We start from the raw sequence: 115,343 nt of genomic DNA on the forward strand, positions 1-115,343 counted from the left end.
TGTTTCAAAGGTTTCTATTGGTGTCCAGTTTAGCTCTGTACTCATTTTTGACGAGTCAATAGCATAACGTCTATCGTGACCAGGGCGATCTGTCACGTACGTTATCTGCTCTGAGTACGGGGAGTCCTTAGGCACTAAAGTATCTAAAATACTGCAAATACTTTTAACAACTTCGATGTTTTGCTTTTCGTTATGACCACCAATATTATAGGTTTCACCAATTTTACCTTCAGTTACTACCTTATATAAAGCTCGAGCATGGTCCTCAACGAATAACCAATCTCTAATCTGATCACCTTTACCATAAATAGGTAAGTCTTTACCTTCTAGCGCATTAAGTATTACTAAAGGTATTAACTTTTCAGGAAAGTGGTATGGCCCATAATTGTTCGAACAATTAGTTACGATAGTAGGTAATCCATACGTGCGCAGCCATGCTCGAACTAAATGATCACTCGATGCTTTACTTGCAGAATAAGGGCTACTTGGTGAATAAGATGTTTGTTCAGTAAACAAAGGTAGCTCTTTACCCAAGGCATTACCTTCTTGCTCATCTGGGTGTGGAAGGTCGCCGTAAACTTCGTCAGTTGAAATATGATGAAACCTAAACGATTTTTTATCATCGTCATTTAATGTATTCCAGTATTCACGAGCCGCTTCTAATAGATTATAAGTGCCTACAATATTAGTTTGTATAAATTCGGCCGGTCCAGTAATTGAACGATCAACATGACTTTCAGCAGCTAAATGCATTATTGCGTTGGGTTTATGTTCTTTGAATACACGGTCTAGGGCTACACGATCACAAATATCAACTTGCTCAAATGTGTAGCGGTCATTATTAGCAACCGAATTTAATGATTCTAAATTACCAGCATAAGTTAACTTATCGAGATTAATGACTGAATCATTAGTGTTTTCTATAATATGGCGAATTACAGCAGAGCCTATAAAGCCCGCACCGCCACTTACTAGTATCTTCATTTTAATATTTTAGCAACCTTTAATTGAATATGTAAAAATAATGGCCAACTTAATCTACTCTATACAAATAAAATTTCTGAGGTAAACAAGATGCCTTTGGTGTTAATTTAAAATTTTCTGGTTTTTACCGCATGACTTATCTTTATCGAATAAATAACATAAACTACTTTCGCAGAAACATAGCCATAAACAACTAGCAATATTGGTATTTAAAACTTGTGTATGTACAACCTGAAAAGATACTTCAAACTAAGAAGTCACTCCAGCTAAAATTTTTATAATCTATTTATAATCGTATGCGAATGTAACTCAAACTATAATAAACTAGAATTTCACCGTTTATGCTAAACGGAAATCATTTGAGTCTAATAAGTAATGGAGCAAACCCTTTAGTTATTACTAAACGATTACAGACTGCCTCGTATTAACATAGTGATTTAATCGCACTAACATACTTTCTAACAATTGGCTTTAAAGATAACTGACTAACCATATCTTTTAAAATAAATGCCTCTGCCTTTAAATATTCTTCAGATTCAATAGCTTTAACTAAAGCATGACTATCGCCCACAGGGTATATGATACACTGTTGATTTGTTATTCTTAAAGTATCATCGTTATAACTTACGCCTAAAATTTCTGCTGGCCCTGTTTGACAATTAGAAGTAATAACCGGAACTCCTAGACCTAACGCTTCTATTAGGCAATTAGGATAGCCTTCAAACTCGGAGGCTAAAAGTAACGCTTTTGCATTTTTTATGTAGGGGTAAGGGTTCGATAAACGTCCTAAAAAGTAGACCCTTTCATCCACTCCCAGTTGTGAAGCTAATTTCTTTAAATTAGTTTTTTCTTCACCATCACCGAGAACTATTAATTTATGCTCCCCTTTAGCCTTTGAGATAGCCATTATTAGTTGATCAACTCTTTTTGAGGCTGTCAACCTTCCTACATATATAAAGTACTGACTAGCTGGTAACTGCACATTTTCATTTGATAAACTTAAATATGCTTCAAAGTCATGAGGATTATGAATTAAACAAACTGTAGGTTTTTGAAATAACGCCTGTGCCAAATCAAACATTTTAGATGAAATGCATACGATCATACCTGCTTTTCTGTAAATGTATTTTGCTATTTTAGAGCCAAGGTTCGTTGAGTTTATTTCTGAAATACTATGTATAACAACTTGGGTTTTAAAAGAAAAAAAAGTAGAGAAAAATATTGATAAAATACTTGGGAAAAATAAGTGAGACTGCACAACTTGAGGCTTTAACTTAAAAATTATATGTAACATTTTAAAAAATGCTGTGAATCTCCAAAATACAGATTCAGTATCCTTCAAATGAAAAATATGAATATCCAACTCTTGAAATTTAGCTAACTCCATAGAAAGCGTATTAACAACAACTTCGGCTCCCCCACCAAACTTCGAATTAGTAACAATTAATACCCTCATTTGCAATCAACTCCAGAATAAATACCTTGGTATTTTTCCATCATTATATCAAAATCAAACCTCTGATTAACTTGCTGAAACTGCTTAGTAGCAATAAAAACTCTCAACTCTTTCTTTTCAAAAATATTCTCTAATAGAGTGCACAGTTCATCTTCATCAGCGAACAAAACATCGTTTTGGATTTCCTGAGATACAATTAACCTATGTGCAGGAATATTTGAAATTAAAAATGGTAGCTGCAGTGCATTGGCTTCTAAAACCGAGATAGGCAAACCCTCCTCTCTTGATAAGGATAAAAACAAGTCTGCCTCCCTCAATACCGAGTTCACATCCTCAACCTTACCTAGAAAGTTTATTTTAAAATACATTCCAGTTAAAGATTCAACTTGTAACTTTAGCTGCTCACTTTCTATGGCACCTGCAATATTCAATTCAATCACTGCGCCTTTTAAAACTTTTGATTTATCAATTGATTCTTTCAATTTCAGAAGTTTATCATAACCTTTTCTAAACTTGACATTACCAACACAAGCTATTTTCAATTTATTTTTTTCTAAGTCAAAATGTTTTTTAGGTGCTAAATCTTTAAAACTAATACCATTTTCTATCACATGGTACTTTTTCCCAAATGCGTTCTCAAATTTATCAATATCTTGTCTTGAAACTCCAATAATTTCGTCAGCATATCTATTAATCAAAAACTGATGAACTCGACCAATCAATTTATTTTTAATACTCCCTCCATAGTAAAATGAATAGCTGTTATGTATAACAACAATATACTTCCCTTTTTTATTAACCTGCTTGAATAAAAATAACAAACCGAGAATTATATCAGCTCCTTTGAGTTGAGACTGTATACAGTCTGAGTTTGATTGTTTTATAGCTGCTGGTAGTCTGATTAACGCACAAATTAGCGCAGATAAACCAAAATATGAGGTTGTAATATATTTAAAATTGCGACTAGACCAAAAACTATCTTGACTATTATTATGTTTCCACAACAACATTACTTCGTTCTCAAATTGGCTTGAATCTATCATACGACGTAGTAATATTTCTGCACCACCAACACCGTCTGAATTTAAAATATGCAAAATTTTCAAGGTTAACCTCTAAAGTTATTTACTATCGCAGTAAAAATGTTTCTACAGGTAATAACATACTTGTAAAAACAGGAGTGCTTTAAACTCAAGTATAACCCTCGATAAAACATTGACGTACCCAATAAAGATAAAACCAACCAATAGGGAATCGGCTGTCTCCTATTAGCAAGGTCATTAAAAAGCCATATGTGAAAATTTCCATCATATAAACTTATATGCTTTTGCAAAAATTGAATCGCTCCCTTAGATGCATTTGATCGAGTAGTAATACTTTCTCGGTTTGGGTTTACATCAACAAAATAGAGCTTATTGCTTAACTTTAGTGAACTTTTCCCAGTTGTTTTTAAAATCCTTAACCAACAGTCGTAATCCTGCCATGCATTTAAAGTTTCATCGAACATTACTGCTTTGAGCGTTTCTATTCGAGTAAAAATTTGATTACCAACAGAGTTCATTTTTATAAGATCTTTCTCAGTAATTGTAAAAGACTTACCTGTCAGATTATTTTCTACCTCCCCGATAAAATCATAACTACCGCATATAAAAGAGAAATCGTCAGACCAGTTTTTCATATAGACTTCTATACAATCTGATTTCATTACATCGTCATCATCTAAACCCGTTATAAAATCTCCTTTTGCAAGATCTATTGCTCGATTTCTGGCATTGCAGGCACCTAAAGCTTTTTCATTAAAAGTGTAAATTAATCTACTATCTTCTTTTGATACAGACTCTAATAGAGAAATTGACTTTTCACATAAGCCATCAAGCACTACTATTACTTCAATATTTATATAAGTTTGATCTAAAACCGAACCAAGTGATCTACTTAGATCATTGGGTCGATAATGGGAAGGTATATACACACTTACTAAAGGCCTATTGTTAAACACGCTTATCACCGATATTAAATACAAATGGAACTACAAAAAACAAAATCCAATAAGGGTACACCCACATTTCATTGGATATTGACAGAAAACAAAAAATTATTATCAAATACCTATTAGCTCTTTCTTGAGTATTAAATAACATATATGTAAAACCAGAAACAATAAGTGTAAATAACACTATTCCGTGATCGACTAATATAGCTAGCCACCCATTATGAGGTTGAACATAACGCATACTTAACTCGAGTAGACTTCTTACTCCAGTTATTCCATATCCCAGTATCGGCCTTTCGTAGAATCCATCTAAAGCTAAACGCCACATAACTAACCGTTGAGAAAATGTTGACAAGTGCTCGAAAAGAGAGAAGGCGATAACAGCGCCGAATAATATAAAAGTAACAAAACCTATGTTGAAAATTATTTTAATTTTCAGCTTGATAAATATTAACCTTATCACTAAAAAACTACTGATTAATAAAACAGTTTTTGAACCTGAGGCAAAAAGGGTAACTAAACAGACCAATAATAGAACTCTGTTAAAAACAGTTTTTTTTATACTAACAATAATATAAATACTAAAAACCATTAGTAGAGAGGTATAGTTTGGATCGTGTGCATAACCTGATGGCCTTACACCTAGTAATGATAACTTATCTTCGAACGCTTCACCGGAAGAGCCTGTCGATACAAATGGTAAATTGCCAGTTACAGCTTGATATAAGCATGAAAGAGACAAAAACAAACTAGATAAAAGAACTGAGTTTATTAATACTTTACCATTTAAATATTTTCTATTTAGAAAAAAATAAATAGCTATTAGAAAATTATATATATACAAAATAATTACATTTTTATATACGGCAGCATTCTTATCAAGAGCGGAAAATTGCCAAGCAATTTGATCTTGAAGCATTATAAGTATAAATAATAATGTCAGTAAAATAGCGCGAGTTGGTACGACCCAATCATCAAACTTTATTTTTACCAGCAAAGCAAGAATTAAACTCGAAATAAAAAACGGAAAAACTAAAAACCGAATATCAAAACCAAGCGAAAATGTTCGGTTATAAATCGAGAAAATTAAAATGCTTATAAATATTGCGCTTAGAGATCTATTTAAGCCTAATTTATTTTTTTTAACGGCTTCATGAAGCTGCATTTATTGATCTAACCCTGCATGTTGTTAGCGGCCCATACCAAAAATTACTGTTTTAATTGTAAGCATAAGTATTTTTAAATCTAATATCGTAGAATGGTGCTTAATATAATGAATGTCGTATTTATGCTTCCAAATAGCGTCTTCCAGTGACGCGCCATATGGGTACCTAACCTGTGCCAAGCCTGTGACACCAGGCTTTACTGCATGGCGGAAACGATAATATGGAATTTCCATTTCAAGGTCTTTAATAAAGATCTCTCGCTCAGGCCTTGGGCCAACTATTGACATACTTCCCTGTAGAACATTTATTAGCTGAGGTATTTCATCAATACGTGTTTTTCGAATGAATTTTCCTACTTTTGTGATTCTTACGTCATTTTCACTAGCCCATTGAGCACCATTTTTTTCAGCATCACTACGCATAGACCTAAATTTATAAACTTTAAACTCTTCATTATATTGGCCTGTTCTTTTTTGTTTATATAAAATAGGGCCTGGGCTTTCTAATTTAATAAGTAAAGCAGCCATTAATGAAAGCGGTAACGTTATAAAGAGTAAGAATATAGAACTAACTACATCTAAAACTCTTTTGGTTATTTGAGTTCTTTTATTCGATAAAATTGAAAATGCTTTTTGATGTAAAAAGTAACTACTGTGCAACAAATGTACTTCTGTGTACTTTAACCTACCGTCTAAATAACTGACTAATGGTTCTACCCATGCACCACTCTCAGTTGCCCTTACTAGAAAGTCTCGTTGCTTATCTGTTAACTGCGCACTTCTGTAATGGCATATAACTTTTTCAGTAAAGTCGACTATTGAGAAGTCATTAATTACAAGCTCAAATGAATGTGCATTAATAATTTCTACAATATTAGAAACACACTCATCTGGGCAAAATACATATATTTTATTTTGCTTTAGTGCTTCTTTTTTTGATTTAAAACTCTTAGTAAACAATTAAAAATTCCAATTTGTCTAATGCGTCAATAAATATCTTGTTACTTATGATTCAAAGTTTAATCATCTAAAGTAATGTTTATTTAAAATTTATTTATAGTTTTAACCTAATCTGAATTATTTTATAGGTTTACTATTTCCCTGTTTAATAAAATATCTCACTAAGACAAAGACACAGCTAATAAAAAAACCTAATATAACCCCTACCAAACAAATCAAAGCTCTTTTCGGTTTAAACTTTTTCTCTGGCACTATAGCTGGATCAATTGTTTTGAAAACATATTCATCTCGTACATTAGCGAACATAATAGTTTTTGTTTGCTCTTCTACTAATTTATAAAGTACAGCACGAATATCAGCAATTTTGGTTTGTTGTATTTGTGACATTAAGAAACTAGTACTTTTATTTGCTTCGACTACATCGCGCTGTTTCATAGTTGAGTTTATTTCTTGTATTAGCCAATTTACCCATTGCTCTGCAATATATGGTGATACATGCTCTACTGAAATAGTCACCATACCATTTTCTTTATTTGCATTTGTAGAAAGTACTTTTGTAAACTCTTTGTAAGCTTCTTGCATTGAAGGTTCAGCCTTAAAAGGGGGTTCAACTTCACGAACCCATTTAGCGTCACTTTTTAAATAAAGGTCTCTGTTATAATTTATTGTGTTATTTTGACTATTCCACGATTTTGCGGCCATTAAGTCAGGCAATATATTATATTTTTTAATAAACTCGCTGGTAAATTTACGCGATTGCAACACTTCAAGTGCCATCTGAGTTTTATCTACACCACCGCTACCTAAACTAACACCTGCTAAACTAGCCAAACCGCCAAACTGACCAGCTAATGCTCCTAGTCCTCCCTGCTGCTCTTGCTCTGCAGGTGCTAATAAAGCTTCTGATTTATAAATGTTAGGCTGATTAATCGCATAAAAAACAGACGTCACTGCAAATAAAATGGTTATTACAATAATAATCCATTTCCCTTGCCAAATAGCAGTAAGCAGTTCTCTTAAGTCGATTTCGTCATCAGCAATCATAGGCTTATTTTTATCTGTATGATTATTTGAGTTATTATCCATTTACATCTCATATTTTTGCTATCAGCTATTAAAATAATTTTAATAGCGCTAATACAAACTTAAGCTAGAAATACTTTCATTCTGCTTAAGCTGTTAGGAAAAACTTGCTTTTTATTAAATACCGCTAATAGCAGCAACCGCTACACCTAGTTGGTACATAATCTGCGTTGCAGTACTCCAAAGCGTTAGCTTATCCATATGGCCAGCGTCCATTGGTATAACTATTGTGTCGCCTGGTTCTAACTGATCAGCATTATTTGCTGCGAACCAGCCACCTGTATTTGGTATTTTTACAGAGCCATTGGCTTTAATAATGTAAATTCTGTCTTCAGCTGCACGCTCTTTAAGGCCACCACTTAGCGCAATATAATCATCAACACTAACCCCTGTTTTATATAGATGTGATGTAGAGTAGTTAACTTCACCAATTATGCTAATTGAATCGCGCTTGCTTGGTACATAAAGTGTATCACCATCTTGTAATACTAAATTTTGTTGATTATTTACAATTAACGGCAAGTCAATTACTAAACGGCCTACGGCTTCAACACTCGCGAGGTCGTTTAACAGCTTGTTCATTTCTTCATACGAAAGTGTGCTACTGCTTACAGAGTTTTGGAAGCTCTTAGAAGCTATATCACGGCGAAGCTCTGTAGATAAACGTGCTAACTGCTTTTCCTCTTGCTCTTTAATCGACGTACGGGTAAATACAGCTGCTTTTTGCTCTGCAAAATTTGAAAAACCACCCGCGCGTTCAAGTAATTCAGTTAGCGTTTCACCACGGCGTATAGTGTAGGTACCAGGGAATTTAAGCTCGCCTTTTAATTCTACTTTTACGTTTTCTTGCCAATTTGGAATAGCGAATACGTTTATGCTGTCTTTACTTTGTAATGTAATATTACTTTGAAGGTCGCCTTTCAGGGCGCTTTCAAGATCAAATCGTAAGTGTTCTATTTTAGAACCATCGCTGGCTACAATACGTGTAATTTCAGCTTGTTTTACGTAGGCAGACTCCAGCAAACCACCGGCTGCTGTTATTAAATCACTTACCTCACCACCAATCATTAGTGGATAAATACCAGGATAAGTAACGTTTCCGCTAATCTCAACTAATTGCATAGCTTGCTGCACTGATGCTTGCTGCTTAAATTTAGCAATAATTGGCGCTAATAAATTATGGCGGCTAAATAACGCGTAATCTTCAGGTTTGAGTTCTTGGTCTTCTTCTTTTTTTGCTTTGCGCTTAGAAATTTCAGCAATAGTGAGTATTTTATTGTCTTCAAGAACAAGTTCTTCGTCTTCTTGATTAACGCCAATGTATTTTTCGAACTCTTTTTGTTCAAACTTATGCCATTGCTCTGCTTTTTGTTGCTGCTCTTGTTGCTCTTGACTAAGAGCCATATTTGCTAGAGTTGATTGCTCTAATTCTTTTTCTTCAAAACGACTAAATACAACTATCTTGTCATTAGCTTGAAGTTGTAAGTTATTTTCAGGATTTTTAATAATCGCTTGAGCAACGTCAAATTGGTGTGCTTCTATATCGCCGTTTATATTTATTTCGCGGATTACGAGTCCATAGCTTAAATCGGCTTGCGGTAGTAAATCACCACGTACTGATTTAAGTACATCTGAAATGCGCTTGCCTTGATGCCACTGATAATTGCCTGGGCGCGCTACAGCACCAATTAAGCTAACTGAGTTTTGATATTGCGAGCTAACTGAATTAAAGCGAATACGGTCGCCATCTTGTGGAATATAGTTAATTTGCGATTTTGAAAAATCTACCGATAGCACTTCTTTACGATCGAAGTTAAAGCGCTCTACAATTGCGCTTTTGGCGTATGCATTTGGCTTAAGGCCTCCAGCCATTGCTAATAACTGCTTAGCAGACTCACCTTTTTTTAGTTCAAATATAGCTGGGCGTTTAACCGCACCTTCAACTCTTACTTGAGCACCAACCGATGGAATAAATACAGCATCGCCCGGCTTTAGTACGATGTCGTTACTGCTATCGCCATTAATAAGTAAGTCGTAAAGGTCAAAATTTGCAACTACGTTGCCAGCTCTTTTAACTTGAATATTACGAAGAGAAGCAATATCAGACACGCCACCGCTTACAAATAATGCGTGCGAAACAGTTGTTAATGAAGAAACACTGTAGCTACCTGGCTTGTAAGCCTCACCTAGAACTAAAATACGCATGCTACGAAGTTGGCCAAGCGATATAAAGGCTTTTACACCAATAACTTCCTGCTCTACTTTTACTTTTATTAGTTCTTTAATTTCAGCAAAGGTTAAACCAGCCACTTCTACAGGGCTAAGGTCAGGAATACTAATACGTCCTTCACGGTCAACTATGACTTCAAAACTGTCACTTTCTTTACCATAAAAGTTAATTTTTAATTGATCGCCAGGGCCTACGATATAAGTATCGGGTACTGCGGCATTTTCGCTTGGCATAAATGTAGTGGGTTCACCTGCAAACAACTCATAACCATATGGTTTTAATTCGTCTGCTTTTGGTTTGAAGCGCTCTTCATCTGTTAGCTTTTCTTTTTCTGGCTCTGCGCGCTCGCCAATACTGTTTTGTTGCTCTGTATTATTTTGATTATTGGATTGGTTTGTACCGGTGATTGTTGAAACATCAACACCATACTGTTTTGCTAGGGCTTCTTGCTGAGCTTTTGGCAGCTTTTTAAATTGCTCAATTTGAGATGCTGTTGGCGTAAAAGCCAAAGTACTAAAACTACAAAGTAGAATAAAAGCACTAATAAATTGTGTAAAAACTTTCACGAGTAGGTATATCCCTAGGTCTACAACCAAAATTGGTGGCTATAATACATTAATTTTGAGCAAATAAAAAAGGGACTTTCGTCCCTTTTGTCACTTTAGTGTCATTAACTTAGTTACATTGGTTAAAAACTGTAAACCAGTGTGAATGATGTTTCTGTGTCAGTGCTTTCTTTGTCGTCAGCAACATCTGAGTTGTTAGTGACATTAAAAGCGACTTTCATTTGTAATGAGCCGTTTATTTTTGCAAGCAATGCAGTTTCTGAACGAGTTTTAGTGTTTGTATCACCATACTCTACAGCAACTAATTGAGTAAAACGTGCACTCTCAGAAATTTGCCAGTTGTAATCTAATTTACCTAAGGCAATTACTTCGCCTTCAAACTCGCCAGCAAGAGAGTTACCGTTATCATCAATTTCAGAGCTGTCATCTGGGTATTCAAAATATTTATAACCAGGACCAACTTCGGCACTTAACCACATTGTTTTTTCGTTTAATAAACGTAAACCGTAACCTGCAGAAATTACTGACTCACTTCTATATGCTCCAAAATAATCTGAAACGTGTGAACCATAAATGAATAGATGAGAATGATCTTCATTTAATTTGTAATTACCTTGCGCTGAAATCGAGTACTTTTCATTAGTGCGCTGCTTATTTTTGTCGCCATTAGCATCTTCAACTTCATCTTCTTTATAGATGCCGTCTAGTTTGTATTCGTTGTTCCAGTTTTCAAGGTTGTGCTGTACTTTAATACCACCTTTGAGTGTGGTCGTTTCTGTATTACCACTTGTGATAATAGCACCAAGTTCACTGGTAACTTCCCACGTTTTTTGATCTGCGTCTGCAGCGAATGCATTTGTTGCAGCAGATGCTGCAACTAAAACTGATAAAAGCTTTAATTTCATTAAAAAATAACCTTTGTATAAATGTATATCTATTTTATTAAAGCGTTACTTGTTAGAGCAAGCAAAACAGCTAAGTAATAATGTAAAAAATTTCATGCAGCAAATACTGCATGAAATTTTATTTCTAATAGCCGCTTTATCACTACAACAATTAAAGATAACTTTAATTAAATAACTATTTAAAATTAGTCTTGCTTGTGTAAATGAACATCCATTTGTGGAAATGGGATTGCAATATTTTCATCATCTAATGCAATTTTAATATTTTCCATTAATGACCAGTAAGTAGGCCAGTAATCAGCAGCGTTAACCCAAGGGCGAACAACAAAGTTTACGCTAGAATCACCTAGCTCAGATACAGCTACTGTATAAGCTGGGTCTTTAAGTATGCGTGTTTCTGCATCTAACACAGATTTTAATACTTCTTTTGCTTGACGTAAATCAGCATCGTAACTAACACCAATAACTAAATCGATACGGCGAGTAGACTCACGCGAGAAGTTAGTAATAGCGCCTGACATTATTTGAGAGTTTGGTACGATGATTACTTTATTATCTGGTGTACGAAGTTCAGTTGAAAATATTTCGATTTTCTTAACAGTACCCATTTTATTACCTGCTTCAACAAAGTCACCAGATTTAAACGGACGAAGTAAAATAATTAGCACGCCTGATGCAAAATTAGATAGTGAACCTTGTAATGCTAAGCCAACAGCTAAGCCTGCAGCACCTAAAATAGCAATGAACGAAGTTGTTTCAATACCAATTTGCGAAAGTGCCATTAAAATAGTAACAGCAAATACAAGTGTGTACACAATGCTTGAAACAAACGACCCGACAGCTTTATCTACTTTCTTTTTAGCAAAACCTTTTTCAGTTAAGTTAGAACAAAACTTAGCGATACGACTACCAAGTAAAAAGATAACAAGCGCAACAACAGCTTGTATACCGTAGTGTAAGATTAGGCCTGAGTTATCGTTAAGCCAATTAAGTACTGAATCCATATTTACTCCAAATGTTTTTTATTAAGCGTTTTCCGAGCATTATTATACATTAATTTACAATTTATTCTCATGAAATAATGAATTAATACTATTAAATGTAAGTACATTCGATTTTTTAGAGGCAATTATGCGATAAAATGAAGCCTACTTTGGAAAGTTATTAACGACCAAATACTAATTATATTTGCCTGAAATAAATTATTTTAATTTATTTCACTTTTAGGCTTCACAACATTTATTATTTTATGTATTATGCGCGCCACACCAAACAAGGTGTGTGTAGTGGCGGTTGTAGCTCAGTTGGTAGAGCCCCGGATTGTGATTCCGGTTGTCGCGGGTTCAAGCCCCGTCAATCGCCCCACTTTTTCTCCTAGTAATACCCTTTATTTATATTTTAATAATCTCCCTAAATTATCTTTTTATATCCTATACAGCATATTTAACCTTTGTTATCCAAATTAATTACTATTTTAAGCTAAAGCAGTTTATCAGCAACCTCTTCTGTTTTAATAAGTTTAATTTGAAGATTTATTAAACAATTGTTTAGCCTAAATTAAATAACATTTATTTAACCAATGTGATTACATTGGCTGTACTTAAGTACAAAAAGTGCTAAATTTCTAGTACATACATCTCTTTTTATACAAAACATCAAACTTCTACTGGGATATAAAATTAAGCATGATTAAACAGGTTTTAAGAAATTTACTGTGTAGTTGTTTAGCTGTAATGAGCTTTAACTCATTGGCTCAAAGCAATGATGAATATAATAAGCTACTGATTGAACTTCAAAAATTAGTTTCTGAAAAAAAATATACTCAGGCTTATCAAAAAAGTAATAGTGAATACCAGTACCTGGGTGAACCCGTATACGATTTTTTACTAGGGGTCTCTGCGCTTAAAACAGGAAATGCGGCGCCAGCTGTATTTGCCTTTGAACGCGTGGTTGAAAACAACCCTAGATGGTATGAAGCTCGCTTGTACTTAGTTCGTGCTTATTTAACCGTTAATAATTTACCTGCTGCCGATACTCAAGCTTTAATACTGATTAACTCACCTAACACACCTAATAACATAAAGTCTTCAGCACAATCGTTACTTGATACAACCACACTTAAAAAGCAAGAAGCGGGGCGTTCTTATAAGCAAAATATTGAGCTTGCCCTTGGCGTTGATGGCAACGTAAATGCGGGTACGGCAGAAAATACGATTATAATTCCTAATATTGGTGAGTTTTTGTTATCGCCAGAAAGTAAAAGTACGCAAGACAACTATGCGCGACTAAATTACAGAGGAAAGTACTCTCACCCTATAGATCAAAAAAGTTTAATTACTTTGAGTGTTAATACCGGGTGGTACAAGTTTGCAGAACTCAGCCAATACGATCGTATAAATGCGCATATTAATGCTGCCTATCAATATAAACAAAATGACATAAGTTGGTTTGCACAAGTATCGACGACTCCATTAATGCTTGATGGCGATCTTTATCGTACTGAATCAGCTTTAACGGCCGGAGCTAGTTATAAGCTGAATAAACAAGTTAATTTATTTAGCTCTGCGACTGCGGGTGTTTTAAACAATAGATTTGATGAAAAGCTCGATAACTCATTTTATGCGATAAATGCGGGTGCTAGCTACGCAACTCGAAATTGGTTTCAAAGCTTAAGCATTAACGCTAAAAATGAAGAAGCCGATATTACTGAAGGTGAATTTAATAGCCGTAATATTACGAGTTTTTACTACCAAGTGAACACTCAACTAGCTCAACATTGGCAGTTGTTATCTCTTGCTGGATACCAATGGATTAATTATAAAGATGATCACCCTTTATTTTTACAAGAACGTGCCGATAACCTCTTTATGTTCTCAACTTCTGTTCGCTACTTAGTTAATCGTGACTTAGCAATACAGTTGGCTGCCAACTATCAAGATAAATCCAGTAATATTTCTTTATTCGAATATGACCGTTTAGATATCAATTTAAGCGCTTCTTACTCATTTTAATTTAAGGTATTTATGAAACATTTACTCCCTGTAATTACCACTTTACTTTGTGTAAGTTTTTATACACAAGCAAATGATCCCGCTGGTAAAACTATTTTAGCGCGAGGCTCTGTACTAGCGGTTGATGGAAGCTCTGAACAACAACGGCAGTTGCAGCGCAGAGATACCGTTTTTGGTGTAGATCGCATTACGACTGGAGAGAAAAGCAAAGCGCAATTTTCAATGTCGGATGGTGGTTTAATCGCTTTAAAAGAAAATTCAGAACTAAATATTGCTAACTATGAATTTGATGATAATACCCAACAAGGTTCTGCTTCTATTGAGTTACTTAAAGGTGGTTTGCGCTCTATTTCGGGTGTGATTAAAAAAAATGGCGGCTCTTATAGTGTAAAAACCCCCGTTGGCTCTATTGGTATACGTGGAACACATTTTGAAGTTCAGCTCGTTGAAGGCAATGTGTTTTTAGCTGTATGGGATGGCGCAATAGATCTAACACTCGAAAATAATAGTGTGGTTTCTTTGGGTGATAACGAGGCATTTTCGTTTGCACAAATTACAGCCTCTGGTGAAGTATTAAAAACGACGCGTGCGGCACGTGTGTTTGATCAAAATATAGTAACGATCGACCCTAAAGATGACAACGAAGAAGAGACTGAACAAGCATCTGTAACTGAAGTTGAAGTAAATGCTTTTGAAGCAGATACAGATACTATGGATATATATTCTGAACAACAATTTCAAACAGTTAGCAGCGCATCTTTAGTCGATCAAATAGCTCAGCGCCAAGGTGTATTTAACTATGAAGCATCAAGCTTTAATGTAAATTCGAGTGTGGGTGCTGTTACTGACTTTGCTATGACTATGGCTGTTGATTTTGATAATGGCACAGTGCCTGATGGCGAAATTAGTTTTAATGACGCGGGCGGAAATTGGTATGCGGCTTACAGCGGTTTAATAAATTTAAGCGAACTTGACTTAGCCGTTACATTTGCATCCCATGGCAACAATAAAGCCGAGGGCGATGTTGATGCAATATTTTTGAATGACTTAGACAATATTACTGGCAACTTTAATCTTAACGAAATAAATAATCCTGATGTAAATGCTAGCGGTTCTTTTAAATTAGAACCATAAACACATTGGATACAAAGCTTTTATTATGGAGTATTTAAAATGACAGCAAAAAATATATTTTTGCTTGGTTCTATGGTGTTTTTGTTAAGTGCCTGTGGAGGCTCAGAAGAAAGCCCTGCTCAAGAGACAATACAATCACCTACGGCTGAAGTAGTACCGCCAACGGTGACTAGCTATATAAATTTGGCTGGTGTTATAGCGAGCAATCAAACCAAGAATACAAAAGTTTTAGGTGCTGTCACTTCAAGTAGAGGAGTAGTTGGATCAAGCATAGCTAATACACGCGCTAATATTGTTTTTTCACAAACAAACGAAACTGTGCAAGGCAACGTTTCTTTTTTACTTGAAGCTTCGGATACTGATGGCATTGCTGAAGTTAATTTAGTGCTCCCTAGTGTTAATAAAAGCATATCACTGTGTTCTTCTGATTGTGGTTTTGACTACGAAAAATCAATTATAGGCCTCAGCCCTGCACTTTATGGCGTAACTCCAGGAGAGATACGCCTAGAAATATGGATAACTGACACTTTAAATAATCAAGTCCTTGCTGATGCAATTACTTTTAACTGGCAACCATATCAAATTGAAGGTGTTACAGCTCAGCGAGACGAAGATAATATTAATCTTTCGTGGCAAGCTAACCCCGAACTTAATCGTTATAACGTTTATATTGCAACTCAAGCTGGAGTTTCATCTACTAATATTAATGAATTAGAAAACGGGCAACAATTTTTAAGTATTCAAGATACTGCATTAAGCATTACCGAGTCACTTACAGATAAAAGTTATCAAGTACTTATTACCGGTGTTGATGGCAGTGGTGAAAGTGGTTTTGCTAATATAATAAACATAGCACCAGTGGGTGGAGAGCTTGCATTTGCACCAGAAGCTAATGCCGATCAGTTTCAGATAAATGAAGATCAAACTCTGCAAGGCAACGTTCTAACAAATGATACGAATCAATACAGTGGCGATTTACGTGTAAATGCAGATGCATTAATTCTACCGCAGCATGGCACCATTGATATAAATGAAAATGGGGATTTTACTTATATCCCTATTGCAAACTTTAATGGTGAAGATGCCTTTAGCTATCAAGTTGCTAACGAGCTAGGTATGACAGATACCGCAGTTGTAGAGATAACCATTTTAGCTGTTAACGACGCCCCTATTGCGCTTGATAATACTTATAACATTACAAACAATGGAACCTTAGTTGTCCTATCGCCTGGCTTACTTATTAACGATAGCGATATTGATTTAGATAACTTAACTGTTGATACAACGCCTGTTAGCGAACCGACAAGAGGACAATTAACCCTTTTTGATAATGGTAGCTTTGAATACCAAGGCGAGCAGAACATGCAAGGCCAAGACAGCTTTCAGTATAGAGTTGTTGATGCACAAGGTGCTCAGGCTATTGCAAATGTAACTATTGTAAGCTCAAACACTAACGTAGCCCCTGTAACAAAAAATGATAGCTATAGTTTAAGCGAAGATGAGACACTTGTGGTTACAGCAGCCAATGGTGTGCTTAGTAACGATACTGACCCAAATAATGACAGTTTTTCAGTTGATGAAACATTTATTGTGGCACCAACACATGGCCAACTATTATTAGCAATTGATGGCAGCTTTAGTTATGTGCCGGATGCTAATTTTAATGGTGTTGATCAATTTCGATATCAAGCTATAGACTCATTAGGTGCAACCTCTACAGCAACAGTAACTTTAATAATAAACAGCGAACCCGATAGCCCTGTCGCACAAAATGATGCCTATCAATTTAGTAAAAATAAACTATTTGAAGTAACAGTACAAAATGGCTTATTAATTAACGATTTTAATATTGAGGCTGGCGATTTATCAGTTAACACCACGGCAATCAATACAACTCAAAATGGCGAGCTTACATTAAAAGTTGATGGCTCATTTACCTACCAACCAGACTTAGGTTTTATTGGTGTAGATAGCTTTACTTATTCAATTTCAAATGAGCAAGGCTTAACTGCAACAGCTCAAGTAACATTAAGTGAAAGCGGCGTTAATACTTTTCCAGAAGCCAATAACGATCAATTTACGTTAGACGAAGACAGCTCTGCATCTTTATTAGACGTGCTAGCTAACGACACTGATGCAGATGGCGATACGATTAGTATTTCGAACATAGAAAATATTGCTGGAGAAGCGACTATTGTCGCCGGAAAAATACAGTTTACTCCACCAGCAAACTTTTCAGGTGAGATAGTACTAACTTACACCATTACGGATGGCTATAGCACTGGTAATGAAGGCATAAACGACAGAACAGCAAGTGTGACTATTACCATTACATCCGTTAATGATGCCCCTACTGCAAATGCTGACTCAGCAACGATGAACGAAGATGCTCCTGCGTTATTAGTTAACGTACTAGCTAACGACTCTGACATTGATGGCGATACTCTTACAATAACAGCTGCTACTGCAGATATAGGTTCTGCATCTGTTGTTGATAATAAAATCCAATACACGCCTGCCGCTAATACAAATGGAACAGCAATTATTAGCTACACAATAAGTGATGGGAACAGCGGTACTGCAACTACTAACTTAACAATTACTATTACTCCCGTAAACGATGCCCCAATAGTAAACGCAGACTCAGCTACAATAGATGAAGATGCAGCGCCAATACTAATAAACGTATTGGCAAATGACTCCGACGTGGATGGTGATAGCCTCACTATCAGTGCTGCCTCGGCAGATACTGGTTCGGTCGCAGTGGTTGGCAATCAAATTCAATATACACCGGCACCCGACGACAACGGCGTAGCAACAGTTACTTATACTGTAAGCGATAGCAGCGGTGGTGCCAGTACAACAACGTTAACTATCACTATTACCTCCGTAAACGATGATCCAATAGCAAACGCCGATTCGGCTACCATGGCTGAAGATGCAGCGCCAATACTAATAAACGTATTAGCCAATGACTCAGATGTAGATGGCGACAGCCTCACAATCAGTGCAGCCTCGGCAGATACGGGTTCGGTCTCAGTAGTTGGCAATCAAATTCAATATACACCGGCAGCCGACAGCAATGGCTTAGCAACAGTTACTTATACCGTTAGTGATAATAATGGTGGAACAGATAATACCACGGTCACTATTACTATAACTGCAGTGAACGATACACCTGTTGCCAATAACGATACTGCTACTATGGCTGAAGATGCAGCGCCAATACTGATAAACGTATTAGCCAATGACTCAGATGAAGACGGCGACAGCCTGGTGATCAGTGCAGTCTCAGCTGATATTGGCTCAGCCTCAGTAGTTGGCAATCAAATTCAATACACACCGGCAGCTGATAGCAATGGCTTAGCAACAGTTACTTATACCGCTAGTGATAATAATGGTGGAACAAATACTGCCACGGTCGCTATTACGATAACTGCCGTGAATGATGTACCTGTTGCCAATAACGATACCGCTACTATGGCTGAAAATGCGGCGCCAATACTGATAAACGTATTAGAAAATGACTCAGATGTAGATGGCGACAGTCTGGCGATCAGTGCAGCATCAGCTGATATTGGTTCAGTCTCAGTAGTTGGCAATCAAATTCAATACACACCGGCAGCCGATAGCAACGGCTTAGCAACAGTTACTTATACTGTTAGTGATAATAATGGTGGAACGAATACTGCCACGCTCGCTATTACGATAACTGCCGTGAATGATGCGCCTGTTGCCAATAACGATACCGCGACCATGGCTGAAGATGCAGCACCAATACTGATAAACGTATTAGCAAATGATACTGACTCTGATGGAGACAGCTTGGTGATCTCTTCAGCCTCAGCTGATATTGGCTCGGTCTCAGTGGTTGGCAATCAAATTCAATATACGCCTGAAGCCAATACCAATGGACTTGCCACAATAACTTATACGATTAGTGATAATAATGGCGGAACCAATACAGCCACAGTGGCCATTACCGTAACTGGTGTTAACGATGCACCTGTAGCATCGGTTCAAAGTTTTAGTATTAATGAAAATGCTACCGATGGCGACATCATAGGGACTGTTAGCGCGTCAGATATTGAGAACCAGACTTTAACTTATAGTTTAACTGGCGGTAACACTGCTTTATTTAAAATTAATAGTAGCTCTGGTGTTTTATCAACCGCAGGTGAAAGCCCATTTGATTTTGAAACAACTAATCAATATATCTTAAATGTCACTATAACTGATGATGGCACACCTAATGAAAGTTCAAACGTTAACATAACCGTTAATATTACTGATGAAATTGAGCTTCTTATTCCAACTGAAGATGTGACATTTGGCCGCCCGATTACAGGTGAGCTTGATCTTTCAAACATTTTTTCTGGAGGTGAGTTTAAAGACAGTATTGAGCTTAATGGCAACCTTTATTTTGTTGGTTTTGTTGATGGCGACGATAAAGATATTATTGTTGTGTCTTACACCAACGCTGGCATAACAAATAATGCTTTTAATAGTAATGGAATAAAAATATTAGATTTAGATGATGATGAAGAAGCCACAGCTATTATTTCTGACGGTACAGATCTCTTTATTGCTTATTCTAGTTTTGACGGCACAAATACTGAAGCCTGCTTATTGGAAATGAATACTGCTGGCGTTGTAAGTACTGACTCTGGTGAGAATGATTCAGGAGTTCGCTGTACTTCACAAGCGAGTACTCTTGTTATTAATGACCTTGAAATTGATGACGATAAGATACTGGCTGTAGGTAAACGCTTTGATGGCACTCAAAACGATAGTTTATGGATACATTATAAAAAATCAGATCTAGATTTTGAGAACTCTACTCCAGCTATTGTCGATGTTAGCGGCGCTAATCGAGATGATGAAGGCTTTGCAATTAAGAACTTTGATGATTCCGATTACTTAGTGGTTGGGAGTGTTACCAATGCAGAGGGAACAAAAGACTCTCTACTTCGTTATTTAAAATCTGATGGCGATAATGACAATAACTTCAATGGTGGCGCAGCACTAACAATTGATATATCTGATAATGATAAAGACGACGAACTTTTTGCTGTAGGCGGAGTTGTTGATTCTGAATTTACTGCCTTTGCAGGTGGTTATGTAACAAGAAACAGCGGTGAAAAAGAAACTGTAATATTAGCTATTAATAAAAATGGGGAACTAATCACCACCTTTGGTAATGCTGGTATAGCAATTTATGATATTGATGGTAATGGTGGAAATGGTAATGGCGGCGCTAAAATTACAGGTATTAAACACGAGCCTAGTAACAATGGCATTAGTTTGTCGGGGACGACTGGCGTATCAGCCTCAGAAAAATTATTTTCAGCACGGATTAATAATCAAGGTACTTTAGATAGTGCCTATGGCACCTCCGGCATTAATATAATTGATGGTATAAGTGGTAAGCAATTTGCCAACACTTTAGCTATCGACTCTAATGACACTCTTTGGGTAGCTGGTGTTAATGATGATTCAAATACAAAACCGTTTATTGCAGCAATAGACAGTCAAGCCACATTATTTGGTAACTTTGAAACGAATGGTTACTTTACCCTTAATAATTTAGTAGATGCGACAAACGACGAATCAATGCACGTTTTACAACTTAGCAATGACCCTCATGCCGGTAAGTATATTCTTGCATCAACGGCTAAATCGGACTCAATTACTAAGTTAGTATTAACACGCTTTACGAGTGCGGGTGATATCGATACTAGCTTTAGCGAAAGTGGCCATAAAGAAATTGCCATAGATTTGAGTAAATCGCGTGTTGCTCTAACCGAGCAAAGCGACGGCAATTTAGTTATTACAGGCTCTAAAAATAGTGAAAATGGTGAAGCGGGCTTTGTAGCTAAAGTTGATCAGTCTGGTAATTTAGACACTTCATTTGCAACAGACGGTGTATACACAACCTCTGTCAGTGGCGCAGAATTGGTAAACCTGACAGGTATTGCACTTGATAATAGCGGTAACATTATTACTGTTGGGTCAATCGTAATAAGTGGCACTCCTAGCCCAATCGTTATAATGTTGACGCCAGAAGGTACCCTTGAGCCTAACTTTGGCACTGGCGGAAGTATCATAGGCTCAGCTTTTGAGTACTATAACCGTGTACATACCGACAATGCAGATATTTTCATTGGTGGTAAGGCAGTATTAAGTGGCACTTCAAAGCTAATCGCATTGAAGTTAAGCTCAAATGGTACTGAAGTCTTTAAATATGTAGGTGAAGAAACCACAGATACCAACAATAAAATAGCGCAGATTTTAACTGACACAACGGGTAAGTTATATTTAATAGCAAACCTTATTGATTCGCCAAATAAAGCCAATGTTATTAGGTTGCTCGTTACGGGTGCGCTTGATACTAGCTTTGCCGTAAATGGTGTCGGTGAATATACTTTGGCGTCAAGCGGTAACACTGAGCTAAGTGGTGCAGCGCTCGATAGTAGCAATCAACTTATTTTAGCCGGCATGGCTAACAATAAAGGAATGTTAGCGCGTATTTTAACTGACGGTACTTTAGATAATACGTTTGGAGCCAGTGGTGCCGGATTTTATGAAGCAAGCCAATGTACCAGTACACATGTATTTACTTCAATCATCTTACAAAATGACACCCAAGTTGTTGTAAGCAGCACCTGTAATGACACTAACTCTAACAATGTTAGTATTTCTAAATTCAATTTTGTAGAAGATGGAGCTTAGCCTTAAATTATGAAAGTTGAATTTTTTGGTGTTAGAGGCTCAATGGCTTCAGCAGGAAGTAATACACACATTTTTGGAGGAAATACCTCATGTGTGTACATTGAACAAAGTAACGGTAAAGATCTCATTTTAGACTCTGGTACCGGTATTGTAGAGCTCGGTACACGTTTACTAGAAACACAAAGTCCTATCAATATTTTGCTAACGCATAACCATTGGGACCATATTCAAGGGTTTCCTTTTTTTAAACCTATTTACCAACCCAACCGCGATATAACTATTACTGTGGGTAACGTTGATGATAAAAAAAGCCAAGATGCCATATTAAAGCAAATGAGTGGTTCGTACTTTCCGGTGTGTTATCAAGATTTACCTGCCAGCATTACGCTTAATACTGATTTATCGTCTCAAAAGCAATTTACACTTAATGATTTTTTGGTTTCGACTGCTCCACTAAATCACCCTGGTGGTGGTACTGCTTATTGTATTAAAGCAGATGAAAAAAAGGTGGCTTACGTTACCGACAATGAGCTAAATCCGCCAGAAAAAGCAAACACAAGTATTAGCGAATGGGTCAACTTTATTGAAGGCGCTGATTTACTAATTCATGATGCTCAATTTATAGATGCAGACTTGCCTCTTAAACATGGTTGGGGGCATAGCACCATAGATCAGGTGGCTGAGCTTGCTATAAAAGCGAGTATTAAAAATGTGGTTATTATTAGCCACGATCCATCAAGAACCGATGAACAGTTATTGGCTATAGAAAAATATTTACACACGCAGTACGCTCAACAGGTAAAAATAGAGTGCGGCCGAGAAGGACGAGTTTTTGATTTTTAGTCTATCAAGGAGCGTTACTCATTAGCTCCTTAAAACCAATTACTTCAAAGCACTTTTTCATTGGCGCTGTTATTACATTATTAATTGCATCAATAGAGCTATTTTCAACTGGGTCGCTTGCAAAGTTAGTGAACCGCGTAGAAGGTATAATATACGACTCTCGGTTGTTACTAACACTTTCAGAGACGCCTAGGCGTATTGATGAAACCGTTGTAATAATTGATATCGATGAAAAGAGCATGCAAGAACAAGGACGCTTTCCTTGGAGTCGCTCAAAAGTAGCCGACCTTGTTACAAAGCTTACTGATGCAGGTGTTATTGTTATTGCATTCGATATATTTTTTTCTGAACAGGAAGAAAACCCTGTTACAAAAATTATGTCTGAAATTCCTGATTTATCAAAAAAGTACACCATCCCCTTTGCTGAAATTACTAAACAAGTCGATGCAGACACAAAACTAGCAAGCGCATTATCTAAAAATGATACTGTTCTTGGTTTTTTATTAATTGATGAACAACTCACTAATCAAAACTTGCCAGCTAAAAGCAGTGTTATATGGGCAAATGCGGATCATACTAATTCACAAATAAACCAGTTTCCTGGTGCTATTGTAAATATTCCACAGTTACAAAATGCTACAACGGGTACCGGTTTTATCAATGCACATAGCGATGAAGATGGTTTTATACGTAAAGCAGCTCTTATAAATCGAGTTGGCAATAAGCTTTATCCTTCTTTAGCACTTGAAGTTGCTCGACTTTATACCCTTGCTGAAAACATAGAAACCCGTTCCAATAGGTTAGATGGTATAACCTTATTCGAAGGTATAAAATTTCAAGATAAGTGGATTCAAACTGATGAGTATGGGCAAATATTAATTCCTTACAAAGGGCGTGCGCATAGCTTCCCTTATTATTCGGCTACCGATATTTTGACCAAAAAAATTGGTTTAGAGGAATTAGAAGGCACAGTAGCCTTTATTGGCACATCGGCAATTGGACTCGCTGATTTAAGATCAACACCTGTTGGTTTGCAATACCCTGGTGTGGAGGTTCATGCCAATATCTTTGAAGGATTAATGCACCCAGAGCTACTGCCATCTAAACCTAATTGGTCACTGGGAGCAAGCTTACTCATCATTACATTAACGGGTAGCGTACTGTCGTTTTTTAGCCACGGTAAGAGCGCACGTTTTATTATTGTTTTGTCTCTTACAGTCACAAGTGTCGTTATATTTTTAAACGTTTATTTATGGTCAGTGCAAAAAATTAGTTTACCTTTATTAATGCCTCTTTTACTCATCATTATATTAGCGGGTTATTACATCATTGTTGGTTCTATCGCTGAAATGAAACATAGCCGAAAAATAAAATCTATGTTTGACCAATATATGCCTCCTGAGCGTATAAATCAGATGATATTACAGGGTAAAAGTTTATCTCAAAAAAGTGAGCGAAAAAATATGACGGTGTTGTTTGCCGACATTCGTAGTTTCACTTCAGTATCAGAAAGTATGTCGCCCCATCAGTTAAGTGAATACTTAAACGAATATCTTACGGCTATTACCAAAATCATATTTGATCATAACGGAACTATTGATAAGTACGTAGGCGATATGGTGATGGCATTTTGGAATGCTCCACTAATAGATGAAAACCACGCTCGCCATGGTGTTGAAGCCGCTATGGGTATGATTAACGGGTTAACGCAAGTAAATCAGTTATTTGCAGAAAACAATCAGCCTGCAATAAAAATTGGTATCGGTTTAAGTACTGGCGATATGAATGTAGGTGATATGGGTTCGGTTTACCGTAAAGCCTATACAGTTCTTGGTGATACTGTTAATTTAGGTGCTAGAGTAGAAAGCTTGACCAAATTTTATGGCGTAGCTATTCTTGTTACAGAAGAAACGATGAACGAATGCCCTCATATTTCATTTCGTTTAATAGATAAAGTACAAGTTGTCGGAAAAACAACGGCTATACAGTTGTTTGAGCCTATAAATTTTACAGATAAGCTCGATGAAGAACAGTTAAATGAAGTTAAAAAATCACAGCAGGCCATGACGCTTTTTTATAATAAAAACTGGCCACAAGCGCTTAGCTTATTTAAAGAACTACACAGCACGACCGTATTTAGCTCTGACGTTTATACCATTTTTATCGAACGTATTAAGGGCACTGATTTGCAAACACTAGCTAAGGATTGGAATGGTGCCTTCAAACATACTAAAAAGTAGTAAACATATGCGACAGCACATTAAAGACAAAACAAACCTTCAGCATTTTATCGATATTAGTATTAGGCTAACAACAGAAAAAAACTCGTCTAAGTTACTTGATGAAATACTGCAAGTTGTGATGTCGATAGCAAATTCTGATGCTGGCAGCATTTACTCTATTACCCCAAACAAACAACTCAAGTTTGAAACGGTAATAAATAAGTCATTAAATCTTTATTTAGGTGGCACTTTAGGGAGCCCTGTAGATTTTCCTAATATAGATCTTTTTATAGATGGCAAACCAAACGAAACCGCTATTGTTGCCCACTCTGCAAATTCTGGCGAAGTGATTAACATTCCTGACGTGTATGATGCCCTGCCCTTTGATATGAGCGCAGCTCGCAAAATGGACGCACGCACGGGTTATCGTTCTGAGTCCATGCTAACAATTCCTTTAAAAGATCATGAAGATGACATTATTGGTGTAATCCAGCTTATAAATGTAAAAGATGCGCAAAATAAAAACATTCCTTTTAGTGAAGAGCTTGTCACTCTAATTCGATCTTTTGCCTCTTTAGGCGCTATTTCACTAACTAACTCAACACTAATTAAGGGAATGGAAGATCTTTTTTCAACCTTTGCTGAAACAATTGCGATGGCAATAGATGAAAAGTCTCCTCATACCGGTGGCCATTGTAAACGAGTGCCAGCACTCACGTTAATGCTAGCTGATGCCGTACATGATATAAATAAAGGCCCTTTGGCTTCATTTTCGATGAGTGAGGCCGACCGGCATGAACTTGATATAGCAGGCTGGTTACATGACTGTGGGAAAATCGCGACTCCCGATCACATTATGGAAAAGTCGACAAAACTAGAAACTATTTTTGATCGAATAAAATATGTAGATGCTAAATTTGAAATAATTAGCCGAGATTTAAAAATAGCGTATCAGCAAAAAATCATCTGTGCGATGAAGCTGCAAAAACCTATCGAGGTTCAACAATTTGAACGCCTACTTGATACCGAGCTTAAACAGTTGGCATTAGACCGTGCATTATTACAGCGTGTGAATGTAGGGGGCGAGTTTTTAGGTGATGCAGAACTTGAGCACATTGAACGCATTGCAAACAAATACCAACTCGTTATAAATGATATTAATACACCATTGCTCTCAGCTGATGAAGTTGAAAACTTAACAATACGAAGAGGCACGTTAACCGAAGCCGAACGTGAAGTAATGAAACGTCATATGGATGTAACTAAAAATATTTTAGATGCCCTGCCGTTCCCTAAACACTTAAGCAATGTGACTGAATATGCTTTAGGTCATCATGAAAAACTTGACGGTACTGGTTACCCAAGAGGTTTAACCAAAGAGCAAATGTCGGTGCCTGCAAGGTTAATGGCTATTACGGATATTTTTGAAGCGCTATCTGCAGTAGACAGGCCCTACAAAAAAGCAAAACCGGTCAGTGAGTGTTTATTTATTTTAGGGTCAATGGTTGCTAAAAACCATCTTGATGCTGACATTTTTGCTATTTTTATTGAGTCGCAAGTCTATAAAAATTATATCAATGAATATGCTAACCCAGAGCAGCTAGATGAGGTAGATTTTGATAACTTACCCGGTTACACACCTATAAGTTAGCACCTATAAGTTAGCACCTATAAGCCATGCCTTTATTCAAAATACGCTTATTACAGCCTATACCTATCCAAACAAAAAAATGCCACCTTACGGTGGCATTTACACACGGGGTTATTTCTACTTATAGAAATCCTTTTACTTTTTATTTGTTTTTTTATGTTGTTTTATTAACAAAAAATATGTTCCCAAAGGTAGCATTTAGCGCTTTGGGTAGCAACAGTAAAAGGTAAAGTTCATATATCTGCCATATTAACGTCATAAAAAAGCGCGAAGTAAATTCGCGCTCGTATACTTAACTGCCGTTATATTTTAATACACACGTATTTTTCTTCTAGGTACTCATCCAGCCCTTGATGCCCACCTTCTCGGCCCAAACCAGATTGTTTAACGCCACCGAAAGGCGCTACTGGGTTTGATATAACACCTTCATTTACACCTACCATACCAAATTCAAGCCCTTCACTAATTCGGTAAATTTGCTTAATATTTTGGCTATAAAAATAGGCTGCTAGACCAAATGGTACATCGTTAGCAAGTGCAAGCACTTCACTTTCTTCATCAAAAGGAATAACCGTTAATACTGGACCAAATACTTCTTCGTGGTAAATATCCATGTCAGTAGTTACGTTGTTTACTATTAATGGGTTTTGAAAGCTGCCACCTAAGTCACTATTATCGCCAATCAACGTAGCACCTTTATCGAGTGCGTCTTGTACTAACTGTTGTACTTTCTCTTTGGCTTTAGGGTAAATGAGTGGGCCAATATCAACATCGTCTTCAAAACCATTTGCCACTTTTAACGCTGCAACCTTAGGCGTGATTTTTGACAGTACTTTGTCGAGAATATTACGCTGTATAAAGATACGGTTTGCAGCAACACATGCCTGCCCACTATTTCTAAATTTAGCCGTCATTAGCCCTTCTACAGCTTCATCTAAATCTGCATTATCAAAAATGATAAAAGGCGCATTGCCGCCAAGCTCCATCGAGGTGCGTTTAATTGTGTCTGCACATTGAGATAGCAACTGCTTACCTACACCGGTAGAGCCGGTAAATGTAAACTTACGCACGACTTCTGAATCAGTCAGCATTTTACCTACTGTTTTGGCATCTTGTGAAACCAGTACATTAAATGCACCTTTAACAAAACCAGCTTGATCGGCCAAATAAGCAAGTGCGATAGCACATAGTGGCGTATGTTCAGAAGGTTTAAGTATAAAGCTACAGCCCGCAGCGTAAGCTGGAGCTACTTTACGAGTAACCATAGCAACAGGGAAGTTCCAAGGCGTTATACCAGCTACAACACCGATAGGCTGCTTAAAGCTAGTTAAACGATGTGAGTCATCAGTTGGCGGAATCACGTCACCGTAACTACGCTTGGCTTCCTCAGCAAACCATTTGATAAAACCTGCACCGTAATCAATTTCACCAAGGGATTCTTTAAGTGGCTTACCTTGCTCTTTGGTCATAAGCTCTGCAAGTGTTTGTTTGTGTTTTATAACTAGCTCATACCAGCGCATCAACGTTTCGCTTCGCTCGGTGGCATTCGTCGCTTTTAATTTAACAAAAGCCCCTTGAGCTGCAGCTATTGCGCTATTTACACCCTGCTCGTCAATATCGCTTACATCAACAATACTTTTTTCGGTCGCGGGATCGTTAACGCTAAAGTGCGTATCAGTCTTATAAAATTCGCCGTTAATAAATGAGTCTGAGAAAATAAGATTACTCAAAATAAACCTCCGAAATAGATTTTAGGGATTGGGTTGAACTCTTAGCAGCGGGTTTACCCCGCGTTTATATAATCTGAAAAATACGTGATCATTTTGATGTTCAAGTTTGAGATTAGAAAAATTTAACTTAAAACGTTTGAGATTTAAAACGCGACATAAAGTCGCTGCTACGTGTTTATGAATGCTTTTTTGAAACAAAAAAGCCGCTGTATCAAACAGCGGCTTTTAATATATACATCGTTAAAAACTAGTGCTCTTCATTAACGATATTGAGATTGTACTTAGGTATTTCAACCACTAAGTCTTCATCTCTTATAATTGCTTGGCAACCAAGGCGTGACTCAGGCTCTAAACCCCATGCTTTATCTAGCATGTCATCTTCTAGCTCATCACTCTCTTGTAGTGAATCAAATCCTTCACGAATCACTAAATGACACGTAGTACATGCACACGACTTTTCGCAGGCATGTGCAATACTAATGCCATTTTTAAGTGCAGCGTCGAGTACTGTTTGGCCTGCAGGGGCTTCAATTGCAGCGCCGTCAGGACATAATTCAGGATGTGGAAGAAAAACAATTTGTGGCATTCTAATCTCTCTTAAATGTTGTCTACTGACTGCCCTGTAAGGGCCTTTTTAATTGATGCATCCATTCTACGCGATGCAAAGTCGCTACTCGCATTATCGACTTTTTCGATAGCTGCTTTAATTTCGCCAGGCTCTTGTGCATTTTCGCGCACTTTTACCAGTTCTGCAATTTCAGCGCGTAAGTTAGCAAGTTGCATATCGTCAAGTAATGCAGCATCGGCTGCAAGTGATGCATTAAGCGCTTCTATTACGCGTAACGCTTCTACTTGTTGCTCTTTAAGCATACGTGCTTGCATGTCGCCTTTAGCGTTGCTCATTGACTCTTTTAGCATGTTAGCTACTTGGTCGTCAGATAAACCAAACGAAGGCTTAACTTGAATTTCAGCTTGTACGCCTGTTGATTTTTCCATAGCTGAAACACTTAATAGGCCATCAGCATCAACTTTAAAGGTTACACGAATATGCGCAGCACCTGCCGCCATTGGTGGAATACCTTTTAAGCTAAACTTAGCAAGCGATCGACAATCATCAACAAGCTCACGCTCACCTTGCAGCACATGTAATGACATAGCTGTTTGGCCGTCTTTAAACGTCGTAAATTCTTGCGCGCGTGCTACCGGAATTGTTGTATTACGCGGAATGATTTTTTCAACCAAACCACCCATAGTTTCAAGGCCTAGCGATAACGGTAATACATCAAGCAATAGCATGTCAGAATCGGGCTTATTGCCAATTAACACGTCGGCTTGAAGCGCAGCACCTAGGGCTACAACACGATCAGGGTCGATTGAAGTTAGCGGCTCTTTATCAAAAAAGCTTTGTACTTGGCTACGTACCAGTGGCATACGGGTTGAACCGCCTACCATAATAACTTGCAGTACTTCGTCGTTTTCTATGCCAGCATCTTTTACAGCACGACGACACGAACGCAGTGTTTTTTTAACGAGAGGCATAGCCATTTCATCAAACGTTTCGCGTGTTACTTCTACTGTGTATTTTTGATCGTCAAACTCAAGACCCACGTTTACTTTAGCGTATTGGCTTAATGCTTCTTTACACGCTTTTGCTTTATTGATGAATAAACGTAAAACTGAAGGTGACAACGCTGACACACCAGTTTGCTGCTTAAAGTAATCAACAAGTAGTGAGTCAAAGTCATCACCACCGAGACTTGAGTCGCCGCCAGTTGCCATTACTTCAAACACACCTTGGTGTAATCTAAGTACTGATATATCAAATGTACCACCGCCTAAATCGTAAACAGCAATAATACCTTCTTGGCCAGAATCTAAACCATAAGCAACGGCTGCTGCTGTTGGCTCATTTAATAAACGTAGTACGTTAATACCAGCAAGTTCTGCGGCATCTTTAGTACTTTGGCGCTGTGCGTCATCAAAGTACGCTGGTACTGTGATTACAGCACCTAAAATCTCTTGATTACCAAAACTTTGCTCCGCTCGTGCTTTTAATGCAGCTAAAATATGGCTTGATGCTTTAATTGGACTGATTTTACCTGCCGCAGTTTCTATTGCTAGTGCACCATTGTGCTCACAAAATTCATACGGTAGCTGGCCATAACTTTGCTCTATTTCAGCCTGAGTTTTACCTAAAAAACGCTTAACCGAAATAAGCGTGTTGGCAGGGTCTTGCGTTGCTGCTTTTGCAGCTTCTGCGCCAACAGTAATACCGCCTGCTTGATAACGAACAACCGACGGTAACATAGCCGCGCCAAGATCATCAGTTAACGTGCGGGCTTCGCCACTTTGTACTGTTGCAACTAATGAGTTAGTTGTACCAAGATCAATACCAATAGCTAGTTTATGTTCGTGTGGTGCCGCGCTCTGCCCCGGCTCAGCAATTTGCAATAATGCCATAATGCTCTTTAAACTCGTGTTGCTCGCTTTGCAGCAAGTAATTAATCGTCAAATAAACTGTCTTCAATACGCTCTAGTTCGTCACGTAACTTATAAACAAACTTCAGTTTACGAATATTATCTGCGGCAAGTTGATATTGCTGCTCATCGTTACTTGCTAGTTGTTCGGCAAGTTGTGCACTGTACTGCGTGTTTAGTTGCTTAATTTGTTTTTCAAAATTTGCAATGGCGGTATCAGGATCGCGCGACGATGTTAGCTCTTCAAGCTCTTCGCGAAGTTCCATTTGCTGCATTAAAAACATTGGATCTTGCAAGGTTTGCTGCTCTGCACGAATATCAACGCCTAGCTCGCTCAGCATATATTCAGCACGTTTTACTGGGTGCTTTAATGTTTGTAGCGCATCGTTAATTTCGGCGGCGCTTTGCACTGCCATTAACTTATCGCGGCTGCTCGCATTCGCGTGGCGATCTGGATGTACAGTACGCTGTAATTCCAAGTAGTGCTTGTTAACCGTTGCTAAATCAATATTGTAATCAACGGGAACTGCAAATAATTCAAAGTAACGCATAACTTCAACCAATAATATTCAGAAATAACAAAGCCCTACATTAACTGGCAGGGCTTATTTATACTACAAAGATATTTTAAGCTTAAACGGTAAAGCTTTCGCCACAACCACACTCATCTGCTTGATTAGGGTTTCTAAATTTAAACCCTTCATTTAAGCCTTCTTTAGTGTAGTCGAGCTCTGTGCCATCGATGTAAACTAAGCTTTTAGCGTCAACAATTAATGTTACACCTTTAGCCGCAAAAGTTTCATCGTCTTCGTTTAAATCGTCAACAAACTCAAGTACATAAGCAAGACCTGAACAGCCCGTCGTTTTAATGCCAACGCGCAGGCCTAAACCTTTACCGCGGTTTGCTAAAAATGATTGTACGCGGTTTGCTGCCGCATCTGTCAATGTCACTGCCATGAGTTTCTCTTCTTACTTCGCTTGTTTGCTTTTGTAGTCTGCAATTGCTGCTTGAATTGCGTCTTCGGCTAAAATTGAACAGTGAATTTTCACTGGTGGTAATTCAAGCTCTGCACTGATATCAGTGTTTTTAATTGTCGCTGCTTCGTCTAGCGTTTTGCCTTTAACCCACTCTGTTACAAGTGAAGATGAAGCAATTGCGCTACCACAACCGTAGGTTTTGAATTTTGCATCTTCAATAACGCCTTCGGCAGATACTTTAATTTGCAATTTCATTACGTCACCACATGCTGGTGCGCCTACCATACCCGTTGCCACTGACGGATCATTCTTATCTAGAGTACCTACGTTACGTGGGTTTTCTACGTGGTCGATTACTTTATCACTATAAGCCATTATTCTATCCTCATTACCTGCTAGGGTATGTGCTCACACTATTAGTGGTGAGCCCATTCAACTGAATCTAAATCAATACCTTCTTGATGCATTTCCCATAAAGGAGACATCTCACGTAGGCGACCGATAGAGTTTTTCATTAATTCGACGGTGTAATCAATCTCTTCTTCGGTAGTAAAGCGACCAATACTAAAACGAATTGAGCTATGTGCTAATTCGTCGTTACGGCCAAGTGCACGTAATACATAAGAAGGCTCTAAGCTTGCAGATGTACAGGCTGAACCTGACGATACTGCAATGTCTTTTACTGCCATAAGTAACGACTCACCTTCAACAAAGTTAAAGCTGATGTTTACAATGCCAGGTACTGATTGGTCTTGCGTGCCGTTAAAGTATACTTCGTCCATATCAGCCATAATGCCGTCGATTAAACGATTACGTAAGGCGCTGATGTGTGCGTGATCTTTTTCGAAATCTTGCTTAGCAATTTTAAACGCTGTACCCATACCCACTAATTGGTGAGTAGCTAGTGTACCAGAGCGCATACCGCGTTCATGTCCGCCACCGTGCATTTGCGCTTCAAGGCGAGCACGTGGTTTACGACGAACGTAAAGTGCACCAACACCTTTAGGGCCATACACTTTATGTGCAGAGAACGACATAAAATCAACTTTAAGCTGTTGCACGTCGATTAGTACTTTACCCGCGCTTTGCGCTGCATCTACGTGGAACATAATTTTACGTTCGCGACACATTTCGCCAATAGTCGCGATATCTTGAATTACACCTAGCTCGTTATTAACGTGCATAATGCTTACAAGTACTGTGTCGTCACGCATTGTGTCGGCAAGTTTTTGTAAATCAAGTAGGCCGTTTTCTTCAACGTCCATGTAAGTTACTTCAAAACCTTGGCGCTCAAGTTCACGGCATGTGTCGATTACAGCTTTGTGCTCAGTTTTAGCGGTAATAACGTGCTTACCTTTTTTCTTGTAAAACTGTGCTGCACCTTTAATAGCAAGGTTATTTGATTCTGTTGCACCCGATGTGAAAACAATTTCACGTGGGTCTGCATTAATTAAATCAGCAATATCTGTACGTGCTTGGTCAACAGCTTCTTCTGCTTGCCAACCAAAACGGTGTGAGCGTGACGCAGGATTACCAAACTTACCGTCCATTGTCAGGCATTGCATCATTTCTTTAGCAACACGTTCGTCAACAGGCGTGGTCGCTGCGTAATCTAAATAAATCGGTAACTTCATTTCTCTCTCCGCTGCAGGTCAACCTTAAAGTTGACAGCTTACTTGAATGTTTTCCAACTGCTTAATTGCATTATTAATACTGTTATCTTGGCGCGATGCTATTTCTTTCACATCTGATTTTTCCACCAATTCAGCAAGGGTAATATTATTCAAAAATTCTTCTATGCGTGCGCTTAAGTCTGACCACAAATTATGTGTTAAACAACGCATACCACTCTGACAGCCGGTATCGGCACCTTGGCAACGTGTTGCATCGACCGATTCGTCTACGGCGCTAATAATATCGCCAACAGAGATAACGCTCGCTTCACGCCCTAGTAAATAACCACCACCAGGTCCACGAACAGAACTTACTAGGCCATTTTTACGTAAACGAGCAAATAATTGTTCAAGGTAAGACAAAGAAATTTCTTGTCTTTGTGAAATATCAGCAAGGGCTACAGGACCTACACCTGTGTGTAGTGCAACATCCAGCATAGCTGTAACGGCATATCTGCCTTTTGATGTTAACTTCATAACGCCCCCTGCACAAAAGAGTGCAAATTTTAATTACCAGAGTAAATTAGTCAAGTATTATCACTTGATAAAAATTTGATTTAGAAACTCTTACTTTTAAATTGTAGAGTTAACAAATTTTCAATACTTGACCTCTTTGGTCAAGTATTACAGCCATTGTAATTACCTGAGTAATTTAGTCAAGTATTAGCGCGTTAATTAGTCTAGGTCTTTTATAACTAATAGCTATACCTAAGTTACTTAGGGATAGCCTTATTAATTGAGGTGAGAATACCGCGTAAAATATTCATTTCAGCATCTTCAGGGTGAGCTCGGTTAAACAAACGGCGCAATTTAGTCATAACTAAACCAGGGTGTTGCTTGATGATAAAACCTGTTTTAAACAACGTGTCTTCAAGGTGATCATAAAACAACTCTGTTTGCTTTGAGCTTGGGTAAACTGCATCGTCTTCTTCAACCTTTTTAGGTTGTTGATTTAAAAATGCCATGCGAGTTTCGTAACTAAGTGTTTGTACGGCCATAGCTAAATTAAGCGAGCTGTACTCTGGATTAGCAGGAATACATACATGGTAATTACAAAGCTGTAATTCTTCATTAGTTAAACCACTGTTTTCACGACCAAATACTAGCGCTACAGGACCATTTACGGCTTCAGCAACGAGCTTTTCACCACATTCACGTGGTTCAACCATTGGCCACGAAAGCGTACGAGAACGCGCACTTGTGCCAATCGTTAATGTACAGTCAGCGATAGCTTCTTCAACGGTACCTACAATAACTGCATTGCCTAAAACATCAGTTGCGCCTGCAGCTAATGCACTTGCTTGGCTGTCTATTTCGCAAGCAGGATCAACTAAATAAAGTTTTGATAAACCCATGGTTTTCATGGCGCGAGCCGCCGAACCAATATTGCCCGAATGTGACGTGTTAACTAAAACAATGCGAATATCATCTAAGATCATTACTGTGCTACTTTGCTATGCCAAAAAATTGCGCAAATTCTAACATGAAAATGTAATAAGATCCTAGATTCAAAAGGCTAGATCCTATGATCAAACCCAATATAACGATTCTTACATGGATAAGATGTCGCTGAAATCAAAGTATGGTTTCAGCGACATAAGTTCTAGGGATATAACGCCGATTTGTTTTGATGCTTAAACCATTGCCGCTTTTACATAGACATCAAAACGGTTCTTTTTGGTTTTGATCTGCATACTTGGGGTTTTTTCGTTTAAGAATGGGGCGTAATCGGGGCGTTTTACAACAACGCGCTTACTGGCAAGTGGATAGGCAAAATCAAGTAGGTCGTCAGCGTCGTTGTCTGCACCAACAAGCTCTTGGAATACGCGCATTTCTTTTTTAACTAATGCTGATTTTTCGCGATGCGGGAACATGGGATCTAAATAAACAACATCAGGCATGCTTTCGCATTGAGAGAGCAAAGTATGACTTGAGCCAAATATTAGGCTCATGTTTTCTTTCATCCACAAACCAATTTCAATATCGCTATAGGCTCGCTTTAAACCATCGTATAAAAGTGCAGCTACAACCGGGTGACGTTCATGTAATATAACTTTGCACCCTAGCGAGGCAAGTACAAAACCATCTCGCCCTAAACCAGCGGTAGCATCAAGTACAACAGGCGTTGCGCCTTTATTTAAACCCACCGCTTTGGCAATTGCTTGCCCTTTACCACCGCCAAACTTACGCCTATGGGCGGCAGCACCGGTTACAAAATCAACGTTAATTGCACCTAGCTTAGGCTCGTCGGTTTTAAATAGACTTAACCCTTTATCATCGTAATGTAAACTAAAGCCACTACAATTTTGCGCCCATTGGGCTAAACCAAAGCGTGTTTCTAATTCATTTAAATAAGGGCGTAACTCTTTAAAAGCACACTGAATAACCACAATAAACTCCGACGATAAAATACGCCTGTAGTATATCAACCACTTTACTTTAAAGCACTAAAATAGCTCTATATCACTATGATGATTCGTATTGACCTTTGCGGCTTCCGCTTTAGTACGTAAATTGGATATAAGTTCATTGCGGCTTTCGGCAACTTGTTTAAGCTGATATTTGATAAAGGCTAAATCACTATTAGCCGATACAAATAACTGCATTGTTTGATCCAATTGAGATATATATAAAGTGAGATCCGCAGGGTTTGCTTGTGTTTGTTGTAGCTTAATAGCGCAGTCAAGTTCATGTAGCTGCTCTATAAACTCTTTAGTACTTTTGTTTTGCTCTACATTTTGAGTAGTTAACTGCTTAACAATATCTTGAAGGGCTGTACTTATTTGAGCTGCCTGCTCATAACTGCTTTCGCTTCTTTCCATGGTAACAATCTTCTCGTTGGTTACTTCTAATATATGCGGGAACAGATCTTTGTAGCGCCCATACAAAGCATCGTTATCAACTGGCATATTTTTTATCAAAAGGGACACTTTGGGATAATTAATGATAGTGCTGCTACCAATATCAACAAATCGCTGAGCATTTCGATGTTGCTCAAGCAGCTCTTGTTCTAACGGGCAAACACCACTTTGCTGGCTGTAAAAAATACCTTTTCCTTGATACCAAAACACAACCACAACATCTAAATTTAAAGGAGCAAAAAAGGTAAAAAAGTATTCACTCAACGATTGAAAATTATTAGCGTGATAACTTTGTCCAACGTAGCGCATTATACGCCCCATATCGCCTGACTCTGTCATTGCCATTTCAGCTGTTTTATTCGCTTTTACTATATCCAATTTTAGTTTTGCGCATTTTTGCCTATATTCGTAAAGTACCTTTATTCGCGCTATTAACTCTTCTGCGTTAAAAGGTTTTGTAATGTAATCAGATGCGCCGACGCTATAACCTTTTACCCGGTCGCTTAGCTCTATTTTAGATGAGAGAAACATAACGGGAATATCCTGAGTATTTTGACTTTGCTTTATTGTTTTACATACGTCATAACCTGACATACCTGGCATTTCAATATCGAGTAAAATAATATCTGGGTTGTATTTATTGGTTAGCCTTAATCCTTCATCGCCATCTTTTGCATGAATTATTTTACAAAACCCTGCTAAAGACTCTTCAATTATATGATGAACATACTTGTCGTCATCAATTGCCAATACCAACTTTGCCATGCCTTAGTCCATTTTATTAGGTGTGCTAAAAGCATAGTACGGTAGGATGAAATTACTAAAAATTATTAGATAATAATTTTAAAATAATAAAAAAGCGCCATTAAGGCGCTTTAATTTGATTTGTGCTAAATATTAATTTTTAAACAGCAATACCGCTATGGCGTAGTAACGCGTCGACATTTGGCTCACGACCACGGAACTTTTTAAATAATTCCATTGGCTCTTCACTGCCGCCTTTTTCTAAAATATTTTGCATGAAGGCTTGCCCTGTATCAGCGTTAAAAATACCTTCTTCTTCAAATTTAGAAAATGCATCAGCAGAAAGTACTTCAGCCCATTTATACGAGTAGTAACCTGCACTATAACCACCGGCAAAAATATGGCTAAAACCATTTTGAAAACGGTTAAACTCAGGCGGTTTAACGATTGATGTGCGGCTACGTACATCGTTTAGTACTGCTTGAATTTGGCATTGCTCACCCACTTTGTAATCGTTATGGATTTTAAAATCGAATAACGAAAACTCAATTTGACGTAGCATTTGTACGCCTGAGTTATAGTTTTTAGCAGCAAGTAACTTATCAAGTAACTCTTTAGGTAACGGCTCACCCGTTTCATAATGACCTGAAATAAAGCTCAGGGCTTCTTCGGCATAACACCAATTTTCTAAAAACTGACTAGGAAGCTCTACCGCATCCCACGCTACACCATTAATGCCAGCCACTGGCGCGGCATCAACTTGTGTAAGCATGTGGTGAATACCATGACCAAACTCATGAAATAAAGTAGTTACTTCGTCATGAGTAAACAGCGCCGGTTTATCGCCAACCGCCTTATTAAAGTTACACACTAAATAAGCCACTGGAGTTTGTAGTTCGCCGTTAGCGCGTACTTTACGACCCATACAGTCGTCCATCCACGCGCCGCCACGTTTGTGGTCGCGTGCATATAAATCGAGATAAAAACGTCCGCGTAGAGTATTGCTACTATCTACAATTTCAAAAAAACGTACATCTTTGTGATAAGTATCAAAGTCAGTAACTTCTTTTACGCTAATACCAAATAAGCGATTAACGGTTTCGAATAAGCCGCTAAGCACTTTATTTGCTGGGAAGTAAGGACGTAGTACTTCGTCTGAAATTGCATACTTTTCTTGCTTAAGCTTTTCGCTGTAGTAACCAAAATCCCATGCTTGTAATTCAGAAATACCGTGTTTTTGCTCAGCATACGCTTTTAGCTCGGCCACTTCTTGCTCTGCTTGTGGTTTTGATTTAGCTGCTAGGTCTTCTAAAAATGAGAATACTTGTTCTGGTGTTTCGGCCATTTTAGTTGCCAGTGACTTTTCAGCGTAGCTGTTAAACCCTAGTAACTGTGCAAGTTCATGGCGAAGCGCAAGCTCCTCGCTCATAATATCAGAGTTATCAAACTCACCGGCGTTAGGGCCTTGATCTGATGCGCGCGTAGAAAACGCGGTGTAAGTTTCTCTGCGTAATTCGCGGTTATCTGCGTAAGCCATTATTGGTAAATACGACGGGAAATCGAGTGTAAATAACCAGCCCTCTAATTCTTTACTTTTTGCGGTATCGGCTGCAAGTGCAAGAGCTGATTCTGGCAAGCCAGCTAAGTCGCTCTCATCAGTAATATGTTTGTGCCAAGCAAGTGTGGCATCCATTACGTTGTTGCCAAATTTTGAGGCAAGTTCTGATAAACGCGCGCTAATTTCGCCGTAGCGTGTTTGCTGCTCTGCCGCCAGAGCAATACCCGATAATTTAAAATCGCGTAGCGCATTAGTAATTGTTTTTTGTTGTGCTGTAGTCAGCGTTTTAAATTCGTCACTGTTATAAAGCGTATTATACGCGTTGTATAAACCTTGGTGCTGACCTACAAATGTTGAATATTCAGATATTAACGGTAAGCACTGCTCGTAAGCTTCACGTAATTCGTCGTTATTCATTACTGAATTTAAATGCGATACAGGGGAGAACATGCGCGATAATTTATCGTCGGCTTCTTCAAGGGGTAATACTAAGTCATCCCACGTATACGAGCCTTTAGCTAACACGTCATCAATGGCTTTACGACAAAGCTCGATACCGTCTTTTAGTGCTGGTACTACGTACTCAGGCTTTATTTTTGAAAATGGTGGTAAGCCTTCAAGGCCAATTAATGGGTTGCTCATAAATACTCTCTTTGCGTTAATGCATTACATTTTAAATTGGGTCTAAAAGTAAAAAAACAACTCAACTGCTTTTAAGTTGTGTAATTTTAATATGGTTGCTCCAGAGCAAAACACAAATAACCCATTAGTGAATCAGCCACTTTATAACGCTCTAGTACCGTATCAACTAAATTATTGCTACATACTTGTTTTTGAGTAAGCGAGCTAATGGCTATAAAGTCTTTTCGTTTGAGCTCATCTATTAAGGGATGATCTTTTTCAAAACCTCTTGGCGGGCGTTTTAGCGATTCTCCTGACATTTCAAATATAGATTTAAATTGCTCATCATAAATTGCTTTTTTATAGCTATTTGGGTTTTCATCTATGCAGGTTCTAATTGCGTTAAGCGCCTTTGATTCTGGTCGCCAAATACCAGCACCTACAAAACATTCGTCATTTGCTAAGTGGAAGTAAAAACCCGGGGCGTGTACGTCTTTTCCCATAAAATGGCGAAATTGAATCCCTATATTAATTTTATATGGGGTTTTATCTTTACTAAAACGCGCGTCTTTATGGATTCTCATTAAGCTACCGCCCACTTTTTTATCTGATGCAACAAAATGGCTAGAAACATCAGCAAGTGGTGCTTGCATTTGCCTAATGAAATCTAAAGCGGGCTCTCTTACGTATTCCTCATACTGTGATTTATGGTCGTTAAACCAGTCTCTATTATTGTTTTTATCAAGCTGAGCAAGAAATTCGAATGTTTTTTTACTAAACATAGGTCACCTAAACACTCTTTATTTTTAAAACTTAATGTTATGCTAATGCGCATAAAACTCAACGCCTAAGGACATAAAATGACACAACACTTTGATTATATTGCAATCGGTGGTGGCAGTGGTGGTATTGCCTCTGCAAATAGAGCGGCAATGCGTGGCGCTAAAGTAGCACTTATAGAAGCAAAACACATGGGCGGCACGTGTGTAAACGTGGGCTGTGTACCTAAAAAAGTAATGTGGCACGGTGCTCAGGTTGCCGAAGCAATTAATTTATATGCCCCAGATTACGGCTTTAATGTTGAAGTTAAAGGCTTTGATTGGAGCAAACTAGTAGAAAGCCGTGAAGCCTACATTGGCCGAATTCATAAAGGTTACGACAGTGGCCTTGCTAGCAATGGCGTTACTGTAATTAAAGGCTTTGCTAAATTTGTAGATAATAAAACAGTTGAAGTAAACGGCGAGCACTACACAGCCGATCATATATTAATTGCAGTAGGCGGCCGCCCAAGCATTCCGCATATTGAAGGCGCTGAACACGGTATCGATTCAAATGGCTTCTTTGAGCTAAAAGAGCAACCTAAGCGCGTTGCAGTTATTGGCGCAGGCTACATAGCCGTTGAGCTTGCTGGTGTATTACATGGTTTAGGTACTGAAACACATTTATTTGTACGTAAGCATGCCCCACTTCGTAGTTTTGACCCATATATTGTAGATACGCTTGTTGATGTTATGGCTGCTGAGGGCCCTACTCTTCATACTGAATCTGTACCCCATAAATTAGTTAAAGAAGATGACGGCTCTGTAACACTACATTTAGATAACGGCAAAACTCATAACGTTGATCAAGTTATTTGGGCTATTGGCCGCGAGCCAACAACTAATGCTATTAACGTTGCTGCTGCGGGCGTAGAAGTAAACAGCAGTGGTTTTGTAAAAGTTGATGAGTATCAAAATACTACAGCTAAAAACGTTTATGCAGTTGGCGATATAATCGAAAATGGTATTGAACTTACACCAGTAGCAGTAAAAGCAGGGCGTACTTTATCTGAGCGCTTATTTAATAAAGAGCTACCAGATGATTTAAAAATGGATTACAGCCTAGTTCCTACTGTTGTATTTAGTCATCCACCAATTGGGACTATTGGCTTAACTGAGCAAGAAGCTATTTCTCAGTATGGCGAAGAAAACGTTAAGATTTACCAATCTGGTTTTACGGCTATGTACACAGCGGTAACTAAACATCGCCAGCCTTGTAAAATGAAGCTTGTATGTGCCGGCCCAGACGAAAAAGTAGTTGGCCTACATGGTATTGGTTTTGCGGTTGATGAAATGATTCAAGGTTTTGCAGTTGCCATGAAAATGGGCGCAACTAAAGCTGATTTTGATGCTGTTGTTGCGATTCACCCGACTGGCTCGGAAGAATTTGTAACGATGCGCTAGGCGCTAAACTCTAAGTTCTCAATTATAAAAAGCCCTTGCTAAGTAAATAGTAAGGGCTTTTTAATGCTTGTTATATTTTGCACAACAAACCACTTAAAACGTCACATTAAAAACATCCATTCAACATTAAATAAATATCTAAGCTATTATTTTAACAGTAAAAATATTAGACCGATAAAAATATTAAAAGTTTAAATTTTGTTTTGGCTTTAAGGCATTTTTACAATTAGAATCTCGCGCATTTATAGTTTCTCTTGGTTTTTTATGTTTTTACTACGGTCATTTATTTACTTACTGTGTCTAGCGGGTGTTGCTCATTTAATTCAACTTGAAGGCTTTGAATTAAAACAGTATGCACTTTACAGTGAAGAAACTCTTACTGAACATATGCAAGATGTTTTAACTTTTTTAAGCTGTATTTTGTTTTTCTATGCTTCGCGAATTAACTTTCAACTCAAAATACCGGCAGTATTACTTGCTGCGTTATCGGCAATGATGTTTGTAAGAGAGTTTGATACCTACCTCGACTTATACTTTTTTGATGGCGCTTGGCAAAGTATCGTCTATTCAATTTTAGCTGGCGTGTTTGTTTATTTAATAACAAACAGAGGAAGTATTTTTAACTCTTTAAAAGCCTATAGCCTCACTCCTAGTTATGGAATTTGCTTATCAGGCATGGTTACTTTACTCGCATTTTCGCGAATGATGGGCAAAGGCGCATTTTGGCATTCAGTAATGGGCGATGACTACGTACGTGCAGTAAAAAACATTGTTGAAGAGGGTATAGAAACGCTTGGCTATACTCTAATCTTTATTTCAGCCATTGAGCTTGTACTCATATGCCGAAAAAGAATGGCTAAAAATCACAAACATGGCGCTGATGAAGTAACTCAATAGCGTTTCTCCATTTTTATTGGTTACTTTTTTTGCACTAAATTTGCTAATTGGTTTAATAAATCAATATACTGAGCCTGTTTTTATCAACTCGCGTTTAATTGGATATTATGACTAAAGATATATTGCTGCATCCGTTTCTTCTTTCAATTGTAATGATCACAATTGCATTTGTACTAAAAGTACTTGTTGATAAGCTGGCTAAAAATCGCGCAGAAAAAAAAGAAAAAGATATTCGTTACATCGCACACAATATTAAGCACTTTATTAATTTTGTAATGATGATATCGCTGCTATTTGTATGGTCTACTGAAATTCAAAACTTTGCACTTTCTATTGCTGCTTTTGCCGTGGCGATTGTACTTGCAACGCGTGAGTTTATTCAGTGTGTAATAGGCTTTTTTTACCTCGTAACAACTCGCCCGTTTAGAGTGGGTGATTGGATACAAGTAGGTGATTACTTTGGTGAAGTAGCTGAAACGGATTGGATAAAAACAACCATGCATGAAATTGATATACATACTTATCAATTTTCTAGAAAAACCATATACATACCAAATAATAAGCTGATTACCAGCTCTATTAAAAACTTAAACTTTGTAAAACGCTTTGTTACACATCATTTTATTATTGTCCGTCGAGAAAGCTTTAATCCGTACCCTATTCACGACACATTGACTGAACAAGCTAAACTGTACTGCGAAGAGTTTCAAGAAGTAGCGAGCCGTTATAATTCGATGATTGAGCGCAAACTTGATGCAAAAATATCTGGCCCAGAACCAGTAATTCACTTTGGTACAACCGATTTAGGTGAATTTAAAGCAAGCTTTACCTTGTTTTGCCCAACAGAAAAAGCGCTTGAGATAGAGCACAAATTAACAGAGTGCTTTTTTGCGTTATGGTATAAAGAGGCTGAAAAAAATAAAGAGGATGAAGGAGAAGCCTAAACCTTGCCTACACAAAGTAAAAATACAAATCGTAGGTGCGAATTTATTTCGCGCTCTATTTCTAAGTCTGTATTTAAAAAGCGAGGTGTAAAACCTCACCTACCCAAAGTAAGAATGCAAATCGTAGGTGCGAATTTATTTCGCGCTCTATTACGTGAGCGTATATTTAAAAAGCGAGGTGTAAAACCTCACCTACAATAAACATCAAGCATATAGGTGCGAATTCACTTCGCGCATAGAGCCCAGCTTAAAAGTAAAAAGCGAGGTGTAAAACCTCACCTACAATAAACATCAAGCACGTAGGTGCGAATTCACTTCGCGCTTGAGTAATACTTAAGCTGTACCACCGACTGTTAACCGATCAATTTTAAGGCTTGGTTGGCCTACGCCTACGGGTACGCTTTGACCATCTTTACCACAAACACCCACACCTTTATCAAGCGCTAAGTCGTTACCAACCATAGATATTTGCTGCATTACTTCTGGGCCGTTACCAATAAGCGTTGCGCCTTTAATTGGTTGAGTAATTTTACCATTTTCAATTAAGTACGCCTCTGATGCGCTAAATACAAACTTACCTGAGGTTATATCAACTTGTCCGCCGCCAAAGTTAGGCGCAAATACACCTTTTTTAACACTACTGATAATATCGGCTTGGCTGTACTCTCCGCCTAACATGTAGGTGTTAGTCATGCGAGGCATAGGTAAATGTGCGTAAGACTCACGACGTGCGTTACCGGTAGGACTTACCCCCATTAAACGCGCGTTTAGCTTATCTTGCATATAGCCTTTTAAAATACCGTTTTCGATGAGTACGTTGTAAGCAGCTGGTGTGCCTTCATCATCCACATTAAGTGAGCCACGGCGATCGGCCATGGTGCCATCATCAACAACAGTACACAGCTCAGATGCTACTTTTTGGCCCACTTTACCACTAAACGCAGACGCGCCTTTGCGGTTAAAGTCGCCTTCAAGTCCATGCCCTACTGCTTCGTGTAAAAGCACGCCAGGCCAACCATTACCAAGTACAACTTCCATCGTGCCTGCAGGTGCATCAATAGCTTCAAGATTTACTTTAGCTTGGCGTACAGCTTCTTCAGCAAATTCCATCCAACGTGGTTTACCATCAACAAGTTCTTTAAAGTAACCATAATCTAAACGTGCACCACCACCTGCGCCACCGCGTTCACGGCGACCATTTTTTTCAAGCAGCACTGAGCAGTTTAAACGAATAAGCGGGCGAATATCGGTGGCAAACGTACCGTCACTTGCTGCGATTAATACTTCTTCGTATACCGCCGACATTGAACTAATTACTTGCTCTGCATCGGGTGCTAGTTCACGAATATAGTTTTCAAGTTCGCGTAATAAACTCACCTTGTCGGTATCGCTCATACTCGAAATTGGCTGATGCGGTGCAAACTGCTCTTTAGCTTTAACATCACTAAATACTTTAATCGCTCTATCTTCGCCAGCATCTGCGATGCTACGAGCCGCTGTAGCCGCCTTATTAAGTGCTTCAAGATTTATTGCATCAGAGTAAGAAAAACCTGTTTTTTCGCCGCTTACAGCACGTACCCCAACGCCACGTTCAACGTTATAAGAGCCTTCTTTAACTAAGCCGTCTTCAAGCACCCACGACTCGTGATGGCTTGATTGAAAATATAAATCGGCGTAATCCACTTTATGCTGATGTATGTAAGCGAGCGTTTTTTCGAGCTCTTCTCTATTTAACTGGCTGTCGTGTAGTAAATGCTGTTCAACCGAATTCATAATAAATGCTCTCTAAATCGTTGATGAGACTGCACGGGCATATCTCGTCTAATTTTTTGTAACTGGTCTAAATCTGCGTTGCAGCTTATAAAACCGGTGCCTGTTGGCAATTCACTCAGGATACTTCCCCAAGGTGAAATAATAATACTGTGGCCATATGTTTGTCGGCCATTTTCATGTGTACCGTACTGAGCTGCTGCAACTACATAACATTGCGTTTCTATTGCGCGAGCTGCTAATAATGGCTGCCAATGCGCTTGTCCTGTGACGACTGTAAATGCACTTGGTACTAAAATAATATCGGCGCCTTGGCGTACTAGTTCATTGAATAAGCCACTAAAGCGCAGATCATAACATACTGTTAAGCCTATTTTACCAAAGGGAGAATCAACCACCACCACATCGCTACCTGCTTGGGTAAAATCTGACTCTCGATAGCTACCTGTTTGATCATCTACGTTTACATCAAATAAATGTATTTTGTTATACGTTGCAACCAGCTCGCCTTGATTATTATATAAGTGCGATGCTGCATAATATTTATGTTCGTTAAATGGCTCAGGCATTGTCCCTGCATTTAACCAAATATTATGGTGTTGGCACAATTCACTAAGTTGTAGTTTGTATCGCTCAACTTGCTTAGCAACACGTAACGTATCGTTACCACTTTTACTAAACACTAAAAAAGCCTCAGGCAAACAAACAAGTAATGGTCTTGTTGCGGGGAGTGTTTTAAGTGCACGCTTTAAGCTTGCTATGTTGTCATCAGGGTTTACTCCTGAACACATTTGCAGGGCAACTATTGTGGGAGTGCTTAGTATTTCAGTTTTGTTCATTGCGTTACTGTTACTTGTGCATCTTTAAGTTTTAAATCGACTGATGCTTGTGGCTGATTTTGCGCAGCTTGAGGAAGCGTAACTTCACGACTTTTTCTGTCGAGTTCTTGAACAATAGGATCGTTCATTTTACCCGTTACTTTAAAGTTGATCTCTGAGATGACGCGCGCAGAATGAATAACTTTATCAATTGCTAAGGCAGCAAGCCCTGTTACTGGGTTTACCATCCATGCAACTATAACCGGAATACTCGAGGTTACCTGCGGCGCTACAGCAAGATCATAATCTATATCAAGCGTGTTTAAATTTGCATAACCTTTAATGGTTAAATCGGCGGGTACGCCGTCCATTTTAGTATCTTTAGTGTAAGCAATACCGTTTTCTAACTGCATAGTGCCTTGCATGCTGTTATAAAAAAAGCCCTTTGAAAACACATCTCTAAAATCAAGTTTCAGCTTGCGTACTAATGAATCAAGGCTCAGTAACGAAAATACGCGTGCCCCGCCATCGCTAACTTCAGTTAAGTGACCTTCTCCTAAATCCCAAGCTATCTCGCCACTTAAACTTTTCACATCAAAATCATAAGGTGCTGCTTGCCAAGTAAGATCATAATTTAGATCGGCTTTTGAGTCTTTAATCGCGGAGGTTATATCAAACTCACCAAACAGTGCGCCTATGTCATCACTTTTAAGCTCGCCACTTAGCGTTGTTAATCCATTTTGCCACTGCCCTTTAGTGCGCAGTACATGATCGCCTTTATCGACCACAAGTTGTGATATTGATAAACGCTCGCCATCACCCAATAGCGACGCACTCACTTTATCAAGTTGGTAGCGATCTATTTTGCAATCACTACATTCAAACTCAATGGCAGGTATTTTAGTAAGCCAGCTCAAGTCTTCCTCAGGAAGCACATCTGTTATTTCAATTACTTGCTCGGCTTTTTTTGCAAAATTGAGCCTTAGATAATCGGCATTTATCCGGATGGGCTGGCTAGGCTGTGATGTAGGGATAAAAACCCCTGCTCTAAGCTCTTTAGCATTTAACTTTAGGTATAGATCGTCTTTTGATGGCGCTAAACGCATTTCAAAATCATTAAAAATGATGTTACTCGCATCAAGCATACCTATACTTGCAACCACCTCATTAAGCGGTGGCATAATCCCTTTTGATTCTTTATCTGGATTTGCTTTACCAGCTTTAATTATTTGATCAATCAGATCAAACCAAGGCACTAGTTCACTCTGTTCAAGGTTTATATTTACGCTTAAGTCTTTTGGGTTTAATCCTAAATCTTGTTTTCCGAGCACAAAATGGACATTACTAAACTGTGATTTTCCATTTTCTAAAATAGCATTAAAGTAAAACTGCTGGTTGGCGTTTGCGGTAATGAGATTAGAAATGTCATCACCTTGTACTATTGCATCAAGCGCCCACACTTGTTCACTATTTTTATTATAAGGTGCAGGTAAGTTACTCGTTAAGCCAAGTAGTTCTGAGTTTACCTGTGCACGGTAATTAAAGCCTTGCTCGGTAAAATTAAGTACTAAGCCAATATCAACATCACTTTGCCCGCTTAAATAATTTTTTAATATACCTTGCCCACTATCTATTAGTGTATCGGCGTCAATTTTGGCGTTTATATCTATGTTTGCTTGGTAATTTTTTGCATCACTTTTACTGCTGTAATTAATAGTTAGCGGCATGCCCAACCATTTCGCAGTCGCATTTTTAAGTGTGATATTGTCGTTTTTAAAATTAAGCTCGCCAGTTAAGTTTTTAAGCTCAATCCCTGGCGTTGCTATAAATACTGGCAAGTCATTTAAATTAACCTTGCCGCTAACACTGGCCCCACCTTTAAATTTTGAGCCTACTAAAAGCTCAATACTGGCATCGGCTTCGCCTTTGCCCTGCACAACTTTAAAAATTTCAGCAAGAGGTTTGGCAATAGGTGTCGCTGCAAAAAAGTCATGTAACTTTTCCATTTGTGCTTTTTTATCAATTTGCACAATAAGTTCATCAGCATGCATTAAATCTGCAATGCTTACCTGTACACTATTACCAATATCTAAATTAACCAACTTACCTTGCTGGCTATATATGTCCATACGCTCATTATCAAAATGTAGCTGTACGTCGGCATTGGTGACCAAAGGCCAATCAGGATCAAACTCATAGGTTGCGTTGTCTATTTGCGCTAATACACCAAACTGGCCACTACCACCGGTGAATGGAAAACCAGATAAAGGTCCTGCAAATAAGACTTGTGCTTTAGATACTTCTCCGCCTTTAATTGCGCCATTTAAATAGCTAACGAGCTCAGGGCTCATTGCTTTTAATGGGAAGTAATGACCTGCAATTTTGGCATCTGGGGCGAAGGCTTCAGCGTAAAGATCTAATCGAGGATCATCTGTTAGACTAATTTGTAATTCTGCAGCAAGAGTGACTTCATCATTATCAAACCATATATTGTCACTACTTATATGCCAGCCATCATCTCGCTTAGCTAAATCTAGCTCTACATTTAGCTGATTATAATTTATGTCGTTACTAAAGCTTTCACCTGTAACTAATGTGCCATTTTCACCAAATAAATTTATTCGACCACTACTTTGATTAAGTAAACCATTTACTCTAAGTCCTTGTGCTGCAGGTACCGACCTTAATTCTTGCCAGCCAATATTGTCAGCCTCAAACCATAATTGCCATTGCTGTGCATTAGAGAAATTTAAATAAGCTTGATCTATTTGCCCACTAGGTTGGCGCTCTAAAAATGGTTCAAGTGCATTAAAATTACTTAGCCCTGCTAGGTTACTCAGTAATTCAAAATCAACTTGATGGAGCCACACTTCATTTTTCGCCCCTAGTTGAGCTTCAAACTCTAAACTTGGCCATGCTTTATCGTTACTATTAAATGTTAAACCTGTGCTTTTTAAGTGCCAGCTATTTTGATCTGGGTATAAGTGAAAGCCACCTTCACTCAAACTAACTTGTTGGCTTTGCTCTTCTCGCTGCCAACGCACAAAGCTTGGTAGCCACTGCATTTTTATATCGCTTACAAAACCTTTATCTAGTTTTAGCCACGCTTGTAAATTAATATCGCTATGCAGTTGTTGTTTTTCGGTATTAATATATTGTGCAAACCAGTTAGATACATCGACTTTGTTAGCCTGCACATAAATGTCGCCCGCAACTTGCTCTAGGGTATCGCCAGTAAGTGCTATGCGCGCATCAAAATCACCGACCGAAATACCCGGCAATGCTAAGCTCCCACTACCAAGATGCTGCTCATCTTCATTTTGCCAAACAATATTTTTGAGGAGTAACTTACGCTCTTTACCGTCTTCTAGAACAAAGTTAATACTGGAATTTTCTATTGCAAAATGACCCGTTTTACCCAAAAACAGTTCTTCAATTAGCTCTTTTTGCTCAAAAGAGACTTCGTCGTTGTCACCGGTTTTAAATAAGTTGGTAATATTTACACTGGTATGAAAACCATTAATAACAAAATAATTAGATCTAAGTTGCAGCGCTTTTAAGCTTTCCCATAAGTTTAGCTCTAAGCTGGTTTTAGCAATGGTGAGTGATATTGGTGCAGTTTCGTTATCTTTAAACGATAAATTCTCTAATACTAATGCAGGACCACTGCCCTGCCAACTAGCTGATATTTCACCTATAGATAAGCTTATTTCAAACTTTTCGTGTAAATAGCTTTCTATATTCCCTTTGTATTCGTTTGCATACGGAAGGGTATATTTTAAAATTGAAACAATAACGGCCAGTAATACCAAAATTATGGCGCAGGTCTGCCATAATTTTCTAAAACAAAAAAAACAGACCGCTTTTGCTTTCATTACATCATTACCACATCAAACTGTTCTTGGCTGTATAAGCTCTCTGTTTGAATATTGACTTGCTTACCAATAAATAGTTCAAGCTCGGCAAGGTTATGATACTCGTCGTTTAGTAAGGCTTCACTTACAGCTGGCGCTGCATATACCATAAACTTATCGGCAGCGTATGCTCGATTAACGCGTACTATTTCACGCAGTATTTCGTAGCACACTGTTTCAACTGTTTTTTGCGATCCACGACCAGAACACGCCGGGCATACATCACATAAAATATGTTCTAAGCTTTCGCGTGTACGTTTACGCGTCATTTCAACAAGCCCAAGTGCTGAAAGCCCATTGATATTTGTTTTAGTGCGATCTTTTGCGAGTGCTGATTCAAGTGAATGTAATACTCGGCGCTTATGATCCTCACTTACCATATCTATAAAGTCGATAATGATAATACCGCCTAAATTACGCAGCCTAAGCTGGCGAGCAATTGCAGAGGTTGCTTCTACGTTGGTATTAAAAATTGTTTCTTCTAAATTACGATGTCCTACAAATGCACCAGTATTAACATCAACAGTCGTCATTGCTTCTGTTTGGTCAATAATTATATAACCACCAGATTTTAGCGTGACTTTACGATGTAGTGCTTTTTGAATTTCGTTTTCAACGTCAAACAAATCAAATATAGGTCGCTCACCTGGATAGTATTCGAGTACTTGAGACAGTTGTGGAACAAACTCTTCAGTAAATAACTTTAGCTCTTCATGAGTAAGTTTAGAGTCAACGCGAATGCGTTCCATATCTTCGCCTACATAGTCACGTAGGGTTCTAAAGGCAAGCGTTAAATCTTCGTGAAGGATGCTGGCCTTACTGGTTTTTTTGCGACGAGCTGTAATTTTTTCCCACAGTTTTCTTAAAAAACCGGCATCGTGTCGTAATTCTGCTTCGCTAGCGCCTTCGGCTGCTGTACGTACAATAAAGCTGCCATTTTCATCGCCATATTCTGCGACTATTTTTTTAAGGCGTGAGCGCTCTTCTTCAGTTTCAATACGCTGACTAACCCCTACATGGGTCGCATCTGGCATAAACACTAAATAGCGAGAAGGAATAGTTATATCTGTGGTGAGTCTTGCGCCTTTAGTGCCTAGCGGATCTTTTACCACTTGCACCATAATGTATTGGCCTTGACGAACTAACTCTCTAATGTCTTGTACTTTTTTTATTGGTACGTCGTCTACGCCTTCAACAATAGAGGCACTATTTACAATATCGGATGCATGTAAAAATGCCGCTTTTTCAAGGCCGATATCAACAAAAGCAGCCTGCATACCCGGAAGTACACGGCTTATTTTTCCTAGGTAAATATTGCCTACAATACCTAGATTACCAATTCGCTCTAGCTGTATTTCTTGCAGTACACCGTTTTCTATTAGGGCAACACGGCTTTCGCTCGGTGTGACATTGATCAGTAATTCTGTACTCATGTTACCTTCTTAAGAATGTTTTTAATAATTGTTCGGTTTCATATAAAGGTAAGCCTACAACAGAAAAATAGCTACCCGCAATGTGAGTTACAAAGCGACCACCTAAACCTTGGATACCGTAGCCACCGGCTTTATCTTGTGGCTCATTAGAATCCCAGTAGGTATTTATTTCTTCATCAGTTAAAGTTTTAAAGGTGACATCTGTGCTTACAACACAGCTAAGCACATCATTTTGCGTCGCAAATGCAACTGCGGTAAGTACTTGATGTGTGTTACCTGATAAACGTTTTAATGTGTGTATAAAATCGTTTTTATCACGAGGTTTACCCAGTGATTCATTATCGATAACAACCACGGTATCACTACCAAGTACAGGGCGATCAGTATATCCAAGCTCTACACCGCTTTGGGCTTTCAAGCGAGCTAAACGCTCAACAAGTGCTCTAGGTTGCTCGTTTGGAAGTGGGCTTTCATCTGCATCAACACTAAATTGTGTAAATTCGACACCTAATTGGCTTAATAACTCTTTACGACGGGGAGAGGCTGATGCCAAATATACTGCGGTAGTCATTACCTGATCCTAAAATGTCTGCGATATTTACGAAGTAGTAAAAACACCCAAAACCAACTAACCATTCCGGTTGCTACTGGCCATAAATACTGTGGATTAAAGTAAACCCCTAACAAAAAGTGATTTAGCCAAAACTGCATTAAATGATACAGCGTTAAAAACAAACCAATTAATAAGCTTTGTTGCCAAAGCGAAAAGTTACGAATTTTTTGAAAGTTGCTCGCGGTTACAAATATACATATTGAAAATGTAAGCGAGTTCACACCTAGCGGTGAGCCAGATGCTAAATCTATTAATAAACCAACAACCCAAGCAGTACCAATATTTAAACGATGCGGTACTGCCAACGACCAATACATAAGTACAAGTAAAACCCAGTCAGGTCTAAATGGTTCAAACGAAAAAGGGAGCGGCATTAATGCCATTATTAACGCAAAAAAGATGCTTAGCGCAATTAACAATGAATAACGGTTAATCATCGCTGATTTGCTCCTGTTGATTACGCCATAAAATAACCAGCAAACGAATGCGATCTAATTGCGCAATAGGTTCTGCAAAAACTTGTGCAAACGGGCGGCCTTCATCACGATTTATTTCGGTTACTACAGCCACCGGGTATCCCTCTGGGAATGTGCCACCTAATCCTGATGTAACAAGTACATCGCCAATTCGCACATCTAAGCTGTGCGGAACGTGAGAGAGCTTAACGACGTTAATTTTACCTATGCCCTCAACAACCGTTCGTACATCGTTACGCAGTATACGCACAGGTGTGGCATGCGTAGTGTCGGTCATGAGTAATACGCGTGACGTAGTTGACCCTACTTTAGTTAATTGCCCTACTACACCCATCTCATCAATTACGGCTTGGCTTTCACTAAGTCCATCGGTGGTACCACGATTTATAACAACTTGATGGCTATACGGGTTTGAATGCACAGAAAGTACTTGAGCAATAATTTTACGATTTGATTGCTTTGCAGATGAGCCTAATAAGGCGCGTAGTTTTTGGTTTTCTCTGGCTAGAAATTGATACTGCTGAAGTTGCTCGCTTTGTAGCATTTGCTTTTTTTTCAGCGCTTCGTTTTCAGTAAGAAGTTGCTCTCGCGTATGCAGGCTTTTAGCACTTAAGCTAAATAATTCGTAGGGTAAATTAGCAACATAAATTAGTGGGCTAACTAAGGTATTGAGGCTGGTACGAACAACGGTACCACCTTGCGTATATCTGTCTCCAACAATGAGTGCGATACTCAAAAGCACTGCGACAAAAAGTCGCAGTTGCAAAGAGACTGTGCGTCCAAACATTAATTTCATTAGTCGTAACTAAAAACATCACCACCATGAACATCGATCATTTCAAGTGCTTTACCACCACCACGTGCAACACATGTAAGTGGATCATCAGCAACAACAACCGGAATACCCGTTTCTTCCATTAATAAACGGTCTAAATCTTTTAACAATGCGCCACCGCCAGTAAGTACCATACCGTGTGCAGAAATATCTGATGCCAGCTCTGGTGGTGATTGCTCAAGCGCAACCATTACTGCACTCACAATACCCATTAATGGCTCTTGTAGAGCTTCTAGGATTTCGTGCGAGTTAAGTGTGAATGAACGCGGAACACCTTCAGCAAGGTTACGACCGCGCACTTCAATTTCGATTGGCTCATCAGTTTTAAACGCAGAACCAATTTGATGCTTAATATTTTCAGCTGTCGCTTCACCAATTAAGCTACCAAAGTTACGGCGTACATAATTAATGATAGCTTCGTCAAACTTATCACCACCAATACGAACAGATGATGAGTAAACAACGCCGTTAAGTGAAATAATAGCAACTTCAGTTGTACCACCACCAATATCAACAACCATAGAACCTGTTGCTTCTGATACTGGTAAGCCTGCGCCAATAGCTGCTGCCATTGGTTCTTCAATTAAGTAAACTTCACGAGCACCTGCACCCATTGCAGATTCACGTATTGCACGTTTTTCTACTTGAGTAGCACCACACGGTACACAAATTAGTACACGCGGACTTGGACGCATAAAGTTATTGTTATGCACTTGTTTAATGAAGTGTTGTAACATTTTTTCTGTTACAAAAAAGTCAGCAATAACACCGTCTTTCATTGGACGAATCGCTTTTATATTACCCGGTGTACGACCTAACATAAGCTTTGCTTCTGTACCTACAGATGCAACACTTTTAGGTCCACCAGCACGCTCTTGGCGGATAGCAACAACAGAAGGTTCATTTAATACAATGCCTTCGTCTTTTACATAAATTAGGGTATTGGCTGTACCCAAGTCGATCGATAGATCGTTAGAAAAAATACCACGGAGTTTTTTAAACATGAGGCTGGATGACCTTTGAAATACGTTCTTATATTAGCTGCCTCACTTTAACATGCTCAACTATATGAGCAATATAAAGCGCAGCGCCTTTGTGAATTTGTGAAAAAAGGAAGCAAAGCTTCCTTAATTGAGTTTTATCGTTCGCGAACTAAGCGAAAACCAATGTAGTTAGATCTAAAATCAGGCGCTAAAATTAAACGCGTAGATGCACGAGCAAGGCTTGGTGCAAAGTTCCACGCTCCGCCTCTTACTGCTACATCAGACTCACCTGATTCTTTATCGGTCCATTCCCATACATTGCCTACGGTATCGTATAATCCAAATGCATTTGGAGAAAAAGAACCTACTGGTGATGCACGTCTGTTTGACCATTCACTACCACACCAACCACAGTTAGCTAGGTTTTTACCAATTTCGTTACCCCAAGGGTATTCTGTTTCAGTTCCTGCGCGTGCTGCGTATTCCCACTCAACTTCGTTAGGTAAACGAAATTGCTGTCCTGTTTGACCAGATAACCACTCAGCATAAGCTTTTGCATCGTTATAAGTTAAACATACAGCAGGAAAGTCACTGCCTTGCTCAAAACCAGGATTACGCCAATTTAAATTTGCTTCCCATACTGGTTCGCCATTTAAATAATACGCACACCCTTTATTTTTTTCCGCTTGAGTTTTATAACCTGTATTTGCTACAAACTTTTCGTAGGCACCCACGGTTACTTCTTTACTTTGCATAGCGAAAGAATTTGCTATTACTTTTTCAATTACTGGACGTTCATTAGCTAAACCATTGCCGTTAATATCGCCCATTTTAAATTTGCCTGCAGGAATAACGACAACCGGCGTTTCAACGTTTGCATTTAATACATTAACGTTTTCACTAACCTGGCGTGTTGTTACTTCTGGTTGCTCTCGAGTATAGGTCGGTGCAGCAATCGACTTAGGCTTTTTTACTAAATTTGCATTAATTGTTTGCGCTTTATTCAAATCAACACGTGCTTGATAAGGTTTATAACCAAGTTTACGTATTTCAATGTTATGAATGCCCGGCGGTAAACGTGTAATCAAGCGTGTTGAGCCAAAGCTTACACCATCGATAAACACTTCATCGTCGTATACGTTTGATCGTAATGTTAGCTCTACTGATTGATCCTTCTTCTTATTAAGGATAGAAGGGTAATCTTTTTTCACCGATGCAGGTTTAACTGAATAATCACGTACTGGCTGCTCATTTAAGCGAGAAACCGACACCGTGTTGCTATTATCCGCGCTATTACTGAATGTTAACTGACTATCGGTAAATGTATTGTTATACGCTGGTTGATAAGCAGCCGTAAGTGGCGTGCCGTACTCAGAACAATAGCGGTTATCTATGCTTAATAAGCTACATAAACGGCTGCTATTAACTTCGCCGCGCATAGTTACACTTAAGTTAACGTTGTAATTACCTTGACCGCTAAATGCACTGTTAACTACATGGCTACTTAATATTTGTACTTGAGCGCCCGCCAAATTGCGTTTTGGCTCAACAATGCGCTCTTCTGTTAGATTTGCAAAAATTTGATCAACAAAGCGTTTAGTTGCTTTTTGTAGACCCATTTGCTGACCGCGTTGCTCACATGCTGCTAGCGTTTCTGTTCGCTTACAGTTAATAGTGTGGTTAACCTCAAGCGTACCTTCACGTGTAAACTCGTTACGTAAACGCTCTACGCGGGCTGTAGTTAACTGCTCTTTTAAACTTTCTAATGTATTTAAAAGCGTATGCTTAGCAACACGAATTTGTTCTATATCTTTACGGTGGGATGCAATTGCCGCCAACTGCATAGAAATGTCATCTTTATTTTGCTTATGATCAATCACCGCTTTTTGATAGCGTGATTGAGCCGCACTAATATTAATAGTGGGATCGTCAATTAAACGACGGTACATTTCGTTCATCGCATCGAGCGCTTGGTTTTTTTCTTTATCTAGCTCTGTAGAACGAGAACGAAGTAGCTCTAATTGATTTTGTAACTGACTTTCTTCTTTAAGATGTTTTTCAAGTATTCTTGTCGAGTTATCGTATTCTGTCTGTTTAACACTAATCTCTGAGTCAATTCCAGTCACTGTAGCTGTGTCTTGTGCAAATGCACTACTAGCTAACAAACTAGCTGAAATTAAAAGAGATAAAGGAGTAATTCGCATATATTCCAGTCCCAAAAAGCGGCAATTATTTGGTCGTTATTATTTTTTATAATTAAAGCCTTATGCTATGTACTTGCAGCACAAAACACAAGCTTTGTTCAATTATTATATTAGTTTACAACTATTCGCGTGTTTCACGCCAGTAAATAACCCGATCATTTCCTCTAAAGCGTCCAAATTGTAAAATAGTACGAGGATCAAGCTGTGTTCCATCGCCCTGCCAATCCCACTTTAACCAATCATAAGTATTATATTCTAAGGTAAATTCACCCAAACCATTTGGCTGTGCATAAATACCGTTATCTGGCGGATATACTCCCGCTTCTAGCTGGCCAGATACACCAGTCCCATATTTATAGGTTAATTGTGGGCTGCTAGGTGATATTTGAGTAATTTGGGTATGATCAAATACACTACAGTTATCTTCAGCGTTATTTACAAATCCACTGCCGTTATAATACTGAGCCTGCATAGGAATAAGTAAAGGGTCGAGATCGGAGCCTGCGTTATTGCCAAGGACTAAACGTCCAAACCTAAACTCTATTGGCAATGCATTTAGTCGTACGCTATTACAACCACCCGAGCATGCTGTTTGTGTATTAGGTTTATCATTTGCATCAATAAGTGTTGCTCCTTCTATGTCAGAAAGCGTTGCCATTAAGCTCACCATAGCGAACGGTCCGTCTGCTTGCCCTACACCTAATCTTTTAAGTGTCGTGTTGAGTTGGCTCATTTGCCATTGGCCATCGCTTGTATCTCCCCAGTTGTTATTTCCTAGGTTTACTAAGCGGCTAGTAAAATTAGTTGCAGGTACATAGTTACCTACTTCATTATTTTCGGCATGAACGTCTACACTCGATTTATTAAAGCCCGCTTTATAATTAGCCATTAGCTCACCATTTTGATTTTGTGCTTGTACTGTAAAGCCAAGTTCAAAAGGTTGATCAAGATAAGTTAAATTACTGCCGTATTGCGTGCATTGCGCGGCAGCTTGAACCCCAACTACCTGAAACTGCGAAGGTGCAAAACGACCAACGTTATATAGCTCACCTTTTACATCTCCGGCACCAAAATAATCGGCATCTTGAAGGCCTGCTGTTAAATCAATGATGCCAACTTGATCGTAATTATATTGCGATATAGATTCACTCAAACTACCTGTGTCATTAAAGGCAACAGTACTCATAGCTTTAAGCGTACCTTGAATGCCTGGCGTAGGCGCTTTAAGTAATGCCTCTACAAGCGGTTGCTCTGTAATAAAATGCTTAGCTATGTTGTTATTTGTAATATTGCTGTAGTTGTCTGGGAAGCCATCGTTGTTAGTGTCTTGCCCTGTTTGCCACTGCACCGCATTCATTTTCAAATCAAATGCTTCGCCCGTTAGTCTAAATAAACTTCCATCAGCGTCTGCTGCATAACCATCACTTGCAACTTCCATCGCTAATCCAAATGGCTTTACAACATATTCATTTGAACTACCTGTTAGATTTACTGACAGGTTAGTAATTGGATCTAAAATTAAGTTGGTTTTTACATTTAAACTCAACTTTCCTGCATCGGGGTAATTTATAACAATCGGGGCTTTAGACTCACTATCAAAGTTTAGCGTGAACGATTTAGCTGCTTGCTCGACCGCAAAGGTATTATTGTTGTTACTAAGTGAAACCATATCGGAGCAACTTGCACCAGCACTGCATGTATACGATAAATCTAAGCTTACATCGCCACCAGCGGGAAATGCAGCTTCGCATACGCCCGTAGTGGTATTTGTTTTTACCGCTTGAATAGATAGCGCTTTTGCATTAAATCCAGTATTTGAAGGCTTTGCTGATAACTGAGTAGGAATTGTAGTATTTCCATCTGTATCATTATTAAAAATAAATCCAGCATCAGAAAACGTAACTTTACAGCCACTCAAACCAACATTATTACCACCGATATAACAACGAAGAGGTGCAGAAGGATCAGCAGTGTTATATCCAAATGTAACACTACCTGTGGTGCGTTTAGCAAATTCGACAACCGCTGATCCTGTAAAATTAATATTCTCCCCCGTAACCCAACTTTGCTGACCACTATTATCTGGAGAAAGGTTTAAACTAGACGGCTCAGCAAATAATAAGTCGCAGGCATCATTAGCGCAGGCTGTTAGTGTCATTTCTTTAGCTTCACACGTTAGACCTTTGTTATCGCTTATTGTTAAACGATAATGATCCAGTGTTTCTGGTGTATAAATACCACAAAAACCAGGGATACTTTCGGGTACTGGTAGAGCGTCAAACGTTGAGCTCCCTTCGGTAATAATTTGAGTAGCCGATGTAATTGATCCCTGATACGTTACATTTTGAGCGATTCTTACCTCACCAGTTGCAACAATATAGCCCGCAATATTTGCATCGGCTGCAATAGCAACCGCACCATCCACATAAATAGCCAAGTACGCGCCAGTTTCTACTACTATATTTGTTTTACCTATATTCAAAAATGAAGTTGATAGAAGTGAGGTTGTGTCTTTTAAAAAAATACGTGTAGGCGCTGTTACTCTGTACTCAGTTTCCAGCATACTTAACTGCAACTCATCGTAATAATAGTCGCCAGCTAAAGAAGTAGGTACGGGCCCTGTTGAGCTACCATCATTTGTAACCGTTGGCACCTGCGCCGCTTGATTAGGTTCTAAAGAGTTATAACCACCAGCAACACACGCCTGACCATTACATAAAGGAGGACTCGTCAGCGCTGTAGAAATTAAATTCGTGGTTGTGACAAACTGCGCATTGCCATCTGTTATTTCTACCCCCTGAACCAACTGTACCTCTCCATTATTATAAGTAGAAATAGCGCCCGGGAATAACGTATCACAATCTAAAATATCACCATTAAATACAAAGGTACTGGTCATGGCGAGTATTGATGCTTCCTCGTTTACGTGACGGCGCTCGTTATCGCCATCACGATCTTCGTCAACAACAAGCCCTAACCTGTCGGTCCTTAGGTTACAGCTGCGTAGCCACCCGCCATCATCTTCTTGGCGTGAGTTTTTACTTGCTACAACTAACGGAGCCACACTAAAATTATTAGTAAAACTAAAGTAATTACAGCCATTGCTCCAACCGTCAACTTCAAAGCCTGTGAAAAAAGTTTCCCAGGACACTTCAAGTCCATTATCGTCTGTAAATACGCGGTTACTTCCAGGCTCTACGGCCATATAGGCAACAGTTTCGGTTTTTATAAGCCCAAGTGCTGTTTCAGATGCTTCTAAAGCAATATTAACGCCGCTAGCAGATAAAGAATTACTTTCTACTGCAACGGTCAAAAAAGGCACTAATGCTTGAGTAGGTGGATTACTATCTATGCTGTTGAGCGTTTGTAATGAATGGAAAAAGTTCGGCCTTTGTGAAAATGGCTCAGCAAAGATTAACTGTTTATAACCTTTTGGCGTAAATGGGGAGAAGCCTGACTTAGGACCATACTGTAGCTCTAATAATAAATCGGTACTTCCTACTTCCATGATTGTTCCATCAGGAAACTCATGTACGCCATATTCAACAGCCAAATAATGAGCTCCCATCGTAACGTGCTCACCATCCTCACCCGAAGGCTCAAGAGGTAGTGCCTCAAAGCTGGTTGTGGTTATATTACGTATTCTTATTATTGCGGGGTTTCCGCCTTGGTTTGTTGAGAGCATAAAAACAGCAGGAGGTGTTATGTATTGCTGTTGAAAATTTATTTTTGTCCAAATAGGTGATGTGTATGTGTCTTGCAGCTCAATATAGCGCCCTTCAATTTTAGGCGGTACCGCGTTTGCGTAATTACAAAGCAACACGCAGCTAAAAAATATAATGACTAATGCATTTTTCATCATGGTAAAGTTTTAGCCTCCACACTGAGCGTTCTTTGTGTTTGCCAATAATCTTTTCTGCAGCTACTCCCTGCAGGGCAATCAATTGCGGCGCACGTTGCACTGCTTTGTAGATAATATATATTCACAAGTCCATTCGCCGTACTGCTATCGGGTAAGCCTATATATTCGCTACAATTCACTTCGACCTTACAGTTAGCTAAATATGCAGCTTGGAAGGTTAAATCAGTAGTAACTGATGTACAGCTTTGAACTGAGCTATTTATTGGAAATAGTTGCGTTAAACCACTTTCTAGGCCGCTTTGTGCTGCCATAAAAGCGCGAGCCCCATAGTACTCAATTGTATTTTGTTGAGATGCACCAGAAAGCACTTTAACTAATGCTAATCCTAGTGCTAATAAAGCAACAATAATTACCAAAGAAACAATTATTAAGTTCCCTTTTTGTTTACTGGCTAAGGCTTTTCCGTGAGGATTTTTTTTAAGGTACATTAGGAATATGTACCTCATGATTAAAGTTCATTACTTCAGTATCGTTAAATTGCATTTGCGCATTCACATTAAGCACAGCGTTTCTTTGTAAGGAGAGCGCATCAAGAGTAAAAAATAAATCGCTCGCTAAATTATTGGCAATGTAAATACCTAATAAATCACGTTTAACACCACTGCTTATTTGTAAGCTCACGGCATCTAATTGATTAATAGTAAAACCGTAATTGGTATATCTATATAAATACTGCCCTTCAACGCAAAAACTTACCGGTTCTGAAAGTAAATAAAGGCGTTTACTCGGCGACTCTTGGGCAAATTCTTTACTAAATTGCCACTCATCAATTTCGCTCGCTGAACTATTAAATGCTGATACTTGCAAGCGCTTACTATTATTTTCATCATATATATCAGCACTGCTTAATGGGTAAATAGTTGCCCAATCTCCAGCTTGCGGCTGCGTTAAATTATTAAGTTCAAAATCAACAGCGCTAACATTAAAAGGCGCTACGGTAGGTAGGTAATTTGTATAGTGAGTCGCTGATAAAAACGGCGTAAATTCTAAGCACTGCTGAGCACTACATGCTCCGCTAGTGCTGTTATCGCAAGAGAGCCTTAATGAGTTTGGCGTAGCGTGGCGAAGCTCTTTACTAAGTCGCGTTATTAAAAAGCGGGCCTGAGCTACTGCTTCTTGGCGTTCAATACCTTGTGAGTAAATGCTGACCCCAGCACCAATAAACGAAAATGCACTTACGGCTAAAACACCAATAATAACCATGACAAGTAATAGCTCTATAAGGGTAAATGCATTTTGGTATTTAGCTCTTTGCATTAGTAATTCCCTTTATATGCACTAAATCCGTAAACTTCGCCTAAGGGTGATGTTACTTCAATAGTAATACGCTTAAAGGTTGTGCCATCGTTGATGGTCAATTCGTTAAAGTCGCTATCGTACTCAACGGTAACAACTAAGTTAAAGTCACTGTATTCGCTTAGCACCTCACCTAAGCTATTAGTAATAGGTTGGTTAGAAAGTACAATATAGTCATCTACATCGTTATAACTAGTTCGAGATTCTGAGTCGGTGCCTAAATCGCCTGCTGCTGTACAGGGCTCTGCACCCAAAGTTGTTTCGCCGCAACGCCTAAAAGGAGCGCTTCTATCACTGTGCTCATCAAACGATTTACTTTGAATTTCGTTCATTAGTGATTGACCAAATTCAGAGGCTCTTAAAGCAATAATTGGCTCTGCACTTTTTTTTGCTTGCGGGGCAATGAGCGCGGTAATAATGCTTAATGCAATAGCAAACATGACTATGCCAATAATAAGCTCAATTAAAGTGAAACCTTTTACTTTAAGGGCACGCATATATAAGCCCTTCACCACTTATGCATACGCCAGCTAATCCAACGTCTATTCGACACTGCGTAGTACAAGTTTGATTTGATTTACCTAAAGGATCAAAACTAATTTGGGTAAAAATATTCGCGTTACTATCTAAAGCGCTAAATGTTATGTCACTTCTTTGCGTGTTTATTTGTACCACTAAATGAACGGTGTTGTTGGTATCTGCGCCACCGATACATGTATCAGGTGTGGGGGGAGCAATAAGTGTGGAGGTTATATAAAGCGTATGGCAACTTGTTGTCGCTGTATTTTGCATTGCACGTAACTGCACTGTTCTCAGTGCATTTAAAGTACGGTCTCGATATGAGTATGCATCTTCTGTTGAGCTGCCCAGAAATTTGGGAACTGCCGTTACCGACAGTATTCCCAATATCACTAGAGTAATAATTAACTCAATGAGTGTGAAGCCACGCAATCGTTGCTTACTACTGCTTATCATTTAATATTAATTAACATTCATCAGTAAAAATATTAATTGTAGGAGCCGTTACTACAACAGGCCCTGTAGTTGCAGTTGCTTGTATGTATTCAATTCTGCACTCATCATCAGCAATGTAACTATTAGGGTATATAATAACTGTTCCTGTTGTTGTCGCATCAATATTAAAGTCATCTGTGTCTGGTGCTGTAGATGGAGCAAAGCTAACATCTAAAAATGCTTCAAATGCAGCAAGTGTTGCTGCTGGGTAACCATAAACAGTAGGTACTGGTACACCAGTATCTACAGTAACTGTAGCCGTTGCCTTTTTGTGATCACTAGCAATAATAGACTTACCATTTACAATATTCATACCACTGCGAATCGACCCTTGTAAGCCTTCGAGTGTTGAAGCATTTGCATCACCTTGCAAGTTTAAAAAACGAGGTGCTGCAGTAACAGCTAAAATGCCCAAAATAACAATTACGATGATCAATTCAACAAGTGTAAAACCTGCTTGTTTATTCATTGGTAAACTTTTTAACGATTGCGTTTTCATAAATAAGCCTCTTTTTAATTACTTAGTTTTTAAATATTTTTACTTTGCCTGTTTTAGCAAAGTATGTTAAACCTGTTAAACCTGATATTTCACCCGTATTGGTAGGTATACTTTTAATATCAATGGTATGAGTTAAATAATAGACGCATTGCGTACTTTCTGCATTGTACCTAACTAAAAAACTTACACTTTTTATTATCGATATTTCACTACTTGAGGTACTACTTGGTGCATCTTGTAAAATTACATTTAATACTTGGCGGCATTTATGAGCATTTATAGACTCTGCACGAGTATCTTTTTTTTCTGTTTCGTCACTCGTTGGTGTACCTAACGATCCATCAACACCAACTATTACTCCTCCATAATTAACAAATGTTTTATTTGACTTACTATTTGGCCTCCCTTCTAACTCCCATTGACCTCTAACCATCCCAACAGCCGATGAAAAACTACCCGCAATAGCATCTACGCTTGCATTATGCGCTTGATTTTTAATACCTATATATTGAGGTATAGCAAAGCTCAAAATTACTGCCAGTAAAATAACAACAATAACTAACTCAAATAATGAGAAACCTTTTGAGTAAGCTGTGGTTGTGTTCACCTTAATTCCCTTTAATTGCCGACATCATGTTCCACATCGGCATAAAAATACCCAATGCTAAAATCAGCACCATAATGGCAACAAACACAGTTAAAATAGGTTCTATTTTGGCGGTTAAACTACGTAGGTCGTAATCAACTTCACGCTCATAATAATCAGCTGCTTCTTGAAGTAACTCATCAACCCGGCCTGTTTCTTCACCTACGGCGACCATCTGTAATACAAGCTGAGAAAACAGCTCAGAACTTTTTGAGGCTCTAAGTAAGCTATCGCCTTTTTCTATATCTTGGCGCATAGTTATAATCGCTTTTTCCATATAGCTATTATCTACGGCATGCGCTGTTAGCGATAACCCCGTGGTCATAGGTACGCCAGAGCGCAATACCATAGCTAGACTTTGGCTGTAGCGCGCAAGCAATGTGCGTTTTAAAATATCTCCAATAAATGGAATTTTTAATTTATATTGATCCCACTTGAAGCGCCCGGCATCTGTATTTAAATAACGCTTCCACGCAAATACCGCTCCAATACCCATTACCAACAATAACCACCAGTAATTAACAAAAAAGCTGCTAGTACCAATTAATATTTGAGTCATTAACGGCAATTCGGCATCGAATTTGGCAAACATGCTAGCAAAGGTAGGAATTACAAAAATATTTAAAATAACCATAGCTGCTACAAGAGCCAAAATAACAAAAGTAGGGTAGCGCATAGCTGCTTTTATTCGTTTGCGAGTTTCCTGTTCTTTTTCAAAGTAAATAGCGAGTTGATAAAATGCATCTTCTAATCGGCCAGAACCTTCACCAACCATTACCATTGACACGGTTAAGCGGCTAAATACCTCGTTATGAATTGCCATTGCACTGGATAAGTCGCGGCCTTGCTCAAGTTGCCTGGTAACTTCCATCAATACATTTTTAAATTCTTTATTTTGTGTTGTATCTGCCAATCCAATCATTGCTCGTATAATTGGAATACCCGCTTTTAGTAGCGAATACATTTGTCTAGAAAACATAATCATGTCGTCTAGCGTTATTTTTTCGACAAATAAATTATCAAAAATTTTAATATTATTTTTTGTTTCAACTAAAGAAATTGATATGGGTATAAATTGACGCTTCATTAAACTATCAGCTACGCCAGCTTGGTTACTCGCTTCTAATTGGCCTTTTACCAATACACCTTTGCTGTCTTTCGCTTTATAGCTATATAGTTGCATCAATATCCCCTACTATTTCTGGGATATATTCAGCCACTTTAAATACTTCATCTAAAGAGGTAATACCTTTCTTAGCGTAATTTAATGCCATAGCCGAGAGTGGTGAAAAGTTAGCACTATTTTTAGCAGCCTTTGCAAAGCCTTGTGTATCGTTAGCGCGCAATGCATCCATCATTGCATCATCCATTTCGAGCAACTCAAAAATACCTACACGTCCTTTATAACCAGTGTGATTACATGCTGTGCAACCTTGCCCTTTAGAAAATTGAGCATCTGTAATCTCTTCGCCTAAATATTTTAACCAACTTATTTCTTGGCGATCTGGCAAGTACGGTACTCTACAGTCATTACATACTCGCCTTACTAATCGCTGAGCAATAATCGCTCGCAGTGAACTTGCGACTAAGTAAGCCGGTGCACCCATGTCGATTAAGCGCATAGCGCTGGTAATTGCATCATTGGTATGTAACGTTGATAGTACTAGGTGGCCTGTTAAAGCGGCCCTTAATCCAATATCTACGGTTTCTTGGTCACGCATTTCGCCAACCATTATGATGTCAGGATCTTGCCTTAGAGCGGTCCGTAAAATACTGGCAAAACTTAGCCCTATTTTATTATTTATTTGTACCTGGTTAATACGTCCAATACGATACTCAACGGGATCCTCTACGGTAATAATTTTACTTTCTTGTTGGTTTAACTCACTTAATGCACCATAAAGTGTGGTTGTTTTACCCGAGCCTGTTGGCCCAGTAACTAAAACCATGCCATGTGGGCGTTTTATAATACTGCGCACACGTTTTAATATGTGTGCCGGCATGCCTGTTTCATCTAACGATAATAATCCTGCAGATTGATCAAGCAAACGCATTACAACTGATTCACCATGCTGAACCGGCATGGTAGATAGGCGCACATCAATACTATGGCTGCGCACTTTTATATTAAACCGGCCATCTTGAGGGAGGCGTTTTTCAGATATATCTAATCCCGACATAAGCTTTAAACGTAGCACTAGTGCCGATGCTATTTTTACTTGGTTAAGAGTGTGCTCTTGTAATATTCCATCTACACGTTGACGAATGCGAAGCAAACCTTCATCTGGCTCAATGTGAATATCAGATGCGCGAACTTGCACAGCGTCCTCAAATATTGATTGCAGTAACTTTACAACGGTTGCATCGGATGTCTCATCACCTAAAGAGTTTAAATCAAATTCTTCTACGTCTTGATATTCTTCATGGAGTTGTGCTGCAAAGTTGGTAATTTCATCTGTGCGGCGATATACGTTGTCAAACGCAGCCATGATTTGGCTTTCTTGTACAACAGCTAAATCTATTCGTTTAGGAGCAAGCATAGTCGCAAGTTGATCAAGGCCCCTTAAATCAGCAGGATCGCTCATCCCGACCAAAACAGAGTCACCATTGTCTTCGATTACTAGTGCTCTGTAACGACGCGCATATACCTCAGATAAAAGCTTAGATACATCGTGTGATATTTTTCGCTGTGATATATCTAAAAAAGGTACCTGTAATTGCTGCGCTAAAAAGCGTAATAATTGTGGCTCACTAATAAACTCAAGTGTAATAAGTGTCGAACCTAATTTACGGCCCGTTGCAGCTTGAACATTTAATGCTTCACTTAGTTGCGCTTCGGTGATCATGTGTTCGTGGACAAGTAAATCGCCTAAGCGCATTTTTAAACTAGGTCTCATACGGCCTCCTTTAGTGCAACTAAACGCTGTAATGCATGCTGGGTCATAGCGGTATTTAACCCACCTAAATCTAGAGCTACTTTATAAAGCTGTTTAGCATCGAGGTACTCTCCTAGTGCATCTTTTGAGGTTGCAAGTGCAAGCCACCACTTGGCTTGACTAGGCTGGAGCTGTGTAAGATGTTTAAAGCTTTCAAGTGCTTTGTGGTGCTTACTCGCACTTTGCGCAGCAGTACCTTGCAGCACCCAAAAATCAAGATTCGCCTGTGATTCAAATTCATCACTTAAAAGCAGTAATACTCCTTCATACTGTTGTTGCATAATGAGTATTTTGCTTAGCATTACACGCCATTCAAGTACGTTAGGGTTTTGGCGAATACCTGATTGCAAAACCTGCTGTGCAGAATTTATATCTTGTTGTTTAAAGTAAGTTGCAGCCAGTAAATTTCGAGCCTCAACATGTAAAGGCGATTGCGCTAAAATAATGTTTAAATCACTAATAGCTTCGTTGTATAAGCCAAACTGTATTGCCTGTTTAGCTGCTGCTAATTGCTCGACCAATAAAGCCTGTGGTGACTTAGTTTCTGCTGCGCTTTTGATCATAGTATTTTGTGGCTCAGTTTTAGTCACTGAAGTAGTTTTTGGCTTGCTGACAATAACTTTGCTAGCCACTAACATATTATCTTTAGCTAGTGCAGGGCTTTGTTTAACCTCGGCAATTACAACCGGCTCAGCCGTTGGTTGAGAAACCAGTGATGTTGCTTCACTCAACTTGGATTCAGCTAAATCATTCACTTCTGGTTTTATTTGCTTAACTTGCACAGCCTTCTTCACAACTTCTTGCTCAACTAAAGGCTCTACAGTGCTTTTTTCATCTTGAGAATCAGATAAATTAGAGCTCAAAACCGCAACCATTTTTTGCTGTGGTAAAACAGACTCACGTTGAGTTTCTTTTTTGTCGGCGGTCGGTAAATACAGGTATGCTAAAAAAATGACACTTAGCATAATAAGTAAAATTGCGGCTTTAAATACAATGTTTTTTACATCATATATTGGCTTTACGCTTATACCTTCTTGAATATTCACTTGTTTAGCTTCACGTTGCTCAATATTTTTAAGCATATTATTTATAACGCTCATAACCACTGCCTCCATACCCATATGGCAGCAATAGCTAAAACACTAAACATTAACGCGCTGTAGCTCCAATATTGACCGGTTCGATATTTTGCGCAGTCTTCGGTATCTTTTATGGCAAGCTGAATATGGCGATTTGTTATTGTATTTAACCCTTCCCCATAAGCTTGTAATAGTGCTTTGTGGCATAAAATATTAACTAACCTAGGAATTCCACGACTTGCTCTGGCAATCTTAAGCCCCATACTATTATTAAATAAAGGAGGCCTATTAAACCCTGCAACTTGTAAGCGATGATTAATATAATAAACAACCTCAGCGCCAGTCATCGCCCGTAATTTATACGAAAAACTGATACGTTGGCGTAACTGCCTTACTTTATTGTTTGCCAGTTTTTCATCAAGTTCAGGTTGCCCAAATAACACAACTTGAATCAACTTTTCGCTTTCTGTTTCTAAGTTTGTAAATAACCTCAGCGCCTCTAGAGTCTCCCAACTCAAGCATTGCGCCTCATCTATCAAAAGCACTACGCGCTCATTATCTTCTTGTAAGTCGAGTAAGTGATGATTTATAAGCTGCCCTAGTGCTTGTTGATCCAATGCTTTATCTACATCCATACCCAGCTCAATTGCAATCGCCCATCTAAGCTCTTCAGGGCTTAAATAAGAGTTAGGCAAATAAGCCACAATGTAATCTGGCTCAAGTTGGTTTAATAGCTTTCTACAAAGCAACGTTTTACCAGTCCCAACTTCACCGGTGACTTTAATAAACCCTTCACCCATTTCAATGGCTGTTGTTAGCACTTGCATCGCTTCGTGGTGCGGTTCAAGTGCACAAAAAAATTGTGTGTTAGGGGTTAATGTGAAAGGCATTTCACTTAAATTAAAAAAGCTTAAATACATAGTTAGTTTTCATACCATGTTTTTAAAAGCTGACGGCTTTCACCTTGTTGTTTTTTCCAAGTATCGGGCATAACAACGGTTGGTTTGATTAAAATAATTAGTTCTTTTTTCTCTTGGCGTTTACGAATACTTTTGAATAAGTTGCCAAATATGGGGATATCACCCAGCACGGGTGTTTTTGATTCTTCATCCTGTGTTGACGTTTGCATCAAACCACCAATAACCACTATTTCGCCACTTTGAGCGCGAATAACGGTATCTGATTCTCGAATGTTGCTCTGCGCTAGGGGTAATTCAAAACGTTGATCGTCTAAAGTAATTACCTTTAGCTGCTCTTCTGTTTCAGTTACTGAAGGGTGAACATGCAAGATGACTGAGCCGTACTTGTCAATTTGCGGCGTTACATCAAGCGCAATACCAGAAAAGAACGGTGTTAAATCAATCTCAGGCGAGGTAGTTGTAGCAGTACCAGTTACCGTCGTACTTGATACATTAGTAACAAAGTATTCGTCTTGCCCTACTTTTATAACTGCTTTTTGGTTGTTTGTAGCCGTAACGCGAGGGTTAGATAACATTTGCACATCACCTTGGGTTTCTAGCAAATTAATAACCCCATTAAAGTCACCCTTTTGAATTGTCAGCGATGACGCTCCGCCAATGGCAGCCGAAATACTATTGCTAATTGTAGAACCCGCTGTTGTAGCAAACGAAATACCGCCTTCTAAACCACTGGCTATGCGCTCCCAGTTGACCCCTTGTTGGTACTCATCTTTTAAGGTTACTTCTATTATTTTTGCTTCTAGAATAACTTGGCGTTGTAGGTTTTCTTGGCTTTGACGTAAAAACTCTTTTAGCTGACTAATTTCGCTTGGTAATGCATTTACGGTTACCAAACTAGCTTGTGGGCTTGCAACAACATAGCGCCCATCGCTTGCGCCAATTAAAGACTTAAGGGCAACTTCTAATTCCTTCCAAAAATCGTTTTTATTAATTGTTTGGATTCGAGAACCATTCAAATCTAAGCTTTGATTATCGCCGCCAAATTCACTATTTTGCTGGTTACTATTACCTGAACTTGAACCACTCGAACCACTGCCACTTTGTGCAAATTGACTCACCCCACCAGCAACAACACTCACTGTAGACTGACCATGGCGTTGCATCATTAAATAATTTACAGGTATTGTTTCTGTGCGCATTTTGGCTGGTAGTACTTGTACAATTCGTCCTTCATTAACAATATCTAAAGGATACATACGCTTAATAACATTAATGACTTCATTAAACGTAACGCTTTTAAGATTTAAATTAATTGTGCCATTTACCTCAGGATGCACAGCAACACTAAAAGGGGTATCGTCTGTTAAGCCTGCAAAAAAAGCGCCTATTTCGACATCATTTGCTGCGACATCAAAACGCTTTATAGATAAATCATCACTTATAGTTTGCTCATTATTTATAGATGACAATAAGCTTTGTGTAAGTTCGCTTGGCATTTGTAAAGGCGCAATTACTTTAGCCTCTGTAGGTCTTTCAGATAACTCTTGCTCTATATGATTTTTAACCTCTTTACCTGGTTTAAAGCTATGGCACGCAGTTAAAAATGTAGGTAACAATAGAAGAACAAGCCACGGGTGAGATAAATTATTTTTTAATTTCATAGTCATATAATTCTAATTTTATTTGTTTATCATCATTTGCTAACACAACCTGTTTTGAGTTAATGCTTAGCACCCGAAAATCATCTACAGCATCACCAACTCGATAAATATGGCCTGAAATAATGGCCTTAAATGCTGTACTGTTTTTAATAATAGATTGCAATTTAAGTTCTGTACTTTGCTTAACTGGACTATTGTTACTCACGAACATATTTGGCTGAGTCGGATCGCGAAGTTGCGCAAGCGCACTCGGCGCAATAATGTAAAAAGCCAAAGTACAAATACTATAACGCGATAAATTTTTCATTAGCGCTCACTGTAGCAATTTGTAAAGTTAATTCAGCCTGAGGGTACTCTAGTACCTGATAACTAAACTCTTGTATTAATAACTTATCTTGATTATTTTTTAATGCGGCTAAATATTTTTGTAAGCTAAAGTAGCTACCTTGCAAAGTAACTACCATCTGATGCTCAAAAAATAATGTTTGCGTATCATGTTCACCTAGTTTTTCTACATCGATAGCCCGTGCTGGTTTTACATTAAAGCTACTCACTTTTACGTCGCTACTATCTACGAGCAAATCTTTTAAAACGGCAGGTACATTTTTAGCAGCTACAAAGCCTTGGCTAAAACTATTAAGTTGATTATTTATTTCGGCTAATTCATCTCTGGTTTGTGCAATTTGACCGCGTAAAACCTTAGTGTAGTCGTAGTTTAGTGCTTGGTTTAACATGGAGAGTTGCGCATTTATCTGCTGTAACTCTTGCAGCGTTGTATTGTGCTTTGAACGTATGTTGGCAACTTCATCTTGCTGTGGAAAAATAACGAACCAGAGACCGAGGTAAATCACTATAAACAAACCAACAAATAAGGTGGAATACTTCTCACGTTTTTGCAGCGATGCAAACTGAGCTTGGTATTTGACCCATAATGGCCAACCTTTATTTTTATTATTCTGGCTACTTATTGTTTGGCTCATGGTTTATCGCCCTCATCACTAAGGTCTGTCGCTACATTAAATTCACTCACACCTGCTTGCGTAGATAACTCTAAAACTGAAAACTCTTTATCAATAAAAAATGGCGACTGTTTTAAATTATCAAACCAAATTGGTAAGAATTTTGATTGCGATGTTTGACCCTGAAGCGTCACACTTTGCCCTACAAACTTAATGTGGGTCAGCCAAATATTAGGTTCATGATACTTCGCTAAATCGTGCATTACCTGAGCGTAATCGGTTGCAGACTGATCTGAACTTTCCTCTAAATAGCTAAATATTTGCTGCTTGTGCAAAACCTCTTGCTGAAGTGTTTTTAGCTCATTAATAAAGAGTGTTTTATTTTGTTTCTCTGCTAACTGCTGTTTTACAACTTCTAACTGAGCTTTTCCTTGTTTGAGGTATTGCCTATTTTGTTCTAAATCAAGCTCACTAGAATATGTTTTATAACTGTAAAAAGCCCACGTGATTGCAATAATTAATAGCGCACCTAACCACAACGTAATCATTCCAGACAAAGGGACTGGGTCTCGCCGTACGCGTAAGGTTTTTTGATAAAAGTTAATCCGGGTTTTCATAGCACAGACTCAGGATCTGTTAATTGATAGGCTGCCCCAAGCGCATAATAAAAATTTGGCTCTAATTGCTGCGCTAATTCTAAGTTAGGCTCAAAATCTACAACTTTTACTTGTAAAAACTCTGCAAGCCCGGCTCTAAGAGTTAATGAGGATAAATCATCGCACTGTAACTGAATGCTGCGAATTGGTGGTTGCTTGAGCTGGCTTTCAAAAAAGTCCATAGAACGCTGAATTTCTAATCCTAACGCTTCTACCAATTCTTGATTTTGATCCTTATCTGAAATACCCAAAAAACCATTTAATCGCCTAGCTAATACTAATTGCCCATCACGAATAATTAAGATTCGAGGTTCATGATTAGCATGTTGCACAATCAGCATATGCGCCTCTTTGTATGAGCCAAACAAGGTAACTAAAACCATTTCTTCAGAGGTCATTGCACGCAAAACAGGTTTAGTTTGTTCAAAACTGTCTATAAACGGAAGTAGTTGCAGCTTATTCGTAATAAACACATTCATTTTACTGCTTTGCATCGGTAACGTTATTGGATAATCGATAAAATCAGCCACAATATTTTCAGAAGCTATATCAACTAAATCTTTTGTAGTCCAAGGGAGTGACTGAATAATTTCTTCATCACTAAGGTTTGGTTTATCCATTTGCACTATTTGATAAAAGTAGTGCGGTATGACTAAATTAACTGCACAAATATCAGTAGAAACCTCATTTGTACAAGCAACAATTGCAGCGGTATAATCGGTTTGCTCAGACACATTTACACTGTGAGAACTGTGAACCATCCATTGGTCGCGTTGTTTTTTTAAACATACTGCGTTAACAGTATCTGCGTAAGTTGCAACACCAATAGCTGTATTTGGATCTAAACTACGATTTAACCATGAAAACAGCTTTTCTTTCATATAGCTACTATTGTTAATTGTGTATGAAATAAGTGTCGTACATTTTAACTACTTTGCCAAATTGAAAACCAACAAAATGCATGAAATATTCAAAATAGATGAAAATAACTATATTCAACAAATAGATAGCTCGTTTCTAAAAAAGAGAAATCTTTATTTAGGTATAAAACGTGATGATTTGCTCCATCCGCTAATAAGTGGCAATAAATGGCGTAAATTGAAATATAATTTAGCGTACATGCAAAAGATAAATAAAACAGAACTTCTGACTTTTGGTGGTGCGTTTTCAAACCATATTCACGCCTGTGCAGCTGCCGGAAAAGAATTTAATATAAAAACTCGCGCGATTATTCGCGGACCTGAACTGGATAACAACAATCCAACAATCCAATTTGCAAAACATTGTGGTATGAACCTACATGTAGTTAATCGTATAGAGTATCGAAAACGCCACGACACCGATTACCTTAATGCTCTGCAAGAGCACTTTCCAAATGCTCATATTGTTCCTGAAGGTGGCACAAACGAGCACGCCTTATTAGGGTGTAAAGAGTTAGTACAAAGCTTACCTGAGCATAACTACTTAGTGTGCCCTACCGGTAGTGGTGGCACGCTTGCTGGATTAATAGAAGGCAGTGCTTCAACAACACAAGTGATTGGTGTAGCAGTATTAAAACAAGCTAATTATTTAAAAGAAGAAATAAAAAAGCTGAGCGCTAAAGCTAATAATCAAAACAACTGGCAGTTACTCACAGAGTTTCATGGTGGCGGCTATGGTAAGTTTTCACCTGAGTTATGGCAGTTTTGCCAAGATATGAGCCGCACACATAATCTACCACTTGAGCCTATTTATAGCGGGAAAATGATGTATGCATTATGGCAGCTTATTGAGCAAGATTATTTCCCATCTGGGAGTAAAATTATTGCGGTTCATACTGGCGGGCTTCAGGGGCTAAATGGACTTAAATATAGAGGATTAATTTAATTAAATACCGCTTGCGTAAACTCTTGAAGTGGCTCTGAAAAGTAAAACCCTTGAGCTCCCACCACTCCCAATTTGGCAAGCGTAAACAACTCTTTTTGAGTCTCTACGCCAACTGCATACACAGGTAAATTTAAAAGGTTTGCGGCTTCAACTATCTTTTTTATTCGCCTTTGATTTTGAGTTTTTTCATTTAATAAATGAATTAGTTCGTATGATAATTTAAGTCCGCATACTTGATTATAATTAGCTAATACAGCTACTTTCTCACTACTTTTTACATTATCAATCACAACTTGTGAACGGCTTTTTTTAATTACATTAAGTGCATTAGTTATCGATTCTCTATGAGTAAAAAATTCTGCCTCACTTATTTCAAATTGTAATTTAGTATTTAACTTAAGCTCTGCCATTTGATTGGCTAACCACTCCCAAAATACAGTATTAAACCAATTTTTAGGGTGTAGATTTACACTAACTGTTAAGGCCGAAGGTTCACTCAGCATTAGCTTTTTAACTTGTGTTATTACTGCTTTATCTAATATTAAAGCGTCTTGATTACTATAAACCTGATTAATAAAATAACGAGCAGCTAGTAAACCAAGTTGGCTATGCCTAACCCTGATAAGAGCTTCATGTTCTAAAATTTCCCCGCTAGAGAGCTCAAATAAAGGCTGGAAGAATAATATAAATTTATTCTTTTTAATATTTTCGATAACTTGCTTACTAGAAAGTGGTTTTTCTTGACAGTAATTTAACGCTAAGCGGTGAAAGTGCTGTACTGAGCTGTTTTGCGATAGCATAAGTGCTGATTTTGCTAACTGATAAACCGCAATTTTATCTGCGCCTAATCGATAGTCGCACGCACCTATTTTAATGTTTTTATGAGTTATACTTTTTTGATAATTTTGGCATAGTAAAAACACGCACTGATGAAGCTTTTCAACGTAGCTGTCTAACTCGGGAGTAGGAATCTGTGGCAAGGTGACGGCCAAGTAACTGGAATTTAGTATTTTCACCGACACATCTTTAAATTCAGTCAATTTTCTAGTGATTAACACTTTAAAAATAGCTTCTTGATCGGTTTTCTTATCAAAGTCACATTCAATGAGTAAAAATAAGCTATGTGATGCTCTATTAACCCCATACAAAGAACTTAATTCGCATTTTTTTACTTGTTTAATTAATCGTATTTTATTTTGTTTTTGTTTAATAATTTTAGTAGGTTGTATCATTGTATTTTTGGGCGTAATTCTACGGCTTACATTCAATAAGCCCCACCAACGATAAGACCAGCCAGCGGCGCCTAATATGATCAAGTTTAGCAATATAAATAAGTAACTTTGTGTTACCCAAGCAGGATAGTGATAGAGGCTCAAGCTTAATGTTTTGTAAGAAAAAACTTCGCGCTCTATATTCACTAAATGCCTAACATGCTCTGCAGGCTTTGGCACCTCCAACACAAAACCTTCACTTTTAGCTAATGCAGCCAACACTTCATTGTTTATAGAAGGGGATAAATTCAGCTCGTAAACGTGTTTAACGAACTGCTGCCCAGAAGCATGAACTTTTTGATGTAATGCATCATTTAAAACGAAATTAAAACTAATAAGCATCATTAAAAATAAGACAAAAGAGATACCTTTGAAGTACTTGAAAAGCCAGATTTTACTCTTTTGCATAGCCTGCCACCCGTTAAATTATTAACTAAAGTGTTGTTCAATATCTATAGAAGTACAAGGCTATAAACTAAGTTTAAACGTTTATTAATAGCACTAAACAAAAAAGCCCAAAATAAACGAGAACTTACAAAAACAAACAACTATGCCCTTTCTTTTATAAATAGATTAAATTTAACTCCTCAGGCTTAAGTTAATATTAGATGTTTCGCAATTGAAACCATCCAGCATAGCAATCATGCTCTAGCCCTAGTTAAACCAATGACGTGTTTTGTTAGCAAAATACACTAAGCTTAGCATTACAGGGACTTCAACTAACACACCTACTACGGTTGCAAGTGCAGCACCAGAGTGTAAACCAAACAATGAAATAGCCACTGCAACTGCTAACTCAAAAAAATTAGATGTTGCGATCATGCACGCTGGCGCAGCTATATTGTGCTCTAGCTTCATTTTTTTTGCGGCAAAATAAGCAATAGCAAAAATACCATAGGTTTGAATCAGTAGCGGAATAGCTATAAGTACAATCGCTTCGGGGTTGGCTAAGATAGTTTGTGACTGAAAACCAAATAATAAAGCGACTGTCGCTAATAAACCCACAATAGAATAGGGCTTCATAATGCTCAAAAACTGATTGAGTCGAGAATGATCCCCGGCTTTATCTAGCTTTTTACGCGTAACCGCCCCTAAAATTAACGGTATAAGTACATATAACACCACAGATAAAAATAACGTATCCCATGGTACTGTTATATCGGTTACACCCAGCAATAAACCTGCTATGGGTGCAAATGCAAATATCATAATAATATCGTTAATAGATACCTGCACTAGCGTATAGTTAGCGTCGCCTTTAGTCAGTTGGCTCCAAATAAAAACCATAGCCGTACATGGCGCAACACCCAGTAAAATCATGCCTGCAATATATTCAGTTGCAGTTTTTGGGTCGACCCAGTCTGCAAATATACCCTTAAAAAATAGCCAACCTAAAAACGCCATTGTAAATGGTTTAATAAGCCAATTAAGTACAACGGTTAGTAATAGTCCTTTTGGTTTTTTACCTACGTCTTTAATAGATGAAAAATCAATTTGAACCATCATTGGGTAAATCATTAGCCAAATAAGTACCGCTATTACTATATTTACATGCGCATATTCAAAGCCTGCTATGAGTATAAATAGCTCTGGTATTATTGAGCCTGTAAAAATACCAACAGCGATTGCTAAGGCTACCCAAACAGAAAGATACCGCTCAAATAATCCCATTTATCTCCCCTAAATAGAGCGTTGATTAACGCGTTGGCTAAGATCTTCTGCAGATTCCACTCGTTCAGAATAGCGATCTACAAAGTAATCTTTTTGATCTCGCAATAATAAAGTGAATTTAATCAGCTCTTCCATAACATCAACAATCCGATTGTAGAGCGCAGAGGGTTTCATCCGTCCATTTTCTTCAAACTCTAAGTGCGCTTGTGGCACTGACGACTGATTAGGTATTGTTACCATGCGCATCCAACGCCCTAATACTCGTAGTTGGTTCACCACATTGAATGATTGCGAACCGCCACTAACTTGCAACACAGCTAATGTTTTACCTTGCGTTGGCCTTACACCTCCTAGGTTAAGAGGGATCCAATCAATTTGATTTTTGAATATACTCGTCATTGAGCCATGACGTTCTGGTGAGCACCATACCTGTAGTGGTAAAGTAATTTTGGCCACCCATTAAGAAAGAAATGTTATGCTATTTGCATACAAATTTGGGTGAAAAAAATGACAAAATTAAACCGTGCAACGTACTCCGCTGCAATCAAATTAGAAACGGCTCAACTTGTAGTTAACCAAGGTTATACACAAGAAGAAGCAGCCAAAGCGATGGGTGTTGGTAAATCAACCGTAAGTAAATGGGTTGCTCAATTAAAGCAAGAACGTAATGGCCAGTCACCATTGGCTTCACCAATGACACCCGAACAAATTGAAATCCGTGAACTTAAAAAGCAAATCCAACGCATTGAATTAGAAAAGGATATATTAAAAAAGGCTACCGCTCTCTTGATGTCCGACTCCCTGAACAATTCTCGTTAATTGAGAAATTAAATCAACGAGAGCGTTACCCAATTAGTGTGCTATGTAGTGTATTTAATGTGCATCGTAGCAGCTATAAATACTGGGCTATACGGGATACGACACCGACACCAGAGCAAGTAAGGTTAGAGGCTGAAGTTAAAGCCATACATACAATGAGTGGGGGCTCAGCAGGTGCGAGGACAATCGCGGCAATCGCAACGAATAACGATTTTGAATTAAGCCGTTATCGTGCTGCTAAGCTAATGATTAAATTAAAGCTAGAAAGCTGCCAAGTACCTCAACATTCATATAAACGCGGCGGTAATGAACATCTTGAAATCCCAAACCTGCTTGATCGGCAGTTCGATGTTGTTGAACCGAATACCGTGTGGTGCGGTGATGTTACATATATTTGGATAGGCAATCGCTGGGCTTATTTAGCGGTCGTTATTGATTTATTTGCGCGTAAAGTTGTGGGTTGGGCAATGTCATTGTCGCCGGATTCTAACTTAACGCTAAAAGCGCTTGAGTTAGCCTACGAAAGCAGAGGCAGACCAAGTGGGTTGATGTTTCACTCAGACCAAGGAAGCCATTATACGAGCTTAAAGTATCGCCAACGTTTATGGCGCTATAAAATCACACAAAGCATGAGTCGACGCGGAAATTGTTGGGATAATGCGCCAATGGAGCGATTTTTTAGAAGCTTTAAAACAGAATGGATGCCAAAGGTTGGATATGGGAATTTTATAGACGCTAAATATAGTGTGAGTGATTATATCAACGGATATTACAACAACGTTAGACCGCATCATTATAATGCTGGTTTAGCGCCAAATGAATCTGAGATTAGATACAAAGACTCTAAAACTGTGGCCAAATTTTATTGACCACTACAACCTGCCCTTCTGACCAAAGCATTAAATCTCGCAGCTCTTGTACTTTTGGATGTGACTCATCTTCACTATCGGTTTGAGGTAAACCTTCAGGGTTAAAAATTTTAACCTCAGCACCAAAATGCGTTAATAAACGAGCGCTCTCCTCTATAACTAACTTGCTATAAGAACGCGCTCTTAATGAGCCATATAACAATAAAATTTTAGGTTTATGCTCAGAAAAACTAACGTTAAAATTTGATGTGAGTGGAACAACACTGTGTGCTTTATTTGTATTTGGTAACCCATTAACTTCTGACATTGATAACTCAACCTTTGGTAAAAATAAGCATATGGAAAATCGCATATATGAAATTTCACACATAAAGACCTATGAGTCAAACTCTATTTTATAAAATTTACTTTTAAGTTATTTAAAATTAGCTCAAGACAATGGGAGGTATTATGGTAGATATTTGATATAGTTAATTTTAATGGCTCAACTATTTACTCAAGCAGAGGATTATAGTTTCACGTAATTTTTGCGCTTTAATTGGTTTTGCAACATGGGCATTCATGCCAATGGATAAGTATCGTGTAATATCATCTTTCATAACGTTAGCTGTTAAGGCGATTATTGGGATGTTTGCGATAGTTTCGTCATTATCACTACGAATAATTTGACTCGCCTCAACACCATCCATTATAGGCATATGAATATCCATCAAAATAATATCAAACGCTTCCGATTTTACTATTTGAATACATTCCAATCCATTGTCGACCAAATGAATTTGGGCACCAGCATTTTCAAGTATATTTGTAACGATTATTCTGTTGATCGAGTTATCTTCCACAACTAATATTTTGATACCCGCCAGTGACTTTTCACTGACGATATTGGCTACAGGTGCTTTATTTATAGAGCCCACCACTTTACGTTCAATCGCCTCATACAAAACACTCGTATATACAGGTTTATGCAAAATAGTTTGTATACTGACTTTCTTGCCTGCATCATTAATTAAACTTTCATCACTCATTGTAAGTACGATAATCTTGCTATAAAGCTGGGGGCTAATACTATGAATACGTATTAAAAAGGTTTCGCAACTCATCGCTGGCATTGCCCAGTCAACAATAATGGCTTTAAATTTTTCTTTATTCTGCTCAATAATATCAATAGCTTGTTTAGCAGATTGACAGGCCGTACATACCAGCCCCATAGCCGTTAGCTGATTTTCAATTACCTTAAGATCATCTTCATTATCATCTACAATTAATACCTCAAACGGATCAGTAAAAGTTAGGTCGGGAGTGTTATCAATCAACGCTTGGTTATTCAATTTCACCTTAATCGAAGCTATAAATTCACTGCCTACACCTTGAGTACTTTTTACCGTTATATCCCCACCCATCGATTGGCATAAACGCTTACTTATAGTTAAACCTAAACCTGTGCCGCCAAACTTCCTGGTTGTAGAGCTGTCAGCTTGAGTAAAAGATTCAAATAAATCGGTAAGGCTTTGCTCAGCAATCCCAATACCGGAATCCTTAACAATGAAATACAAACAAACGCTCTTAGGATCAGCTAACGATCTTTTTGATTCTATTAATACAGATACAAAGCCGTGTGTAGTAAATTTAATTGCGTTAGAGCATAAATTTAGCAGTACTTGGTTTATTCGAACTACATCACCTATTAAATTAAGTTTAACCTCTTTACCAATGACAATATTAAATGTAATCCCTTTGCTTTGAGCTAGCTCATCAAAAGTTGCTTTTATGTAGTCAACAACCGAATTTACAGAAAAAGGAAATTCCTCAAGGTTAATATTTCCAGACTCAATTTTTGAAAAGTCTAAAATATCGTTAATTACAATGAGCAGCTGGTCAGAAGAATATTTTATTTTATCTAAATACTGTTTTTGTTCTGGTGGTAAATTGCTGTCTAATAAAATATTAGTAAGTCCAATAACACCATTCATTGGAGTTCTAATTTCATGGCTCATATTAGCTAAAAAGTCTGATTTTATTGACGCTGAATGTTCAGCTTCATTTTTTGCAATTAACAACTCTTCCGTTCGCTGCTCAACTCTATATTCTAATTTAAGTTTTTCGCTATCAAGTTCCTTTAATAATTGAACCCGCTTACTATTTAAAAGTAGTACAAAAGCTAAAAAACCACTCAATATTGTGATTACTGCAATTGCGCTATAAATAAGCATTTTATTTTGTTCGAAATATGAAGGTTGATTATTAATAATAATGGAATGTTCAGGAAGGTTTTGGGGGGCTATCTCAAACTTTTTTAATTGTTTAAAATCATAATAGTAAGTACTTAACTGATCGCTATCTACCGGTTCTAAATATTTATTATTATCAAAAAAAACTATTGATTCGGCAACTCGAGCGCCTATTTTTTCACCAGATAGCAAATATCCTCCAACAATCCCCGAACCTAACAGTGAATGCCAATAACTAAAAATAGGAACAGAGCTGTTACTTGTTAGTCGCTCCACAAATTGAAATGGGCTAAGTACCGTATCGTTATAACGTCTAAAAACCGGCGTAAATAGTATTATTGAATCAGCAGGCGCATTATTTACTTTATTTATTAACTCATCGGCAGGTAAATCAAACCATTTTTCTAGCGTTAAATGCGAAAAGTCTCTATTAATAATCGGCATAAGATGTTGGTAAAAATTAGACCCTATACCACTTTTTCTATCCAGGATAACAATTAACTTTTTAGGGTTTGTTAAGTTAACAGCGTTTATCACCCCTTGCTTATAATTTAGTTTGGGTCGAATAATAATTCCATTTTCATTTTTTGGTACTTTAAACTTACCACCCGGTGTTAGGTATATTATTGGAATCCCTGTAAATAAGGTGTCAAATTCAGATAATAATGAGGCAGCAGGAACGCCTCGACTAATAATTATATCTATTCTTTTATCGTAATATTTCTGTTGTAAATAAGCCTTCATCAATCGCTTTTGTCGCATTTCATTGAATCGACCAACGTCCATATTTTCAATAAAAAGATCAAAACCGGCATTGCGCTCTAATAATTCAGAACGTAATCCCCTCTCGACACTTTGCTGCCATGGAGAATCTTGGTTTAGAGAGTTTATAAGTAAAACTTGGGTTGTATTTTTTGAAGAGATTTTTTTTTGAATTATTTTTTTTGAAGCAATTGTATCTGAAATATTTGTTTGCGATATAAGCGCTTGTACATTAAGGCTCAGTAGCTGAAAAAAAAGAAATACAGTCGCTAAATAGGTTTTCATATTTCTCATAGATTCGTTCAAAAAAAGTCTGTAGAGGATAGATTGCAATCATTTATATATCAACTAATACAAGCCTCATAAAAACAAAAAGCCCCGTATGAACGGGGCTTTTCTATAATAAATCTTTACACTGTAAAAGTTAGAAAACTAGAACGGGATATCGTCGTCAAAATCAATGGTTGGTTCCATTGGGTTTGATGCGCCACCTTGCGGAGCACTTTGTGGTTTAGGAGCGAAACCACCTTGCTGTTGTGGTGCACTTTTTTGCTGTGGTGCATAACCACCTTGCGGCTGATATTGATTACTTTGCTGCTGTGGTGCTGGAGCCGGTTTTGGTTGTGCTGCTGGTGCGGCTTGTTGCTGCGGATTATAGCCACTTTGCTGTGCAGCTTGGCCTTGGTTATTTTGACCGTAACCACCGCTTTGTTGACCACCTTGCGGCTGATTACCTTGGTAACCACCACCTTGTTGTCCACCTTGCGGCTGATTACCTTGGTAACCACCACTTTGCTGATCGCCACCACGTGCGCCTAACATTTGCATTTGACCAGTAAAGCCATCTACAACTATTTCTGTAGTGTATTTTTCTTGGCCTTGTTGATCGGTCCACTTACGTGTTTGAAGTTTACCTTCAACATAAATTTGTGAACCTTTACGACAATATTCACCAACAATTTCAGCTAATTTGCCAAAGAACACAACACGATGCCACTCAGTTTTATCAACCATTTGGCCAGTGTTTTTATCTTTATAGCTATCCGAAGTTGCTAAGGTAATATTTGCTACACCATTGCCGTTAGGCATATAACGAACTTCAGGATCTTGCCCTAAATTACCAACCAAAATTACTTTGTTCACACCGCGTGCCATGGAACCATCTCCTATAAATGTTAGATTAAACCAGCTACTTTACGTGCTTGGTCTAGGTCAAATTCTTTATCATTAATCTTTAAATAGCTGCGACTTTCATCGCGAACCACAGTTGCTTCTATTACGCCTGGTAAAGCAACTAACTGAGAAGCAAGTGTTTGAGCATGCTCTTCAGAATCTAATTTGGTCATTAAACTAATAACTTTACTTTTGGGTGGGACTTGCATTTTCCACGCAATAATAAGCCATATTAACCCAACAAGTGCTGCTGCCGCAAACACAGCTTGTGTCGTTGTTGTTTGTGCTACATAGCCACCTAACATACCGCCTAAAAAGGCGCCTAAAAACTGGCTAGATGAGTAGCCACCCATTGCTGAACCTTTTTGGCTTGCAGGTGCTATTCGCGATACAAGCGCAGGCATAGTGGCTTCTAAAAAGTTAAACGCCACAAAATAAAGCAGCATACACACAGCAATGCCTACTACACTATTAACCCATACCGACATTGCTAGCATACTAATAGTTAACAAGGCTACCGAGCCAATAAATGCTTGTTTTTCTTTCTCTTTTTTAATGGCCACAATCATTATTGGTACCATTAATAAAAATGCTAAAAATAGCACTGGAATATATAAATACCAGTGATGGTCGGCAACTAAGCCATCTTTAATTAATTGACTCGGCAGTACGACAAATATTGTGGTTAGCGTTAAGTGTAATAGCAATACACCTGCATTTAATCGTGCTAACTGAGGGTGCTTAATTAGTTTTTTAATGTCGCTAAAGCTTGCTAATGTATCGCCTTTGGGCGCTTTATTTACCGCATTTGGCACTAGCATAGTCACTATAAATATACCAAAAACAGCTAAAATAGCAGTCAACCAAAATACACCCGCAATACCCCACGAAGCTGCAACAATTGGCCCAAGTAGCATAGCAAAGGCAAAGCTCATTCCTATGCTCATACCAATAACGGCCATTACCTTTGGTCGTTGCTCATCGCGGCTTAAATCTGAAGCAAACGCGAGTAGTGCACTGGCTATTGCGCCCATACCTTGTAGAGCGCGGCCTACGGTAACCATTTGAATAGAGTCAGCTAATGCAGCAACTACAGAGCCAATAGCAAATACGACTAAGCCACCAACAATAACCTTTTTACGACCAATTTTATCGGATAATCGACCCATAGGTATTTGCAATACGGCTTGCGTTAAACCATACGCACCAATGGCAAAACCAATCCAAATAGGCGAAAAACCTTCAAGCGATTGTCCATAAATAGCCAATACAGGCATCAGCATAAACAAGCCGAGCATTCTAAATGCAAACACACTCGCCAGCGATACTGCGGCGCGTTTTTCTCGTGAATTAAGTGAAGATGCGGTCATTATCTGCGTGATCTTACTCTATGAAAAATTGAGGTTGGGATTCTACCATAAGCTTGGCAATAATTAATCGCCTATAAGTAAGGATTTTTCATTGATCAAGGATTAATATTGCTTCGTATTATGCGATACTGAGTAAATAATTTTGGTAATAAACGAGATAGCATGGAAAACATTGAAGTCCGAGGCGCCCGTACGCATAATTTAAAAGACATCAGCCTAACCATCCCACGTGATAAATTAATAGTTATTACTGGTCTATCTGGTTCGGGGAAGTCATCACTTGCATTTGATACACTTTATGCAGAAGGACAACGCCGGTATGTTGAATCACTTTCTGCGTATGCAAGACAATTTTTATCGCTTATGGAAAAGCCTGATGTAGATCACATCGAAGGCCTCTCTCCTGCAATTTCTATTGAGCAAAAATCAACGTCTCATAATCCACGATCAACTGTGGGTACTATTACCGAAATTTACGATTATTTACGACTTATGTTTGCCCGCGTTGGCGAACCACGATGCCCTACACATGATTTACCACTTGCTGCGCAAACCGTTAGTCAAATGGTAGATACTGTTTTGGCACTGCCTGAAGGCAGTAAATTAATGCTGCTTGCGCCTATAGTAAAAGAGCGTAAAGGTGAGCATGTTAAGTTATTAGAGCAGCTATCAAGCCAAGGTTATATTCGCGCCCGTATAGACGGTGAAGTATGTGACTTGTCTGATCCACCAACACTTGAGCTCCATAAAAAACATACAATAGAAGTTGTTGTAGACAGATTTAAAGTAAAAGATGGCTTACAGCAACGCTTAGCGGAATCGTTCGAAACTGCACTTGAAATGTCTAATGGCGTTGCACATGTAGCATACATGGATGATAGCAGCGCTGAAGAAATTCTCTTCTCAGCAAACTTTGCCTGCCCTACTTGTGGCTATGCAATGACTGAGCTAGAACCGCGTTTGTTTTCGTTTAATAACCCTGCTGGTGCGTGCCAAACCTGTGATGGTTTAGGTATACGTCAATATTTTGATCCTAATCGCGTAGTGCATAACCCAGAGTTAAGCCTTGCTGGCGGTGCAATTAAAGGCTGGGATAAACGCAGCTTTTATTACTATCAAATGCTACAAGCCGTTGCTGAGCATTATAGTTTTGATTTAGATGTGCCTTATCAAGATTTAGACAGCGACTCGAAAAAAATTATTTTAGATGGCTCTGGTAGCACTAAAATTGCGTTTAATTACCGTAACGACCGTGGCGATTTAATTACGCGTAATCATGAGTTTGAAGGCGTTTTAAATAACATGAATCGCCGCTACCGCGAAACTGAGTCAAACTCAGTACGCGAAGAGCTTGCTAAATACCAAACAAGCCAAGCATGTCCTAGCTGTAATGGCTCGCGTTTACGCGAAGAATCTCGAAATGTATTTATTGGAAAAACCAACTTACCTGCAATCACGTGCATGAGTATTGGTGAAGCTATGGAGTTTTTTGAAGGGTTAACGCTAACCGGACAAAAAGGCCAAATAGCTGAAAAAATACTAAAAGAAATTCGCGACCGTTTATCGTTTTTAATTAACGTTGGCCTAAATTACTTATCACTTGAGCGCAGCGCCGACACACTATCAGGTGGTGAAGCTCAGCGTATTCGCTTAGCGAGCCAAATTGGTGCAGGCCTTGTAGGTGTAATGTACGTACTAGATGAGCCATCTATTGGGCTGCATCAACGCGATAACGACCGTTTATTACAAACATTGGTACATTTACGCGACTTAGGTAACACCGTTATTGTGGTAGAGCACGATGAAGATGCTATTCGTGCCGCTGACCATATTATTGATATTGGCCCAGGCGCGGGTGTTCATGGTGGGCATATTATTGCTCAAGGAACACGCGACGATATTTTAGCAAGCAAAGAGTCTGTTACGGGCCAGTTTTTATCAGGCGTACGTAGAATAGAAATACCAAAAGAACGTCACCCAACGAACGACAAATGGCTAGAGCTATTTGGCGCAACGGGTAATAATCTTAAAAATGTGGATTTAAAAATCCCATTTGGTTTAATGACCTGTGTGACAGGTGTATCGGGCTCAGGTAAATCAACGCTAATAAACGACACCTTGTTTAAACTTGCTCATACAGAGCTAAATGGCGCAACCACTGCCGAAGCGGCACCGTATAAATCAATTAGTGGTTTAGATCATTTTGATAAAGTGATCGATATTGATCAAAGCCCGATTGGTCGTACTCCGCGTTCAAATCCGGCAACCTACACAGGTATATTTACCGGCATTCGTGAGTTATTTGCAGGTACACAAGAAGCGCGCTCACGTGGCTACAAAGTAGGTCGCTTTAGCTTTAACGTTAAAGGCGGACGCTGTGAAGCTTGCCAAGGTGACGGCTTAATTAAAGTTGAAATGCACTTTTTACCTGATGTGTATGTACCGTGTGATGTATGTAAGAGTAAACGCTATAACCGCGAAACCCTCGAAGTACAATACAAAGGTAAAAACATACACCAAGTGCTTGAGATGACTGTTGAAGACGCTCACGATTACTTTGATAAAATACCGGCTATTGCGCGTAAGCTTAAAACGCTGATGGACGTTGGTTTGTCGTACGTGCGTTTAGGTCAAGCCGCTACTACTCTCTCTGGTGGTGAGGCGCAACGTGTAAAATTAGCACGCGAGCTATCAAAGCGTGATACTGGTAAAACGCTCTACATATTAGATGAGCCAACAACAGGCTTACACTTTGCTGATATTGAACAGCTGCTTGTTGTACTTCATCGCTTGCGCGATCACGGTAATACTATTGTTGTTATTGAGCATAACCTCGATGTTATTAAAACAGCAGACTGGGTTATCGATTTAGGACCTGAAGGCGGTGCTGGCGGTGGTGAAATACTTATTGCCGGCACACCAGAAGAAGTAGCTGAGTGTGAGCGTTCACATACTGGGCATTACTTAAAACCATTGCTTTAATATAGATTATAAAAAACACCAGGCAATTAAACTGCTTGGTGTTTTTTATGCATAATGCTCTACTTTTAGCTGCATTATAATTTTGTTATTCATCCCAACTAATTTGCACTATTTGCATGTCTTTATATTTAGATCCCGTAAACAATATTTCATTGTTTTCGTTCACTTCAAAACCAATAGGTCGAAAGTCCACGTGTATATCTTGTATGGTTTGATCGTGTAAATTTAGTCTAGCGACTCTAGAAATAGAATCTGAATAATAGAAATAGTCTTTGCTAACTCCATATGCAACTGACTTTTTGGCATTTTTAGGTAATTCCCAGCTTTGCCTATCTGAAAGGCGAATTAATTGATTATCATTGGTTACGTATCCGTTACCTTTACTATCTGAAATGAGTTTATTAGCTTTTATTCCTTCTATCACGCGTGTATCGCGAGTTAGTAAATTAAATTCTGCCAATATATTTTTTGAACCAAGTCGCTTAATATAAATAATGCTTTCGTTATTTTTTGACCAAATATAGCTTACTATTTTATGCTTATTAAATTCTTCAAATGGATAAAATTTTTGAGCGTTTACGTCATAAAGTGAAAAACCTTTATTTTTCATGAATATCATGCGTTGCTTATTAGGAGAGGCTCTTAGACCTCCTAATACAAAAGTTGATGAGCCATCATCGTAATTAAAAAAGCTAAGTTGCTTTGTAAGACCATTTTGAGAGAGCCACAATTGACTGCTGCCAGAACGCTCTGATACAAAAATATGTGCTGTCCCTTCCTTATTAATTATTTCAGCAATGTTGTACTCGTCTTTATCACTTTTATAAAGTGCTTCATACTCAGGATTATCACCAAAAGGGTCTGTAGCTTTAATAAGCGAGTATGCCTGTGTCATATTTTCCGAGTAAAATAGGCTGTTATCAGAGTGAACCGCTATATAATAAGGTGAAATTGCTGGGGTAATCGTTAGTGTGCGTTTAATAATATTATTTTCATCAAACACAATAGTTGAAAGCTCAGAGTCTTCAAAAACAATCACGCCTTTATCGTCTGCAAGCCAGTCAAACGCGAAGCTAATTATGCTTTTCTTTGCTTTAAATAACCGCTTGGTTTCATGGGTCTCAAAATTGTAGCTAAATACAGAAAAAGGCTTACCCTTTTGACTAAGTACATATGCTATTTTACTACCAGAATGAGATAAACGAGGCATGATTACGCCATACATGACGCCTGGTGGTGGAATCACTATGAATTCTTTCTTAAGTTCTAAATCATATTTATATAAACCTGAACCCTCATGCTCATTTTTATATTCGGTGTAATAAATATGCTCACCACTTTCGTCTACTTGCGCATAACCAGTGTATCTAAGGTCACACTTTTTAATTAAAGTAGCCTCTCCTATAACAGGAAACTGGCTTAAATCAACGAGTACCATTTCACACTTTTGCTGCTTTAAGTTGGTAGCTTGTAACAACACAGAGCGCTGATTTAACTGCCACGATAAAATGGATACTTGAAAGCCAGGATAGGTAATTTCAACTTCCCTTTGATCAGATAGTCGCTTTACAAATGCATGCATTACGTCATTTTCAGGTTCAACATTTGTATAAGCTAAATATTGTTTATCTGAGGACATCTCAGGGTGAACCTCACTGCCTATATTCCACGTGCTTGCTACCTTATTAACCGTGATCTGTTTAATCTTTTCACTAGAAGGTGTATTAATAAAAAACAACCCAAACCATACTAAAAAGCACAGGCAAATAATGGCGAATAAAGAATAAATCAAAAACTTTTTACTATTCGTTCTTTGAACTGGTTGCGAAATAGTTGCAGTAGCTATCTCTTCATTTTTGGCAGAAATACCCGGTGAGTCAGGCAAAATGTTTGCAGGCTCTTTCGAAACGTTTGCTTGCGTTAAACGCTCAGGTATTACCGTTAGGCTATATCCTTTACGGTAATGTGTTTTTAAAAGCGGCGCTTTTTCAATTGGGTGGGCAAGCTGCTTTCTTAACTCTGAGATTGCACGGTTAATCGCATTATCGTCAACAAAGCTTTGTTGCCACACACTCTCAATAAGCTCTTGGCGGGAAACGATTTGTTGAGGCTTATCTATAAAGTGGAGTAATAACTTTACTAAAAGTGGATCTAATTCCCTTTCTAAATGGTTTGAAGTAATCACACAGCGATTACTAATAAATTGCCAAGGTCCGATTTGATAATTCATAGTCTTTACGTATTTTTATTTTTATAAACCGTATCACATCTACACTTTATTTTATAGAAAAAGCATTTTAAACCTTATATTAGCATTATAAGGTTTAAAGCTAACATACTAAATTTAAACAATTATTTAGCTTTAAAAACCTTATCTATTAATTGCTCATAACTAGATAAGCGACTCTTAATAAATTCAGCGATATTCTTTAAACCGTCATCAACAAGCAGCTTAGTAAAAAATCATTTGTGATTCTAAATTGGCTGCAATCAAAAATATAAAAGGTTTAATTATGAACAACACAATGAAAAAAGTACTGCCAGCTTTACTACTAGCAACGGCTTTTAATACTACTTCAGTTATTGCAGCTGACGCTAAACAAGACACCATTCAAAATAATTTAGAGAAATGCATGATTAATGAAAGCATAAAGGCAATTAACCCTGTTAATCAAAAACTACGAAAAACAAACAAAATAGACGCTTCTGAGTCTTTAAAAAGTAATGTTGATAAGCAGACATTACTTTCTTCAATAGATGAAAAAATATCAGCTGAGCTTGACTCTTCAATGAGCAAAATAAACTCGCAAATTGATAAAAATCTTTCAAAGGTAACATCGTCAATCACTACATATTTCAGCAATGTGTTATCGAACTAAAAACAATAAAATTAAAAGTTATATTAAGGAATTATCATGAAAAAATTCACAAAAAAATTAGTGTCTGCTAGCGTATTACTTAGTTGTAGCCTTTTAGCAAATACAGCACAGGCTCAAAGCTCTGTATGGCAAGTAAGTAATGGCAATGACTCACTATTTATTGGCGGTACAGTTCACATACTACCTAAAGCTGAAATGCCTCTACCCGCTGAGTTTAACCATGCTTATGAACAAGCAGATACAATTATTTTAGAAGCACCGTTACCTGACCCAGCCGACACCAATGCACAAATGCAAATGTTAGGTGCGCTATCGTATACAAATAACGAAACGTTGAGTCAAAAGCTAGAACCCGAGATTAAGGCTTCACTTGAAAATAAGCTTAGCGAGTTTGGCGCTAACCTAGCTAAGTTAGATGGTTTTCGCCCTGCTATGGTTAGTATTGTTTTAATGTCGATGGAGCTTCAAAAGCAAAATTTAATGGGTGAAGGGGTTGATGCTTACTTTACTAAAAAAGCGACTGAAGATAACAAAACAAAAAATTACTTAGAAACAATGGAATTTCAGTTAGAGTTTTTTAAAACAATGGGTCAAGGCAACGAAAACGATTTCATTAAACGTAACTTAGCCGAGCTTCACAACTATGGCGATATGTTTAAAGGACTTTTAGCTGCCTGGCGCAAAGGTGATACAGACACACTGAATAAAGTGGCACTTGAAGATATGCAGCAAAATGATCCGAATAGCTATAAACAAATCATTACAGATAGAAATAATGATTGGTTACCAAAAGTAGAAGCCATGTTTAACAACGACAAAAATGAGTTTGTACTTGTTGGAGTTGCCCACCTTGCAGGACAAGATAGTTTACTTACCTTACTTGAAAATAAGGGCTATAAAGTTTCTCTAGTTGATATTGATAGCACGGCAGATATAACAGTAAGAGGGGCTGAATAATGGATAAAACAGACAAACTAGCGATATCGCTACTGTTTCTATTTGGGTCTATCATGTTGATATGTGCTATATAAAAAATGCCGCTAACAAGCGGCATTTTTTTATTTTAATAAACTTACCCGCGTGGAATAAATCCAACTGCATCATAAACGGCTTTTAATGTAACCTCAGCTCGAGCACTCGCTTTTTCAGCGCCCTTTTTCATGATGTTATTAAGAAGCGATTGATCTTCTCTAATCTCTTTAAAGCGAGCTTGAATAGGTTCAATCATGCTTACAACAGCATCAGCGGTATCTTTCTTCAAATGGCCATACATTTTATCTTCGTATTCTGGCACTAAGTCTTCAATTGAGCGCTTAGTTGCAACGCTTAATAAAGTAAGCAAGTTTGATACACCCGGCTTTTCTTTGCGATCAAAGTAGATACGCGCTTGTTCGTCTGAGTCTGTTACTGCTTTTTTAAGTTTTTTCTCAATCTTTTTAGGCTCGTCTAGCATCATGATAAAACCATTTGGGTTTTCATCTGACTTTGACATCTTTTTAAGTGGATCTTGTAGGCTCATTACGCGAGCACCAAATTCAGGAATATACGGTTCTGGTAGCGTAAAAATATCGCCATATACATTATTAAAGCGCGTAGCAATATCGCGAGTCAGCTCTAAATGCTGCTTTTGATCATCTCCTACAGGTACTTTATCTGCTTGATACAATAAAATATCCGCCGCTTGCAGAGCTGGATAAGCAAATAAACCCACGTTAATATTATTAGCGTGCGTTGCTGACTTATCTTTAAACTGCGTCATACGATTAAGCTCACCCATTTGCGCATAACAGTTTAAAACCCAACCTAGTTGAGCATGTTCAGGCACTTGAGATTGTACAAATAGCGCTGCTTTTTCTGGATTGATACCACATGCTGTATATAGTGCAACTCCGTCCAATACGCGAGCGCGAAGTAATTCTGGGTCTTGGCGTACCGTAATCGCATGCAAATCTGCAAGCATAAAGTAGCTATCATATTCTTCCTGTAGCTTAACCCACTGGTTAATAGCGCCAACATAGTTGCCTATTGTCATACCACCGGTTGGCTGCATGCCACTTAATACTACTGGTTTACTCATGATTTTCCTTTATTTTGCTTAATTAATAATATTTAACGCTGCGTTAGAACAGGTATTATATCTAAGAAGTTATCGCATAGGTACTGCGGATTATAATCTGCAAGGTTTTCACCTTGGTTATAGCCGTAACTAAGTGCAATTACGTCTATGTTAGCAGCTTTAGCTGCAAGTATATCGCTTTTAGAATCACCTATCATTATTGCTTTATTAGGTTCAACATTTAGCTTTTTACAGGCAAATAGTAAAGGCTCTGGCGATGGTTTTTTTGCCATGTCGTCACCACATACAATCACATCAAAATGGCTCGCTAGTGCTAGTTTATCAAGCAACTTCTCTGTAAACACACGAGACTTATTAGTGATTAATGCTTTGGGCATACCACGAAGTGCTGCAAGCCCAGTTTCTACATGTTGATACAACACACTATATTCACCCACATGTTGCTCATAATGTTTATAAAACTGCGTAATAGCTTTGCTGCTGAGTGATTCATCTAAATGCTCACTCACTTGCATATCGCCACTCAAGGCACGTTTAACTAGCACTTCAACACCATTACCTACCCAGCTTTCAACCAAACGTTGACTTACTATCGGGAATGCTAAGTCAGTTAATGTGAGATTTATGGCTATGTATAAATCGTAAATGCTATCAACCAAGGTACCATCTAAATCAAATAAGGCGATATCGTACTTCATTATTTTACACTTCCAAGCTGTTTACGCATTTGATCAATCACAACTTTGTAATCTGGCTGATTAAAAATAGCAGAACCTGCAACAAACATATCTGCACCCGCTTGAGCCGCTGCTGCAATGTTATCGACTTTAATACCACCATCAACCTCTAAGCGAATATCTCGACCTGATTCAATAATACGCTGTTTTGCTTGGCGTAGTTTTTCAAGCGTATGAGGGATAAAACTTTGCCCGCCAAAACCTGGGTTAACCGACATAAGTAAAATGGTATCGAGCTTATCAATAACATGATCTAAATAACTTAGACTTGTTGCAGGGTTAAACACTAAGCCTGCTTTACAGCCGTGATCTTTAATTAGCTGTATTGTTCGATCGACGTGCTCGCTAGCTTCTGGATGAAAAGTAATAATTGATGCCCCAGCCTCTGCAAACAGTGGAATAAGGCTATCTACAGGCTTAACCATTAAATGCACGTCGATAGGCGCTGTTACGCCGTAATCTCTAAGTGCTTTACACACCATTGGGCCAATTGTTAGATTAGGTACATAGTGATTATCCATTACATCAAAATGAACCACATCTGCTCCCGCAGCGAGTACTTTATCAACATCTTCACCTAACTTTGCAAAGTCAGCAGACAAAATAGAAGGGGCAATTAAATATTTTTGCTCTGGGTTAAACATGATTAACTCCATCAATAAATAGTGTATTGCGTTAATGTAACTTAATTGAAGATGTTACCCAAGTAATATGGCGTAATAGCCCCTATTTCAGGTAACTTTAAGTTTGATATTTAATCAATATTTGCTATGATTAAAAAAGTAACAAATTATTGGATTTCATCATGCGTGCTTTTAAAACTGGGATATTAATTGCGTCGGCATTACTGCTTATCGGGGCGTTTAGCTTTGATTCAAGCTCTGAGCAAGAATTAAGCTCAGTGGGTAATTGTCATAATACACAAGTGGTAAGTGCTCAAAACACATTAACTACAATCACGTGTATTAAAGCTGAAGAAGAGTCATCGTGGTTTTCGTGGTTAACTGGCGATAGCCGTAGCGCTCAGTTTCATTACCTCGATTTGCTAGAACTACTTACTAGTTCTGATGATTCTAAAAATACTCCTTCTTTAAAACCCTTATTTTAAATAATGCTGCAATTTTTTAGTGCGTTGCAAAGTGTGCTAGCAGCATTTTTTGGTGTTCAATCTGAAAATAAACGCCAAGTCGATTTTAAACAACACTCTCCTGTCTCTATCATCCTAATTGCGGTTGTACTATTTATTGCTTTTGTTATCGCAATTTACGCTGTGGTTGCTTGGGTGCTAAATACATAGCCATCAACTCGTCAACTTTATTTCTAGAGCCACCTTTGGGGCTAATAGTGCGCTTTACTTGAATTTGATCAAGTGATGCTTGGCTATAAATTTTTCGAGTCCATACGGTATCGTGATTAGAGATAAGCACTGGTGTATCATTTTCAAAGGCAGCCTTCTCAGCCAGATTAGCCAAATTAGCCTGATCATCTAAATTAAACCCCCCTTTAGCGTAAGACGTAAAAGAAGCGGTTTTACTTAATGGTACATAAGGTGGGTCGCAATAAATAACTGCATTGTTAGGCACTAACTTAAAAACGTCATCGTAATCTAAACAGGTGAAGGTTGCTTTTTGTGCTTTTTCAGCAAAAAAGTACATTTCTTTTTCAGGAAAGTAAGGCTTTTTATATTTACCAAAAGGCACATTAAAAATACCTTTTAAATTATACCTACAGAGTCCGTTATAACCATGGCGGTTCATGTATAAAAACAATATTGAACGTTCATATACATCACGACTTTGATTAAACTGCACACGATATTCGTAATAAGCATCTGCGTGATTATTCAAATCTACAAATAACTTTTTAGCGTCACTAATCAGCTCATCTGGAGAGCTTTTCAGCTCTTTATATAAGTTAATTAAGTCTGCATTTATATCGTTGAGAATATAGTGTTTAAAGTCACTATTTAAAAACACAGAGCCTGCACCAACAAAAGGTTCAACCAACGTATCAGCATGCTTGCTAGCTTGGTTTAATCGCGCATTAATATTTTCAACTAGGCTGTATTTTCCGCCGGCCCATTTAAGGAAGGCTCTACTCTTTTGCTGCATTGGCTCTTTACTTCAATCTGGTGTTGCGCGATTTTACACTAAAGCAGTGTGTTTTACTGATCAACGAGTGCTATTTCTTGCTTTATTTTACTAATTTTTTTATAGAAAGGTTTATTTTTTCTAACCTCAGCAGATAAAGTATCCATTGCTGATTTTGCTTCGTTTATACTTTCAAAACTGCCAAATGTAACAACCCACCATATTTTATTATTTCGCTTTGTTTGGTAAGTATGAGTTTGCTGCTGTAGATTGAATTGAGCAATAAAATTATCGCTAACTTCCTGCTGAGTTACGGCTAATAATTGAATAACACTATTTGTATCTATTTGCTGCATGTACCATATATTATCTTGGCTGATCTGAGTTTGCTCTGCTGTATTTACTTTTAGAGCTTCAGATTTAACGTCACTTGATACACTGCTTTTGTTTTTAACGCTATTATCAATAGCATTGTCTAATACGTTAACGGTGTTGCCAGGTTCGGTAAGGCTTTGCATTATGGCAGGCACATCATTAATGTGTACACGCTCTGGCTTAATATCTGGCTCAACTACTTCAAGTTCATTTAAGTTAATTATTGAGTCATTTTTCTTTATAGCCGGCTCACTTACTTGCTCTATAGATATTGCTGTATTTACTACTTGTGTTTCTTCTTGCTGATAATACTGTTGCCACCACTGCGTCATATCCGACTTATAAAGCAGACCAATAATTAAAAGCATAATCAGCAACATCAAAATCAATAAGTGTAATCGCCAAGACACTTTGTCTTTAACAATAATATCGGCTATGTGCTCACTAGGTTGCCAAGCAAGCAATAAGCTTGGATTACCATGAGCCTCAGCTAAAAAAGTACTAAATACAGGGTCTTCATCATAGGGTAAGTCTGTAAAGTACCACTGCAATAACATCTTGCTTTCTCGAAGCGTTAGCGGCTCCAGATAAATTTCAACAGCGTTATTTAAAGCCAGTTTGGACTGTGAAGCTATTATAATATATAGCGTATTTGGGCTGTTTTTAGAAAGTAACTCAAGCTCAATTAACATCTCATCAGATAATTGCCTACCGCCATCAAGTACCCATAAACATGGCCCGCATGGTTGCTGCTGCAGTAATTGGTAATAGTTTTCAGGTAAACTTAAGTTATGATCAATCAGGGGAGAGTTAAAGCTTTGCTCTAATAACTCACTCATTAGCTGAGCATCAGTCATTTGCGCACTTACTTGCACGAAGGCTTTATTAAAGTCGTTGTATTTATCTGTAATGAAGGTTTCGAGCATGTAACTTTTACCTAGCCCAGAAGTGCCAAGTAAAACAATTAAATTTTGCCCGTACTCAAATTGCAGTGCGATTCTATCCACCAAAGCCGCACGGCTTGGTAAAATTTGTGACTGCATTTACTGCTCGATTAAGTCTCTAACTTGATCATCAGATACATTATCAACTAATGCACACTGGCCAAATTGGGTAGGTAGAATAAAGCGGATAGTGCCTTTTTTATTCTTTTTGTCTTTACGCATATGCGTTAAAAACTGCTCGCTAGTCATTTGCTTTGGAATTTCTGTTGGTAAATTATATAGCTCAAGCAGCTTAATAATTCGATCAACTTCATCTGCGCTTAAATCTTGGCGTGTCTTGGCAAGTTTAGCTGCTAATACCATTCCTGTTGCAACAGCTTCGCCGTGTAACCAAACGCCATAACCCATCTGTGCCTCAATTGCATGGGCAAATGTATGGCCTAAGTTTAACAAAGCCCGTAAGCCGTGTTCTTTTTCATCTTGAGCAACTATAAGCGCTTTTATTTCACAACATCTAAAAATGATATGCTGTAAGCATGCTTCATCTAATTGCTGTAAATTAGTCACATTTCGCTCTAAATAGGCAAATAATTCGGTATCGTAAATCAGACCATACTTAATTACCTCAGCCATACCTGCTGCAAACTCTCGTGCAGGTAGAGTGTGTAATGTTTGCGTATCAATAAAAACCGCTTGAGGCTGATAAAATGCCCCTATCATATTTTTACCTAACGGATGATTTACTGCCGTTTTTCCACCTACCGATGAATCAACCTGTGAAAGCACTGTCGTTGGTATTTGAATAAACGGTACGCCGCGCTGATAACAAGCCGCTACAAAACCAGTTAGGTCACCTACAACACCGCCACCTAACGCAATTAAACACGTATCTCGGCCACAGTTATTTTGTAGTAAAAATGCTGATATTTTTTCAAACCATTCAAGTGATTTATATTGCTCACCGTCAGGAATAATAAAAGATAGCGGATTTAGATCAGCTAATGAATCAAGTAACCTTTGCAAATATAAAGGCGCTATTGTGTCATTAGTAATGATGATAGGCCGACAATCACCAATGTGGTGAACCAGGCGGCCATTATCTTGAAGTGCAGATTGCCCAATATAAATAGGATAACTTCGCTCGTCCAAATTAACAGTTAATTTAAGCATGCTTGGCTATTCCTTTATTATTGGTTTTTAAAAATCTAATTTCTCGATGATTTGGTTAGCAACAACTTTAGCGCTTTGCTCATCGGTACGTACAACAAAATCAGCAACTTCTTTGTATAGTGGCTCGCGTTCTTCTGCTAAGCGCTCTAGTACGTTACGAGGTGCTTCTTCAGTTTGCAGTAATGGACGACGCTTGTCGCGTTGCGTGCGTGCAACTTGCTTCTCTATAGGTGTCTCTAGGTATACAACGATACCTCGAGCCGAAAGCTTGTTTCGAACTTCTTTGCTCATTACTGAACCACCACCGGTAGCAAGTACAATACCTTGCATCTCGGTTAAATCGCCAATAACAGACTCTTCTCGAAGTCTAAAGCCTTCTTCACCTTCAAGATCGAATACCCATGCAATATCTGCACCTGTGCGGCGTTCGATTTCTTGATCAGAATCAACAAATTCAAGGTGTAATTGGTCAGCGATGTGACGACCAATCGTGCTTTTGCCAGCCCCCATGGGGCCAACTAGAAATATATTACGTTTCTCAGCCATATCTTTTAGTACAAACAAACTCTAAAATTTGAAATAAAACCCCGCCTAACGACCTGGCCCCAAAATTAAGGAGGGGATTATCTCAGTAATTGCAGGGGTATTTCAAGTCAATTAGGATAAAAAGCCATATAACGAGCAATTAATCTAAATAATCACCCGTTGGTTAACATAAAACCACTGTATTTTAATCAATTTGTATTTTTGGTGTCACGAAAATAAGCAATTCACGCTTTTCATTAAACTCACTTGTGCTTTTAAATAGTCTTCCTACATAAGGAATATCACCTAAAATTGGTACTTTACTTGTAGTATTAATGATTTGCTGCTGGAAAATACCACCGAGTACTACGGTTTGTCCATTCTCAACTAATACTTGTGTTTGGATCTCTTGGGTATCAATAGACACAGCTTCACCTGTACCCGTTTGTACGGTATCACCACGTGTATCTTGAGTAATCACTAAGTCTAGTATTACTTTATTATCCGGGGTTATATGAGGCGTTACTTCTAAACTCAGTACCGCTTTTTTAAAGCTTACGGTAGTAGCACCACTTGAAGCTGACTCAGTGTAAGGAATTTCAGTACCTTGCTCTATTCGCGCTTTTTGCTGGTTTGCTGCAATAATGCGCGGGCTTGCAATAATCTCACCTTTGTTCTCTTTTTCAAGCGCACTTAGCTCTAAATCAATTAACGTACCATTAGCCAGTTTTGCTATGTGTAAGCCAATACTTGCTGCTGGGTTTGATGTAGGTAAATTTACATTTAATCGATCTGAAATACTTGGCGCATTTGAAGTTGATGTCGCGTTATAAATGCCTTCTGCGCCTTCAAGTGAACCTGAAATACCAACACTACTACCTTGGTCACTAAAGCCCCAGCGTACGCCTAAGTCCTCAGTAACGTTATCACGCACAGTTACCATACGAGATTCTATTACAACCTGCTGTACTGGAATATCGAGTGTTTCAATCATGCGGCGGATATTTTCTATACTCTTTACCGTATCTTTTACTAATAAGGTATTTGTACGCTGATCAACCGATACACTACCACGGGCTGTTATAATGCTGTTTCTATCTGTTTTTAATAAATCAGCAAAATTTTCGGCTTTAGCATAGTTTAATCGAATGTATTCACTGTATAGAGGCTCTAAGTCTTCAACTTGCTGTTTAGCTTTTAAATCTTTAGCTTCACGTGCAGCTAGTTCTTCTGCAGGTGCTACCATTAAAATAGAGCCATCCATGCGCTTATCTAGCCCTTTAATACGCAATACTACGTCAAGCGCTTGATCCCACGGTACGCCATCTAAGCGCAGTGTTATATTACCTGTCACTGAATCACTGGTTACTAAGTTAAAATCGTTATAACCCGCAATAATTTGTAGTGCTGCTCGCACAGAGATATCTTGAAAATTTAAGGTCATAGGGCGACCTTGATACTCAACGCCACCATCTAAATAGGCGTTTTGCGTTTCATCTTTTTCTACCGTCAGCGTTAAAATATTATCTATTTGCTGGTACGTAAATGTAAACTGAGCGTTTGGCTCAATAACGACACGACTTAATCCGTCTTCTTTAAAAGTCTCGATATTACTTACAACAGTACCAAAATCTAATACATCTAATTCATAAAGTAGGTCATCTAAAATATCGGTGTGATGAAAGTCAGCGTAAATTTTACCGCCACTTTCATGGACTTCAATTGCAGCTTGAGTGTCTTGTAAAAATACGAGTACTTTCGCTTCGCCCTTTTCACCACGTCTAAAATCAATTGATTGGATACGGTTGATGTAATTTCCACTTACATCACCTGAGTCCATCGCTACATCTTCATTTTCAGATTCTGTAAGAGGATTATCAGACACGCGTATTGATACTAAGTTGTTATGAACTTCAGTTTCATAAATTTTTAATCTATCTAAGTTTACCGTTACCTTTAAACCACTGTTAGTTAAAACATTAGTAACACTGCTAATTCCAGCTTGATTAACTTCAACATCATTTAAACCAACCTCTAACTCTGCGGTATCAAAAAACATTTCGATTCGGGCTGGGCTATTAAACACCTGAACTTTTGGCTCAAGCGTTAACTCTTCATCAAAAACAAGCTGTAACTCAGTTTCGCCTTTAAGTAATGGATTATAACGAACATCATAAAGTAACGGCCCTGCAACGGCTGAATTTACAGTGACTAAAGCAACAGCAGCCAGTAATGTTTGTGAAATACGATGAAGCCAAAGTACATCCTTATGCATGCTATTTTTACCTTTTTTATTATTAATTTGCGCCATCTGTTGCCGCCTCTAACATTTCTAATTTAGTCAAGCGCTCTTTCCAACAGCCAGACCCATCAGGGATTAATTCCACTAACTCTATATAGTCGTTACTTACTGTTTTTACTTTGCCATCATAACTACCAAGGTAATTCCCTACCGTTACACGATGCAAAGTAGCGTCAGCTGCTGTTATTAATGCCCATATTTGTCCACTAGAACCAATTGTGCCTTTCATTGCTAAGTTATCTAGCGGGTATTTTTCTAACGGTTCGCGGCGACGCTCTTGATCTGGGTGCAAACAGTTTTTTACTTGCGTTAATTTATTTTGGATTATCTCAGGCTGAGGCGCTACAAACGGGCTACGTAGCTGACCAGCACTGTACTCAAATATTTCAAACTTTGTCAGCTCAGGAATTGATTCAACCTTTGGTGTTGTGCTTGCTTTTACTTGATCAATAAATTCTTTTTGCTCAGACGTATCATCATTACAACCACTCAAAACAAACACCATTACTACAGGTACTACGCGAAGGAGCTTCATTTTTTAACCCCTTCTTCATAGCGATATGTTTTTGCAACAACACTAAATGTTAACTGTTTATCGCCCGATGATAAAATAGAAAAGTCATGTAAGCTTACAATTCGTGGTAACTGAGCTACTTTACCCACAAACTCACCAAATTCATGGTAGGTCCCTATCACTTCTATTTTAATCGGTAATTCAGTATAAAATTCTTTCTCGACTTCTGGTAACCAACCTATTTTTAAAAAAGTCAGACCACTTGTTGTGCCAACATACGACAAATCATCAAGTAAACCAGGGGTTTCGTTAGAGGTAGGTAAACGTTTTAATAATTGTGAAAACTTATCTTCCATTTCAATCATTTGTTGACGGTAGATCTCAAGCTTACTCGCGACTGCGTATTTAGTGCGATAAGTTGTGCGTAACTCGACCTCTTTCGCAACTGCACTGTGGTAACTATCAATTTCATCAGAAACTAATAGGCTATAACTAAAAAACAATACAAGTCCGGCAACAAACGTACAGCAAATTGCTTTAACTGCAATAGGCCAATCGCCAATGTTATCAAGCTCTATTTCATTCCAATCAATTTCACTCAGTGCTTTAAAATCAAGGCTCATCGCTAACCTCACCAATTTTATCAAATGGTTTTACATAAAATTCCATATTAAAATCACTAAGTAAACGCGAAGATTGATCGCCTGCAACAATGCCTTGCATTGAAGGATTCTCTAGTAAATATGAGCTTTGTACTTGGCGCAGCATTGTTGATAAACGGTTATTAGATTCACTACGTCCCAATACATGTATTTGGCTGCCTCTGCGCTCGAGTTTTGTTAAGTAAACCCCACCCGGCACTATTTTGGCAACTTCATCCATTATTTGCGTACCCAAATTACGGCTGCTTTGTAATTCTTCAATGAGCCTCATACGCTGTTGTAAGTTTTCTTTTCTTTTATCTAAACTTCTAATTTCACTTATTTTTTTATCTAGCATGCTAATTTCTGAGCTTAAATAGTTATTCTTTAAGTTTTGACCGTCTTTTAATGCACTATAAAAAGAGCTTAATAAGTACATACTCGCAAAACAAAGTATAACGACACCAATAAGTATAGTTACAAATTTCTTTTTCGATTCTTCGCGCTGCGATTCACGCCAAGGAAGTAGATTTATATGTGGCATGTTGAAAAACTCCTTAATGCCAACCCTGTCGCAATTGCAAACTGCGTTTTGTGACGCTGCATTACATTACGATCTACTTTTGGAGAAATTTCCATATTTTCAAAAGGCTCAGCAACGACAGAGTGAATACCTAGTTCTTCAATGAGTAATCGGTCAATACCTTTAATCATCGATGTACCACCTGTTAATACAATATAGTCGATTTGCTCTTTGCCACTGGTTGTTAAAAACATTTGCACCGCGCGTCGCACTTGTTGAAGTAACGAAGTTTGAAAAGGGGCTAATACTTCAAATGTGTAGTTTGGCGGTAAATCACCTGATGTTTTACCAATTTCAGCTTCATCAAATCCTTTATTATAATAAGCAACAATACTATTTGTATATTGGTCGCCACCAAAAACTTGGTCTCGTGTATAAATTGTTTCCCCAGCTTGAACAACGCTCACGAGCATTAAAACCGCACCAATATCAACCACAGCCACACATTTATTAAATGCGTCGCTAGGTAATTGCTGGTAATACACATCCATTGCACGACTTAATGCATAGCTTTCTACATCAACTATTTTAGCTTCTAAATTTGCAGCTTCTAAAGCGCCAACACGCGCTTCTACACTCTCAGTACGAGCAGCTGAAAGCAAAACATTCATTTTACTAGGATCGGCCTCATTCGTCGAAAGCTTCTCAAAGTCGAGGCTCACTTCATCAAGAGGATATGGAATTAAACTATCGGCTTCAATTTCAATTTGCGACTCAAGTTCAGCATCAGTTAACGATACATCCATGAAGATCACTTTTGTAATGACTGTTTGGCCAGAAACAGCCACTGCTGCAGATTTTAACGACTTTGGTAATTTTTTTCTTAATTTTGTAATTACGTTACCAATCGCTTCAATATCTTGAATTGTGCGCTCACTCATTGCGCCTTTTGGCATCGGCTCAATTGCAAGTGCTTCGAGTCGAAATCCAGTTTCAATTTCACGTAAAAGCACAGCCTTAATAGAGTGTGATCCAATATCAATTCCTACCATCATTTGGGACGGTTTTTGAAATAGTTGACTTAGCATGTTTCAACTTGGCCTTTGTTTTAATAATAAACAAGTTATAATTTTTATATGAAAAAATATTATTCATTTTTTAATCAATATATACTAGCAGTCAAAACTCGCAATTGGGAGTCCATTTAGGGAAATATAAGTGATTTTATTAAAACGAACTTTACAATTTTTTATCATTTGTGTGTTAATTGGTCTGATTACTTTGATCAGTCTTTATTACTACGTTAAACCTGATATCCCCAGTGTGCAAGTTTTAAAAGACGTGCAATTACAAACTCCTATGCAAGTATTCACTAAAGATGGGCTTTTAATCAATCAATTTGGTGAAAAACGTCGTATTCCAGTGACTATTGATGAAATTCCTCAAACACTCATTAATGCATTTTTAGCGACAGAAGATAATCGATTTTACGATCATATAGGCATAGACCCTATTGGTATAGTACGTTCGGCTGTTGTTCTTATATCTACTGGCGAGAAAAAACAAGGTGCAAGTACTATTACTATGCAGCTTGCTCGTAATTTCTTTTTAACACGCGAAAAAGCGTATATCCGTAAAGTTAAAGAAATATTTATAGCGCTTCATATTGAAGGAGTGTTAACAAAAGACGAAATTTTAGAGCTTTACCTTAATAAAATAGAATTAGGTAATCGTGCTTTCGGTATTGGTGCAGCAGCGCAAGTTTATTACGGTAAAGAGCTAAAAGATTTAACACTTGCGCAAATGGCGATGATTGCAGGTTTACCTAAAGCACCTTCAGCTTTAAACCCAATTCGTAACCCAACGCGTGCAAAAGCGCGCCGAAATGTAGTTTTAGGCCGTTTACTGACCGAAGACTATATAACACAAGAGCAATATAACGAAGCAACTAGCCAACCTATTACAGCTTATTTTCACGGTGCAGAAATAAACTTATACGCACCGTATATCTCTGAAATGGTGCGCGCTGAAATGGTTTCGCGCTATGGGGTAGATAAAGCTTACAACTCTGGTTTTAAAATTTTTACCTCAGTAGAGTCAAAGGTTCAAAAAGCAGCGCAAAACGCACTTGTAAATAACTTACACAGTTACGATATGCGTCATGGTTTTAGAGGTCCAACTGATGTTTTATGGAATCCTGAAACACAACCAGCTTTAACTGAGCAACAAATACTCAATAAATTACAGAGCGTAAATGAGTTAGGCACTTTAAAAGTTGCAGCAGTACTCAGTGTTAATAATAAAACAGCTACAGTACTACTTAAAAACGGTGAGCAAACAACTCTCAGTTGGGATAGTTTAAAATGGGCGCGTAAGTATATTACTCGCTACCGCCAAAGCTTTGCTCCAAAAGCAGCTACTGATATTTTAACGCCAGGTATGCAAATATGGGTACGTCAAAACGAAGATAACAGCTACTTATTAAGCCAAATACCAGAAGCATCAAGCGCTATTGTATCCCTCGATCCACAAGACGGTAGAATAAAAGCTATTGTAGGGGGTTACAGCTTTGAGCAAAGTCAATACAACCGAGCGATACAAGCTAAGCGTCAAGTGGGTTCTAATATAAAACCTTTTATATATTCAGCAGCACTTGAAAAAGGTTACACGCTTGCGTCTATATTAAATGATGCACCTATAAACCAATGGGATAAGAGCCAAGGCGTAGCATGGCGCCCTAAAAACAGCCCTGCTGTTTACAACGGTCCTATTCGAATTCGCCGTGCTTTAGCACAGTCTAAAAACGTTATTTCGGTGCGCTTACTACGTGGTGTTGGATTGCAACGTACAGCTGATCACTTACTAAAATTTGGTTTTAAAGACGCTGACATTAATCGTAGTGAATCATTAGCACTTGGTAGTGCTTCTATTACCCCGCTTGAACTTGCAAGAGGCATGAGCACATTTGCCAATGGCGGTCATTTAATTGAACCTTACTTTATCTCAGAAATTCAAGACGCTTACGGCAATATATTGTTTAAAGCAAACCCTGCTCTTGCCTGTGACGAAGAGCCTTTGCCAACACACAATGCTCTCTCGATGCATAATAGTGATGATGAAATGGAGCAAACGAAAAAATGTGCGCCGAGAATTATTTCTAAGCAAAATGCATTTTTAATTGCTGATGCTATGAATAGTGCAATTTGGGGGGGTGGTAGCTGGGCTCATAAAACAGGTTGGAGTGGAACCGGTTGGCGAGCACAAGCGCTAGATCGTCGCGATATTTCAGGTAAAACAGGCACAACTAATGACTCAGTAGATACCTGGTTTAGCGGTTTTAATAGTAATGTGATGACCTCAGTTTGGGTTGGCTTTGATAATCCGGGCAACGCTCTTGGTCGCTCTACATATAACAACAACCTAGATAGCAGCCAAATATCAGGTGCGGAATCTGGCGCTAAAACCGCGCAGCCAGCATGGGTTGAATTTATGAAAGCGGCACTTGAAGGCAAGCCTGAAGCCCCAATTGAGCCGCCTGAGGGACTTGTTTCTATTCGTATTGATTTAGCTACCGGCTTACTTAGCCATAAAAATGATTACACGAGTCGATTTGAATATTTTGAAAAAGGTACTGCACCTACAAAGTATGTGCTATCTCAGCCTAACGATATATTTGAAGAAGACACTAAAACAGAAGAAGAGCTATTTTAATAATATGTATGTAATACAAAAACGGCAGCTTATTTAAGCTGCCGTTTTTGTTTAAACCAAAGGTTTATTTTAAGTTTTGAACAAGCCAATATAAATCAGAGTGCACACCCGCGGCGGTCACTTCTCTACCCGCTCCTGGCCCCTGAATCACTAATGCGTTATCGCTATACCATTTGCTATTAATTACAAAAATATTATCGCCAGGTGTAAGGTTTGCTAATGCATCGCCATTAGGCACATACGCTATTCCCACTTTAGCAATTACTTCACCTTGTGTGATTTCTAACAAGCCCGTATATCTAAGTACTAAATTTTTAGACTTTGCTGTCACTGCATGCTCTTCGATGAACGCGTCTAGCTGTGCTTTTTTATTTAAAAAGTCATCCCAACTTCCCAGCGCAAGTTCATCTGGCATCAATGCCGATAAGCTAATATCGTCAAGTTCAAGCTCAACACCTAGCTCTCGAGCTAAAATAAGTAGCTTACGCTGCATATCTCGCCCAGATAAATCTTCGCGAGGGTCTGGCTCTGTGAATCCCATTTTCTGAGCTTCCAGTAGCAACTCAGAAAATGGCCTTGTTCCATCATATTTACTGCATAACCACGAAAGCGTGCCTGAGAAAACACCTTCTATACGTGTTATTTTATCGCCACTATTTTGCAAATCAGCCAAAGCAAAGTTAATAGGTAAGCCAGCGCCTACACTGGTGTTATATCGCCAATGTAAATTACGTTCTTTAATATTACTACGAAGTGCTTTATACCAAGTAGTAGGTGCTGTTCCAGCGTATTTATTAGCACTAATTAAATGACAGTTTCTATCTACAAAGTCTGGATATAACAAGCTAAATTGTTCACTTGCGGTAATATCAATTACAATTTTATGCTCGTAATCGAGCTCATTTATAGCATTCAGTAAATCTGCAGATTGATAGCTATTTGCCTCATGCTGCCATTGAGTTTTCCATTGCTGTGTATTAATACCACTTGCATTAAACAGCATTTTTTTAGAGCGAATTAGACCGACTAATTTAATACTAAAGTCATCCGATAAACGCTCAAATTGTGCCGATAACTGTTTAATGAAAACGTCGCCAACGTTACCAAGCCCCGCAACTATAATTGCGATTTCTTGGCCTTTATTAATTAGCTTATCGTGTAAGTCACTTTGTATATCACTATCTATAAATTGATCGGTAAGCAATAAAGCATAGCCAGTATCTTGATGGACAAAACGAGGTTTTATGCTGTGGAGTTTTAATAAATCTAATGCTTGTAAGCTTAATGTATTAACGTCTTGCTCAAGCGCTACAATTGCACAACCGTTTAAATTTGACTCGCTAATATTTGCCCTACCCGCAAAGTAATTAATAACTTGATATGTTTGTGCAGCCGGTACTACTAAATACACTTCACCATTATGGTTAAAGTGATGAAGGCTATGCTGAATAAGCTGACTAACACTTGCAACCTCACCTTCACTTAACCCTTCAACCATTAATAGGTCAACATTTTGCAACGTGGTTATAAAGCGCTTTTTCTTCGCTGAACCTTCTTTTACTATATCTGTTGGACTTGCTTGTACGTCAAAACTACTGCGAACAGCTAGCTTAATATCTGTGTTTTTAAGTGGCGATAGTGTTTTTGCATGTAATACAGGGTTACCCAAACGAGCTAATAAATTAGCCTGTCCACGGCAAATTTTGCCGTACTTAATCGCTTTTTGTACCTTGCGAGGATCAGTGCTATACACCCCCTGTGTATCAGTCCAAATACATACTTGCTTAGCATGGCAATAATTTGCAAGTAGTGTTGCACTGTAGTCACTGCCATTTCGGCCAAGCGTTACTGTCTCGCCTTTGATATCTGCGGCAATAAACCCAGTAACAACATTTATTTTATTAGGCAAAATTAACTGCCCACATTGCTGCGCATTTTGCGCATGCATTAATTCGCCATCATTTAAGGTAAAAAGAGTACGTGCATCTTGAGCGCATGCCTCAATATTTAGCTGCTGTAAATAAGTAGCGAGTAAACGTGCTGACCACAGTTCGCCATGTGCAAGCAATGCAGCCTCTTTTAGCTGCTCAGCTTGAGCAAGTTCTGCAATATAGCTAAGTTCGATACTTAGTGTTTTAAGTGCACTTCGTTTTAAATCGGCTTCTAATAGCTGCTCTATTAAATCACTTTGATGGTTATTTAACTGCAGTAAAATATCAGCGACTGCTTGAGTATCTTGTTTTTGATAGCTTTGCCAAAGTAATACTAGCGTATCGGTTGTCTTACCCGCAGCCGATACCACAACACAGTCGCCCGTCTGAGTATGCCCAATAATTATTTTAGCTACGCTTTGATAGCGCTCACTTGAGCTTAAGCTTGAACCACCAAATTTATGTACACAATTGACCATATTTATACCAATTCGCTTAATTAAGTTGTCTATTTTGAGGATAAGAAAACCGTGTCGATAACAAGGCAAAAATTTCGTTGTTTAGTTGTTCTATATGAGAAATTTTTAACGAAGTTAGCGTGCGGTTTAATCCCTCAAATTGATTAGGTATTATTGCGGATTGGTATTACTTACCAAAGCGCCGGACGGGCTGCACTTAATTTAACGTTACCACCAGGAGTGCCTGCTCCTTTGCCTACACGGCCAACATTTTTATTTTGCCCTGGTTTTACAAGTTCAAACACTCGTTCAAAATCAGCGACTAAATCGTGTATATCTTCAATACCTACCGAAATACGAATAAGCGTATCGCCCACACCCGCTTCTAAACGTGCTGTTGCCTCCATACCTGCGTGCGTCATAGTTGCAGGGTGACAAATTAAGCTCTCTACGCCACCTAGTGACTCAGCTAAACTAAACGTTTTAAGGCTAGTTAAAAATGCCGCAGCGTCGTTTATATCGCCTTTAATATCAAAACTCACCATGCCACCAAAACCAAGTTGCTGTGCTTTAGCCAGCTCATGTTGAGGATGTGACTCAAGACCTGGGTAGTAAACTTGGCTTACATATTCAGAGCTTTCAAGATACTTAGCTATTGCCAGTGCATTTTCTTGATGCTGCCTTAGGCGCACATTTAAAGTACGTAAACCACGAAGCGTTAAATAGCTATCAAAAGGCGCACCCGTAATACCAATGTTATTAGCCCACCAAGCAAGCTCATCGCCTAACTCTTGTGTTGCGGCAATAACAGCGCCGCCTACTACATCTGAGTGTCCGTTAATGTATTTAGTGGTTGAATGCACCACAATATCTACACCAAACTTAAGAGGATTTTGTAAAGCAGGCGACAAAAACGTGTTATCTGCAGCCACCAATGCACCGCATTGCTTTGCAACATCGGTCACCGCTTTAATATCTGTTAAACGAAGTACTGGGTTACTTGGGGTTTCTATCCAAATAAGCTTTGGTTTAATTACTAAAATTTGTTGAAGGCTTTCTTCTTTTGTTAAATCTAATATTTCGAGCTTTAGTAGTCCGCGTTTTTGTAAAGATGTAAATAAACGATAGCTGCCACCATAACAATCATGTGGAATTACTAACGTATCGTCACTATTAAGTAGCTGAGTAGCTAAATGCACGGCAGCCATGCCTGTAGCTGTAATTATGCCACGAGCGCCACCTTCAAGCTTAGCAAGCGTCTCAGCTAAAATATCACGATTAGGATTACCGCTACGACCATAATCATACTCACGCTTAGTATCAAAGTCGGCAAACGAATAAGTAGTCGATAAATAAATTGGCGGTACCACCGCACCATGATGTTTATCAGCATCAACGCCGTTACGTACAGCAATGGTCGCTTTGTTTTTTTCGCTCATATTCGTCACCTGATTAATTTGGATGTTTAGACGTCTAAAAGAGTAAGTTATCCGTTTTGATAAGTCAAAGTATTTTAAAGCTCTAGATGGCTAAAAGTAGAAGGGGCTTCTGCGAATAACACATTTTAGCTCACAAAAGTGTGCTTATCTTTACACCTACAATAGGCTTATTAAGATAGATCGGTATCTATTATTTGACTATCTTTTTTAAATCGATAGAATTTCACGCATATTTACACGCTTTTTATACCGTGTGAGAAATTAATAATCTGAGGCAACGATACATCTTATGGCTAAATGGAATGGTGAGTATATTCACCCATACGCAGAACACGGTAAAAAATCAGAGCAAGTTAAAAAGATCACCGTTTCGATCCCGCTAAATGTATTAAAGGTATTAACTGACGAACGTACACGTCGTCAAATCAATAACCTTCGCCATGCTACAAATAGTGAATTGCTATGTGAGGCATTTTTGCATGCTTTTACTGGCCAACCTTTACCAAATGACGATGACTTACGTAAAGATAACGCCGAAAAAGTACCAGAAGAAGTTAAAAAAATAATGCAAGAAATGGGTCTAGAAGTACCCGTTTTAAACGAAGAATAAATATTACAAAGACAAAAAAACCTCAGTAATTACTGAGGTTTTTTTATGTCTAAATTTTATTGCATAGCTCTACTGTATAGATTTACTGCATATAGTTTTCAGGTAGCTCAATTTGTGCAACACCTGACTCAATAGCAGCAAGTGCAACAGCTCTTGCTATACGCGGCAGTAAACGTGGATCCATTGGTTTTGGAATAATATACTGCGCACCAAATTCTAGTTTATCTACTCCAGCGGCTTTTAAAACTTCTGCAGGTACTGGCTCTTTGGCAATACTTCGAATAGCATCTACTGCAGCAATTTTCATTTCATCGTTAATAGCACTTGCACGTACATCAAGTGCACCACGGAAAATAAACGGGAAACATAAAACATTATTAACTTGGTTAGGGTAATCAGAGCGCCCTGTTGCCATGATTAAATCGTTGCGTGCGCCGTGCGCAAGTGCAGGATCAATCTCAGGATCTGGGTTTGAACATGCAAACACAACTGGTTTTGCAGCCATTAGCTTTAAATCTTCAGCCGCTAATAAGTTAGGACCAGAAACACCCACAAACACATCAGCATCTGCAATTACATCTTGCAATGTACGCTTATCGGTATTGTTAGCAAAAAGCTGTTTATATTCATTTAAGTCATCGCGGCGGGTATGAATAACACCTTTGCGGTCAAGCATATAAATGTGTTCACGCAGTGCACCACACTTAATTAACAGCTCCATACACGCAACAGCGGCAGCGCCTGCACCTAAACATACAATAATTGCATCTTCAATTGACTTACCTTGTACTTCTAGCGCATTTAACATACCAGCAGCCGTTACAATGGCAGTACCGTGTTGATCATCATGAAAAACAGGAATGCTACAACGCTCTATTAATGCTTTTTCAATTTCAAAACACTCTGGTGCTTTAATATCTTCAAGGTTAATACCACCGAATGTGTCGGCAATATTGGCAACCGTATTAATAAAGTCTTCTGTTGTTTTGTGCTTAACTTCAATATCGATAGAATCAAGCCCTGCAAAACGTTTAAACAATAGCGCTTTACCTTCCATTACAGGCTTAGACGCTAAAGGACCTAAATTACCAAGGCCTAGAATTGCAGTACCATTAGTAATAACCGCAACCATGTTACCTTTACCCGTATATTTATAAGCATTTGCAGGATCTGCAGCTATTTCACGTACAGGTTCGGCAACACCTGGGCTATACGCAAGTGCAAGATCATGAGCCGTTTCAGCTGGTTTTGTAAGCTCAATGCTAATTTTACCTGGTACGGGATGTGAGTGGTAATGTAGTGCTTGTTCACGAAAGTCAGACATAACGCGATGGTATCCTGCAATTTAAGTTAAAGTGAGAGATGGAGTCTTGGGGTACGATACCCTTATTATTTTTAAATTCCAAGCAATATCAGGTCTATCCTGTTATATGCTATATCCTATAATTTTAAGAGGTTTTTCAGTAACTTTGCAGGATTATATCAACATTTAATAAATAAAAATTCACCTAAAAAGTAAGTTTTAAGGTGCTTTTATGCCTATCAAAATCTTATAAAATGTATACTTAAAGTATCAGCATAAACTTAGAATAACAGCCTACTACCCTACTTTAAAAACAGATAAGCCCACGTTAGATACTTTTATCAACCTAGTTAAAAATTGTACTATTTAAAATATAGAGAATATCTATCGATTTGTCTGTAAAGGATTATGCATACTCAGAATAAGAATAGGAAATAGTTATGCAAAAGGAGGGGATAGTTAAAATCAACGAAATAATACCAATCTGCTTATATATGGGGTCTATTTAACGTTAAGAAAATTACGCTAGAACTAGGCAAAAATTTTTGTATCTAGTTGTTCTAAATAAAAATTTTTTAACGACGTTATAGTGCAATTTAATTCGTTAAATTGCTCAAAGATTTATGTAGGTTAGTTTAAGATAATAAATAACAAATTTTAGGCACAAAAAAAGCACCCTAAGGTGCTTTTTTTAACTAAACAGCAATAATTACTTCTTGCTGGCAAGTGCACCAAAGCGCTTGTTGAAGCGATCAACACGTCCGCCAGTGTCTAAAACTTTTTGCTTACCAGTGTAAAACGGGTGACACGCAGAACATACGTCTAAGTGAATGTCTTTACAAAGAGTTGAGCTAGTTTCGAATTTATTTCCACATGAACATGTTGCAGAAATTACTTCGTACTTAGGGTGAATACCTTCTTTCATAGGAACCTCTAGTTAAGGCCGCATCGCTCTCCAAACCCGGAGTTTGGCACCATACGTCGTTAAAACAAATTTGTTGGTGGCGGATTTTATCCAACAACCTCCCCCCACACAAGTATTTATTTATATTTTTGCCAAAAAAGTGAACAATCTCTTTCTCAAGCACTATTGCTAGTAGGTTTTTAGCGTTATTTTTAGTACATTACAGCATTAATTTTACGGGTTGAGTTGTTATGAGTTTTGTTGAAGTTGCTATTAAAGTCCCGCTTCCACGCACCTTTGATTATAAAATAGAAGAACAGCTCAGTGGCTTATCAATTCCCTTACTACCTGGCATGCGAGTTTTGGTACCTTTTGGTAATCAAAAAAAAGTAGCGGTTGTTTTGGGTATTAAAAGCAGTACCGACGTCCCTTTAAATAAAATTAAAAATATTATAGAGGTAATAGACGACGCCCCTATTTTAAGTGCCCAGCATTTAGAACTCCTTAGCTTTACTGCCCGCTATTATTGCTATCCATTAGGCGAAACTATTCATATAGCGCTACCTGGTGCACTTCGCCAAGGTGAATCACCTGATAAAACCAGTATTAATATGGTTGCCCTGACAGAAAAAGGTGCAAAAGTACCGTCATTAAAAGCTAAAACACAGCTCAACCTATTAAAGCAGTTATCGCAATCAGGTAAGTCATCATTAACTGAGTTAAAAGCACTGGGCTTTAGTAAAAAAACAATAGATAGCTTAATAGATAAAGAACTCATAACACAAACTATTGAGCACGATAACCAATGGCAAAGTGTTGCTCCAACCGTCGGTAGTAAACCAGTACTTAATAAAGAACAAGCGGTTGCTTGCACAGCTATAAATCAAAGTACTGGCTTTAGCAGCTTCTTATTAGAAGGCGTAACGGGCAGCGGTAAAACCGAAGTGTATTTACAGTGCCTAGAAGAAGTACTCAAACGTGGCGAGCAAGCCCTCGTACTCGTGCCCGAAATCGGCCTAACACCACAAACCGTAAACCGTTTTCGCCGCCGCTTTCCTGATACACCCATTATGCTTTGGCACTCAGCACTTACCGACAACGAACGTTTACAAACATGGCGTTTTTGCGAAAAAGGCAGTTGTGCGATAGTTATTGGCACACGTTCGAGTATTTTTCTGCCATTTTTAAAACTCGGTATGATTGTTGTTGATGAAGAACACGACTCGTCATTTAAACAACAAGATACCCTTCGTTACCATGCTCGTGATTTAGCCGCTTACAGAGCTTTTCAGCATAAAATCCCGCTTATATTAGGCAGCGCCACACCCGCGCTTGAAACACTTCACAAAGCAATTAATAACAAATACCAGCTATTAAGTTTAACGGAGCGTGCGCAAACAGCGACTGACAATCAGTTTAAGTTACTCGATATGAAAGGTCAGCCCGACCAAGCAGGTATTGCACATGCAAGTCTTGCTACTATGCGTCAGCACTTAAATCGCGGTAAACAGGTTATGGTATTTTTAAATCGCCGAGGTTTCTCACCCACCCTTATTTGCCATGAGTGCGGTTGGTTGAGCGAGTGTAAACGATGCAGTACCAGCGCTACATTTCATAAAGCGATTGGGCAAATGATCTGTCATCACTGTGGCGACCAGTACCCTGTCCCTCACCAATGCCCTGACTGTGGAAGTACGCAAATATTTCCTAACGGTAAAGGCACAGAGCAAATTGAAGAGTTTTTATCGACCGAATTCCCTGATACACCTGTTACTCGTATAGACCGCGATTCAACTCGCCGTAAAGGTAGCCTTGAAAAAGCACTTGATGAAATAAACCTAGGCGGCGCACGCATTTTAGTGGGCACACAAATGCTTGCCAAAGGCCATCACTTTGCAGATGTAAGCCTTGTTATAATTTTAGATGTAGATAGCGGCTTATACTCATGCGACTTTAGAGCGACAGAGCATTTAGCGCAATTAGTCACCCAAGTAGCGGGGCGTGCTGGACGTTCAGGTGAGCCTGGTCAAGTGTTATTACAAACACACTTTCCAGAACACCCTCTTTTGCAAGACTTAGTTAATAATGGTTACCAAGACTTTGCCCGCTTTGCTCTTAGTGAGCGCGATGATGCTGACTTACCGCCCATTACAAATATGGCCATTGTGCGTGCACAAGGACATAGTATTAAACTAGTCGTCGATTTTTTGACGGATTTGGTTCCTGTGAATGGGGTATCTGGTATACAATTGCTCGGTCCGATCCCTGCCCCACTTGAAAGAGTCGCAGGTATGTATCGTTTTCAATTGCATATTCAAGCGCAAGATCGTCGCATATTACATCAGTACCTTGCGCAAATGGTTGATTATTTAAGTACCAGTAAACTTGCACAAAAAGTACGCTGGAGCTTAGACGTAGACCCTATAGACATGATTTAGGTTAAGGCCAAAATAACACCATGGCACAGCACGATTATATTAATAAAAAGCCTGCAGGCAGAGACAGTAAAAAAAACGCACCCGCTAAAAAACCATTTCCTATTCTTTTAGCCGTTATAGCCATCTTACTTGTAGGTGGTTTTGCCTACACACTATGGTTTATAAAAAGTAATGCCGATCCAAAGCTTGTCGAAAAACAAGCTAACCCAACTGCACCCGCAAAAGTAGAAGTTGTTATTCCACGTACACCGGAATTTATTAAAGAAATTAGAAACCACGAGATTCAAGTTGAAGTAAAAGAACTTGAGCAAAAAGGTCCTTATGTTATGCAATGCGGTTCGTTCAGAACTCATGCACAAGCTGAATCATTAAAAGCTAAAATCGCATTTGCAGGGCTCATTTCTGAGATCAAACAGGCTGAAGGCAGCAATGGCACTTGGTATAAAGTACGTTTAGGCCCTTATAAAACCAAACGCCAAGCCG

90 protein-coding genes, 1 tRNA gene and 2 pseudogenes (1 of these 93 running past the window's edge) are annotated in these 115,343 nt (G+C 38.4%); 21 read left to right on the top strand and 72 right to left on the bottom strand.

The features are described 5' to 3' along the window. From rfbB to I6F48_RS08865, 10 genes are all read right to left on the bottom strand, one after another. The coding region (rfbB, locus tag I6F48_RS08820) for a dTDP-glucose 4,6-dehydratase (RefSeq protein WP_197119259.1) at positions 1–984 on the bottom strand (984 nt) is incomplete at its 3' end. A gap of 424 nt (positions 985–1,408) precedes the next feature. Further along, a complete protein-coding gene (locus tag I6F48_RS08825; RefSeq protein WP_197119260.1) occupies positions 1,409–2,440 on the bottom strand; it encodes a glycosyltransferase in 1,032 nt (343 codons plus the stop codon). Then, the gene (locus I6F48_RS08830; RefSeq protein WP_197119261.1) at positions 2,437–3,546 is read right to left on the bottom strand and encodes a glycosyltransferase family 4 protein; all 1,110 of its coding nucleotides are present in this window, start codon (positions 3,544–3,546) and stop codon (positions 2,437–2,439) included. The genes I6F48_RS08825 and I6F48_RS08830 overlap by 4 nt, the downstream gene beginning before the upstream one ends. A gap of 2 nt (positions 3,547–3,548) precedes the next feature. Continuing rightward, positions 3,549–4,439 carry a glycosyltransferase gene (locus I6F48_RS08835; protein ID WP_197119262.1) on the bottom strand — a complete coding sequence of 297 codons (891 nt, stop codon included), beginning with the start codon at positions 4,437–4,439 and terminating at the stop codon, positions 3,549–3,551. Continuing rightward, positions 4,432–5,598: an O-antigen ligase family protein gene (locus I6F48_RS08840; protein ID WP_197119263.1), complete on the bottom strand. Its 1,167-nt coding sequence runs from the start codon at positions 5,596–5,598 to the stop codon at positions 4,432–4,434. The genes I6F48_RS08835 and I6F48_RS08840 overlap by 8 nt, the downstream gene beginning before the upstream one ends. Positions 5,599–5,622: 24 nt before the next feature. Next, entirely contained in the window at positions 5,623–6,558 is a 936-nt protein-coding gene (locus I6F48_RS08845; protein WP_007582311.1) for an exopolysaccharide biosynthesis polyprenyl glycosylphosphotransferase, read from the bottom strand. A gap of 117 nt (positions 6,559–6,675) precedes the next feature. Then, entirely contained in the window at positions 6,676–7,644 is a 969-nt protein-coding gene (locus I6F48_RS08850; protein WP_007582313.1) for a Wzz/FepE/Etk N-terminal domain-containing protein, read from the bottom strand. Between the two features lie 114 nt (positions 7,645–7,758). Beyond that, on the bottom strand, positions 7,759–10,437 hold the full coding sequence (locus I6F48_RS08855; RefSeq protein WP_197119264.1) for an SLBB domain-containing protein: 2,679 nt from the start codon (positions 10,435–10,437) through the stop codon (positions 7,759–7,761). Between the two features lie 122 nt (positions 10,438–10,559). Beyond that, positions 10,560–11,342 (bottom strand): DUF481 domain-containing protein, encoded by a 783-nt coding sequence (locus I6F48_RS08860; RefSeq protein ID WP_024593750.1) that lies wholly within the window; start codon positions 11,340–11,342, stop codon positions 10,560–10,562. Between the two features lie 185 nt (positions 11,343–11,527). After that, complete coding sequence (locus I6F48_RS08865; RefSeq protein WP_197119265.1) at positions 11,528–12,346, bottom strand: mechanosensitive ion channel family protein; 819 nt, start codon at positions 12,344–12,346, stop codon at positions 11,528–11,530. A 285-nt stretch (positions 12,347–12,631) separates the two neighbouring features. Here I6F48_RS08865 and I6F48_RS08870 point away from each other — a divergent pair. The 7 genes from I6F48_RS08870 (at position 12,632) to I6F48_RS08900 (ending at position 26,935) form a co-directional block, all read left to right on the top strand. Beyond that, positions 12,632–12,707: transfer RNA gene (locus tag I6F48_RS08870), tRNA-His, on the top strand. Positions 12,708–13,027: 320 nt separating this feature from the next. Beyond that, entirely contained in the window at positions 13,028–14,353 is a 1,326-nt protein-coding gene (locus tag I6F48_RS08875) for a surface lipoprotein assembly modifier (RefSeq protein WP_024593751.1), read from the top strand. Positions 14,354–14,365: 12 nt separating this feature from the next. Beyond that, complete coding sequence (locus tag I6F48_RS08880; protein WP_165728148.1) at positions 14,366–15,487, top strand: FecR family protein; 1,122 nt, start codon at positions 14,366–14,368, stop codon at positions 15,485–15,487. Between the two features lie 39 nt (positions 15,488–15,526). Continuing rightward, positions 15,527–22,219, top strand: coding sequence for an Ig-like domain-containing protein (locus I6F48_RS08885; RefSeq protein ID WP_197119266.1), 6,693 nt, complete (start codon positions 15,527–15,529; stop codon positions 22,217–22,219). Positions 22,220–22,228: 9 nt separating this feature from the next. Further along, the gene (locus tag I6F48_RS08890) at positions 22,229–23,062 is read left to right on the top strand and encodes an MBL fold metallo-hydrolase (protein ID WP_165740586.1); all 834 of its coding nucleotides are present in this window, start codon (positions 22,229–22,231) and stop codon (positions 23,060–23,062) included. 128 nt (positions 23,063–23,190) lie between these two features. Continuing rightward, complete coding sequence (locus tag I6F48_RS21495; RefSeq protein ID WP_331458714.1) at positions 23,191–25,302, top strand: CHASE2 domain-containing protein; 2,112 nt, start codon at positions 23,191–23,193, stop codon at positions 25,300–25,302. Then, positions 25,274–26,935, top strand: a complete 1,662-nt coding sequence (locus I6F48_RS08900) for an HD domain-containing phosphohydrolase (protein ID WP_007586383.1) — start codon at positions 25,274–25,276, stop codon at positions 26,933–26,935. Before I6F48_RS21495 ends, I6F48_RS08900 begins: the two co-directional genes overlap by 29 nt. Positions 26,936–27,237: 302 nt before the next feature. Here I6F48_RS08900 and I6F48_RS08905 read toward each other — a convergent pair whose 3' ends face one another. The 13 genes from I6F48_RS08905 to I6F48_RS08965 all read right to left on the bottom strand — a co-directional run bounded on the left by I6F48_RS08905 (position 27,238) and on the right by I6F48_RS08965 (position 40,360). Continuing rightward, complete coding sequence (locus tag I6F48_RS08905) at positions 27,238–28,665, bottom strand: NAD-dependent succinate-semialdehyde dehydrogenase (protein ID WP_197119267.1); 1,428 nt, start codon at positions 28,663–28,665, stop codon at positions 27,238–27,240. A gap of 247 nt (positions 28,666–28,912) precedes the next feature. Continuing rightward, complete coding sequence (gene fdx / locus I6F48_RS08910) at positions 28,913–29,251, bottom strand: ISC system 2Fe-2S type ferredoxin (RefSeq protein WP_165735300.1); 339 nt, start codon at positions 29,249–29,251, stop codon at positions 28,913–28,915. Positions 29,252–29,262: 11 nt separating this feature from the next. Continuing rightward, the gene (gene hscA / locus I6F48_RS08915) at positions 29,263–31,125 is read right to left on the bottom strand and encodes a Fe-S protein assembly chaperone HscA (RefSeq protein ID WP_165741392.1); all 1,863 of its coding nucleotides are present in this window, start codon (positions 31,123–31,125) and stop codon (positions 29,263–29,265) included. Between the two features lie 41 nt (positions 31,126–31,166). Then, positions 31,167–31,694, bottom strand: a complete 528-nt coding sequence (gene hscB / locus I6F48_RS08920) for a co-chaperone HscB (protein ID WP_007586374.1) — start codon at positions 31,692–31,694, stop codon at positions 31,167–31,169. Between the two features lie 82 nt (positions 31,695–31,776). Beyond that, the gene (gene iscA / locus I6F48_RS08925; protein ID WP_007377674.1) at positions 31,777–32,100 is read right to left on the bottom strand and encodes an iron-sulfur cluster assembly protein IscA; all 324 of its coding nucleotides are present in this window, start codon (positions 32,098–32,100) and stop codon (positions 31,777–31,779) included. Between the two features lie 12 nt (positions 32,101–32,112). Then, positions 32,113–32,496, bottom strand: coding sequence for a Fe-S cluster assembly scaffold IscU (gene iscU, locus I6F48_RS08930; protein ID WP_007377675.1), 384 nt, complete (start codon positions 32,494–32,496; stop codon positions 32,113–32,115). Between the two features lie 41 nt (positions 32,497–32,537). Continuing rightward, positions 32,538–33,755: an IscS subfamily cysteine desulfurase gene (locus tag I6F48_RS08935; protein ID WP_002958425.1), complete on the bottom strand. Its 1,218-nt coding sequence runs from the start codon at positions 33,753–33,755 to the stop codon at positions 32,538–32,540. A gap of 24 nt (positions 33,756–33,779) precedes the next feature. Then, positions 33,780–34,271, bottom strand: coding sequence for a Fe-S cluster assembly transcriptional regulator IscR (gene iscR, locus I6F48_RS08940; RefSeq protein WP_007586371.1), 492 nt, complete (start codon positions 34,269–34,271; stop codon positions 33,780–33,782). Between the two features lie 236 nt (positions 34,272–34,507). Then, positions 34,508–35,233 carry a tRNA (cytosine(32)/uridine(32)-2'-O)-methyltransferase TrmJ gene (trmJ, locus tag I6F48_RS08945; protein ID WP_024589846.1) on the bottom strand — a complete coding sequence of 242 codons (726 nt, stop codon included), beginning with the start codon at positions 35,231–35,233 and terminating at the stop codon, positions 34,508–34,510. Positions 35,234–35,428: 195 nt separating this feature from the next. Then, positions 35,429–36,184, bottom strand: coding sequence for a class I SAM-dependent methyltransferase (locus I6F48_RS08950; protein ID WP_010554084.1), 756 nt, complete (start codon positions 36,182–36,184; stop codon positions 35,429–35,431). A 57-nt stretch (positions 36,185–36,241) separates the two neighbouring features. Beyond that, positions 36,242–37,420 (bottom strand): response regulator transcription factor, encoded by a 1,179-nt coding sequence (locus tag I6F48_RS08955; RefSeq protein ID WP_197119268.1) that lies wholly within the window; start codon positions 37,418–37,420, stop codon positions 36,242–36,244. A 139-nt stretch (positions 37,421–37,559) separates the two neighbouring features. After that, entirely contained in the window at positions 37,560–39,599 is a 2,040-nt protein-coding gene (gene prlC, locus I6F48_RS08960) for an oligopeptidase A (RefSeq protein WP_197119269.1), read from the bottom strand. Positions 39,600–39,685: 86 nt separating this feature from the next. After that, positions 39,686–40,360 (bottom strand): DUF2461 domain-containing protein, encoded by a 675-nt coding sequence (locus I6F48_RS08965; RefSeq protein ID WP_197119270.1) that lies wholly within the window; start codon positions 40,358–40,360, stop codon positions 39,686–39,688. A 78-nt stretch (positions 40,361–40,438) separates the two neighbouring features. Between I6F48_RS08965 and gorA the strand changes: the two genes are divergently transcribed. From gorA to I6F48_RS08980, 3 genes are all read left to right on the top strand, one after another. Beyond that, complete coding sequence (gene gorA, locus I6F48_RS08970) at positions 40,439–41,800, top strand: glutathione-disulfide reductase (protein ID WP_165728136.1); 1,362 nt, start codon at positions 40,439–40,441, stop codon at positions 41,798–41,800. A gap of 264 nt (positions 41,801–42,064) precedes the next feature. Then, positions 42,065–42,697 carry a hypothetical protein gene (locus I6F48_RS08975; protein ID WP_197119271.1) on the top strand — a complete coding sequence of 211 codons (633 nt, stop codon included), beginning with the start codon at positions 42,065–42,067 and terminating at the stop codon, positions 42,695–42,697. 107 nt (positions 42,698–42,804) lie between these two features. After that, positions 42,805–43,641: a mechanosensitive ion channel family protein gene (locus I6F48_RS08980; protein WP_024594472.1), complete on the top strand. Its 837-nt coding sequence runs from the start codon at positions 42,805–42,807 to the stop codon at positions 43,639–43,641. 333 nt (positions 43,642–43,974) lie between these two features. On the opposite strand, the gene tldD is transcribed toward I6F48_RS08980, so the two are convergent. The 25 genes from tldD to I6F48_RS09105 form a co-directional block, all read right to left on the bottom strand. Further along, positions 43,975–45,414 (bottom strand): metalloprotease TldD, encoded by a 1,440-nt coding sequence (tldD, locus tag I6F48_RS08985; protein WP_197119272.1) that lies wholly within the window; start codon positions 45,412–45,414, stop codon positions 43,975–43,977. Further along, on the bottom strand, positions 45,411–46,250 hold the full coding sequence (locus tag I6F48_RS08990) for a carbon-nitrogen hydrolase family protein (RefSeq protein ID WP_197119273.1): 840 nt from the start codon (positions 46,248–46,250) through the stop codon (positions 45,411–45,413). Before I6F48_RS08990 ends, tldD begins: the two co-directional genes overlap by 4 nt. Continuing rightward, positions 46,247–50,104, bottom strand: coding sequence for a YhdP family protein (locus I6F48_RS08995; RefSeq protein WP_197119274.1), 3,858 nt, complete (start codon positions 50,102–50,104; stop codon positions 46,247–46,249). Before I6F48_RS08995 ends, I6F48_RS08990 begins: the two co-directional genes overlap by 4 nt. Continuing rightward, on the bottom strand, positions 50,104–51,576 hold the full coding sequence (rng, locus tag I6F48_RS09000) for a ribonuclease G (RefSeq protein ID WP_007586345.1): 1,473 nt from the start codon (positions 51,574–51,576) through the stop codon (positions 50,104–50,106). Before rng ends, I6F48_RS08995 begins: the two co-directional genes overlap by 1 nt. Position 51,577: 1 nt before the next feature. Further along, positions 51,578–52,147, bottom strand: a complete 570-nt coding sequence (locus tag I6F48_RS09005; protein WP_007586343.1) for a Maf family protein — start codon at positions 52,145–52,147, stop codon at positions 51,578–51,580. Continuing rightward, positions 52,147–52,626 carry a rod shape-determining protein MreD gene (gene mreD, locus I6F48_RS09010; protein ID WP_007586341.1) on the bottom strand — a complete coding sequence of 160 codons (480 nt, stop codon included), beginning with the start codon at positions 52,624–52,626 and terminating at the stop codon, positions 52,147–52,149. The genes I6F48_RS09005 and mreD overlap by 1 nt, the downstream gene beginning before the upstream one ends. Next, a complete protein-coding gene (gene mreC, locus I6F48_RS09015; protein ID WP_193371825.1) occupies positions 52,619–53,461 on the bottom strand; it encodes a rod shape-determining protein MreC in 843 nt (280 codons plus the stop codon). Before mreC ends, mreD begins: the two co-directional genes overlap by 8 nt. After that, positions 53,461–54,504 (bottom strand): rod shape-determining protein, encoded by a 1,044-nt coding sequence (locus I6F48_RS09020; protein WP_007586338.1) that lies wholly within the window; start codon positions 54,502–54,504, stop codon positions 53,461–53,463. The genes mreC and I6F48_RS09020 overlap by 1 nt, the downstream gene beginning before the upstream one ends. Before the next feature lie 134 nt (positions 54,505–54,638). Beyond that, positions 54,639–56,687 carry an SUMF1/EgtB/PvdO family nonheme iron enzyme gene (locus tag I6F48_RS09025; protein WP_007586336.1) on the bottom strand — a complete coding sequence of 683 codons (2,049 nt, stop codon included), beginning with the start codon at positions 56,685–56,687 and terminating at the stop codon, positions 54,639–54,641. A 121-nt stretch (positions 56,688–56,808) separates the two neighbouring features. Further along, complete coding sequence (locus I6F48_RS09030) at positions 56,809–60,549, bottom strand: H-type lectin domain-containing protein (RefSeq protein ID WP_197119275.1); 3,741 nt, start codon at positions 60,547–60,549, stop codon at positions 56,809–56,811. Next, positions 60,546–61,037, bottom strand: coding sequence for an agglutinin biogenesis protein MshP (locus tag I6F48_RS09035; protein ID WP_165728129.1), 492 nt, complete (start codon positions 61,035–61,037; stop codon positions 60,546–60,548). The genes I6F48_RS09030 and I6F48_RS09035 overlap by 4 nt, the downstream gene beginning before the upstream one ends. Next, positions 61,027–61,866 (bottom strand): PulJ/GspJ family protein, encoded by an 840-nt coding sequence (locus I6F48_RS09040; protein ID WP_197119276.1) that lies wholly within the window; start codon positions 61,864–61,866, stop codon positions 61,027–61,029. The genes I6F48_RS09035 and I6F48_RS09040 overlap by 11 nt, the downstream gene beginning before the upstream one ends. Beyond that, positions 61,866–62,402: a type IV pilus modification PilV family protein gene (locus I6F48_RS09045; protein WP_197119277.1), complete on the bottom strand. Its 537-nt coding sequence runs from the start codon at positions 62,400–62,402 to the stop codon at positions 61,866–61,868. The genes I6F48_RS09040 and I6F48_RS09045 overlap by 1 nt, the downstream gene beginning before the upstream one ends. After that, a complete protein-coding gene (locus I6F48_RS09050; RefSeq protein ID WP_197119278.1) occupies positions 62,389–62,880 on the bottom strand; it encodes a type II secretion system protein in 492 nt (163 codons plus the stop codon). The genes I6F48_RS09045 and I6F48_RS09050 overlap by 14 nt, the downstream gene beginning before the upstream one ends. 10 nt (positions 62,881–62,890) lie before the next feature. Further along, complete coding sequence (locus tag I6F48_RS09055) at positions 62,891–63,418, bottom strand: prepilin-type N-terminal cleavage/methylation domain-containing protein (RefSeq protein WP_010553772.1); 528 nt, start codon at positions 63,416–63,418, stop codon at positions 62,891–62,893. A gap of 22 nt (positions 63,419–63,440) precedes the next feature. Then, positions 63,441–64,025: a pilus assembly FimT family protein gene (locus tag I6F48_RS09060; RefSeq protein WP_197119279.1), complete on the bottom strand. Its 585-nt coding sequence runs from the start codon at positions 64,023–64,025 to the stop codon at positions 63,441–63,443. A 1-nt stretch (position 64,026) separates the two neighbouring features. Next, on the bottom strand, positions 64,027–65,247 hold the full coding sequence (locus I6F48_RS09065; protein WP_010553774.1) for a type II secretion system F family protein: 1,221 nt from the start codon (positions 65,245–65,247) through the stop codon (positions 64,027–64,029). Next, positions 65,234–66,961 carry a GspE/PulE family protein gene (locus I6F48_RS09070; RefSeq protein ID WP_024594461.1) on the bottom strand — a complete coding sequence of 576 codons (1,728 nt, stop codon included), beginning with the start codon at positions 66,959–66,961 and terminating at the stop codon, positions 65,234–65,236. Before I6F48_RS09070 ends, I6F48_RS09065 begins: the two co-directional genes overlap by 14 nt. Next, positions 66,958–68,100 (bottom strand): tetratricopeptide repeat protein, encoded by a 1,143-nt coding sequence (locus I6F48_RS09075; protein ID WP_197119280.1) that lies wholly within the window; start codon positions 68,098–68,100, stop codon positions 66,958–66,960. The genes I6F48_RS09070 and I6F48_RS09075 overlap by 4 nt, the downstream gene beginning before the upstream one ends. Further along, entirely contained in the window at positions 68,097–68,999 is a 903-nt protein-coding gene (locus I6F48_RS09080; RefSeq protein WP_007586321.1) for an ExeA family protein, read from the bottom strand. The genes I6F48_RS09075 and I6F48_RS09080 overlap by 4 nt, the downstream gene beginning before the upstream one ends. A 2-nt stretch (positions 69,000–69,001) precedes the next feature. Beyond that, the gene (gene mshL / locus I6F48_RS09085; RefSeq protein ID WP_197119307.1) at positions 69,002–70,660 is read right to left on the bottom strand and encodes a pilus (MSHA type) biogenesis protein MshL; all 1,659 of its coding nucleotides are present in this window, start codon (positions 70,658–70,660) and stop codon (positions 69,002–69,004) included. Further along, a complete protein-coding gene (locus tag I6F48_RS09090) occupies positions 70,644–70,967 on the bottom strand; it encodes a hypothetical protein (RefSeq protein WP_007586318.1) in 324 nt (107 codons plus the stop codon). The genes mshL and I6F48_RS09090 overlap by 17 nt, the downstream gene beginning before the upstream one ends. After that, a complete protein-coding gene (locus I6F48_RS09095; RefSeq protein ID WP_007586316.1) occupies positions 70,945–71,640 on the bottom strand; it encodes a hypothetical protein in 696 nt (231 codons plus the stop codon). The genes I6F48_RS09090 and I6F48_RS09095 overlap by 23 nt, the downstream gene beginning before the upstream one ends. After that, the gene (locus I6F48_RS09100; protein WP_148263741.1) at positions 71,637–72,236 is read right to left on the bottom strand and encodes a PilN domain-containing protein; all 600 of its coding nucleotides are present in this window, start codon (positions 72,234–72,236) and stop codon (positions 71,637–71,639) included. The genes I6F48_RS09095 and I6F48_RS09100 overlap by 4 nt, the downstream gene beginning before the upstream one ends. After that, the gene (locus I6F48_RS09105) at positions 72,233–73,156 is read right to left on the bottom strand and encodes a hypothetical protein (RefSeq protein ID WP_007586312.1); all 924 of its coding nucleotides are present in this window, start codon (positions 73,154–73,156) and stop codon (positions 72,233–72,235) included. The genes I6F48_RS09100 and I6F48_RS09105 overlap by 4 nt, the downstream gene beginning before the upstream one ends. 76 nt (positions 73,157–73,232) lie before the next feature. Here I6F48_RS09105 and I6F48_RS09110 point away from each other — a divergent pair, with 76 nt between their 5' ends. Beyond that, entirely contained in the window at positions 73,233–74,141 is a 909-nt protein-coding gene (locus I6F48_RS09110; protein WP_197119281.1) for a 1-aminocyclopropane-1-carboxylate deaminase/D-cysteine desulfhydrase, read from the top strand. On the opposite strand, the gene I6F48_RS09115 is transcribed toward I6F48_RS09110, so the two are convergent. The 3 genes and pseudogenes from I6F48_RS09115 to I6F48_RS09125 form a co-directional block, all read right to left on the bottom strand. Beyond that, positions 74,138–75,820, bottom strand: coding sequence for an EAL domain-containing protein (locus I6F48_RS09115; RefSeq protein WP_231615202.1), 1,683 nt, complete (start codon positions 75,818–75,820; stop codon positions 74,138–74,140). The genes I6F48_RS09110 and I6F48_RS09115 overlap by 4 nt on opposite strands. Positions 75,821–76,066: 246 nt before the next feature. Then, positions 76,067–77,083 (bottom strand): ACR3 family arsenite efflux transporter, encoded by a 1,017-nt coding sequence (arsB, locus tag I6F48_RS09120; RefSeq protein WP_165728121.1) that lies wholly within the window; start codon positions 77,081–77,083, stop codon positions 76,067–76,069. Positions 77,084–77,092: 9 nt separating this feature from the next. Further along, positions 77,093–77,515, bottom strand: a pseudogene (locus I6F48_RS09125) (NAD(P)H-dependent oxidoreductase); the annotation flags it as partial. Between the two features lie 75 nt (positions 77,516–77,590). Here I6F48_RS09125 and I6F48_RS09130 point away from each other — a divergent pair. After that, a protein-coding gene (locus I6F48_RS09130; protein ID WP_442960987.1) for an IS3 family transposase occupies positions 77,591–78,771 on the top strand; the annotation gives its coding sequence in 2 pieces (ribosomal slippage) (positions 77,591–77,858 and positions 77,858–78,771; 1,182 coding nt in all). Between the two features lie 7 nt (positions 78,772–78,778). Here I6F48_RS09130 and I6F48_RS09135 read toward each other — a convergent pair. From I6F48_RS09135 to I6F48_RS09150, 4 genes and pseudogenes are all read right to left on the bottom strand, one after another. Next, positions 78,779–79,078, bottom strand: a pseudogene (locus tag I6F48_RS09135) (NAD(P)H-dependent oxidoreductase); the annotation flags it as partial. A gap of 181 nt (positions 79,079–79,259) precedes the next feature. Next, complete coding sequence (locus tag I6F48_RS21330) at positions 79,260–82,049, bottom strand: response regulator (protein ID WP_231615203.1); 2,790 nt, start codon at positions 82,047–82,049, stop codon at positions 79,260–79,262. A gap of 147 nt (positions 82,050–82,196) precedes the next feature. Beyond that, positions 82,197–82,919: a single-stranded DNA-binding protein gene (ssb, locus tag I6F48_RS09145; protein WP_007586300.1), complete on the bottom strand. Its 723-nt coding sequence runs from the start codon at positions 82,917–82,919 to the stop codon at positions 82,197–82,199. 20 nt (positions 82,920–82,939) lie between these two features. Beyond that, on the bottom strand, positions 82,940–84,307 hold the full coding sequence (locus I6F48_RS09150; RefSeq protein ID WP_010553785.1) for an MFS transporter: 1,368 nt from the start codon (positions 84,305–84,307) through the stop codon (positions 82,940–82,942). 162 nt (positions 84,308–84,469) lie between these two features. Here I6F48_RS09150 and uvrA point away from each other — a divergent pair, with 162 nt between their 5' ends. Then, entirely contained in the window at positions 84,470–87,289 is a 2,820-nt protein-coding gene (uvrA, locus tag I6F48_RS09155; RefSeq protein ID WP_165728119.1) for an excinuclease ABC subunit UvrA, read from the top strand. 85 nt (positions 87,290–87,374) lie between these two features. Here uvrA and I6F48_RS09160 read toward each other — a convergent pair whose 3' ends face one another. Beyond that, positions 87,375–89,519: a transcriptional regulator gene (locus tag I6F48_RS09160; protein WP_165728118.1), complete on the bottom strand. Its 2,145-nt coding sequence runs from the start codon at positions 89,517–89,519 to the stop codon at positions 87,375–87,377. 283 nt (positions 89,520–89,802) lie between these two features. Here I6F48_RS09160 and I6F48_RS09165 point away from each other — a divergent pair, with 283 nt between their 5' ends. Both I6F48_RS09165 and I6F48_RS09170 read left to right on the top strand, forming a co-directional pair. After that, positions 89,803–90,168 carry a hypothetical protein gene (locus tag I6F48_RS09165; RefSeq protein WP_165728117.1) on the top strand — a complete coding sequence of 122 codons (366 nt, stop codon included), beginning with the start codon at positions 89,803–89,805 and terminating at the stop codon, positions 90,166–90,168. A gap of 36 nt (positions 90,169–90,204) precedes the next feature. Next, positions 90,205–91,125, top strand: a complete 921-nt coding sequence (locus tag I6F48_RS09170) for a TraB/GumN family protein (protein WP_165728116.1) — start codon at positions 90,205–90,207, stop codon at positions 91,123–91,125. Between the two features lie 115 nt (positions 91,126–91,240). Here I6F48_RS09170 and trpS read toward each other — a convergent pair whose 3' ends face one another. From trpS to rpe, 3 genes are read right to left on the bottom strand one after another with little or no spacing between them, the layout of a single operon-like run. Then, positions 91,241–92,245 carry a tryptophan--tRNA ligase gene (gene trpS / locus I6F48_RS09175; protein ID WP_165728115.1) on the bottom strand — a complete coding sequence of 335 codons (1,005 nt, stop codon included), beginning with the start codon at positions 92,243–92,245 and terminating at the stop codon, positions 91,241–91,243. A 32-nt stretch (positions 92,246–92,277) separates the two neighbouring features. Next, on the bottom strand, positions 92,278–92,943 hold the full coding sequence (locus I6F48_RS09180; protein WP_165728114.1) for a phosphoglycolate phosphatase: 666 nt from the start codon (positions 92,941–92,943) through the stop codon (positions 92,278–92,280). Continuing rightward, the gene (gene rpe, locus I6F48_RS09185; RefSeq protein ID WP_024607213.1) at positions 92,943–93,626 is read right to left on the bottom strand and encodes a ribulose-phosphate 3-epimerase; all 684 of its coding nucleotides are present in this window, start codon (positions 93,624–93,626) and stop codon (positions 92,943–92,945) included. The genes I6F48_RS09180 and rpe overlap by 1 nt, the downstream gene beginning before the upstream one ends. A gap of 161 nt (positions 93,627–93,787) precedes the next feature. Between rpe and I6F48_RS09190 the strand changes: the two genes are divergently transcribed. Together I6F48_RS09190 and I6F48_RS09195 are read left to right on the top strand one after the other, a co-directional pair. After that, on the top strand, positions 93,788–94,090 hold the full coding sequence (locus tag I6F48_RS09190) for a hypothetical protein (protein ID WP_007586287.1): 303 nt from the start codon (positions 93,788–93,790) through the stop codon (positions 94,088–94,090). 3 nt (positions 94,091–94,093) lie between these two features. After that, a complete protein-coding gene (locus tag I6F48_RS09195) occupies positions 94,094–94,279 on the top strand; it encodes a DUF2970 domain-containing protein (RefSeq protein WP_007586286.1) in 186 nt (61 codons plus the stop codon). On the opposite strand, the gene I6F48_RS09200 is transcribed toward I6F48_RS09195, so the two are convergent. The 9 genes from I6F48_RS09200 to I6F48_RS09240 all read right to left on the bottom strand — a co-directional run bounded on the left by I6F48_RS09200 (position 94,236) and on the right by I6F48_RS09240 (position 103,154). Next, positions 94,236–95,093: a Dam family site-specific DNA-(adenine-N6)-methyltransferase gene (locus I6F48_RS09200; RefSeq protein WP_007586285.1), complete on the bottom strand. Its 858-nt coding sequence runs from the start codon at positions 95,091–95,093 to the stop codon at positions 94,236–94,238. The two genes, I6F48_RS09195 and I6F48_RS09200, sit on opposite strands and share 44 nt — an antisense overlap. Before the next feature lie 53 nt (positions 95,094–95,146). Further along, positions 95,147–96,490, bottom strand: a complete 1,344-nt coding sequence (locus I6F48_RS09205) for an AAA family ATPase (protein ID WP_165728113.1) — start codon at positions 96,488–96,490, stop codon at positions 95,147–95,149. Then, positions 96,491–97,561, bottom strand: a complete 1,071-nt coding sequence (gene aroB, locus I6F48_RS09210; RefSeq protein WP_010553793.1) for a 3-dehydroquinate synthase — start codon at positions 97,559–97,561, stop codon at positions 96,491–96,493. Positions 97,562–97,588: 27 nt separating this feature from the next. Beyond that, positions 97,589–98,107 (bottom strand): shikimate kinase AroK, encoded by a 519-nt coding sequence (gene aroK, locus I6F48_RS09215; protein WP_004589350.1) that lies wholly within the window; start codon positions 98,105–98,107, stop codon positions 97,589–97,591. 184 nt (positions 98,108–98,291) lie between these two features. Continuing rightward, on the bottom strand, positions 98,292–100,397 hold the full coding sequence (locus tag I6F48_RS09220; RefSeq protein WP_165728112.1) for a type IV pilus secretin PilQ: 2,106 nt from the start codon (positions 100,395–100,397) through the stop codon (positions 98,292–98,294). Continuing rightward, positions 100,384–100,923 (bottom strand): pilus assembly protein PilP, encoded by a 540-nt coding sequence (locus I6F48_RS09225; RefSeq protein ID WP_007586272.1) that lies wholly within the window; start codon positions 100,921–100,923, stop codon positions 100,384–100,386. Before I6F48_RS09225 ends, I6F48_RS09220 begins: the two co-directional genes overlap by 14 nt. Beyond that, positions 100,920–101,525, bottom strand: coding sequence for a type 4a pilus biogenesis protein PilO (locus tag I6F48_RS09230; protein WP_007586270.1), 606 nt, complete (start codon positions 101,523–101,525; stop codon positions 100,920–100,922). The genes I6F48_RS09225 and I6F48_RS09230 overlap by 4 nt, the downstream gene beginning before the upstream one ends. Further along, entirely contained in the window at positions 101,515–102,087 is a 573-nt protein-coding gene (locus I6F48_RS09235) for a PilN domain-containing protein (RefSeq protein WP_007586268.1), read from the bottom strand. Before I6F48_RS09235 ends, I6F48_RS09230 begins: the two co-directional genes overlap by 11 nt. Continuing rightward, positions 102,075–103,154: a pilus assembly protein PilM gene (locus I6F48_RS09240; RefSeq protein WP_024589891.1), complete on the bottom strand. Its 1,080-nt coding sequence runs from the start codon at positions 103,152–103,154 to the stop codon at positions 102,075–102,077. The genes I6F48_RS09235 and I6F48_RS09240 overlap by 13 nt, the downstream gene beginning before the upstream one ends. 130 nt (positions 103,155–103,284) lie before the next feature. On the opposite strand from I6F48_RS09240, the gene I6F48_RS09245 reads away from it, so the two are divergent. Continuing rightward, a complete protein-coding gene (locus I6F48_RS09245) occupies positions 103,285–105,777 on the top strand; it encodes a penicillin-binding protein 1A (RefSeq protein WP_197119283.1) in 2,493 nt (830 codons plus the stop codon). A 64-nt stretch (positions 105,778–105,841) separates the two neighbouring features. Here I6F48_RS09245 and metL read toward each other — a convergent pair whose 3' ends face one another. Next, a complete protein-coding gene (metL, locus tag I6F48_RS09250; RefSeq protein WP_165728110.1) occupies positions 105,842–108,187 on the bottom strand; it encodes a bifunctional aspartate kinase/homoserine dehydrogenase II in 2,346 nt (781 codons plus the stop codon). 170 nt (positions 108,188–108,357) lie between these two features. Next, positions 108,358–109,605, bottom strand: a complete 1,248-nt coding sequence (gene metB / locus I6F48_RS09255; RefSeq protein WP_121954134.1) for a cystathionine gamma-synthase — start codon at positions 109,603–109,605, stop codon at positions 108,358–108,360. A gap of 289 nt (positions 109,606–109,894) precedes the next feature. Here metB and metJ point away from each other — a divergent pair, with 289 nt between their 5' ends. After that, positions 109,895–110,215 carry a met regulon transcriptional regulator MetJ gene (gene metJ / locus I6F48_RS09260; RefSeq protein WP_007586263.1) on the top strand — a complete coding sequence of 107 codons (321 nt, stop codon included), beginning with the start codon at positions 109,895–109,897 and terminating at the stop codon, positions 110,213–110,215. 82 nt (positions 110,216–110,297) lie between these two features. Here the strand turns inward: metJ and I6F48_RS09265 are convergent, their stop codons facing one another. Further along, a complete protein-coding gene (locus tag I6F48_RS09265; protein ID WP_007582028.1) occupies positions 110,298–111,539 on the bottom strand; it encodes a malic enzyme-like NAD(P)-binding protein in 1,242 nt (413 codons plus the stop codon). 688 nt (positions 111,540–112,227) lie between these two features. After that, positions 112,228–112,443, bottom strand: coding sequence for a 50S ribosomal protein L31 (gene rpmE / locus I6F48_RS09270; RefSeq protein ID WP_007582029.1), 216 nt, complete (start codon positions 112,441–112,443; stop codon positions 112,228–112,230). Between the two features lie 230 nt (positions 112,444–112,673). On the opposite strand from rpmE, the gene priA reads away from it, so the two are divergent. Both priA and I6F48_RS09280 read left to right on the top strand, forming a co-directional pair. Beyond that, positions 112,674–114,860 carry a primosomal protein N' gene (priA, locus tag I6F48_RS09275; RefSeq protein ID WP_007582030.1) on the top strand — a complete coding sequence of 729 codons (2,187 nt, stop codon included), beginning with the start codon at positions 112,674–112,676 and terminating at the stop codon, positions 114,858–114,860. Between the two features lie 20 nt (positions 114,861–114,880). Then, positions 114,881–115,343, top strand: partial view of an SPOR domain-containing protein gene (locus tag I6F48_RS09280; protein WP_197119284.1) — the 5' portion only. The gene runs 65 nt beyond the window's last position; the window shows 463 of its 528 coding nt (coding positions 1–463); it begins with the start codon at positions 114,881–114,883; the stop codon falls past the right edge of the window.

It is taken from the genome of Pseudoalteromonas sp. SWYJ118 (genome assembly GCF_015864505.1).
Classification (GTDB): domain Bacteria; phylum Pseudomonadota; class Gammaproteobacteria; order Enterobacterales; family Alteromonadaceae; genus Pseudoalteromonas; species Pseudoalteromonas arctica.

What these genes read in the sequence shown, in the direction of transcription:
- rpmE (WP_007582029.1), bottom strand. Translation starts at nt 112,443, where the DNA reads ATGAAAGAAGGTATTCACCCTAAGTACGAAGTAATTTCTGCAACATGT.
- I6F48_RS09070 (WP_024594461.1), bottom strand. Translation starts at nt 66,961, where the DNA reads ATGAGACCTAGTTTAAAAATGCGCTTAGGCGATTTACTTGTCCACGAA.
- I6F48_RS08880 (WP_165728148.1), top strand. Translation starts at nt 14,366, where the DNA reads ATGAAACATTTACTCCCTGTAATTACCACTTTACTTTGTGTAAGTTTT.
- rpe (WP_024607213.1), bottom strand. Translation starts at nt 93,626, where the DNA reads ATGTTTAACCCAGAGCAAAAATATTTAATTGCCCCTTCTATTTTGTCT.
- mreC (WP_193371825.1), bottom strand. Translation starts at nt 53,461, where the DNA reads ATGAAATTAATGTTTGGACGCACAGTCTCTTTGCAACTGCGACTTTTT.
- I6F48_RS21330 (WP_231615203.1), bottom strand. Translation starts at nt 82,049, where the DNA reads ATGAAAACCTATTTAGCGACTGTATTTCTTTTTTTTCAGCTACTGAGC.
- I6F48_RS09205 (WP_165728113.1), bottom strand. Translation starts at nt 96,490, where the DNA reads ATGCAGTCACAAATTTTACCAAGCCGTGCGGCTTTGGTGGATAGAATC.
- I6F48_RS08975 (WP_197119271.1), top strand. Translation starts at nt 42,065, where the DNA reads ATGTTTTTACTACGGTCATTTATTTACTTACTGTGTCTAGCGGGTGTT.
- I6F48_RS08980 (WP_024594472.1), top strand. Translation starts at nt 42,805, where the DNA reads ATGACTAAAGATATATTGCTGCATCCGTTTCTTCTTTCAATTGTAATG.
- I6F48_RS09100 (WP_148263741.1), bottom strand. Translation starts at nt 72,236, where the DNA reads ATGAAAACCCGGATTAACTTTTATCAAAAAACCTTACGCGTACGGCGA.
- I6F48_RS09165 (WP_165728117.1), top strand. Translation starts at nt 89,803, where the DNA reads ATGAACAACACAATGAAAAAAGTACTGCCAGCTTTACTACTAGCAACG.
- aroK (WP_004589350.1), bottom strand. Translation starts at nt 98,107, where the DNA reads ATGGCTGAGAAACGTAATATATTTCTAGTTGGCCCCATGGGGGCTGGC.
- I6F48_RS08860 (WP_024593750.1), bottom strand. Translation starts at nt 11,342, where the DNA reads ATGAAATTAAAGCTTTTATCAGTTTTAGTTGCAGCATCTGCTGCAACA.
- fdx (WP_165735300.1), bottom strand. Translation starts at nt 29,251, where the DNA reads ATGCCACAAATTGTTTTTCTTCCACATCCTGAATTATGTCCTGACGGC.
- I6F48_RS08850 (WP_007582313.1), bottom strand. Translation starts at nt 7,644, where the DNA reads ATGGATAATAACTCAAATAATCATACAGATAAAAATAAGCCTATGATT.
- I6F48_RS09190 (WP_007586287.1), top strand. Translation starts at nt 93,788, where the DNA reads ATGCGTGCTTTTAAAACTGGGATATTAATTGCGTCGGCATTACTGCTT.
- I6F48_RS08875 (WP_024593751.1), top strand. Translation starts at nt 13,028, where the DNA reads ATGATTAAACAGGTTTTAAGAAATTTACTGTGTAGTTGTTTAGCTGTA.
- I6F48_RS09025 (WP_007586336.1), bottom strand. Translation starts at nt 56,687, where the DNA reads ATGCGAATTACTCCTTTATCTCTTTTAATTTCAGCTAGTTTGTTAGCT.
- mreD (WP_007586341.1), bottom strand. Translation starts at nt 52,626, where the DNA reads ATGATTAACCGTTATTCATTGTTAATTGCGCTAAGCATCTTTTTTGCG.
- rng (WP_007586345.1), bottom strand. Translation starts at nt 51,576, where the DNA reads ATGAGTACAGAATTACTGATCAATGTCACACCGAGCGAAAGCCGTGTT.
- I6F48_RS09180 (WP_165728114.1), bottom strand. Translation starts at nt 92,943, where the DNA reads ATGAAGTACGATATCGCCTTATTTGATTTAGATGGTACCTTGGTTGAT.
- tldD (WP_197119272.1), bottom strand. Translation starts at nt 45,414, where the DNA reads ATGAATTCGGTTGAACAGCATTTACTACACGACAGCCAGTTAAATAGA.
- I6F48_RS09005 (WP_007586343.1), bottom strand. Translation starts at nt 52,147, where the DNA reads ATGACTACCGCAGTATATTTGGCATCAGCCTCTCCCCGTCGTAAAGAG.
- I6F48_RS08995 (WP_197119274.1), bottom strand. Translation starts at nt 50,104, where the DNA reads ATGAAAGCAAAAGCGGTCTGTTTTTTTTGTTTTAGAAAATTATGGCAG.
- I6F48_RS09220 (WP_165728112.1), bottom strand. Translation starts at nt 100,397, where the DNA reads ATGGCGCAAATTAATAATAAAAAAGGTAAAAATAGCATGCATAAGGAT.
- I6F48_RS09110 (WP_197119281.1), top strand. Translation starts at nt 73,233, where the DNA reads ATGCATGAAATATTCAAAATAGATGAAAATAACTATATTCAACAAATA.
- I6F48_RS09045 (WP_197119277.1), bottom strand. Translation starts at nt 62,402, where the DNA reads ATGCGTGCCCTTAAAGTAAAAGGTTTCACTTTAATTGAGCTTATTATT.
- I6F48_RS09160 (WP_165728118.1), bottom strand. Translation starts at nt 89,519, where the DNA reads ATGAATTATCAAATCGGACCTTGGCAATTTATTAGTAATCGCTGTGTG.
- I6F48_RS09170 (WP_165728116.1), top strand. Translation starts at nt 90,205, where the DNA reads ATGAAAAAATTCACAAAAAAATTAGTGTCTGCTAGCGTATTACTTAGT.
- prlC (WP_197119269.1), bottom strand. Translation starts at nt 39,599, where the DNA reads ATGAGCAACCCATTAATTGGCCTTGAAGGCTTACCACCATTTTCAAAA.
- I6F48_RS08840 (WP_197119263.1), bottom strand. Translation starts at nt 5,598, where the DNA reads ATGCAGCTTCATGAAGCCGTTAAAAAAAATAAATTAGGCTTAAATAGA.
- trpS (WP_165728115.1), bottom strand. Translation starts at nt 92,245, where the DNA reads ATGAGTAAACCAGTAGTATTAAGTGGCATGCAGCCAACCGGTGGTATG.
- I6F48_RS09030 (WP_197119275.1), bottom strand. Translation starts at nt 60,549, where the DNA reads ATGATGAAAAATGCATTAGTCATTATATTTTTTAGCTGCGTGTTGCTT.
- I6F48_RS08865 (WP_197119265.1), bottom strand. Translation starts at nt 12,346, where the DNA reads ATGGATTCAGTACTTAATTGGCTTAACGATAACTCAGGCCTAATCTTA.
- I6F48_RS09080 (WP_007586321.1), bottom strand. Translation starts at nt 68,999, where the DNA reads ATGTATTTAAGCTTTTTTAATTTAAGTGAAATGCCTTTCACATTAACC.
- metL (WP_165728110.1), bottom strand. Translation starts at nt 108,187, where the DNA reads ATGGTCAATTGTGTACATAAATTTGGTGGTTCAAGCTTAAGCTCAAGT.
- I6F48_RS08900 (WP_007586383.1), top strand. Translation starts at nt 25,274, where the DNA reads ATGGTGCCTTCAAACATACTAAAAAGTAGTAAACATATGCGACAGCAC.
- I6F48_RS08935 (WP_002958425.1), bottom strand. Translation starts at nt 33,755, where the DNA reads ATGAAGTTACCGATTTATTTAGATTACGCAGCGACCACGCCTGTTGAC.
- uvrA (WP_165728119.1), top strand. Translation starts at nt 84,470, where the DNA reads ATGGAAAACATTGAAGTCCGAGGCGCCCGTACGCATAATTTAAAAGAC.
- I6F48_RS09050 (WP_197119278.1), bottom strand. Translation starts at nt 62,880, where the DNA reads ATGATAAGCAGTAGTAAGCAACGATTGCGTGGCTTCACACTCATTGAG.
- I6F48_RS09240 (WP_024589891.1), bottom strand. Translation starts at nt 103,154, where the DNA reads ATGCTAAGTCAACTATTTCAAAAACCGTCCCAAATGATGGTAGGAATT.
- hscA (WP_165741392.1), bottom strand. Translation starts at nt 31,125, where the DNA reads ATGGCATTATTGCAAATTGCTGAGCCGGGGCAGAGCGCGGCACCACAC.
- I6F48_RS09150 (WP_010553785.1), bottom strand. Translation starts at nt 84,307, where the DNA reads ATGACCGCATCTTCACTTAATTCACGAGAAAAACGCGCCGCAGTATCG.
- I6F48_RS09225 (WP_007586272.1), bottom strand. Translation starts at nt 100,923, where the DNA reads ATGAAGCTCCTTCGCGTAGTACCTGTAGTAATGGTGTTTGTTTTGAGT.
- gorA (WP_165728136.1), top strand. Translation starts at nt 40,439, where the DNA reads ATGACACAACACTTTGATTATATTGCAATCGGTGGTGGCAGTGGTGGT.
- aroB (WP_010553793.1), bottom strand. Translation starts at nt 97,561, where the DNA reads ATGCTTAAATTAACTGTTAATTTGGACGAGCGAAGTTATCCTATTTAT.
- I6F48_RS09230 (WP_007586270.1), bottom strand. Translation starts at nt 101,525, where the DNA reads ATGAGCCTTGATTTTAAAGCACTGAGTGAAATTGATTGGAATGAAATA.
- hscB (WP_007586374.1), bottom strand. Translation starts at nt 31,694, where the DNA reads ATGCGTTACTTTGAATTATTTGCAGTTCCCGTTGATTACAATATTGAT.
- I6F48_RS09065 (WP_010553774.1), bottom strand. Translation starts at nt 65,247, where the DNA reads ATGCAACTATATAGCTATAAAGCGAAAGACAGCAAAGGTGTATTGGTA.
- metJ (WP_007586263.1), top strand. Translation starts at nt 109,895, where the DNA reads ATGGCTAAATGGAATGGTGAGTATATTCACCCATACGCAGAACACGGT.
- arsB (WP_165728121.1), bottom strand. Translation starts at nt 77,083, where the DNA reads ATGGGATTATTTGAGCGGTATCTTTCTGTTTGGGTAGCCTTAGCAATC.
- I6F48_RS09035 (WP_165728129.1), bottom strand. Translation starts at nt 61,037, where the DNA reads ATGTACCTTAAAAAAAATCCTCACGGAAAAGCCTTAGCCAGTAAACAA.
- ssb (WP_007586300.1), bottom strand. Translation starts at nt 82,919, where the DNA reads ATGGCACGCGGTGTGAACAAAGTAATTTTGGTTGGTAATTTAGGGCAA.
- metB (WP_121954134.1), bottom strand. Translation starts at nt 109,605, where the DNA reads ATGAGCGAAAAAAACAAAGCGACCATTGCTGTACGTAACGGCGTTGAT.
- I6F48_RS09090 (WP_007586318.1), bottom strand. Translation starts at nt 70,967, where the DNA reads ATGAAAAATTTATCGCGTTATAGTATTTGTACTTTGGCTTTTTACATT.
- iscU (WP_007377675.1), bottom strand. Translation starts at nt 32,496, where the DNA reads ATGGCTTATAGTGATAAAGTAATCGACCACGTAGAAAACCCACGTAAC.
- I6F48_RS09200 (WP_007586285.1), bottom strand. Translation starts at nt 95,093, where the DNA reads ATGCAGCAAAAGAGTAGAGCCTTCCTTAAATGGGCCGGCGGAAAATAC.
- I6F48_RS09075 (WP_197119280.1), bottom strand. Translation starts at nt 68,100, where the DNA reads ATGAGCGTTATAAATAATATGCTTAAAAATATTGAGCAACGTGAAGCT.
- I6F48_RS09095 (WP_007586316.1), bottom strand. Translation starts at nt 71,640, where the DNA reads ATGAGCCAAACAATAAGTAGCCAGAATAATAAAAATAAAGGTTGGCCA.
- I6F48_RS09020 (WP_007586338.1), bottom strand. Translation starts at nt 54,504, where the DNA reads ATGTTTAAAAAACTCCGTGGTATTTTTTCTAACGATCTATCGATCGAC.
- I6F48_RS08990 (WP_197119273.1), bottom strand. Translation starts at nt 46,250, where the DNA reads ATGAACAAAACTGAAATACTAAGCACTCCCACAATAGTTGCCCTGCAA.
- priA (WP_007582030.1), top strand. Translation starts at nt 112,674, where the DNA reads ATGAGTTTTGTTGAAGTTGCTATTAAAGTCCCGCTTCCACGCACCTTT.
- I6F48_RS08890 (WP_165740586.1), top strand. Translation starts at nt 22,229, where the DNA reads ATGAAAGTTGAATTTTTTGGTGTTAGAGGCTCAATGGCTTCAGCAGGA.
- I6F48_RS09235 (WP_007586268.1), bottom strand. Translation starts at nt 102,087, where the DNA reads ATGCCACATATAAATCTACTTCCTTGGCGTGAATCGCAGCGCGAAGAA.
- iscA (WP_007377674.1), bottom strand. Translation starts at nt 32,100, where the DNA reads ATGGCAGTGACATTGACAGATGCGGCAGCAAACCGCGTACAATCATTT.
- I6F48_RS09265 (WP_007582028.1), bottom strand. Translation starts at nt 111,539, where the DNA reads ATGTCTGACTTTCGTGAACAAGCACTACATTACCACTCACATCCCGTA.
- I6F48_RS08825 (WP_197119260.1), bottom strand. Translation starts at nt 2,440, where the DNA reads ATGAGGGTATTAATTGTTACTAATTCGAAGTTTGGTGGGGGAGCCGAA.
- I6F48_RS09195 (WP_007586286.1), top strand. Translation starts at nt 94,094, where the DNA reads ATGCTGCAATTTTTTAGTGCGTTGCAAAGTGTGCTAGCAGCATTTTTT.
- I6F48_RS08955 (WP_197119268.1), bottom strand. Translation starts at nt 37,420, where the DNA reads ATGGCAAAGTTGGTATTGGCAATTGATGACGACAAGTATGTTCATCAT.
- I6F48_RS09040 (WP_197119276.1), bottom strand. Translation starts at nt 61,866, where the DNA reads ATGCAAAGAGCTAAATACCAAAATGCATTTACCCTTATAGAGCTATTA.
- I6F48_RS09105 (WP_007586312.1), bottom strand. Translation starts at nt 73,156, where the DNA reads ATGAAAGAAAAGCTGTTTTCATGGTTAAATCGTAGTTTAGATCCAAAT.
- I6F48_RS09055 (WP_010553772.1), bottom strand. Translation starts at nt 63,418, where the DNA reads ATGAAAACGCAATCGTTAAAAAGTTTACCAATGAATAAACAAGCAGGT.
- mshL (WP_197119307.1), bottom strand. Translation starts at nt 70,660, where the DNA reads ATGAAATTAAAAAATAATTTATCTCACCCGTGGCTTGTTCTTCTATTG.
- I6F48_RS08885 (WP_197119266.1), top strand. Translation starts at nt 15,527, where the DNA reads ATGACAGCAAAAAATATATTTTTGCTTGGTTCTATGGTGTTTTTGTTA.
- I6F48_RS08965 (WP_197119270.1), bottom strand. Translation starts at nt 40,360, where the DNA reads ATGTTTAGTAAAAAAACATTCGAATTTCTTGCTCAGCTTGATAAAAAC.
- trmJ (WP_024589846.1), bottom strand. Translation starts at nt 35,233, where the DNA reads ATGATCTTAGATGATATTCGCATTGTTTTAGTTAACACGTCACATTCG.
- I6F48_RS09115 (WP_231615202.1), bottom strand. Translation starts at nt 75,820, where the DNA reads ATGCAAAAGAGTAAAATCTGGCTTTTCAAGTACTTCAAAGGTATCTCT.
- iscR (WP_007586371.1), bottom strand. Translation starts at nt 34,271, where the DNA reads ATGAAGTTAACATCAAAAGGCAGATATGCCGTTACAGCTATGCTGGAT.